Raw genomic sequence first — 80,941 nt, 5'->3', positions numbered from 1 at the left:
TATAGGGCTGGCCCCTGTTCTCGGGACGCGACATTACGTGGTGCTCCTTATGCTCACTGTTCAGCCGGTTAAGCACTAATTTGCGTGCTGCTGCCCGGATCGCTTTCCATTCCCGTTTCTCGATTTTCCCGTTCTGATCCAGGTCATATTCGCGCAGGAATCTCTGCGGCTGTAATTTCCAGGTTTTAACCAGATCCTCTACCTGCTTCGCGATAAACTCATCAGACGGATTACTGTGCACGGTATGAAATCCCCCAAGGGCATATAATGTGCTGGCGGTCAGCAGCAAGCGCTCACGGAACCGGTAGTTTCCCAGGCTGAACCTGAACCAGGAAGGCTTATCGGGTACGCGTGTTTGATAGTCGGTGCTATGTCCATACCAGGTGATATCCACTTCGGGAATCACGTGCGCATGGTCGGGATTAATGATGCAGTCACCGGTATCATCAACCAGGCGGAACAGGTGGCTGCTGCGTTGATCTGAAATATTGGTCCAGGTCGTGCGTTTACCAGAACGTTTTCTTTTTTCGATCGTACAGTGATACCAGACGCAACGGCGATCGCTAAACGGTGAACGTATCTCGTCGTTGGGCAGCCATTCACCTAATCCCTTGAGCTCAACATGGCCTTGCGCGGCAGACCTGATCAGCGAGGTCGCGGTACTGCCCATGAAGCGATAGCGTTTAAGGACTTGATAAGAGTAATAGACCAGGTATGCAAACACAGCTGCCAGTAGAGCAAGCAGCACCAGGTACTCTATCCTCGGTAATTCCAGGATTTCAAATTCAATCCACGAAAACATAGCGGAGGTGTTGCGCTTGCTATCAGGTTTCGAATAATTCTTTCACATTAACATCGGCTGTTTCGCCGGCTTCAAACTCCAGTAGATCGCGCGGGCCGAAGCCAAACAGTCTTGCAACAATCAGGTCAGGAAAAGTTTCTATCGCAATGTTGTTGATATTGGAGGATTCGTTGTAGAACTCACGGCGGTCGGCGATCGTGTTTTCCAGCGTACTGATGCGCCCCTGCAAATGCTGGAAGTTTTCATTTGCGCGCAGCTCGGGATAATCCTCGGCCAGGGCAAATAATTGGCCAAGGCCCAGGCGCAATGCACCCTCCGCCAGACCCAGCCCCGGAACATCCTGATTCTGACGTGCCTCTGAAACCCTCGACCGCGCCTGCATAACTTTCTCCAGGGTTTCCTGTTCGAACTTCATGTATTGCTTACAGGTTTCTACCAGCTTGGGTATTTCATCGTGCCGCTGCTTGAGCAGGACATCAATATTTGACCAGGCCTTCGAAACGTTGTGCTTAACGCGAACCAGATGGTTGTAGATACTGACAACGTATATTACCAATGCCCCGACAATCACCCAGAAAATGATGCTAGCAATATCCACTAAATTATCCCCAATTATTAATCTATCCCTGTTATATAGAGATTATTTCAATAAAATCAAGGGCTTGCTATACGTCCAGGTTATTGACATTGAGCGCATTGGTTTCGATGAAGTCGCGCCTGGGCTCTACCTGGTCTCCCATGAGCGTGGTAAAGACCTGGTCTGCCGCTATGGCATCTTCGATTCGAACCTGCAGTAAGCGTCGATTTTCCGGATCCATGGTGGTTTCCCATAATTGATCCGGATTCATTTCACCCAGACCCTTGTATCGTTGAATATTCAACCCCTTGCGCGCCTCTCGAATCAGCCAGTAATAGACCTCGCTGAACTTTTGAACCTCCCGTTGTCGCTCGCCACGACTAATGTGAGATTCCGTGGTAAACATGTCCCCGACCTGCTCAACAAACTGGGCGATGGTCTGGTAGTCAGCACTATTAAAGAACTCGCTACTGAGCTCACTCGGGGTGGTAAGGCCGTGCAGACGCTTATCGAGGATGAGGCCAAAACGATTACTGTTTTCGTCGCCCTTGACTGACACTGTGTAGGATATCGACGCCTCGCTTTTCTCATTAAGTCGAGCAACCAGCACTTCACCCCAATCGCCAATCGCTTTTTCGTCCAGCAGGATGTCATCATTAACGGCTGGCAAATCTACCAGCTCTTGGAGTGCTTCAGCAGGAATATGCTGTGCCAGGCGCTCAAATATGGCCAAAATAGTTATGAATTGACGCGCCAAGTTTTCCAGGGCCAAATCTGATATCGCGGGTGAATCTGTCGTCAGGTGCAAACTGGCGCCTTCGATTGCGAGCTGTAATAAATAAGCATCCAGTTCCCGGTCATCTTTGACATATCGCTCCTGCTTGCCCTTTTTCACCTTGTAGAGCGGCGGCTGTGCGATATAAACATGCCCGCGCTCGACCAGTTCCCGCATTTGCCGGTAAAAAAAGGTTAGCAGCAGCGTGCGTATGTGCGATCCGTCGACGTCTGCATCCGTCATGATAATTATATGGTGATAACGCAACTTATCGATATCAAATTCCTCGCGACCGATACCGCAACCAAGTGCGGTAATCAATGTGCCCACTTCGGCTGACTGCAGCATTTTGTCGAAGCGTGCTTTTTCAACGTTCAGAATCTTGCCCTTGAGCGGCAGAATAGCCTGGGTTTTACGATTGCGTCCCTGCTTCGCAGAGCCCCCTGCCGAATCTCCCTCTACCAGGTATATCTCGGACAGGGCCGGGTCTTTTTCCTGGCAATCCGCCAGTTTGCCGGGCAATCCCGCGATATCGAGCGCCCCTTTGCGACGTGTCATTTCGCGCGCTTTGCGTGCTGCCTCCCGTGCTCTTGCCGCATCGAGGATCTTGTTCGTAATAGCACGTGCATCCGCCGGGTTTTCCTCGAGAAAATCCTTTAACCGCTCGCTGACAACGGATTCGACAATCCCCTTGATTTCTGAAGAAACCAGCTTGTCCTTGGTTTGCGAGGAAAACTTGGGATCTGGAATTTTAACCGATAAAACCGCGGTCAGCCCTTCTCGTGCATCGTCACCACCGGTGTTGGGCTTCTCCTTCTTGGTCTGGCTGTTTTCGATATATTGATTCAGCGTGCGCGTCAAAGCTGAACGAAATCCAGACAAATGCGTGCCCCCGTCTCGCTGTGGAATGTTATTGGTAAAACAGAATATGTTTTCCTGGTAAGAATCATTCCATTGCATCGAGACCTCTACGACAACATCATCCTGTTCCATGTTGATATCAATCGCTTTTTCATGAATAGGATTCTTGTTTTTGTTCAAATATTCGACGAAAGCTCGAATTCCGCCCTCATATTCGAAGATATCTTCCTTATTGGTTCGTTGATCAACCAGATGAATACGCACACCGGAATTTAGGAAAGACAGTTCCCGCAACCTTTTTGCGAGTATGTCGTAATGAAACTCGATATCGCTGAAGATCTGACGGCTGGGCAAAAAGCGCAGTTCGGTTCCAGTCTGATCGGTTTCTTTAATTTCTTCGAGCTTGCTCTGGGGTTCACCCAGTTTGTATTCCTGGCAGTAGAGTTTACCTTCCCGTTTTATGCGCAGGGAAAGCGTTTCAGACAACGCGTTTACGACTGAAATTCCGACACCATGCAATCCGCCGGAGACTTTGTACGAATTATCGTCAAATTTCCCACCGGCATGCAGTACCGTCATAATAACTTCCGCTGCCGAGCGCCCTTCTTCCTCGTGAATATCGACCGGAATACCGCGACCATCGTCCTTCACAGATATCGATTCGTCGGTATGAATGGTGACCATTATTTCCGAGCAATGGCCTGCCAGCGCTTCGTCGATCGAGTTGTCAACGGCTTCAAAAACCATGTGGTGGAGGCCAGTGCCGTCGTCGGTATCACCAATATACATCCCGGGACGCTTACGCACGGCATCGAGGCCTTTTAGCACTTGTATGCTAGAAGAATCGTATTTTGTCATGTATGGATCTAACTGCTTTTTTGAGGCTTTATTGTACCATGTTCCACGTGGAACAATTTAAATTCTTTCGCTTTGATGGGCCCCGGTACCACGCTGTCAATATTGCTGATAAACAACTGTAAATCCATTTCAGCAAGCTGCCCGTAGGCCAGTTTCTGCGCTTCATGGTCCAGTTCCGAATGCAGATCATCAATTAACAGGATGATGCGCTTTTCCTGCTTTTCGCTGACCAGTTTGAGCACCGCCAGTAACAGGGCCAGGCAAAGTCGCTTACCTTGGCCCCGAGAGACAAACTCGCTGACTTTCCTGCCATCGGAGGTCAAGTCAATGTCGTCCCGGTGAATCCCGATACTGGTAAAACCACTACGGATATCGCGCTCGCGATGGTCGCCGAGCGCGTCGGCAAGATCCCGGTGTTGCGGCCATCCCTGGTGATAATTCAGCTCTAGCGATAGACCTGACAAAATTTTGCCGAGTTCGGTTAACAGAATCTTGCCCAGATCTGCACAATACTGGTTTCGCATCTTGCTTATATTCCGGGATGGTTCCAGCAAGTGCTGATCCCAGTAATCCAGCAGTTCGGGATTCTTGCGGGATTTTAACAAGTGATTACGTTGCTTTAAGGCATGCCGGTACTGTCTCCAGTATTCGGCGTAATCCGGTTCCACGTGAAACAAACACCAGTCGAGGAAGGCGCGCCGCTGCTGCGGACTGCCTTCGATTAACTGGATGATATCTGCATTTGCAATATTGACCGGCGATCGTCTCACTAATTCGGAGCGCTTCCTTACGGTCTCGCCATCGATCCTGATTTCAAGCTTCCTGTCGTTCTTGGCCAGGCCTGCTTTATAGCCGTTGAAACGACCAAACAGGAGAAAACCCGCCTTACCGTGTTGAATACACTGTTTTAGCTGATGTGTGCGAAAAGAATGAGCCTGGCACAGGACAAAAATAGCTTCCAGCAAGCTGGTTTTCCCGGACCCGTTGGCACCACTGATCAGATTTAGCCGCGGATCAAAATCGAGCGTTGTGCTCTGCAGATTCCTAAAATCCGTCAGGCTCAGCTGACTGATTGCCATGCGGATCCCGGGTAATCCTATAGCCGCATCGGCATCACGACATAAAGACTGGAATCGTCCTCGCTGTCACTAATAATGGCGCTACTGTTTGAATCCTTTAATTTAACCTGGACTTTTTCAGAATCGATGACATTCAAAACATCAATGAGATAAGTTACATTGAAACCGATCTCGACGTCTGACTCATTGTAGTCGATCTGGAGTTCTTCTTCCGCTTCTTCCTGATCTGGATTGTTTGCCTGGATCGATAAATTGCCGGCTGTCAAAGTCAATCGTATCCCGCGATATTTTTCGTTCGATAAAATCGCTATTCTGCTCATTGAATTTTTCAGCGTTTCCCGATCAACCTCCATCGTTTTGTTACCATCAACCGGAATAACTCTCTGGTAGTCGGGAAATTTCCCATCTATCAGCTTGGTTGTAAAAACCAAAGCGTCTGTTTCGACGCGCAAATGGTTCTGACTGAGCACGCATTTAACCTGACTATCATCAGAATCCAGCAAGCGCGACAATTCGAGCACCGCTTTTCGCGGAATTATGATCTGTTTTTCGTCGGCAACTCCGGTGTCAAGACTGGTTTCGCTTAGCGCGAGGCGGTGACCATCTGTCGCGACCAGTTTGATATTGTCAGAGGATATCTCCATCAAAATACCGTTTAGATAATAACGCACATCCTGTTGAGCCATCGCAAAAGAGGTTTTATCAAACAATGATTTAAAAACATTTTGGGGGATTGAAAATGTTTGCTGCGCCTCGATTTCCTCAAGGCCCGGGAAATCCTTGGCGGGAAGCGCGGCCAGGCTGAAGCGACTGCGTGCCGATGTAAGCGATACTCTAGAATCTTCAATATTGAATTTAATTACCGCAGATTCCGGAAGAGCTTTGCAGATATCGAGTAGTTTCCGCGCTGGTATCGTGGTCTGAAAATCATCGCTGCTATCGGCGCTAATACGCGCGACCATTTCAATTTCGAGATCGGTTGCGGTGAGCGACAAGTCACCACCTATAGACTTAAGTAAAACGTTACCGAGAATCGGTAAGGTTTGTCGTCTTTCTACGGCACCAATCACTTGTTGTAAAGGCGCGAGGATATCTTCTCTTTTAATCGTTGTTTTCATTTGTATACTTAACTTGTTGTGTCTATTAGTAACTGCATTTCTAATGAATAACTCTGCTTTCTCTTTATTTTTCAAATAGTTATCAGGTTTTATTCCATTTTAAAACTGTCCAGCACCTCTTATTAAACTGTGAATAACCGCGGGATAAAAAGCCACATTTTTTTTATCACCACTTTATCCACAGCTACCCAGCCGTGTTCTCCAACGGGTTAATTGCTCAGCATCCGCGCCAGGATCTCAACATCTTCGTCGATGCGTCGGTCTTCGCCACGCAATTCTTCTATCTTTCGACAGGCATGCAACACCGTCGTATGATCTCGACCGCCAAAGGCACTCCCTATCTCGGGTAGGCTGTGTCGCGTCAACGTTTTTGCAAGCGCCATTGCAATTTGACGCGGCCGGGTGATCGAGCGGTTGCGCCGACTCGACAATAAATCAGCTACCCGGATTTTGAAATACTCCGCGACCAGTTTCTGGATGTTATCAATGGTAATGGGCTTATCCTGTACCGCCAACAATTCTCTTAGCGCCTGGCGAGCAAAGTCCTGGGTGATTGGTTCGCTGCTAAAGCGCGCATGTGCCACGACCCGTTTCAAAGCTCCCTCGAGCTCCCGAATATTCGATTTGAATCGTTCGGCAATGAAAAAAGCCACGTCATCAGGTACATCGGCTGCGGCTTGCTCGGCTTTACTGATCAGAATAGCTACGCGGGTCTCGAGATCAGGTGGCTTTATATCAACCGCAAGCCCCCATCCTAAACGGGATTGAATACGATCTTCGAGTCCTTCTATTTCCTTTGGAAAGCGGTCACAGGTGATGACCATCTGGGCTCGTGCCTCGTAGAGTGAATTGAAGGTGTGAAAAAACTCTTCCTGCGAGCGGTTCTTGTCTGCGAGAAACTGGATATCGTCGATGAGCAGGGCATCGAGACTACGGTACGAATTTTTGAAATCATTCATGCGGCTATGCTGCAGGGCTTTCACCATGTCAGAAACGAAACGTTCACAATTCACATACAAAATATTGGCTTCCGGATTGTTTTCGCGAATCTGGTTACCGATCGCGTGCATCAAATGCGTCTTGCCAAGACCAACACCGCCATATATGTATAACGGATTGTATTCCGATCCCGGATTACTGCTGATCTGTATCGATGCCGCCCGCGCCAGCTGGTTCGATTTTCCTTCGACAAAGTTCTTGAACTTTTGCGACTCGTTAAGACCCGAGGAGCGATAGGTTCGGGGAGGCGGTGCGGGCGCAACCGTTTCGGATTCTACTGGCCTGGCATGGGAACCAATCATCAGGCTGACCGAGATCGATTTGCTGTCATCGAGGCTGGTTACGAGTTCGCGAATTCGATCAAGAAAATGTTTGCGGACCCAGTCCATGACAAAACGATTCGGGGCCAGCAACTTCAGCGTGTTAAGTTCCTGCTCTACCTGCAGTGGCAAAATCCAGGTATTGAGTTGTTGCTCGCTGATTTCGCCTTCGAGGCAGGAAATACACTGTTGCCAAATAGAATTCAAAACATTCCCAAGTGTTTGTTTTCGCGTGCCAAAATGGACGGAAAAGGCAGCCTGCCCGAGTACTAACGCGTCGCGTAGACCGGTAAAAAGCCACTAAAAAGTAGATTTTTCGGCTCTATTACCCGCTTTTTGGGTAATTCCCCAGGTTCAGCCGATAAGGCGTAATATTATACTTATCCACAGCCCGAGCAAGAGCTGTGACCAAAAAAATTGAAGAATTTTTAGCAATTCACGATGTATTGGGTTGCGCGCTGGAAAATTGTAGAAATATTGGCGCCAGGTTCAATTAAATATTGACGTAACGCGGCACTAACAGTACATTGTCGCGCCTTGTTGAAATTGACAAACTAGAGAGCCGAGGCGTTTGACATGAAACGTACATTTCAACCCAGTAAACTTAAGCGCGCCAGAACGCATGGCTTTCGTGCACGTATGCAAACTCGTGGTGGGCGTGATGTAATCCGGGCGCGGCGAGCGAAAGGCAGAGCACGTCTCACTCCGTAAAGTGAATGCCAGTGTCAGCGAGTCTTTTCCGAGACAGCTGAGATTAACGCGCGCAATCGATTTTCAGCAGGTTTTTAAGAACAATATTCGAATTGGTGACGCCAGCATCACGCTTCTGGTCGGCAAGAATGCGGTCGATTGCCCGCGCATCGGATTTGCGATAGCTCGTAAACAGGTACCGGCCGCGGTCAAGCGAAACGCGCTGAAGCGCCTGTTTCGCGAGAGTTTTCGCAAAAACAGGCATCGCTTGCCGCCACGGGACATAGTGGTTATGGTGAAGCGCGAGATATTATTAACCAGGCCGGCTGATCTCCGGGCCTTACTGGATCAACACTGGAATAGCATCATCGAACAATGCAAAAGATCCTGCTAGTACTCATTCATGCCTATCGCTACCTGTTGAGTCCGCTGTTCGGCAACCATTGCCGATTTACCCCTTCCTGTTCCCGCTACGGTGTCGAAGCGATTGAAGCGCATGGTGCACTGAAAGGGCTGTGGCTGACGATTAAGCGTGTTGCCAGCTGTCACCCCTGGCACCAGGGAGGCTACGATCCGGTACCGGGCTCCTGCAATGAGCACAAGCATGGATAATTCGCGTCTTTTCCTGTTTGCTGCCCTGGTCTTCGTCGGTATGTTGATGTGGCAGCAGTGGCAGATTGATTATGGGCCGAAGCCGGATGCCGGCAGCGAAGTGGAATCGATTGGCGAAGGCCCGGTTGCAGAGCAGGGTGCTCCTATCGATGATCTGCCAGATCAGGCGGCGCCGATTACCCCGGGCACCGATACCACGACAGAAACATTGCCCACCGCGAGTCCTGAGCAGCAATTGGTAACGGTCGACACCGACGTGATTCGAGCGCTGATCGATAAGCAGGGCGGCGTGGTGCGATCACTTAAACTCAAGAAATATCCGACCTCGCTAGAGCAACCCGACGACTGGCTGGAACTGGTCCATAGTGCAACAAACTCGGTCCATATTGTGCAAAGCGGACTGCGCAACAAGGAAGAAAAAGCGCCCACGCATTACAGCGTTTACCAGGTTGAGCAAAGCGCTTACGAACTTGCCGATGGTCAGGATGAGCTGGTCGTGTCGATGCGCTGGAATCAGGACGACGTCGAGGTAGTCAAGAGCTATCATTTCAGGCGCGGTGATTACCTTATTGATGTAAAGCACCGGGTTGAGAATCGGTCACAGCAGGAATGGCAGGGCAGTGAATACCGCCAGATTCAGCGCTCACCACCGCTGGAAACGTCACGACTGCTTTATACCTATACCGGATCGGTGTATTACAACGAAGAAACCAAGTACGAAAAAGTAGATTTCGATGACATGGAAGATAGCCAGCTGAAGCTGGAATCTGATGGCGGATGGATTGCCATGATACAGCACTATTTTCTCTCGTCCTGGATCCCGGGACAGGACGAGAGAAACCTCATTTACACGATTGCCAACACGAAACGAAATCCGTCAACCTATACGATCGGGCTGCGCTCCGCGAACCGGGTGATCCCGGCCGGTGGCAACACGGAGTTCGTCAGCCAGTTATTCGTTGGTCCCAAGATCGTTAACCGGCTAGAAGAGATTGCTCCCGGCCTCGACCTCACGGTCGATTACGGTGTGCTTACCTTTCTCTCCAAACCCCTTTACTGGCTGCTGGCCTGGTACCACGGTTTCGTCGGTAACTGGGGTGTTGCAATCATACTGTTGACCCTCACGGTCAAGGCTCTGTTCTACAAGCTATCGGAAACCAGTTACCGGTCGATGGCAAAAATGCGCAAGGTCAGTCCGCGCCTCAAGACGCTCAAGGAACGTTATGGTGACGATCGCCAGAAGATGAACCAGGCGATGATGGAGCTGTATAAAACCGAAAAGATTAATCCAATGGGCGGCTGCCTGCCGATACTGGTGCAGATTCCGGTTTTTATCGCGCTTTACTGGGCGCTGCTGGAAAGCGTCGACCTGCGCCAGGCTCCATTTATCTTCTGGATCAAGGATCTGTCGGTAATGGATCCGTTTTATGTTCTACCGCTAGTGATGGGAATCAGCATGGTAATCCAGCAGCGGTTAAATCCGCCGCCACCGGACCCGATTCAGGCCAAGATAATGATGGCACTGCCATTCGTATTCACCGTTTTCTTTGCCTTTTTCCCCGCCGGGCTCGTGCTGTACTGGGTTATCAATAACGTGCTGTCGATTGCGCAACAGTGGGTTATTACCAAACGCATCGAAGCCGGTGCCAAGTAAACGGGTGCCGGGGATAACCAGCGCGTCATTTCTGCCATGCCATCGCATGAGACCATCGCCGCAATTGCAACACCCCCGGGAACGGGTGGTATCGGCATTTTGCGGCTATCCGGAAGCAGGGCGCTTGCCATCGGCGAGGCCATCAGCAATAGCAAGCTAAAGCCTGGCGTTATCCAGTTTCGACAGTTTTTTGATCCAGAGGGGCTGGTGCTTGATCATGGACTGTGTCTGTATTTCAGGGCGCCCAACAGTTTTAGCGGCGAAGATTGTGTCGAAATCCAGGCCCATGGCGGGCCGATCGTGCTCGACATGCTGCTGGAAAGGCTCTGTGAGCTTGGCGCCCGCCTGGCGCACGCGGGGGAGTTCTCCGAGCGTGCGTTTCTCAATGGCAAGCTTGATTTAACCCAGGCCGAGGCGATTGCCGATTTGATAATGTCGGGCAGCCGCGCGGCGACACGAGCGGCGATGCGCTCCCTCGAAGGCAGGTTCTCTCAGCAGGTCCACGCTCTGGTCGAAGAAATCATCAATCTCCGGGCCTATATCGAAGCGACGCTGGATTTTGCCGAGGAAGAAATCGATTTTTTGGACAATAGCGATACCAGCCAACGGCTCGAGGACTGCAGCCGCCATTTACAACAGCTGCTCGAGCAGGCCGAGCACGGCAGAACCTTGCAGGAGGGATTGAGCGTCACACTGGCCGGGCTTCCGAACGCCGGTAAATCGAGCCTGTTAAATTATCTCGCCGGATACGAGGCAGCGATTGTCACCGAAATTGAAGGTACCACGCGTGATGTGCTGCGTGAACATATATCGTTGAAGGGCATTCCACTCAAGATTACCGACACAGCGGGGCTGCGTGAACCCGAGAATCCGGTAGAGCGTGAAGGTGTGCGGCGCGCCTGGGAAACCATCGCACAGGCGGATGTAATCATCTATCTTGTTGATTCCAGCAAGGGATTAACCCCGGCAGACCGGAAAAATATTAAGGCGCTGGCGAGCGATAACCTGCAACTGGTATACAACAAAATCGACCTGGTAGATGCAGACCTGCCACGCGAGCCGGAAGCACTTTATATCTCAACCCTTGATGGCAGCGGCATGGAGTTGCTGATAGCGCATATAACCGGCCACGCTGCCGATTTCAACCAGGATAGCCAGGTCTTCATGGCGAGGCGGCGCCACGTCGACGCATTGTTGCGGGCGCAAAATTGCCTACAGCGGGCTGAGCAAACCTTTAAAACAACGCGCTCGGGAGAACTAATGGCCGAGGATTTGCGCCAAGCACAACAATCTTTAAATGAAATTACCGGCGAATTTAGCAGTGACGACCTGCTGGGCAAGATTTTCTCGACTTTCTGTATCGGGAAATAGTGCTGCTATGCGCGCTAGCATGGTGTCTGAAGAGAAGTCAGCAGCGCCTTTATCTCGGGTTGATGCAAGCGGCGCAATACCAGCATTTCGCGAAATGTTTCGGGGTCTTTGGTGAAGGTCAGTTCGCCGCTCAGCGGAAAAGCCTTGTCGTAGAGCCGGGACAGCCAGAAGCGCAATGCAGCGACACATAGCATATATGGCAGGCTGTCGATTTCGGCGGCCTCGAGACGGCGATGCTGCTGGTATGCCTCTAGCGTCGCGCTGATCCTTTCAGCAACCAGCAGCCCGCGGTTATCGATACACCAGTCGTTCAACAACACTGCAATATCAAATACGAAGCTGTCGCTGCAGGCATAATCGAAATCGAGAATGCCACCAAGTTCATTTTCCCTGAATAATACATTGTCGCGAAACAGGTCAGCGTGTATCGAACCCCGGGGCAGGCTGCCAGGATCAAACTCGCTGGTGGCATGCAGGGTCGTTTTGATGAGTCGCAGATCGGCATCGTTAAGACTGGTATCGAGCATGTCGGTTACGGCTATTATCCAGTCGATACCGCGCGGATTCGTGCGCTTACCCGGGTAGTCCTGTCCCACCAGGTGAAAGCGAGCCATCTCGGCGCCGATGATGGCACAGTGGACGGATTCTGGTTGGGGTCGCACTTCTCCATCGAGCCGATTAATGATTGCCGCTGGCCGCTGGTTCAGCGTCGAGAACAGGGCACCGCGCCGGTCTGCGACAGGACTGGAGCAGTGCAACGAGCGATTCACCAGGTGCTGCTGTAATCCCAGCATGTAGGTGAGCTCGTCATCGCTATGATGTTCGTAGAGGGTGAGTACGAAACACCCGGCCTCGGTATCGAGGTAGTAGTTGGTATTGGTAATGCCGGTCGTAATCGCGGAAAAATTTTGCAGTTTCCCTAACTCGTAGCGGGTTAGAAACTGCTCAAGTTGTGCTGGTTCGACGGTGGTGTAAACAGACATGAAGGCTCGCTATTTGAAGTCCCAAACGAACGAAGTCAATACTACGGCTGTGATATGATCCTGGTTCGGGCCTGGGCATTTTAGCGTATCTGGATGAAGCAAGAGAAACGAAAAAAACTGGTGCTGGTTGACGGCAGTTCCTACCTGTTCAGGGCCTACCACGCACATTTAAGGCGAGGCATCAATCTTACTAGCCCATCAGGGAAGCCAACGGGCGTCATCTACACGGTTCTAAATATGATAAACAAGCTAATAAAGGAAGAGGTGCCCGATCGCTTTGCTGTTGTTTTCGATGCCAAAGGAAAAACCTTTCGTGATGACATATATCCTGAGTACAAAGCTAATAGGGAACCGATGCCCGACGACCTCAGAGATCAACTAGAACCCCTAAATGAAATTATAAAAGCCAGAGGTATACCCTTAATTAGTATTGAGGGGGTTGAAGCAGATGATGTGATCGGCACCATGAGCCGCCAAGCCTCTGAACAAGGATACCAGGTGCTGGTTTCCACCGGTGATAAAGACATGGCTCAACTAGTGAATAAAAATGTGCGTCTTGTAAACACTATGGATAGCAAATTTATGGATGAATCTGGGGTAGTTGATAAATTTAATGTGCGAGCCGAGCAGATTGTCGACTATCTCGCCCTCATGGGAGATAGCGCGGATAATATTCCGGGTGTGCCTAAAGTAGGGCCAAAGACAGCAGCTAAGTGGATCGGTGAATATGGCAGCTTGCAGGCTGTGATGGAACATGCAGAAGATTTTAAAGGTAAAGTGGGAGAATACCTGCGAGAATCGCTAGAATTCTTGCCAATGTCTTATGAGCTCGCAACTATCAAGCTTGATTGCGATACGGGTATCGGTATTGACGAACTTGAGTTAAGAGAGAGTGATCCTGACACTCTCGCAGACTACTACCGCGAATTTGGATTCACGCGCTGGTACGATGAAATTAAAGGTGGTGAGGACAAAGTGGATAAACCGGCCGCCCCAAAGATGGATTCCGATTATGAATGTGTGCTCGACCAGGCAAGCTTTGATCGGTGGTTACAGCACCTGCGCAAGGCCGATAGTTTCGCCATCGATACCGAAACCACCAGCATCGATTACATGCGCGCGGAGCTGGTGGGAATATCACTGTGCCTCGAGGCGAGCAAAGCCTGTTACATACCGCTGTGCCACAACTACGAAGGCGCCCCGAAACAACTGGATAAGACCCAGGTACTGGCCGCGCTAAAACCAGTGCTCGAAGATTCAGCGATCGGCAAGATCGGTCAGAATATCAAGTACGACGCGCATATCTTCATTGGTGAAGGGATACGCATGCGCGGTCTCGCGCACGACACGATGCTCGAATCCTATGTGCTCAATTCGACCGCGAGCCGCCACAACATGGATGCTTTGGCGAAGTATTACCTCGATCGCGATACCATTCATTACGAGGATATAGCCGGCAAAGGCGCTAAACAGAAAACCTTCAACCAGATCGAGCTCGATCAGGCCAGTGACTATGCCGCCGAAGATGCCGACATCACGCTGCAACTGCACCAGGTGTTGAGTGCCGGATTGCAGGAGCATGACAGACTCGAGGTGGTTTACCGTGATATCGAAATGCCCCTGGTCGATGTGTTGCTGGAGGTCGAACAAAACGGTGTTTTGATTGATCGTGACCTGCTCAAAAAGCAGGGTAAGGAGATAGATAAAAAACTAGGCCGGATCGAACAGGCGATTTATCAACAGGCGGGTGAAGTTTTTAACCTGAGTTCACCCAAGCAAATCCAGGCGATTCTGTTCGAAAAGCTGGATTTACCCGTATTGCGCAAAACGCCCAAAGGCCAGCCATCGACAGCGGAGGACGTGCTCGAGGAACTCGCCGCTGATTACGAGATTCCAGCCTTGCTGATAGAGCATCGTGGTTTGAACAAGCTGATGTCGACCTACATCGACAAGCTGCCGCAGGAAATCAATTCGAAAACAGGGCGCGTGCACACCTCTTACCAACAGGCGGTTGCTTCCACCGGGCGCCTGTCATCGACCAGCCCGAACCTGCAGAATATTCCGATTCGTACCCAGGAGGGCAGGCGTATTCGCGAGGCCTTTGTTGCTCCCGCGGGCTACCGGATCCTGGCGCTTGACTATTCCCAGATCGAACTGCGCATCATGGCGCACCTGTCCGCCGATGAAAGTCTGCTCAATGCATTCGCGCGTGGCCTCGATGTGCATCGTTCAACTGCGGCCGAGGTCTTCGGTGAGGCGTTAGAGCAGGTTAGTCCTGAACAACGCCGTGCGGCCAAGGCGATCAACTTCGGGCTGATCTACGGCATGTCGGCATTTGGCCTTGGCAAGCAGTTGAATATCGGCCGCAACGAGGCTCAACAATATGTGGATACCTACTTTGAGCGTTATCCCGGGGTTAAGCGATACATGGAGGAGACCAAGCAACGCGCCCGCGACCAGGGTTATGTCGAAACGGTCTTTGGGCGCAGGTTGTATTTGCCGGATATCAATGCGCGCAATGCGAATGTGCGGCAATACGCGGAGCGCACCGCCATCAATGCACCGATGCAGGGCACCGCGGCTGACATTATCAAGCGCGCCATGATCGAGGTGCAGGCCTGGCTTGTCGATGAAGAACCGGACTGTAAGATGATCATGCAGGTGCACGATGAACTGGTTTTTGAAGTCACGGCCGGCGAAGTTGATTCCTGTCAGCAAGCCATTGCCGCATTAATGACCGGGGCAGCCGATCTTTCCGTAAAACTGGAAGTCGATGCCGGGGTCGGGCTCAACTGGAACGAAGCCCATTAGCAGTTGAAGTCGCTGGCAATTCAGCCGTCATTCCCGGCGGCCCGCCTGGTTACCAATCAGGGTCGATTTTTGCCTGTGCTGATCCAATTTGAATCGAGATACGTAATATTTTTAAGACGTTGTTGTCGGGCATTGAATTGTCCGAAATCGCCCCCAAATTATTACCAATACAGGCGCTTGGTACTGTTGTAGTAACCCCGGATTGAGGGAACTTTTACGGGTACCGGATGTCTACCGTAGTAGCGCTTTAGCCCAGCGCTATGTCCGTTCTCCCTCCTATGAGCGGACAACGATCCGGAAACCCCATCCGGATCACACGTTAATCCCTGGCAGTTATCTGCCAGGGCTTTTTTTATGCCGGAATTTGACCACGCGGGCAGATCCCCCGGTCACGTATCAGCAAGCCATTCAAGGCATTTCTGCTCCAGGGATTCGAGCCCGCGACGAGTTAGAATGGATAGCGTAGAGACACTCTGGTTCGGGTCCAACAGTTCAGCCCGGGCGGTCGCCATCGCTTTTTGGGTGGCAGCACGCGACAGCTTATCTGACTTGGTCAGCAGAATATGCAGCGGCAGGCTGCCTGCGATCATATCGATCAGGGCGCGGTCCAGATCACCGATACCGCGACGAATATCAACCACGATAACCAGTCCCTTCAGGGCCTGGCGCTCTAACAGGAAAGTCGTCAGTACCGCGTCCCAGTGATTGCGCATTTGCTTTGATACCTTGGCGAATCCGTAACCGGGTAAATCGACCAGGCGTCGATCCTGGTCCAGTTCAAAAAAGTTGATCAACTGGGTGCGCCCCGGAGTCTTGCTGGTTTTGCATAGACCTTTCTGTCGGGTCAGGCAGTTTATCGCGCTCGACTTACCCGAGTTGGAGCGACCCGCGAAAGCCACTTCCGCGCCCGTGTCCGGTAGCAGTTGCGAAAGCTCGAATGCACTGGTGATAAATTTGGCCTGCTTGAAGGAAATGCTCATGATGGCGTTCGCGTTAGTGTTGAACGTGCGGACCGGGTATGATATACATTTGCGCCCGAAATTTCCGTACGTTTTCCCGCTGGAGAAATAATGAAAGTAAGCCAAATTTCAGTCTTGATCCTGGTCTTTTCCAGCCTGGTATCAGCCAACGCGAATGCAGCTGATATCGAAGCTGGCAAAGCAAAGAGCGCAGTCTGTGCTGCCTGCCATGGAGCCGACGGAAACAGCGCGAATGCAGCATGGCCGTCGCTCGCCGGCCAGCATGCGAGCTATACCTACAAGCAGCTGAAAGATTTCAAGGCGGGACGTCGCAATAATGCTTCGATGACCGGTATGGTCGCGCTGCTGAATGATGACGACATGAAAAATCTCGCGGCCTTCTATGAGAGTCAGCAACCCAAAGCGGTCGCTTTCGACGGGGAGATGATTGAAAAGGGCGAGGGTATTTATCGTGGCGGCATTACCGAAACCCACGTCGCTGCCTGTATGGGTTGTCACGCGCCCAACGGTGCCGGTAACGGCCCGGCGGGCTGGCCCTCGCTTAAAGGGCAGCATCCTGAATACGTGGTTACCCAGCTGCAGAACTTCAAGCAGGGACTGCGCGCTAACGATACTGGCAAAATGATGCGCAATATCGTGGTCCGCATGTCTGACAGCGAAATGCAGGCAGTCGCGGCCTATATCGCCGGAATCCAGTAAATCCACTTGTTGACCGCATTCAGCAGTCGTTAACCTGGCGAGATATATTTTTACGATTAAACTAATCGTTGCTAGGTTTGTCTCTAAATACACGATATTTTCCAGGAGAAACTCGATGATTAAGCGCTGGCTAAAAAGCTTTGCCATTTTGATGCTGATTTCAGGCAGCGCTGCTGCGCAAATGACTTTCACGGAGGGTAGCGACTACCAGTTGGTGACGCCCGCGGTTAAAACCTCGCAGCCAGATAAAGTGGTAGTAACGGAAGTTTTCTGGTACGGCTGCCCCCATTGCTTTCGTTTTGAGCCTTATGTCGAGCGCTGGTCTGCCGGTCTACCCGAGGGTGTTGTATTTGAACAGGTGCCCTCATCACTCAACCCTCGCTGGACCGAGCATGCGCGGGCTTACTACGCGTTCAAGATGATGGGTGCGCACGATCAGACGCATAAAGCCCTGTTCGATGCAATTCATCTCAAGCGTCAGCGTTTAATGAGCCTCGATGCCATAGCCGAGTTTGCCGCCGACATGGGCCTCGACGAAAAACTGTTCAGGGAAAATGCCTTTTCCTTCCCGGTCGAAACCCAGATTCGCAAGAATATACAAAAGGAGAAACGTTACGGCCACCAGGGCGTGCCCGCGGTAATTGTCAATGGCAAGTATCTGATTTCAGCATCGTTGGCCGGCAGTAATGAGCGCATGATCGAAATCATGAACTTTCTCATTGCAAAGGAACTGGCGCAGTAATCCGGCGGGCGTTTTGCTGGCGACGCGGGTCGAGCCCGGCATTCTTTAACTATCGACTAGTTGGTGCTCCAGCCGAAGCGGGCGATGGCGATATTGCCCTTGCCATGGTATTCAAGTGATTCACATAAGTCCTGGATCAACAATATACCGCGCCCACTCAGTGCGGCAGCCCCGTCGAGCGGCGGGTTGTGATTTTCATAATCGAAACCCTTACCACTGTCCTCGATACGCAGCAGGATGCTACGCCGGGTAGATTCCTGTTCAACGGACAAATTGAAAATGACGTAACCGCTGTCGAGCGTGGCCAGTCGACTTTCGCGCGTTTGAAAATAGGCTTCGAATCCTGCGGGATCAGCTTTCTGATTTGAATCGAGGTCGAGCACACCGTGGTCCAGGGCATTTAAATATAATTCGGTCACCACCGTGAATAATGATTGCCGTTCGGCTTCGAGCTTTTCCATTTCCATCAGGTAGTTCACCAGAATAGGGACGGGGTTCGTCTCCCGCAGCCTGGCGCCGTTAAATCGCATCGATAGTTTCCACTCGCCGCGATCACCCAACGTGTACTTGGACGGCTTGATATAGTCATGCACCTCGATTTCCGGCAACACATCGTGGACACAGGTTATCTCTACCAGCGTGACATCATCCGCCTGGGTCGTGATATCGCCACAAAACCGGTCGAGATCATCGAAAACCTGGTCGAAAATTGTGTTTTTCGCCGCGCTTGAAATCGATGCCAGCAGACGTTCATTGCCAAATTCCTCGTCCTTTGCATTACGCGCCTCGGTCAAACCATCGCTATGCATCAATATCTTGTCGTTGTAGGCAATGGGAGCGTATTGCAGCATTTCCTTTGGGTCCATGACCGCCTCGACGCCGAGCGGCAAGCCGGTAGACGCCAGGCGATGCTTGATCTGGTTGCTTTCCCCATCGACGATGATCACGTCCGGCATGCCGGCGTTGAAAACGCGAACATGTTCGAGATCATGGTTGACGACTACAAGTTGTGCACCGAAAAACATTCCGACCGGCAACATCGATTTCAGCTTCTTATTAATGCCAGTCAGTATTTCTTCGGGGCTGAAACCCTTGGTAGTCATGGCGCGAAATACCTCGGATACCGGCATCGCCCCGAGCGCAGCAAGTAGCCCATGTCCGGTAAAATCCCCGGTCAGAAAATACAGGTCACGCGAAGGTGAATAGGCTGATAGCACCATGTCACCGCTGAAGATGCCGGCAGGGCGTACCACCTGTCGCAGGTAGGGATTTTCGATATTGGCGCTCTGAATTGCGTTGATGAAAACAGACTCGGCTATTTCCTGTTCCCGGTGAATCATGCTGTACATGCCCTGTACTTCGCGATTCAGTACCGCTATGCGCTGCATAGAACGAATCTTGCTCTGCAGGATAATTTTGTCGTACGGCTTAATCAGGAAGTCATCGCCACCTGCCTCTATGCATTGCGCGAGTGCTTCCTCGTCACTCATCGCGGTCAGAAAAATGACCGGAACGAATCGATTGGCAGAAGCGGCCTTGATTTGGCGTGTCGCCTCGTAACCATCGAGCACAGGCATCATTACATCCATGAATATGATGTCTGGATTTTCCTGCTTGAACAGGGCGATCGCTTCCTCGCCGTTGACGGCTTCAATGGTCTGATAACCCAGCTTGCTGAGCAGCGATTTTAAAACTAGACGATTGGTTTTTTCGTCGTCAACGATCAGCGCTTTGCCGAGGCCGGAGATACTCATATCGAAGTGCAGGTCGGTAAAAGCAGGGCGGACATCTTACCGAAAAGCGCGGGCTATCCCTGTGTGATAATGACTACCTTATTAGTACATACAGCGCTGAAATCAAGCTTGGATCGAGGCTGGCTTCAAGCCTTAAACCGGCCACCCGAGCTTGTGCGCGAGGCCCGAATGACGCCGGGTAAGCTTTTCGATGGCCTTGATGACTACGCTTTCTGCGGCATGCAAAATAAATTGCTGCCGGGCACGCGTGATGGCCGTATAAATCAATTCACGCGAAAGCGCTTCTGATTCGGGATCATAAGGCAGGATCAGTAACACCGAGTCGAACTCGGACCCCTGCGATTTATGTACACTGCTCGCCCAGGCCGGTGTGAAGTCGGGCAGGCGGTTGATCGCGAGGTCGCGAATACCTCCGCCTGAATCGCGAAAGCAGGCACGTAGGCCTTGCTGCGGGTACTGCCACAGAATTCCGGTATCACCGTTATACAGGCCCAGTTCATGATGATTTCGGGTAATCATGATTGGCAGGCCGCAGTACAAATCTGATTCAGGCATCTGGTTACGTGCTAACAGCGCACTTGAAATCCTGGAATTGAGTGACTCGACACCACAGGGTCCCCAGTTGGTTGCACACAATACACGCGTGGATTCGTAAACCCCGAGCGCATCTTCGGGCGTATCTTGCTCGAAGATAGGCTGATAAGCATCGTATAACCCGGCAAGCGCTTCGGCGTCAATTTGATCCGTGCTTTCACAATGCCACCGCAGACCTGCGTCATTGCGGCGCAACAGGTCGATTGCATCGGTGCTCCGGCCCTGGTTGACCAGGGATGCCATCTCGCCAATAGCGCTGTCTCGATCAAACCGGTAATTGTTACGCAGTAGCGCGATCGAGGCCGCTAACGGAGAAACCCGGGTATCCCGTGCATGGCCGTGACCGGTTATATCACCGAGCACGTTTCCGGCGGCAACGGATGCCAGTTGATCACGATCGCCGAGCAGTATGAGCCGGGCGTGTTCCGGCAACGCGGCAAGCAGGTGAAACATCAGTTTCAGATCAATCATCGAGGCTTCATCGATGACAACACAATCGACTGGCAGGCGATTGTGTTCATCGTAATTAAAGCCATTACGTCGATAACCAAGCAGTCGATGCAGCGTGGTTGCCTCGCCCGGCAGGTTCTTTATGTTGCTGTTGTCGATATCGACATGGTCCAGGCGTTGACGAATCGAATCCGTCATACGAGCCGCTGCCTTGCCGGTCGGTGCGGCCAGCGCAATCCGACATGCGGGATCCAGTGTCAGTAACACTGCGAGGATACGAATGACGGTCGATGTCTTGCCACTCCCGGGTCCTCCCGAGATAACACTGAAAGTTTTGCTGGCGGCTGCCAGGACGGCGCTTTTCTGGTCCTCGTCGACGGTCTTCTCGGTGGCAAATAATGCATCGATATGATCGCCTATCGTTTGCGGATCGGTGGCAGTATGGTCGTCAAGCATTGCCTGGATTCTGTTAGCAACGTAGTCTTCATAAAACCAGAAGCGACCCAGGTACAGGCGATGACCATCGAGTATCAGTGGAGCATTTTCATGGGGTTCACCGACGCAGGAACATTTATGTAAGCGGGCACACCAGTCGGCGCTATCAAGATTACCCGGGATTAATCCCGCGTCGATCTGCTCGGAACTAAAGAGAGGGCGCGTACGGTAACGGTCAAGCTCGACGCAAACGTTTCCGGCAAGGTTGGCTTCGCTGACGAGCGCGGCACTGAGGCCGGGGAGGTCATCGATCGCGCTCCCGGCCTGCCGTGCAACAAACTCGGCAAAATAATAGCTTAACCAGCTGATATCGCCGCCGCGCGCGAGACTGTAGACCAGTCCCGTCATGCGCCCGCCATTGCCAGCGGCGTAAACTGCATCAACCGATCGAGGGTATCAATGGTTTGCCACGCGGGCCGGTCGAAATGGACACCAAAGCGGTTGCCATGCTCCGGCCTCAAGCCGCGCAGGAACAGATAGTAAGCGCCACCGTAGTGATGCTCGAATTTATAGTCACTGAGGCGTTGTTTCAGGAAACGATGAAGTGCGACCGAATACAGCAGAGACTGCAGGTCATAACGTCGCTCCAGCATTGCCCGCTGAAGGTGCTCGGGGCTGTAGTCCTCCAGCCTGCTGCCGAGCAGGTTGCTTTTATAATCGGCGAGGTAATAGCGACCCTGGTGAACGAACACAAGGTCGATTACACCGGTCATTAAACCGCAGAATTCGGGACTGCTCACGTCTTTCAATGGCAGCGGAGACAGGGACTGCATGACTCGATTCAAGGCTTCTGTATCAAGATGATCCAGCGCGAAATCGAATGACAGTTCGTTAAGTCGCTGCTCGCGAGACAGGCTATTTAAAGTCAGACCAGTATCGTCGATGGGTGCCAGTACAATGTTCTCCAGCCATCTGACCAGCGTCGGTTCATTTTCGGCAGTCAATCCCGACGGGGCCAGGTAGTGTGGGAATAGCTGTGCACACTGCTGTGCGATATCTTGCTGAAAATCCAGGTTCTCGAGTAGTGAATGGATGAGCAATCCGATATGGCTTCCCGCGGGGAAATCCAGGATAGAATCATCCGCAGCGTGCATGTTTTCGGGGCTGCCCGGTTGATGTATATCGCGTGTCAGGCCACTGAAACTATTTACCCGCCATGGGATCGTGTTGCCACGCGTAAACATGGCCAGTTGAGACGGTTGCTGCCGTGCGCCGTCCTGACGCAATCCGGGCGTCAGGTTCTCATGCGGCAGCGGGACAAGCTCGATGGTTGCGGCGCTCCTGTCGACCAGGGCCTGCAAATCGGCTGCAAGGTCGAGGTCGCCCGCAAACCCGTCGGGCGCCACCGATTCGAGTTCATCCGGAGTTTGCCTCGAGTGGAGCAGGTAAGCGAGCGCGGTCTGTTTTGCATAACCCTGTTTTCCGGGATCACCAGCGGGGCCCCAGGCCAGGTACACTTTCGAGCGCGCTCGGGTCAATGCCACGTATAACAGGCGCATGTCCTCGGCGAGGCGCTCTTTTTCTGCGATCAGCCAGTTTGCTTCCAGTTCCGCAGATCCGAGATCGATGCACGGTGTCATCCCGGCATCATGAAAGTAGACCGCTCTGGCCGGGTCTACCGGTTTACAGGACCACAGGAAGGGAACAAATACAACGGGGTATTGCAAGCCCTTGGACTTGTGAACGGTGACTATCTTGACCAGCGCCTCATCGTCTTCCAGGCGCAGCTCGGCGTCTTCGTTACCGTTTTCTTCAAACTGATCGTGGAACCAGCTGATCATCGGAGACATTCCGGCCGCGATCGTCGACTGCTGTTGTAGCAATTCAGCCAGATGCAGTAGATTGGTAATACGTCTTTCCTTGTTGTCCTTTTGCGCCAGGGATCGTGTGATATCGAATCGATGCAGCAAAGACTGAAACATCGCGATAAATCCGTGCCGTTCCCAGAGCTGTTGCAGGTGGCTTAAGTCTTCAATCCAGCGCTGCCACGCAGAATCGCTTTCAAGGATCGCTGCGATTTGCCGGTAATCGAGATTGAGCAGGCTGGACGTTAGCGAAAAAGTGGCCAGGGTTTGATCCTGGCACTGGGAAATCGCCAACATCAGATCATAAAGACCCCTGGCTTCTTCACTCCTGAAAACGGAATCTCGACCGATAGTGACCGAGCGGATGCCATAACGATTCAGGACCCGACTTAAGGCATGCCCCTCGGAGGCCTGCCGTACGAGGATTGCAATATCGCCGCTTTGCAGGCTGCGACCGTTAATAGTGGCCGTTTGTTGGGCGGCTTTTTCGAGCAGCGCGCAGATTTCACCAGCAATCGCCTCGTTGATCATGTCCCGCATGGCCTGGCGCGTATGGTTGCCCTGTTGTTCGCTCCCGGGAAGCTGCCACAGGGTCATTGCCGGGGAAATCCGGTCTTCCAGGCGAAGCTCGTAATTTACATTGTGCTGAATCGAGTCGACCGGCGAGAACATGATCGAATCCTGGTAAATAAACGCATCAGGCCGATTCGAAAATAGCGTGTTGACGGCATCTACCAGTTTTGGTTGAGAGCGCCAGTTTGTTTGCAGACTGAACAGGCCTATCCCCGGTAAACGCCGGGCCTGTATATAGGTGAAGATATCACCACCACGAAAGCTGTAAATTGCCTGCTTGGGATCGCCTATCAGTGTCAGGCTGATGTCATTCGCCGACAGGTAAATATGGTTGAAAATTTTATACTGGATCGTGTCGGTGTCCTGGAATTCATCGATCATCGCGACCGGGTACTGGTGCCGCAGGCTCGCTGCCAACGCTTCTCCGCTGCCTGATTCGAGTGCCTCCAAAAGTAATGTCAGTTGGTCCTGAAAAGCGAGCGCGGTCATTTCACGCTTGGTTGCCCGTACTGCTTGCGAGGCAAAATGGTATGCATCGGCGCGCAGTTTCGGCCCAAGCTCGTTGCTAAACCGAAGCCATTCGTTGGCGATGGGACTTACCGTTTTGAAAAATTCGTGGTCCAGTCCGGGATCCTGTCCCCGTTTACTGGGTTTAGAGTTCTGGTGTAACAAGTCCGCTCCCAGGTACTGGAAATTCGGGAAAAGGGCGGTGGGCTCGGGCGCGTTGAAAAACAGGTCGGCAGCCTCCAGAAACGCCGGCAGATTCTCCTGATGATATGGCAACTTTAAGGTTCGGCTAAGTGCCGTTGATTTCGAAATAATTTCGCCAATTTCGGCCCGTTGCTGAATCCATATCGGAGCCAACCGGTGTAGTGACTGCGCAATCTTTCGCGGCTGTTCCAGCAGCGTGGGCAGGTTGTCGAGTGTTTCCGGCAGGATGCGCGCTGACGGCTTGTTCCGCAAGTCCAGCAAGATTGCGATCAGGCTGTCTAGATCCGGTAAGCCGTCATGAATAAACCGCCAGGCCTCGCGATCAAGATCATAGGTCCGTTTGCGCCACCAGTCTTTTATCGCGGATTCCCAGATCCGGTCATCATCGGTCAGCATATCGCTATCGAAAAGCTGGTTACCGGATAATGCGTGCTCCCTCAGGCTGCGCTGACAGAAGCTGTGAATGGTTGAGATCGCAGCCTCATCCATGCTGCGTAACGCAAGTTGCAAACGAGTGATCCGGGTATTCCGTGCGTCTTTATCGAGATTCGCTGACTGCTCCTGCAGCAACGACAGCAACTCGTCCTCGCAGCCAGCTGCATGCTGGAGCAGATCCAGCGCGTCATAGAGTCGTTTGCGGATGCGGCCCCGCAATTCTTCGGTCGCCGCGTTGGTATAAGTCACGATCAGAATCTGTGACGGATGTCGACCCGCCAGGATATGTCGCAGGTAAAGGTCGGAAATGGTGTGCGTTTTTCCGGTGCCGGCACTCGCCTCGATCAGTTTGACACCCTCGAGATCGAGCCCCAGTATTGCCCTGGCGTCGAGGTGGTAAGGCATCGAAATATCAGGCATTTTTGGCAGCGTGCTTGATTGGGGGCAGGTAAATTTGCCGCGCGCAATCCTTAAACAGCGGGTCATCGAGTGGCCTGGCCGGGTTTTGCTGCAATGCAAGTCGAATGAATGCATCGTCGCACTCACCGGGAGGCGCGTTCCGGTACTGGTTTCCATGCCAGCAGGCAAGTGCCTTGCTCATCGCAATATCCGGATCGACATGTGATGCCCAGGCGTAGCTGGTGTCGGGAAACACCGGCAGTGGATACGTCTGACCCTGACGGAACAGTGACACATAGTTGGTCAGAATTTTTCTGGCACTGGAAGCATCGACAGCCTCAAAACGAAGTCCTTTTGCAACCGGGGTCAGCAATTGACTGCATTCCGGTAGAGCCAGCTGTGCGGTCGCCGAGAGCGCCAGGTGATCGAGCCAAAGCGACATGACGGACCTGCTTTTGACGGTTTTACTGGCAGTGAAGTGCATCAATCCGATGCCGGGATAACAGGCACCGACTTCTCCGAACAGCGTCAGGCCCGTGTCTAGTTCGCACTCGACAGCCCGGGTTGCGGGTTGCGCGTCACCAAAATGCTGCAGCTGATCGAACAGGATCTGATATTCGCTGCGGATGGCTGACCATTCGCCGGTTGCGGCGCTGCCATGCGGTAACAAACCCTGCGCTGAAAATTTTGCGACGTCACTATGTCTTCCTGCCAGACAGTCATCGGCGATACGGCTGGCCAGCCCCCACTTCTGCAAACCCTGCAGGGAAAAACTCTCCTCGTCGTCAGAGCCGTGTTCTGCAGGCATACCGATACCGAGCCTCGAGCTGAAGAAAAAGCGAATCGGATGGCTGAAGAATCGTTTCAGTACGTCGAGATCTATTGCCGGCTCAGAATCCAGGATTGAGGCAATCGCTTCCTGTTGCCAGGCCGGTCTTTGATCTGGATTTTCGCTGCTTTCGAGATAACGCGATGTGTCATACCAGTACTGATCGTAGCCGCAGGCATCGGATTCAAAATTTCTCGGAGAAAATGCCTGCATCGGGTGAACCTGCGTAATCTGTTCGCTTGCCGTACGCCCGTTATCATCGTTTTTAAAGCAGGTATCGATATAGTCGAGTAGTTCCCGCAGTAATACTGAAGGCTGACATTCGCTATTGTCCTTAAGGCTGCGGCCGCAATAGCTGAAATACAGGTAACGTCGCGCACACAACAGGGTTTCAAGCATCAGGTAGCGGTCTTCATCCCCTGTGAGCGGGTCACCGGGGCGCCAGGCCCGATGCATCAGGTCGAATTCGGATGGGTAATCCTGACGCGGAAAGGCATTGTCGTGCATTCCGAGCACGCAGATTACCTGGAATGGGATATTGCGCATGGGTTGCATGCCACAAAAAGTAATACCACCCGAATAAAGCCGACCCGGTTGTTGATTTATCTCCAGTTGCTTCTGCATCCAGTAACCAACTAGGCCGGGACTTAACTCGGTCGATCCGGATTGACCGATTTCACTGATTGCGTTTCGCAGCGGGAGCAGTAAATCATCGGTATTGACCCAGGGCGTAAAAAACTCGTCGACGAGCTGATGTAGACGTCGCTGCCAGACCTTACCGCTGGCAGCTTTGCCGAGTTTCTCATGCCAGCTGGTCAGGCGCTCGAACAGATGTCTAAACTGGGAAATTGCGATGCCGGCTTCGGTGTCAACCTCGGTGATCGGAGAAATACCGCGCCAGAGGCCATCGTCCACCATTGCATAACCCGCGAAAAACCGTTCCCAGGCCTGTTGCCAGGTATTTTCATGAACCGCGGGAAGGCCCAGCGCCTGTCGTTGTTTGGCATCAATTCCCCAGCGCACCTGGCCGGATTCAACCAGGCGATATATATGTTTGAGCATTTGCTCGTCGATGCCGAAACGTTTGCGAATTTCTGCACACTCGAGAAATGTCAGGACCTCGGAACGGGTAAATCTGCTGCCAGGCAGCTTCAATAACAGCAGGAAAGTTTTTACCAGCGGATGGCCATCGCGAATGCTGATATCGGAGATATTCCAGGCCAGGTTAGGGCGCTTGTTGCTCGCATCGCGCTGGAAAACTGCCTCGATGTAAGGTGCATAGCGGCTGATCTCGGGGACCATAACCAGGATATCCTCGTTCGACAGGTCAGGGTGTCGATCGAGCAGCTTCAGCAGGTGGTTATGCAGTACCTGGCATTCGCGCATCGGGCTGTGACAGATTTGAACCGAGACCGAATCATCGACCGCCGTCCCGGCTGCCGGGGGCTCGAGGTTAAACAGGCTGGTCTGCAAGCATTGCAGTGTGCTGGCAGTGCCGGGGAGCAGGTTGTCTTCGTTTTCGCTACTGGTGACCGGCCCCAGACCAAGCAATAAATCCTGCATCGCCTGTCCCTGCCTGCCCCAGGAAGCCAGTAAACTGTTACCAGTATCGAGATACTCGGCGTTGGCAGGATTTTGCAGACGTTGCTTTACCTTTGCTTTTTCGGTGACCAGGTCAGCCCAGTATTGATTCGTGGGGCTGTGCTGGTAGAGAAATATATCGCAGCGGCGCGCGAGCGCATGAATGAATTCAATGGCAAGCGGTGCCAGGCTGGACATCGCGAACAGGCTGGTACGTCGGGGAAGTTTAATCTCGGTGGTTTCGTCGGCGAGGTGCTCGATGATGTTGGTCATGATATCGACCCGATGAGCTTCTTTTCTGGTGGCGGTAATTTTTCGCCACAGCTTTGCCTGCCACTGGTTGTCAGCTCCGTCGGACCAATCGCGGATCAGTTCCGGCCGATAGGTCTGGTAGCGGTCGAAGCTCGTCGCGATGCGTTGAGCCAACTGCCAGCGCTTGATGCCGGTTTGGTCGTCATCAAGGTACCTACGCAGGGATAAGAAAGCAGTCTGGCCGAGCATTCCAGGCAGGGCAACAAAAATTTGCCAGGCGAGCTCGCCTCGCGAATAAGGATCTTTAAGCGGCAGATTATCAAGGTTTGTCGCAGCCATGCCCCAGATCCACTCACTCACCTGGGGATAATAAATATTTGCCGCGATACCCTGTTGCTGCGCAATACGCAGGTTCAGCCAGCGCGACATCGCGTAGGTTGGCACGACAATTATTTCCGGCGCGAATGGATTCGCCAATGGTTCAGCAACAATGCGCTGCGTCAGTCGCGACTGCAGGATTTCGACTTGGTTTGAACTCAGGATGGTTAAAGCCATTGCGGGACGATTATGTTGCAAAACCGGGAGATTATAAAACAACGGCAGCTCACCGGATGAGCCATCGCGGTGACCCGGTACTCGCCAATATTCAAAATTTTAATTGATTACCCCAACAGATTTCATAACATTGTCGCTGGATTGATTTATGATTGTCCGACATCCTATGACAGCACAAGCTCGCGGGGCCAATGGAAACCGCATCTGAAAGTTCTCCTAGAAATGGTGATCGCCGCATTGTCGATAGCGTCGAATATATTTTCTTCGATGGTTACTGGATTCGGCACTATGCGCCACTTAAGGACACGCTGGCCAATCGCAAGCGGTTGATTGATAGTCTTACCCGGCGCGCGTTTCATCATACAGAAGCTGGCATAAATACGCCCGGTAACAGCCTGGAACATGCCCGCGAAGCCTATGAAAACGAGATCGATCCGCGACGCAAGCGGGTGAATGCCGCCATGCTCGCTGGAGCGCTTTTCAACAGGGCCACCGATTTGTTTACCGCGATCGTGGACCTCGGCGAGCTCGGCGTGCAGGTCAGCGAAAACAACGAATTGATGCGTCAGTGCAGCGACTGTTTCCAGGAAGCCTTGACGCTGGGTCGGCAAGTCAAGCATCACAGCGGTTGCGAGGGAATCGATGAGGTCTGGGGCGAACCATTCAAGGCTTTCACGATGCCCATCGCGGATTTTTACGAGTCGCGATTCATTAAAATAGCGCAAGGAATGCGCGAAATCGACCTCGTTGCTAACTGCATGATTGACGTGTTTTGCAGCCGCCCCCTGTTTGAGGGACTGGACGAGCTAATCATCGACTATGCGACGGCTGCGCGACAGGCCGCGGAAACCATGAAGAAGGACCCGATTAATTTTCAGGTCTGGCCCAAGTTTGTGTCGCTCGGAGAACAGCTTGATGCCTTCAAACCGAGCATACCAGACGGGGCTGATCAAATGTTGCGCATGCGCTTGGCTTACGGGCGAGACCTGATTCAGGAAGGTAGACAGTTGATCAGCTATATTGCCAGTGCCCGCGTACCGATGCCCAAAAGTACCCGGGCCTATATCGAAAAAAGCCAGCGCTATGGCCAGTCACCATTGCCATAATTCCCTGTCAATTGGCTGCGATAGAAAACGAATCGACTGAAATGGCAAAAAAAACCAAAACAACTGGTAATCCGAACGTTATTACGCTGTGGCCGACCACTTTGCTGGCGAAGCGTTTTGCCCACTATCAAAAAGTGAATCCGGCTTTGCTTGATTTATTTTACGAGCATCGTGACCGTGAGCAGCGCGGTACCGCGCATGCCTATGCCAGTGGTGACGATCTGCTCGCAATGTATCCCCTGCACCAGGAGCTGAACGAGCTCGCCGAGTTTATCAGCCAGGGGATTGTTGAGGTCGCAAGAGAAGCTAACGCGGGCCTGTGGGATCCACGAGAAAAGGTGCGCGTTAACATTACCGGCCTCTGGTTTCAGATATCGAACAATCATGCTTTCCACGAAATGCATGTGCATGGAAACTGTTCCTGGTCCGGGGTTTACTACGTACAATCGGGCGATTGCAGCAAGTCACCCGAATCTCATCGAGGCGCACAGCCGAATGGGACAACCCGATTTTATGGTCCACATATAGAGCACATGGCGGGTGGCTTCGGTGACTACGGTAATTACTATCTGCACAATAGCAGTTGGGATTCCTACCCTGAAGACGGCAAGCTCTGCGTGTTCCCTTCACATATAAAGCATATGCCATTTCCCTATAATGGCGCGAAGGACCGCGTCATCGTCTCGTTTCATGCGCAGGTATTTAATTCCAGCGGAACGCAGAATTACGACTACAGTTTCAACAACTAGCCTTTAAATTCCTGCCGGGTAAACTGGATCAGTGGATGTATTCGTGCACCCCTGACTTGAGACAATCCCAACCTTATTTCAATACCGGCATTGTGAATTCCGCATCGACGCCGCTGTCAAGCCAGCGTGAGGTCACGGTCTTTACCTTGGTGTAAAAACGCAATGCTTCCATACCGTACTGGTTGTGGTCACCAAAAGCGGAAGATTTCCAGCCGCCAAAGCTGTGGAAAGCCAGGGGTACCGGAATAGGGACATTGATACCAACCATACCGACCTCCACCTTATCCGCGAAGGTACGCGCGGCGGCGCCGTTCTTGGTGAAGATCGAAGTACCGTTGCCGTAAGGGTGGTCTGTTGCCAGCGCGGCACCCTGTTCAAACGAGCCAACACGCATGATCTGCAGGACCGGGCCAAAGATTTCTTCCTGGTAAGACTGCATGTCAGGGGTAACGTTATCGATCAGCGAGCCGCCCAAAAAGAAGCCGTCTTGGTGGCCATCGCATACGAAATCACGACCATCGACGACCAGGCGTGAGCCCTCATCCTGTGCCATCTGGATATAGTTCATGACTTTTTCACGATGCTCTTTTGTCACCAGTGGGCCCATTTCCAGATTGGTATCGAGGCTCGGCCCGATGCGCAGCGCCTCGACGCGCGGCTTTAGAATATCGATTAACTGATCGGCAACTTCGTCACCGACACAGACCCCCACCGAGATCGCCATACAGCGTTCGCCGGCGGAACCGTAAGCCGCACCCATAAGCGCATTGGCGACATCTTCGAGATCAGCGTCGGGCAGAATCAGCATGTGATTCTTGGCGCCGCCCATGGCCTGGCAGCGCTTGCCGTTCGCGGTGGCGGTAGCGTAGACGTACCTGGCGATCGGGGTCGAGCCGACGAAACTTACGGCTTTGACACGCTCGTCGTTGAGCAGCGTGTCGACGGCTTCCTTGTCGCCATTGACGACGTTAAAGACGCCGGGAGGTGCGCCGGCTTCGAGGAACAGTTCCGCCAGCCGGATCGGGCAAGACGGATCTTTTTCCGAGGGTTTCAGCACCACGGTGTTACCGGTAATCAGTGCCATCCCGGCCATCCATAAAGGGATCATCGCCGGAAAATTAAACGGGGTGATACCGGCCACGACACCGAGAGGCTTGCGCATTGAATAGATATCAATGCCGCGTGCTACGTTGTCGGAAAACTCGCCTTTCTGGGCATGGGGTGCGCCGCAGGCAAATTCGGCGACTTCGATACCACGCAATACCGACCCCATGGCATCTTCAATGACTTTGCCATGTTCTGTCGAAACCAGCGTGGCCAGCTCATGCTGGTGTTTGTAGAGTAACTGCACGTAACGCGCCATGATGCGTGAGCGCTGCAGCACCGAAGTCGCAGCCCATTCGGGGAATGCCTGCTGGGCAACTTCGATCGCGGCCTCGACTTCGGATTTCGAAGCCAGGGGTACTTCGCTGATCTTTACGCCCTTGCTGGGATTGAAAATATCACCGAAACGCCCGCTGGTGCCCGCGACCCGCTCGCCATTAACGTAGTGGTTCAATTGGGTAATGTCTGAGGATATGGCTTCGGCTGGCTGACTCATGATAGTTCCTGTAGGGGTAAAAACGAGAAAGGGCGGACATTATAGACAAGATGCTTATGCAAAAAAATAGTTTTATTGGTACGCGGCTTGCGCGCAAATGTAGTCCCTGGCATTGCCAGGTCGCGCACATCGAAGCGGTATACCGTTTTCTGATACCGTTAATAGTAACGAGACTGTCAAATGTTGATCTACGATTAAAGGCGCTCGCCGCGCAGGATGGCGACACGCTGTTGCAACAGGTCAAGCGTCACCTCGCTGGCGTCGATGGCATCACCTGCAATCAACTCGATGCGACTCAGCATGCCGCGGGGAAGCAGCCGCGACATCGCGTTACCATAAGCCCGACTGAAAAAACTGCCCCAAAGGCCGCGCAGCGCCAATGGTATCACCGTAACGGGGTCGCGCTGCAGGATGCGACTGATGCCGGGCCTGAAAGGCCCCAGTTCGCCACTTTCGGTAATTTTTCCTTCAGGAAAAATGCATACCAGTTCACCCTGCCGCAGCGCGTCACTGATTTGATCGAAGGCGCCCTCCATCATGTCCTTGTCCTCGTGCTCAGCCGCAATCGGAATCGCGTTTGCGGTCCGGAATATAAATGACAGAACCGGCAGCTGGAAAATCCGGTAATACATGATGAAACGTATCGGACGCCGGATGCACCCGGCCAATACCAGGGCATCGACAAAGCTCACATGATTACAGATCAGTACCGCAGGCCCTTCATCGGGAATGTTATCCAATTCCTTTTTATCAACCCGGTATATTGTGTGCACCAGCAGCCATATCAACAGGCGCATTATGAACTCGGGCACAAGCATAAAGATGAATATGGCGACCGCGGCATTCATTATTGCCAGGATTAAAAACAATACCGGAATCGAGACACCGGCAGACAATGCAAACAGGCCATACAGCGAAGCGATTACCATAAACAGCGCATTCAGGACATTGTTAGCGGCAATAATGCGGGAACGCTTTTTGGGTCGGCTGCGTTGCTGTACCAGCGCGTAGAGTGGCACGATGTAAATGCCGCCGGAGACACCCAGCATGATAATGTCAAAACACACCCGCAGGCTTGTGCCCTGCGCCAGAAAGTTTACAGGGCCGATCAACTCACCCCCGGGGGACAGGTCCTGGTTGAAGTAAAGATCGATGCCAAAAAGTGTCAGGCCAAGTGCCCCGAGCGGCACCAGGCCAATCTCGACGATGCGGCCCGAGAGGCGTTCGCATAAAAATGAGCCGGCACCGATGCCGACGGAAAACATTGCCAGCAGCAAGATGTACACTTGTTCATTGGCACCAAGTTCATAACGAACGAAGTTGGGTAACTGGGTAATATAGGTAATACCGATAAACCAGAACCATGAAATACCCAGCACCGAGTAAAATACGGTTAGATTTTCGCGGGCATCGCGCAGAATACTGTTGGTCTGCTTGATTAAATTGAAGCTGATTTTCAGTTCAGGATCACCCGCGGGAAGTACCGGTATGCCACGGCTCGCCCAGTAACCGAGACAGGCGGTAACGGCTACGCCGATGGCCATCGCCAGGTAACCCAGTCCAATCACGAAGACGCTTATAATGAGCCCCATCAGGATTGCGACAAAGGTACCGAACCCGACCAAAGCGTTTCCACCCACCAGTTCCCCGGGTTTTAGCGCCTGGGGCAGCAGGCTGTATTTCACGGGTCCGAACAGGGCAGACTGGGTCCCCATCAAAAATAGAATCGCCACCAGCAGCTCAGGGCTCTGCATCAGGAAGGCGATCCCGCCGAGCAGCATGATCATGATTTCCAGTAACTTGATACGCCGGATCAGCATCGACTTCTCATGCTTGTCAGCCAGTTGTCCGGCAATAGCTGAAAACAGGAAAAAGGGAAGAATGAACAAGCCGGCCGCGATATTGACCAGGCTGTTGCTTTGTTGCTGGGATATGTTCGCCGCCTGGAATGCAATAAATATCGTTAACCCGTTTTTATACAGGTTATCGTTGAAGGCACCCAGCAACTGGGTCAGAAAGAACGGTCGAAAGCGCCGGGTTGACAGCAGCTTGATTGAATCAGGCATCACGAGCTCACATCGAGCCTAGAAGGCTAAAAGAATGCGCTGGTCAGCGCAATTAATTCTTCGATCGGCGCATTCCTGAACTGGCTTCAGATGTTCCCGGGGCTGCCCCTTTGTCAGAAAGAATACTGGTCGAAAACCGGTAAAACTTCTGGGGTTGTGCGAAGTATTTTCGATCGGGCCACAAATTGAATACAGCATTGAGGACAAGTGCCTATTCATCTGCTATTACCTATCGCAGCACCGAAGCTAACGGGTTTTTGCGATGATGCTAGCGGGATGGGTAAAACAGCCCCAGATTGACTGTCCCCAGGCGCTTCTTTGCCCGCCCGGCCGCTGTCATTTGATATGCAATCGGGGCGGAAAATACCATGCGAATAGACTATAAGACAACAAACAACCGGGTAGTTAAAAAATAGCATAACTTGAATGCCTTCAATTAAGACCCTTTTACGCCGTGACTGGTTTATCGGACTGGTCATTACCATCTTGTTTCTGAGCCTTGCAGAAACAGGCTGGTTTTCTGTGCTCGATCGTCAGGCCTACAATTTAGGGGCCAAGTTTTCGGCATCAAAGGAACCCCACGAAGACGTTGTCGTTGTCGCCATCGACGATAAATCGCTACAGTCCATCGGGGCATGGCCCTGGTCACGCGATATCCTCGCAAAAACCACACGCTTACTGACGATCGCCAAACCCAGCGTCGTCGGTTTTACGATGTCCCTCGATAAGCCGCAATTCGAAGCGGGTAAGGTCTCGTTGGCCCAACTGCGCGCTATCCTGAGTAAAGAGAAGAAATTAAGTCGCCGTGTTAACAAGGCGTTAGGTAAAACCGAAGCAACTTTGCTGGGTGATGAAAGCCTGGCCAGCAGTTTCAAATCGGGTGGTCGAATTGTGCTCGCGATGCCCTATATTCCGACCGAGAATCCTCCCACAGGCCTGAGCCCCTCGCTTCCCCGACATATCCAGAAATTTACCTTGCCCAAGGTCAGCGGGAACGGTAATGCCGGTCGTGGTTTCGGCTGGCCGACTCCGAAAATTACGCGGGCATCGGAAGTCTTTCCGCCCATCGAAATCCTGTCCAGACAGTCAGGGGGTGTTGGCGTCATTAGTAATATCGAGCGCTTCTATCGCGAGCCCCTGATCGTGCAGTATGGTACTGATTTTCTACCGTCGTTTGCGTTGATGCTTGCTACCCGCAGCAAGGGAATGTCAATGCAGCATATTGAATCCATGGGGAGTGCCAGCCCGATGCTGAGAGGAAAAGATCTTGGCACGGATATCGACTTTAATATCTACCCGCGTTTTTATGAAGACCAGAACGGGAAGTCTGCATTCAAGGTTTATTCGCTCATCGATGTGCTCGATGGCAGCGTGGCCCACAGTGTTTTTGAGGACAAGATCGTTATCGTCGGATTGACTTCACCGCGCCTCACGCAGCCACGTCTGACGCCGGACGGGCAGGCGATTTCACCGACTCTTGCAACCGCTCATACGGTCTCCAGCCTGATGAACAACGAACAATACCTGTTACCCGAATGGGCTGCCTGGGCACAACGTGGACTCATCATTTTTGTCGGACTGTATTTGATGTTCGTGCTGGGACGTTTCCGCGCCAACACGGCATTTTTTCTAAGCCTCTTTGTCGCGCTGATGATATGCAATGCGCACTTTTTGCTGATGAGCTCGCAGGCCATGTGGTTGCCGATGATGTCCGCGGTTGCCTTGTTAATCATCGGGCACCTGATTCTCGGTGCCCGCCAGTCCGTAAACGCGCGCTTAAGTCTGGCACGAGGCGAACTTTCGATTGCCTATCATCAACTCGGCCAATCGCTGCACGCACAGGGAAATCTGGATCAGGCATTTGTCAAGTATCGCCGCTGCGAGGTGAATGAACCACTGCTCGCGCAGGTATATAATCTCGGTCTCGATTATGAACGCAAACGCCAGTTCAACAAGGCGGCGGCAGTGTTCAAGTATATCCACGAGCACGATGAAAAATTCAATGACGTCAGCGAGCGCATCCAGCAAAACGAAAACGCCGCAAACGCTGTGGTTCTCGGTAGCCGAGATCCCACGGGCCCAGGTCCCAACCTGATTTCCGGTGCGGACACGCTCGAAAAGCCCAAGCTTGGGCGCTATCGAATCGACAGCGAAATCGGACGCGGTGCGATGGGGATGGTTTACCTGGGCCAGGACGACAAAATAGGCCGGACCGTCGCGATCAAGACCATGCTGATATCGGACGAGATCGAAGACGATATGCGTGATGAAGTGCGCACTCGCTTCTTTCGCGAAGCCGAGGCCGCGGGACGCCTTGACCACCCCAACATCGTTACGGTTTACGATGTCGGTGAAGAGCAGGATCTCGCCTATATCGCGATGGATTACCTCAAGGGCAAGGACCTGTCGGCTTACTGTAATCCCAAGACATTATTGCCGGTAAGCGAGGTTTTCAACATCATCATTAACATCGCCCTGGCGCTTGATTATGCCCACAAACAACACGTCGTGCATCGTGATATCAAGCCGGCGAATATCATCTATGATGACGAAAAACGCGTTGCCAAGATTACCGATTTCGGTGTTGCCTGTCTCACCGATGCGAGCAAGACCAAGACCGGTACCGTCATCGGCAGCCCTTACTATATGTCACCGGAACAGCTCGCGGGCAAGAAAGTTGACGGGCGCGCAGACCTCTTTTCGTTGGGTGTAATGATGTACCAGATGTTGTCCGGCGAACTGCCTTTCAAGGGTGACTCCATAGCCAACCTGATGTACAACATCGCCAATGAGCAGCACCCCGATATACGACGTTTCCGTTCCGACCTGCCGAACTGTGTCAATAACCTGATCGACAAGATATTAGCCAAGGAAGCCCAGGATCGTTTTGAAAGCGGTGCGGAAATGGCAGACTCGATGCAACGCTGCCAGGAGCACATTAGGGAAATGGAAGCCGCCTGAGGCCTGGTGTCTTTCGGTTTTAAGCGAGTGCCTTGAATCGCTCCAGCGCACGTTCGCGGGATACCTTCAAATCGAGCATTGACAGCGGATAGTCCTCCCCGAGTTTCATTCTTTCAGTTTGCAAAAGTTCCTCACCCGCCTCCCAGGGATTGTGGCGATATCTGGTGTCAGACAAGGTGTTATTGAACGAGTCGATCATGACCAAGTGGGGATTCAAGGTCGGCCAGATTATCCTCGTTATCGAAAAAGAATAATCCCTACTTGCGCGGCGGCAAGCCGGTATGCTGCGTTAGAATACGGCCCTTTTTAGCACGGTTATGATAACTGTTCTTGCGCCGCGGGCTGTGGTAGCTAGACGTGTTGCGAGGCTGATGGGCCGGAACCAGTCGATGCTTACCCTTGCCGATCAGGTCTTCCCTGCCCATTTGCTTTAATGCCGCCCGCAGTATCGGCCAGTTGGCCGGATCATGGTAGCGCAGAAAAGCCTTGTGCAGACGTCGCTGTTTCTCCCCCCTGGGCGTGTCGACGGTTTCGCTATCACGGCGCACGCGTTTGAGCGGATTTTTACCGCTGTAGTACATCGCCGTAGCGGTTGCCATCGGTGACGGGTAAAAGTTTTGCACCTGGTCCGCGCGAAATCCATTTTGCTTGAGCCAGAGCGCAAGGTTCAGCATGTCCTCATCGGTGGTACCGGGATGGGCCGCGATAAAATAGGGAATCAGGTACTGTTCCTTGCCAGCCTTGCTGGAGTATTTTTCGAACAGTGCTTTAAAGCGATCGTAACTGCCCATGCCCGGTTTCATCATTTTTGAAAGCGGACCCTGCTCGGTATGCTCGGGTGCTATTTTCAGGTAACCACCGACGTGATGGGTGACGAGTTCCTCGACGTAGGCAGGAGACTCTACGGCGAGGTCATAGCGCAAACCGGAACTGATCAAAACCTTCTTCACACCATCGATGGCGCGAGCGCTGCGGTAAAGCTCGATCAGGGCTGAGTGATCCGTATTCAGGTTTTCGCAAATTCCCGGGTACACACAGGATGGTCGGCGGCAGGCCGTCTCAATGGTCTTCGACTTGCAGGCGATACGATACATATTGGCGGTCGGTCCGCCGAGGTCGGAAACCACGCCGGTGAACCCCGGAACCCTGTCGCGCATGACCTCGATTTCACGCAGGATCGATTCCTGCGAGCGGTTCTGGATGATGCGGCCCTCGTGTTCGGTAATCGAACAAAAGGTGCAACCGCCAAAACAGCCGCGCATGATATTGACCGAAAAGCGAATCATTTCGTAGGCCGGAATGCGTGCGTCCCTGTAAACCGGGTGCGGTATGCGCGCGTAGTCGAAACCGAACACGTAATCCATTTCCTCGGTCGTAAGCGGTATCGGTGGTGGATTGAACCAGACCTTCTGGCCACCCTGGTTTTGCACCAGGGCGCGCGCATTGCCGGGATTGGTTTCGAGATGGAGCACGCGACTTGCGTGTGCGTAAAGTATCGGGTCGCGACTGACATCGTTATACGAGGGCAGGCGCACCACGGTCTTAAAGCGTTGTTCGAGTTTCTGCTGTACGCGCGCGAGCTTGCCCTGCAGCCTGATATCGGCACCTGGTGCCTGGTCATTGTCCGGACTGGTATCGCAGACCGATTGATCGATGATCGCGTAGGGATTTGACGGGTTTTCCACCCGTCCCGGTTTGTCCACGTTGGTCGAGTCGATGACGGTCCAGTCGGCTGGCAAGTTCCTGACGAAAAATGCGGTTCCGCGCACGTCAGTAATGCTGTCGATTGACTCGCCGTTTGCAAGGCGGTAAGCAATTTCGACGATGGCGCGCTCGGCATTGCCGTAGAGCAGAATATCCGCCTTCGCATCGGCCAGGATCGAGCGCCTGATCTTGTCCTGCCAGTAATCGTAATGCGCGATGCGGCGCAACGAGGCTTCGATACCGCCGATAACAATCGGTGTGTCGGTGAAAGCTTCACGACAACGCTGGGCATATACGATCGAGCAACGGTCGGGACGCATGCCACCGATATCGCCCGGTGAGTAAGCATCGTCACTGCGAATCTTTCGATCCGCGGTATAGCGATTAATCATTGAATCCATGTTGCCGGCAGTGACACCGAAGAACAGGTTGGGTTTACCGAGCGCTTGAAATGGTTCGGCAGAATGCCAGTCAGGTTGTGCGATGATACCGACGCGATACCCCTGGGCTTCGAGCAGGCGCCCGATAACTGCCATGCCGAAACTCGGATGATCGACATAGGCATCACCGGTCACGACAATGACATCGCAGCTATCCCATCCGAGCTGCTCCATTTCCGCGCGTGACATCGGTAAAAATGGCGCCATGCCAAAGCATTCCGCCCAGTACAGTGGGTACTGGTTCAGGGGACGGGCCTGGGAGCTCAGTTCGATTTGCATGGGCATTCCGCGGGTAGGGGCGGCATTCTACCTGAATAAACCGGTATTGTTGAGGAGTCTCGCGTTATTGGCGACGCGATTCCGAAATCCCTGCGACCTAAAGCGCGCGGCCAGGACCTTCCGGCATATCATCTACGGCCTGCATGCCCGGTGAATGTAACAATCCTGGTTCATCGAGATAGGCAAGCAGGAAATCGATGGAGTCAAAGCCCCAGAATATTTCGTCATCAACCCTGAAGCTCGGCACACCAAACACACCATTGTCGATCGCGGCCTGCGTATTCTGCCTGAGCCGGGACTTGACCTCGGGTGTTGCAACACGGGCTTCGTCATTATCCACGCCCAGTTCCGCAAGCAACGCTTGCCAATGATCCGGATCATCTGAAGATCGCCCCTCAGCCCAGACAAAGCGGAAAAGTCTTTGTGCGATTGCAGGCTCGCTACCGAGCGCGATGCACAGACGCAACAGCTTGAGAGGATTAAACGGGTGCGCCGGTGGCGGGGTGAGCGGGAGATTGTTGTTATCGGCCAGCCACTGAATGTGGCGGAAGGTAAAGCGACGCATTGGCGCGATTTCCGCTGGTCCCCGGGTTTGCCAGTGTTGCAGCAGCCCGGCAAACAGTACCGGACAAGGTCGCAGCTCAATCCCGGCAGGAAAACGGTGAAGGGACTCGCTCGCCAGATAGGAAAAAGGAGAGATGAAATCAAAATACCAGTCTATTTTTTTCATTGTTTGTCCACCACAGCAAGACGTATGTTTCATCATAATAAATGGTCTGCCGGTTAATTAAACTATAATGCTACTGTCAGGCCTCAGAAGGGAGATGACATGAATTGGAATATTGGCGGTTGGTTTGGAGGGCAACTCGGTGGGACGGTGTGGATTATCGTAGCGGGCCTACTAACCGCGGTTCGTGATTTTCCTACCGGCATGTTCGTGGTTCTGTTGTTCGCTATTCCAAATGCCGTTGGCACGGTACTGTGGCTAAGTCGTAAACTCTCGTGTTATGCGTCGACCCAGCTTCTTATCGGAGTCTCCGGCATTTGCGGCCTGGTAACAGTTTATATCCTGGAGAACGCAAACGCCTGGATGCAGATGCAAACCGGTGGCCAGGTTTCTGCCCAATCGAGCTACTGGATCATTGGTCTGGTGTATGGCGGTCTCATGCTGATGCTGCACCTTCGTTTTGGCCGTTCTGGAAACAAGTCTGAGGCCTGACAAGAGCATGCAGCCGGCAAGCCCGCGCTATTGATCTTTGGGGGTGCATAAACACATGGCTACATTATCAGCATCACAAGTAAAGCAGTTTAATCGGGACGGGTTTTTATTCCTGGCAAACGTCGTCCCGACAGACAAACTGCACAAGATGCAGAACGAGTTCGAGCAGTGGAAAGAAGAAAGTAGAAACTTTAGCGAGCCTTACGGAGAAACTTATGACAATCGCCCACGGTTTGACATCGAACCAGGGCATTCCGCCGACAATCCGGCACTGCGTCGCATCGCTTCACCTATCGAGATATCCGGGACCTATCTTGATTTTATGCGGAACAATCACGCGCTTGATGCGGTGGTTGATATTTTGGGTCCAAATATAAAATTTGAAAATGCCAAAATAAATTCCAAGCAACCGGGTGCCGCAACCCAGATAAAATATCACCAGGACTTTCTCTTCGAACCGCACACCAATGACGATATGATAACGGTGCTCTTTTTCATCGACGATGTCACGGAAGAAAATGGCCCGCTGGAAGTAGTCCCCGGTACGCATAAAGGTCCATTGTACGAACACTGGCACAAGGGTGTATTCACGGGTGCAGTGTCCGACGCAGTTGTCTCTGAAATGAAATCGCAGGCTATTCCATGCTATGGTCCAGCGGGCTCTGCTTGTTTGATGCACACCCGGGTTCTGCACGGTTCTGCGCCCAACCTTTCCGAAAAACCGCGCACGTTATTTATTTGCGAATACACTGCAGAGGATACCTATCCGTTACAGGCCAATCATATTCCCAGCGCATACATGTATGAAATAGTTCGTGGCAAATCCACAGGGCGGGTACGCTGTAGCGAGTACGCAATGATGTTTCCCGAAGTACCCAGGGGGGCTTCTTTTTTTGAGCAGCAAGCCAGGAAAAATTGAATTAAATATGATCTGTGAGAGTCCGTTTCGTGTCGTAGGCGGAAGCTCCCATTATTACCGGTACCATGCCTTTTAGCTCACCATGTTAACCAGCGATAATGCCAGCAAGGTTGCAATCGCGGCACGGCGAAACAGCTTTTCACTCGATTTTCGAAACCCGTGCGAGCCCACCCAGGTGCCGAGTAAATAGGTTGCCGCTCCGGGCGCCGCGGCGATGACATCATCGATTCCCGTAGTACCGCTAAGCGCAGAAATCAGAGCAAAACCAAGTACCGTAAAAAAAGACCAGGAAATAATCAGCGTACGCCCCTGGTGCTTGTCGTAAGGCCCGAGCAGGATAAAGACCACGGCTACCAGCGCGATATAGGATCCTCCAAAAACAATACCGGCGCAGATGCCGACAAAAATCAACCATGAAGTTGTCATCGGATGCTTATAGCGGAATCCGACCAGCATCATCACACAGGCGGTCGCAATAATCAGCGCCATGGCCCGCTTCATCCAGACTGGATCAAGCTCGATAAGCAGCCAGTGACCCAGCGGCATAAACACCAGGGTTGGCGCCACCATGCAGGCAGTCGCACGCCAGTCGATCTGGCGGTAAACCACCTTGAACAGGTAGACGCTGGCGATGAAATCGACCACCAGGATTTTCGATACAATGCTGTAGGGTGTAAAAAACAGGGTCAGTATGGCGAGCATAAACGCGGGGCCACCAAAACCGGTGAAACCGCGGATCAATCCAGCACCGAACGCAACGAGGGCAATAAATACCATACCCGGTTCAGCGCTTGCATTGATCTCGAGAAAATCCATTCGGTGCGTTTGCTAAAAATCCAGCCAATCGCGCAACTTGTAGAAGCGCAGGCCGGCGCGCACATACTGCCGGCGTAAAAAAGCGAGCGGAAATTTAGGTGAACGGCCTCGCATTATGGCGGGTAAGTGCATCGGCAGTAAGTTCTTCCCTGAATTTTTCCCGGCGAGCCATTCAGCCAGTTCGCGACCGCTCCAGGTTGCGCTGTTGACGCCGTTACCGTGGTAACCATAAGCGAAGTAAATTGATTTGTCTTCAGGCATCCTGCCGATCGAGGGGCGCAGGTTAAGGGTAAAGCATACCAGTCCCCGCCATTGATGAGTGTATTCGATGTCGGCAAACTGCGGCCACATGCCTGCGATTGATTGCTTGAGTTCGTCATAGGTCGTTTCGGCACCCGCGGGGTCGCCAATATGATTGGCCCGGCCACCGAGCATGAAACGACCGTCGCTCAACAGGCGATAGTAGAAAAACATGTGTTTCGAATTAATCGTTGGATTCTCGGTATGCCAACCTTTTTCGTTTAGCTCGGACTCGCTCATGGATCGGGTTACAACGATGGCGCTTTGTACGGGTAGTGGCCTGCCCTGTACACCAGTGTGCAAATGCTCTGGCATGAAACCATTGCCCGTCAGAATAACCTGGCCGGCACACAGGCTCCCGTCGGCGGTTTCGAGCAAGTGACTGCCATCCTGCTTGTGCCAGTGCAGTACCTCGCTATGTGCATGGATATGTGCTCCCCTGCGTTCGGCAGCGGCGGCAAGCCCGCGGGCATAACGTAACGGGTGCAGTGCAAACGATGGTCTTATCGCGATCGCACCGTGTTGATGCGGTGAGTCGTACCCGATCTCGCGGAATTCTTGTTGGCTATGCGTGGTAACATCAAGGCCAAGCAGTGTTTGTTCAAGTTCGGCCTGCTGCTCTAAATCTGAAAAATGTGCATCGCTGTCGGCGACAATAAACTCGCAGTCTCCCTGGGGCAGGTAGTCGATATTCTCTTCCTCACCGAGTGCGCGCACCAGGTTGACCGCCTCGGCCTGGCTCTGGTAGAAGCCCCGGGTTTGCTCGACGCCGAATTTGCCTAACTGTGCTTTTAGCGGGACCTTGGTAGAGCCGGTGGTGCAAAAGCCGCCATTACGTCCCGAAGCGCCCCAGCCGATATGGCCGGCTTCAAGCAGGCGCACGTCAATGTTGTAATCACGCGCCAGATGCAGTGCTGCAGAAAGCCCGGTATAGCCGCCCCCGATGATTGCCACATCGCAGCTTTGCGTGCCCGAAAGCGCTTCAGCCTTCAAGTCTGATTTGCCCGCAGTCGCTTCCCAGTACGAGGGTTGTGGCTGGTCAAACTGATAAAGGCTCGGATGAAATAATGTCTTCACAGGAGAATTGCCTGGTAGTCGCGGATTACTGCTGGTTGGTGGGCGCTGACCCGGTATCCATCGCTTCCCGCTGTGAGCGGACTTCCTGTGTGCGATAAACGCGGGCGATAAATCGTGCCCAGCGACGCCGGATTTTGCGGCGCACCAGGAACGGGAAATAGTCCAGCCAGTCGAGCGCGATCACGTCACCAAGCCCGTCGATCGCGACCAGCCGGACCTTGATTGCGGAGGATTTCTGCACCAGCAGGTTACCGATGGTCAGGTCGTGATTGAAGATGATCAGGTTTTGCAGAAACGAGCTTTTCAGTTCGTCCAGGTAAGGCTCGAATTCCCCGATGGGAAAACCCTGGGCCAGGTACCAGTTCAGCGGCCTTGAGATTTCACCATCGTAATTACGAATCAGGTCAACCACGATGCCCTGGCCGAGATTGGTTTCACAGAGGCCATAAAAATTCGGAATATGCTCGTCAACAACCCCGCCACGTTTTTGTAACTTGCGATAAAACTTGATTTCACGTCTGGATTGCGCGCTGACTTTTCCCGTTGAAATCTTGATCGCCTTGCGTGGATCCTCGGGATGAACATAACACGCACGTTCCTTGCCCTTGCCGATAGGGTCTGAGTTGATCTGCAGCATGGTTGGGGATCTAGTCCAGGATTTTAATCAAGGTTTGCAGGATATCGCCAAGAATAACACGAAGCTTCCGGGCCTTGTCATCAACATAATGCCACGGTGCCTCCTCGATCATGTAATTGCATTGCGCCAGTTCCATCTGGATCGCGTGAAATCCGCGCCCGGGATCGCCATAGTGCCGCGTGGTCCAGCCACCCTTGAAGCGGCCGTTCAAAACGCTGCTGTATTGCTTGGCTCGCGTACACCTGGCTTGCACCGCAGACGCGATTGCCGGATCACAACTGCCGCCGCTGTTGGTGCCAATATTGAAATCAGGCAAACGGCCCTCGAACAGGAAGGGTAGCTGTGAACGAATCGAATGGCAGTCGTAAAGTATGGCGTAACCATGCGCCTGGTGTATGCGCTCGAGTTGCCCGCGCAACGCGTCGTGATAAGGCTGGTGATAGCGCTGCTGGCGCTCGTTTATTTCGTCCTTCGATGGCGCCTGTCCGTCGCGGTATATTTCGGTCCCGTCAAAGGTGGTCGTCGGGCACAGGCTGGTCGTGTTCTGCCCCGGATAAAGAGACTCATCGGCAGGGTCGCGATTCGCATCAATGACGTAGCGATGCACCGGCGTGCTGACGACGGTGGCATTCGGAAGCAGGTCGTCGTAGAGGTGGCTGATATGCCAGTCGGTATCAGCACGAGCGTGGCCGACGGTGTTGAGGCGAACCAGGATTGTGTCCGGAATCCCGATACCGCCATGCGGTTGTGCCAGCAGTAACGGGCTGCTGCCGGGCTTGACGAACGGTTTCATGGATCGAGCTGTGGCAGCAAACCGATTTCCCCCAGCGAGGCGATGATAATGCGATCCACGACCAGATTTTTTACCTCGGTGATATCATCGGCAAGGTAACGGTCGTCCTCGAGCGCTGCCACGTGCGTGCGGATTTTCCTGATCACCTGTTGCAGTCGCTCGCTGGTGTTTAATGGTGCGCGGAACTCGATACCCTGGGCGCTGATCAATAACTCGATGGCAATAATATGTGCCAGATTGCGATTCATTTCACCCAGTCGCCTGGCTGCATGGCAGGACATCGAGACATGGTCTTCCTGATTAGCGCTGGTCGGGGTCGAATCAATCGAGCAGGGTGCGGCGCGCTGCTTGTTTTCGGCCATCAGAGCGGCAGCCGTGACCTCGGCCAGCATGAAACCCGAATTAAGACCCGGATCGGGCGAAACAAATGCCGGTAAGCCAAAATTTTGCGCAGGGTCGACCGTGGTGGCAATGCGACGCCCTGCAATCGAACCAATTTCTGAAATCGCAAGTGCACATTGGTCGGCACCGAACGCGACCGGTTCGGCGTGGAAATTTCCACCGGACAGTATCGAAGCATCCTCGATCACGACAATCGGGTTATCGGTGACTGCGTTTGCCTCGGTTTCCAGCATTTGGGCCACATGCCGGAACTGGTCGAGGCAGGCACCCATGACCTGCGGTTGACAGCGGATGCTGTAAGGGTCCTGTACGCGTTTGTCATCTTCACGATGAGATTCGCGAATCGCTGATCCTTCGAGCAACGAACGCAAGCTTAACGCGGCATCGATTTGACCCTGTTGGCCGCGCAGGGCATGAATTTCGGAGCGGAATGGTCGGGTCGAACCCATCAATGCATCCGTGGTCATTGCCCCGGAAATCAATCCCGTTTGTGCAAGGCTCCAGGCATCGAACAAACCGGCCAGGGCAAGGGCGGTCGATACCTGGGTGCCGTTGACCATGCCGAGACCTTCCTTGGGGCCGAGCTTAATCGGTTCCAGCTTGGCCGCCTTCAACGCCTCTGCTGCGGGCATATCCTTACCCTCATATTGGGCGTGGCCTTCGCCGATCATGACCGCGGTAAGGTGCGCGAGCGGGGCCAGGTCACCCGATGCACCGACCGATCCCTGTGCCGGGATCAACGGAATCAGGTCCAGTTGCAACAGGGTTTGCAGGCGCTCGATGATTTTCCAGCGTACCCCGGATGCGCCGCGTCCCAGCGACAGCATTTTCAATACGATAACCAGGCGCACCACTTCGCGCGGCAGGTTGTCACCTACCCCGCAACAGTGCGACAGGACCAGGTTACGCTGCAGCTTCGATGTCTGTTGCGCGGGGACTCGAGTACTGGCGAGTTTACCGAAACCCGTATTAATGCCGTAAACGGGTTCATCAGAGGCGGCGGCCCGGGCGACAATTTCGGCAGCGGCATTGACACGAGGTTTACAGGATTCGTCGAGACGCACGCTTACATTTTTCCGATAAACCCGGAGCAGGTCAGCGAGACGTGCCTTGCCAGGAGTCAACAACAGCGGTTTAGCCAATTCGTTTGCCCTCAGTTTGCCAGTTGATCAAGTGCGGTTCGGTAGTTATTTTCGATGTTCTCTTCGTCGACGTGATGACCCTGATCGATCAGTTTTTTGCCGCCGATATAAACATCACGCACCAGGTTTGAATTACCGGAAAAAATCCAGCTATCGATCAAGTTGTCCCTGGTGCGCCCGTAAAGGCGAGGGTGATCGTGATCCAGCACCACGAAATCGGCACGACTGCCCGCCGCGAGGCGGCCAATGTCGCGACCACAGGCACGGGCGCCGCCTTCGAGTGCACTATCGAACAGGTTACGCCCGGTGTTGGCGGTTGCGTCAGATATCAGCACATTGCGACTGCCGGTTTGCAGCCGCATGCCGTACTCGAGCCAGCGCAGTTCTTCCACCGGATCAATCGAAATGTGGCTGTCGGATCCGATGGCCCAGCAACCCTGCTGTGAAAAATATTCGCGCGCGTTGAAATATCCGTCACCGAGGTTGGCCTCGGTAGTCGGGCACAGCCCGGCGACACAACCACTGTTTGCCATGGTTGTGGTTTCGTGATCATTCATATGGGTGGCATGGATCAGGCACCAGTTTTTGTCGATATTAAAGTTTTCGAACAGCCACTCGACCGGACGCAGACCGGACCATTCAAAGCAATCGTCGACTTCTTTGGTTTGCTCGGCGACGTGTACATGAATGGCGGCGAGACCATCGAGTGATGCGATAACCTCGTCCAGCAGTTCGCGATTAATCGCGCGCAACGAGTGCGGTGCGATACCAACCGTGCAATTCGCATCGCTGACAACCGCTGCCTGCAGTGATTTCACGATCTCGCTAAACCCGTCGGCGTCGTTCAGAAACCGTTTTTGCCCGTCGAGTGCGGTCGCGCTACCGAAACCGCCATATCGATACAGTACCGGTAACCCGGTAAATCCGATGCCTACCTGCCGTGCCGCCTGCAGGCACTGCAAGCTCATTTCGGCACGATTGTCGTAAGCCTTGCCGTTGAGATCGTGATGCAGGTACTGGAATTCACCGACGCAGCCGTATCCGGCCTTGAGCATTTCGAGGTAAAGTTGGGCCGCGATGTGGAACAGGTGGTCGGGTTCGATGCGCTCCAGGTAGTGGTACATAACCTGGCGCCAGGTCCAGAAACTGTCGGGCGTATCACCTGCCCGTTCACCCAGGCCGGCCATGGCGCGCTGGTGCGCATGCGAGTGCACGTTTGGAATAGCCGGGACCAGGATTTCGACCTTGTCACCGTCGAAATAGGCTGTATCCGCTGAAATCGATGCGATATTGCCATCCACATCAATCCCAATTTCGACCGAGTCAGCCCAGCCGCTGGCCAGCAGCGCCGAGTTAGCCCAGATCTTGCCTGTCATATCCAAACCCGCCTTGCAAAAACGCAGCAACCAACGTAACATACTTGTATATACAAGTATAGCGCATGATATCGTTAATGTCTCAAACCTTGTTTACCAATGCAACCCTTGCCTGTGTCGATGATGAGTCCGGTTACGGCCTGCGTGACGACGCTGCACTGCTGGTCGCGGATGACCAGATCGCCTGGCTGGGGCCGATGACAGCATGCCCGGAAACCTCTGATTGCGAGATTATCGACTGCGAAAACCGCCTGCTGACCCCGGGATTGGTGGATTGCCATACACACGTGGTTTATGGCGGCGATCGTGCCGATGAATTCGAGCAACGTCTCGAGGGTGCGAGTTATGCCGATATCGCCGCTGCGGGTGGCGGTATTGCCTCGACCGTTAAGGCGACTCGAGCCGCCAGCGCCGATGAACTTTTTGAACAGGCATTGCCGCGAGTGCGGCAGCTGATGGACGAGGGTATGACGACGCTCGAAATCAAATCGGGTTATGGTCTTGACGGCGACACGGAAATCAAGATGCTGCGTGTCGCCAGCCAGCTGGAAGCCGAGCTTGGGCTACGTATCCGCAAAACTTTCCTCGGGGCCCACTCGCTACCGACCGAATTTAAAGGACGCAGTGATGACTACATCGCGCTGGTTTGCGATGAAATGCTGCCGCGTGCCCATGCCGAGGGTCTGGTCGATGCGGTCGATGTTTTCATCGAATCGGTCGCGTTCAGCGTGGCGCAGGGTGAGCGCGTACTGGTGCGGGCACAGGAACTGGGCTTGCCGGTTAAAGCGCATGTCGAACAACTCAGCGCCCAGGGTGGGGCCGCGATGGCTGCCGGCCTGGGTGCGCTGTCGGTCGATCATCTCGAGTATTTAAACAGCGACGATGTGGCAAGCCTGGTGCAGGCCGGAACTGTCGCCGTCCTGTTACCGGGCGCATTTTATTTTCTGCGCGAACAGCAGCTTCCCCCGATCGCTGCATTACGCGAGCAACGGGTTCCGATTGCACTGGCAAGCGATGCCAATCCGGGCAGCTCGCCGGTGCATTCGTTATTGCTGATTATGAACATGGCTTGCACCCTGTTTCGACTGACCCCGGCTGAAGCCCTGCGCGGGGTAACCCTGAATGCGGCACGGGCCCTGGGCATGGCAGGCGAGATCGGCTCGCTCGAAATCGGCAAGCAGGCCGACATCGTGATCTGGGATGTCGATCGACCAGCGTTACTCAGTTACCGCGTCGGCATGAATCCCTGTCGCGCAGTCATGCAGGCCGGCCAGTGGCGCGAGCGTAACCGTCTGGTGACAGCATGAATGCGATTCTGGACAGTTTCGACGATATCAGCAAGGCTTCGCCCGAGCCTATTTACCAACAGATCAAGAAAACCATTCAACGGCGTATCGAAAGCGGTGACTGGGTCGCGGGGCAAAAACTGCCCTCGGAAAATGATCTCGTGGCCGCGCTCGACGTGAGCCGAATGACGATCAACCGGGCCCTGCGTGAACTGACCCAGCAGGGCCTGATCAAGCGTGTGCATGGGCTGGGTTCGTTTGTCGCGGAGGCCCCGAGACACGCGAGCCTGATCGAGTTGCAGGATATTGCGCTCGAAATCGCGCAGGATGGCAAACGCCACAGTTCGCAGGTGCTCGATCTCGAGGCTGTTAGCGCATCACCCGATGTCGCTGCACAGATGGAGTTGCCCACGGGTAGCCAGGTCTATTACCTGCGTGCCGTGCACCACCAGGATGGCCTGCCGATTCAGCTCGAATCGCGCTATGTCAACCCGGCGGTCATGCCAGGGTTCATCGATCAGGACTTTACCGTTATGACGGCCACCGCCTACCTGTTACAGCAGTTCAAACCCGATGAAATGGAGCATCGCGTGCGCGCGGCGATTCCCGATCAGGCCGTGCGCGAGCTGCTGGCGTTGCAAAACGGGGAACCCTGCCTGCAACTGACTCGACGTACCTGGAGTAATGGCCAGGTTGTCACCTACGTGAGGTTAACTTACCCCGGCGACCGCTACGAACTCGCAGCGCGGTATGCCACGACCGAATACCAGCTGCGCTAGCAGCCTTACATGAGGATATCAAAATGCCTTTAGACCGAACCGACAACAGCCGAAAAATTCGCGCACCGCGCGGTAGCGAACTGACCTGCAAGAGCTGGCTTACCGAAGCACCTTACCGCATGATTCAGAATAACCTCGACCCCGAGGTTGCCGAGAAACCCGAGCAGCTGATCGTTTACGGAGGCATCGGCCGCGCCGCGCGTAACTGGGAATGTTACGACAAGATTCTTGAATGCCTGAGGGAACTGAATGACGACGAGAGCCTGCTGGTGCAGTCGGGCAAGCCGGTCGGGATTTTCAAGACACATATCGATGCACCGCGTGTCCTAATCGCCAACTCCAACCTGGTACCGGCGTGGGCCAACTGGGAACATTTCAACGAACTCGATCGTAAGGGTCTGATGATGTTTGGACAAATGACTGCGGGCTCGTGGATCTACATTGGCAGCCAGGGGATCGTGCAGGGAACTTACGAAACTTTTGTCGAAGCCGGCCGCCAGCATTTCGACGGCGCCACCAGCGGCAAATGGATTCTGACCTCGGGTCTCGGCGGCATGGGAGGCGCGCAACCGTTGGCGGCGACCATGGCGGGGTACAGCATTCTCTGCATCGAGTGCGACGAGGCACGTATCGATTTTCGGCTGCGCACCAGGTATCTCGATAAAAAAGCCGCGTCACTCGATGAAGCGCTGCAAATGATCGATGACGCCTGTGCCAAAGGGGAAGCTTTGTCGGTGGGTTTGCTCGGCAACGGGGGCGAAATTCTGCCCGAGCTGGTCCGGCGCGGCGTCAAGCCCGATATCGTTACCGACCAGACCTCGGCGCACGACCCGGTGAATGGTTACCTGCCGATCGGGTGGAGCATGGAGCAGTGGGAAATGAAACGCGCCACCGACCCGGAGCTGGTGGCTGCCGAAGCGCGCAAATCGATGGCGGTGCACGTACAGGCGATGCTCGATTTTCACGCCCAGGGGATCGCCACCGTCGACTATGGCAACAATATTCGACAGGAAGCTTTCAACCAGGGCGTTAAAAACGCGTTCGATTTTCCGGGATTTGTACCGGCTTATATCCGCCCGCTGTTTTGCAAGGGCATCGGTCCGTTTCGCTGGGTAGCCTTATCCGGGGACCCGGAGGACATCTACAAGACCGACGCCAGGGTCAAGGAATTGATTCCGGACGATCCACACCTGCATAACTGGCTCGACATGGCGCAAAGCAGGATCAGTTTCCAGGGCTTGCCGGCGCGCATCTGCTGGGTTGGCCTGGGTGACCGTGATCGCCTCGGTGTCGCGTTTAACGACATGGTCAGGTCGGGCGAACTCAAGGCCCCGGTCGTGATTGGCCGTGATCATCTCGATTCGGGTTCGGTGGCGAGCCCCAACCGTGAAACCGAGGCGATGCTGGATGGTTCTGACGCCGTCTCCGACTGGGCGCTGCTGAATCTGCTGTTGAGTACTTCAGGCGGTGCGACCTGGGTATCCTTTCATCACGGCGGTGGTGTCGGCATGGGGTACGCGCAGCACGCGGGCCTGGTGATCTGCTGTGACGGCAGCGATGCCGCGGAGGCGCGCATCAAGCGAGTGCTGTGGAATGACCCCGCCAGTGGCGTCATGCGCCACGCCGATGCCGGCTATGAGATTGCTAAAGAGTGCGCTCGTGAGCACGGGTTGAATCTCGGCGCAATCGAGCTGTAAGGCTATTACTAGCCTGATCCGCTCGCTAGCCCGGGGGAGAATCTACACAAAAGACGCTCCCAACCGGCGCAGGCGCCGGTTGGTCCATCCATGGAATCGCTTGGAGCGCGGCATCCCTGCCGCGCTACACTTTTGTGTAGATTCTCCCCCAGTCTAGCTAAATATCAGAACCAGGCTTTTCTTTCTTGGATTTGGAGGCTTTTAGGTACTTATTAATGGCGTGTGCAGCGGCGGTGAAGCCGAAGCAGGCGGTGACGCCGACAAAAGAGCCGATCCCGGTGGCACAATCGAGCGTGGTGCGTTCCGGCATCTCGGGTTTCTCGTAACTGACCTCGCCGTTCGCAGCAGGGTAGAGCGGCTGCTCGGTCGAAAATACGCAGTCCATGGCGTAGCGACGTTTCGGGTTACGGCTGTAATCGAGTTGCTGGCGTAAAGTCGAGCGGACCTTGGCGAGCAGGGGATCGTTAAAACTCTGGGTTAAATCCTTGACCACGATACTGGTTGGATCGAGCAGGCCGCCAGCGCCGCCGGTAGAGATGCAGCGAATCTTGTTGCGGCGGCAGTGATGCATCAGTGTCAGCTTGTGACTGACATGGTCGATTGCATCGATGACGTAATCGAACTGTGAAAAATTGAATTTTTCGACATTGCCCCGGGTGACCAGATCGTCGATCGCGGTGCAATTGCATTCCGGGTTTATTGCAATGATGCGCTGGCGCAAGGTTTCAACCTTGGAGTGACCGACACTTGCGGTTACAGTGTGCAGTTGCCGGTTGGTATTGCTGATGTCGATGTCATCGTGATCGATCAGCGTGATATTACCAATACCCGAGCGTGCGCAAGCCTCGGCAGCCCAGGACCCGACCCCGCCGATACCGACGATACAGAAATGCGCCCGCTGTAGCGGCTCGAGCGCAGCCTCGCCAAGAACACGCGCCAGGCCGGCAAACCGCTGCAGGTAATCTTCACTCAGCATTTGATGATATTCAAAATCTTGACGAGAGCAGTTTATTGGTCTGCGGTTCCGCTGTCATTAGTATCGATTCAGTTTGCGCGAATTATCCGGGATCTCACTATCCGCGGCCGATGGCCTTATCCAGGAGAAGATAAGAAGCGGCGCCGGGGCCGATTTCATTAGGTCAGGAACTGCAGGCTACAACCAGGTTTTACAATTTGTTGACATACCGGCAGGAATCCAGATCAGAAGTAATTTTTTACCAAACGTGAAATCGGTTTGGTCTCGGTTGCATCTGTCATTACAATAGACCGCCGCAACCTGTATTGGACAAATCCCGGAATCTTCATTGAACACTGCTTGCCTGTTTACCATTTCGGCACCTTCGGGCGCCGGTAAAACCAGCCTCGTCAAGGCGCTGCTGGAAAAGCGTGCCGATTCCATTGCAGTGTGCGTGTCACATTCGACGCGGGCGATACGACCGGGCGAAGTCGACGGTCAGGCCTATCACTTCGTTTCCCTCGAAGTATTCGAACAAATGATCGCGAATGATGAGTTTCTCGAACACGCGCGGGTGTTCGATAACTGTTACGGCACCGCACGTGCATCGGTCGATGCACTGCTGGCCGGCGGTCGACACGTTATCCTGGAAATAGACTGGCAGGGGGCTCGCCAGGTCAAGGCAAAAATACCGGAAACGGTCAGTATTTTTATTCTGCCACCTTCGCGTGAGGTGCTTGAACGCCGGCTTCGCGATCGCGGTACCGATGATGAGACCACGATTGCACGACGGATGCGCGATGCGGATCGCGAAATGTCCCACTACCACGATGCCGAGTACCTGGTGATTAACGACGAGTTCGAACAGGCCCTGTTCGATCTCGACGCAATTATCCATACCCAGGGTTTGACGCTGGCACTTCAGAAGCTTAAAAACAAGGCGCTGGTGGACTCGATTCCACCCGAAATTGATTAGCCGCTTTATGCGATTAACACTTTAGATTTATTGAATTTTTCGCTATCATTGCGCCCCTTTTTGATCCGAGAGCTAACCGCATGGCGCGAATCACCGTAGAAGACTGCCTCGAGCATGTCGAAAATCGTTTTGACCTTGTATTGCTGGCCGCGCGACGCGCCCGCCAGATTTCACAGGGCGCCGATCCGCTGGTACCACCGGAAAATGATAAGCCCACCGTGATAGCACTGCGCGAGATTGCTGAAAATCTGATTAACGACTCGTCGATGGACGAGATGGAAGCAAAGGCAGAGATCGAAAAAATTTCTACCGACGATGACTTGATTCGACAAATTGCCCAGGCCAGCCTCGCGCAAGAAGAAAACGAGTAAGCGCTTCTTTTTAAACACATAATTTTGCCAGTGCAGGCCATGGTTATGGCGTGTACCGGGCGGGCTTAGGTCTTGCAAATGTGTTATAAAACCCCATTAATAAAGTTCTAGAGGTCTATATAGAAAGTTAATGGGGGCGAATTACGCCAATCTGTTCGAAGTCGTTGCCGGAGATGCGACCGCCAGCGATTCCGAAACCCGAATCGCCGAGCTCTGCAGCGAACTCGAAGCCTACCTCGAACCCGCCCAGGTCGAGGAAATCTATAGCGCCTACCTGGTCGGTGCTGCGGCTCACGAGGGCCAAAGACGAGTGTCGGGCGAACCTTACATCAGCCACCCGGTTGCGGTCGCGCGCATTCTTGCGGAAATGCGCATGGACAGTAAAAGTATTATCGCCGCGATCCTGCATGACGTTATCGAAGACACCCCCACCTTAAAGGAAAACCTGGCGGATCAGTTTGGTGAAGAAGTTGCCGAACTGGTCGATGGAGTCAGCAAGCTTGCGCAGATGGATTTCCGCAGCAAGGCCGAGGCACAGGCGGAGAATTTTCGCAAGATGATGCTGGCGATGGTCAAGGATATTCGCGTCATCATTATCAAGCTCGCCGACCGCTTGCATAACATGCGCACGCTCGATGCGATGCGCCCCGACAAACGCCGCCGCATCGCCTTCGAGACTATGGACATTTATGCCCCGATCGCAAATCGTCTCGGTATTTTTAAAATGCGTCACGAGTTGCTTGATCTGTCGATCAAGGCGGCCTACCCGATGCGATACCGGGCGCTGGAAAGCGCCTGCAAGGAAGTGGTGGGATATCGCAAGGAAATATTCAACACCATCGAGGCGGCCATTCGGCAAAGACTCAAGGAATCAAATATCAACGCGACCGTCAAGTATCGGCAGAAAAACATCCACAGCATTTATCGCAAGATGAAGGAGAAAAAGCTCAGCTTCAAGGAGCTCACCGACGTCTTCGGGGTCCGGATCATGACCGATTCGGTGGACGATTGTTATCGCGTGCTCGGTGTCATGCACAACCTCTACAAACCGTTACCGGGCAAGTTCAAGGATTACCTTGCGATTCCCAAAACGAATGGTTACCAGTCGCTGCATAGCAGCCTGTTTGGACCGCATGGTGTCGCCATCGAGGTGCAGATTCGCACCGTCGAAATGGACCACTTTGCCGAGTCGGGGATTGCCGCACACTGGATTTACAAGGAGGGTGAAAATCACTCCACCAATCCCCAGGGACGCGCACTCGAATGGCTGAAAAATCTGCTCGAGATGCAGCAGAAGTCCGGTAGCTCACAGGAATTCCTGGAAAGCGTCAAGGTCGATTTGTTTCCCGACGAGGTTTACGTATTCACTCCCAAGGGCGCGATCAAGAAGTTGCCGCGCGGGGCGACCGTTGTCGATTTTGCCTACGCGGTACATACCGATGTCGGTAATACCTGCGTCGCCGCGCGAATCGACCACCAGATGTCGCCGCTGAGCAGCAGGTTATACAATGGCCAGACTGTCGAGATCATTACCTCACAGGCCAGCCGACCGCACCCGAGCTGGCTCGATTTTGTAAGCACCGCCAGGGCCCGCACCAATATCCGGCATTTCCTGAAATCTTTACAGAAAACCGAGGCGATTTCACTCGGGCAGCGTTTGTTACAGCAGTCAGTCAGCCAGATCAAGGGACGCGATAGTGCGATTCCAAAGACCCGGATGAAAAAGGTTCTGGACCAGTATCACATGTCCGATCAAAAGGAGCTACTGGCCGAAATCGGCCTGGGTAATCGTAATTCGAGCCTGGTCGCGAAGGCAATGTACGACATCGAGGAAGATGCTACTGCCTTTGATGATCGAGGCAGGCCGCTTGCGATCAAGGGTACCGAGGGCATGGTGGTATCGTTTGCCAAGTGCTGTCGACCGGTGCCGGGGGATGCGATAGCCGGATTCATGTCATCCGGCAAAGGCATTGTCATTCACCAGCGTAGCTGCCCGAATATGACCGAACGCAACAAGGGCGACCGGCAATTGTCGGTGCAGTGGTCGGACCATGTTGAAGGCGAGTACCTCGCCAACATGCGCGTGCAGGTCGCCAATCAGCGCGGCGTACTCGCAACACTGGCGGCGACAATTGCCAACATGTCCTCCAATATCGAGCACGTCAACGTCACCGAGAAAGATGGTCGTATTTCGACCATCGAGTTCGTGGTTACCGTCAAAGATCGTATCCACCTGGCGCGCATTATGAAAAAATTGCGTGGACTGAACGTCGTCAATCGTATCTGGCGTCGATAGTGATTGTCAGCGTGGCTAATACCCGCATAATCCAGAATTTCTGAACCGGAGACAGAGCATGGCCAAAACCATTATTCAAACCGATGCCGCACCCCAGGCAATCGGCACTTACTCGCAAGCTGTCAAGGTTGATAATACGGTCTATGTCTCCGGACAGATACCACTCGATCCGGCCACCATGGAGGTCGTCAGCGGCGGTATCGAAGCTGAAATCACGCGGGTTTTCGATAATCTCGCTGCGGTTGCCACGGCTTCCGGGGGAAGCCTTGCCGATGTGGTCAAGTTGAATATCTACCTGACCGACCTCGGTAACTTCCCGACCGTCAATGAAATCATGGGCCGGTATTTTCAACAGCCGTACCCGGCCCGGGCCGCGATCGGTGTTGCCGCCCTGCCGAAAGCGGTTGGCGTCGAGATGGACGCGGTACTGGTTATCGATTAGCAGTTGCATGGAGCACTGGTCGGCTCAAGGATTACGGTATCTCAAAGGCGTTGGTCCCAAGGTAGCGGAAAAGCTGCTGAAAATGGGCTTGAACACCCAGCGCGATCTGTTATTTCATTTACCGCTGCGTTACGAAGACCGCACTTTCGTATCCCCGATCGGATCTTTACAGCCGGGGCGGCGCAGCCAGATTGAAGCCGAGGTGTTGCACGCCAGCGTGCACTTCCGACGCCAGGGACGATCGCGGCGCGTACTCGCGGCAAAGCTTGGAGACGCAACCGGGGTGATCGCGGTTCGCTTCTTCTATTTCAGTGCGAATCAACAAAAACAGTTCGAAAAAGGCGCCTGGTTGCGCTGTTTCGGTGAAGTCAGATCAGCCCAGGGTGAGCTCGAAATGATTCATCCTGAAACCGAAGTCATCGATGTCGACAATCCTCCTCCACTGCCGCAATCCCTGACCCCTATTTATCCGACTACCGAAGGATTGCACCAGATATCGATAAAACGCATCGTGCAGCAGGCCATCGACAAGCTTAAATCTGAAGGCATTGCCGAAACCTTGCCGCAGACCTGGCTCGATGAGAATGGATTTCCCGGATTTGCGTCGGCGATGATTGATTTGCATAACCCCGAAAACAAACGCGATAGTGAGCTGATTGCGCAGCACAGGCATCCGGCACAGTATCGCTTTATAGTCGAAGAACTCGCTGCGCACCGTCTTGCCCTGCTCGAACGCCGGCGACAGATTCGCAGTCGCAAAACGCCTGCGATCCAGCCAGCCGAAAAACTGCAGCAACGACTGATACAGGAGCTTCAGTTCGAGTTGACCGGTGCCCAGCAGCGTGTGCTGGGCGAGCTTATGCAGGATTTCGCCGCCGCTAAACCGATGATTCGACTGGTACAGGGCGACGTCGGCTCGGGTAAAACCGTGGTTGCCGCGCTTGCCTGTTTACCGGTGATCGAATCGGGCTACCAGGCCGTACTAATGGCGCCAACCGAAATTCTTGCCGAACAGCATTTTCAGAACTTCAGCGGCTGGCTGGAACCTCTCGGAATAACCGTGTTGAACCTGGTCGGTGCCGACAAGGGAAAGAAACGGGAACAAAAGCTGTCGCTGATTGCGGGCGGGGAAGCGCAGGTCGTGGTCGGTACCCATGCGCTGTTCCAGGCGAGTGTTGAGTTTAGTCGTCTCGGATTTATTATTTTCGACGAGCAACATCGCTTCGGTGTTGACCAGCGACTCGCGTTGCAGCGCAAAACCCGCGATGACGAGATGGCACATCAACTGATCATGACAGCGACCCCGATACCGCGCACCATGGCGATGTCGATATACGCCGATCTCGATTACTCCCAGATCGATGAATTGCCGCCGGGACGCAAACCGGTGACGACATCGATCATCTCGGAGCAGCAGCGTGATAGCCTGATCCAGCGGGTGGCTGGCGCCTGCGCCGAAGGCGGGCAGGTTTACTGGGTTTGCACCCTGATTGAAGAATCGGACGCGCTGCAGTACGAGGCTGCGGAAATGACCTATGACCTGCTTTGCCAACAGCTACCCCAGTTGTCGATCGGCATGGTGCATGGACGCCTGAAGCCTGCGGACAAGGAAGCCACGATCAACGCCTTCAAGAATCGCGATGTCGATATACTTGTCGCGACGACGGTGATCGAGGTTGGTGTCGATGTGCCCAATGCCAGCATCATGATTATCGAAAACCCGGAGCGCCTTGGCCTGGCGCAAATTCACCAGCTGCGCGGTCGTGTCGGGCGCGGAGCGCGCGAAAGCTTTTGTATCTTGCTGGTCAGGAGCGATCTTTCCGAGCTGGCGCGAACGCGCCTCGAAATCATCCGTAGCACCCAGGATGGTTTCGCGATAGCCGAAAAAGACCTCGAACTTCGTGGCGCAGGAGAGGTGCTGGGGACTCGTCAAACGGGCGAAATGAGTTTCAAGATAGCCGACCTGATGCGCGATCAGCAATGGTTTGCTCAGGTCGAGGTGCTTGCAAAGCTGATGCAATTGCCCGAAAACGCTACCATCCGCGCAGAACTGCTGCGCAACTGGATCGGCGCGCGTCAGGACTATACCGATGTCGGATAAGCGTGATCGATGCTGGACCAGACAGGATTTGTCCAACCGGGATCGACGGATTTGTCCGGGATAAGCAATATTCCCTCGGCGGATGAAAACGCGGATGCCTGGAATCCCGGTATCAAGTCAACCCTGCCCGTAAAATACTTGCCGTTGTCAACCATATTTCGGTCGGAAAACGTATTTTCAACAATCGAAAGCGCCACCGAGCTCAGCGATTTTACCGGTCTGCCAGTCCAGCAAATGGTGTTTTTCCGGCCGCAAAGACTTGTAGTACATGAATTATTGATACGTGTTTCCGCCGATATTTTTGTCTCTGATGGAACCCGATATGAAGACCTCGGAATAAATTTTCGCGATGTGGCAAACCGAATCCTGTCAGTATATATCGAGCCGGAAATGGCCACGATCTGTGAACGTCATGCGCAACTGGATCAGCAGGCTCGGGCAATAGTTGATCAAACGTTAAGCGAAAGCATATTTGCGCAAACAGCGCCGGTCGAAAATGCCCGTACCGGCTTTAAACTTTCCCGGTTATTCGGTTCTGGCGGTAAAAAGAAAGCACCAGCAGTGTCAGAAACTGCTGAACAGCGTAACCAGCGCTTTATTTCCGGCTGGGATGAAAGCGCTAACTCAACTGGCGATAAATTGTTTTCCGCGGTCTACCGTGAACTCGCCCGGGTGACGCGCGCGATTGTCGTTAAACACGGTCGTTTGGTGGGGGATAAAGCGCTGTTGACGACGCTGACCACGGGTCTGGTCTGCAATAGCCATGGCAGCGAAATAATCGGTGAAGCCATCGCACCCCTGGTGTCGCAGGCCGCGGAACGCGAGGGATATCCGGTGTTGCGCCCCCAAGCAGAGCCCGTGGTCATCAACGTCAAGGGGGCTTCGGCCTCGGGCAAGAGCACGATGCGACCACTCCAGCATAAGCATACCGAGAGGCTGGGGTTGAATTGGCAGGATTTTGCGTTAATTAGCCCGGATATCTGGCGCAAATTCCTGCTGGATTACGATACTCTGGGCCCGGCTTACAAATATGCCGGCACCCTGGTGGGTGACGAAATTCCGATTGTCGACCAGAAACTCGATCGCTATATCGCGCAAAAAGCCGAACAGGGTCGAATCTCGCACCTGCTAATCGATCGCTTTCGATTCGACAGTTTTGCGCCTGGAAAAGATACCGAGGAGGGCAGTAATTTACTGACACGCTTTGGCCGTACCGTCTACCTGACCTTTATCGTGACGCCGCCTGAGGCAACGGTTGAACGGGCCTGGTTGCGTGGCCTTCAGGTCGGACGCTTCAAGGCCGTCGACGATCTGCTCGATCACAACGTGGAAGCCTTCAAGGGCATCCCGGCCCTGTTTTTTACCTGGGCTTTGCACAAAGACAAAACTGTATATTACGAATTTCTTGACAATAGTGTTACCAAAGGGAGCAAGCCGCGCACGATTGCATTTGGATTGAACGGCGAACTGAATATTCTGGATTTCAAATGCATGCTCGATATCGAGCGGTACACCAGAATTAATATTGAGGCCAAAGATCCGGTTGACGTTTATCCTGCTGATGATGCGATGGTGCCGGCATTGAACACAGGATTCCTGGTCAAGTGCGCTGCACGAATACCCGTGATCAATTTTGTTGATCGTGTCGCCGGAAAAATATACGCCCACATGGAATCCGGCAAGATCAGCTGGATTGATCCTGATATGATTAAGCAAGTTCTGAAGGATGAAACCGCGCTCGCGGCCCTACAAGCGATGGTTCCGGGGTTCCCCGACTGTCTCGCGAGTATCGAGCAGCGATCCGCGATTTCATTGTCTGACGAAGCGCGGCTGCATACCATGGGCTGTCTGGACTAAAGAAGGCTGACATGAACCGTTGTGACACCTCTCCGTTGCTGGCTTACGATGAAGCGCTCGAACAGCTGACCAGGGGTATTGCGTCCTCAGGCCCGATCATTGATACGCCGCTGAGGCAGACACTGGGGTCGGTACTGGCGCAGTCTATTGATGCCGAAATCGATGTGCCGGGTTGCGCGATGTCGGCGATGGATGGCTATGCAATCAATACCACCGATCTGGCAGCGAATGGTAAAACGTCTTTGCCGCTCTCGCAGCGCATCCCCGCCGGTGCAGCCGCCGAACCTCTGGCTGCGGGCACTGCCGCGCGCATCTTTACCGGTGCCCCCATACCCGATGGCGCCGATGCCGTCATCATGCAGGAACAGGTCGAGGCGGACGATCATCAAATCAGTTTCGATGCGCGCCCGGCGAAGGGCAGCAACATCCGGCCGGCCGGCAACGATATTCAGCATGGTACGACCATTCTAAGCGCAGGCCGTCGCCTCAGGGCCCAGGATATCGGGCTTGCTGCATCGGTCGGAATGCAAAGCCTGCCGGTTTATGCGCCGATCAGGGTGGGTATGTTTTTGACCGGCGACGAACTGGTGGAGCCGGGAGAGGTGCTTGGCGCGGGTAAAATATACGATTCAAATCGCTACACTTTGCACGGCCTGCTTGAATCGATGGGTTGCGAAATTGTCGACCTGGGACTGGTTGGCGATACGCTGGCGGCGACGCGGGAAGCGATGTCTCGCGCCTCGACCCAGGCTGACCTTGTGGTAACCACGGGCGGGGTCTCGGTGGGCGACGAAGATCACGTGCGGATCGCAATCGAACAGCTCGGCGAGCTACGACTTTGGCGTCTGGCGATCAAACCGGGGAAACCACTCGCCTACGGCCAGATCAACGACACTGCTTTTCTCGGTTTGCCGGGTAACCCGGTATCGGTGTTTGCAACCTTTTGCCTGTTTGTTTGCCCGGTGATTCAGCTTATGCAGGGCCGCTCCTGGCATAAGCCCGTTGCTTTGCCCATAACGGCCGACTTTGACTGGCCGAAACCTGATAGCCGGCGAGAGTTTTTACGTGCCAGGCTTGCCCTCGATGCCGATGGCCAAACCGTGGTCCAGGTTTATCCGAACCAGGATTCGGGCGTGCTGACTTCGACCGTATGGGCCGATGGCTTCGTCGAAATCGCCGAGAACCAGACGGTAAAGGCCGGGGAGCGTGTAAACTATCTGCCTTTCGCCCAGTTTTTCTCGTGAGGTAGGTGATGATAATCCGAATCCAGCAGGAAGATTTTGACATCGCGGCGCTTAACCGGGAACTGCTGGCGGAACGCAACAATGTCGGTGCCATCGCCAGTTTCATCGGATTGGTGCGCGATCTCGAAAATGACGCTTTGCAGCAGATGACGCTTGAGCACTACCCGGGTATGACTGAAAAGGCACTGCAGGATATCGCCGAAAAGGCCCAGCGACGCTGGAAAATAATCGATCTGGGGATTATTCATCGCGTCGGCGCGTTAGCGCCGGCCGATCAGATCGTGCTGGTCTCGGTGCTGAGCGCGCATCGGGCGGATGCCTTTGAGGCCTGTGAATTTATCATGGACTATCTTAAAACCGACGCGCCCTTCTGGAAAAAAGAAGTTAGCGATCAAGGTGTGAAGTGGGTAGAATCGCGAAAAAGTGACATATTTGCACAAAAAAAGTGGGATACCTGAACAAAATCGACAAAATCCACGCATTTTGGCCATATATACTGCCCCGGAAGTGAACTGAAATGCACGCGCTGCGAGTATGATTCGTGAATTACATTATCACAGCTAAACCCAAGCAACTCCCGATTTATCCGGACCAACCGGCGACACGCCCGGTGGCTTCGGTCACGGATAATGCCAGTGAGTTTCGTGACGCCAGCAAACAGCCATCACCCAGCTACGTGTATCGAGGTGAACTGCTGGAAGGCGTTGGCAATGACAGGCGTTATCGTCCGCAGCTGAACCTGCAGGTCGATCCGCAAAATCGTCGTGCGATTGATACCTACCAGCAAGTCGCATCTGATCCCCCGCTACTGGGACGTGTACTGGACGGATATATCTGATATTCCCGTCATTCCTGCTGTCGCAGGACAACCTAATTGATACAATGTCCGCTTGTGTTTAAAGCCTGCTGCAAATGGACGTATCCCATATACTCGACTCCCTGAACGACCGCCAACGCGAAGCGGTTAGCGCCGATCCGGGCCCCCTGTTAGTGCTTGCCGGGGCTGGCAGTGGCAAGACACGTGTGCTTACGCATCGCGTCGCATGGCTATGCGAAGTTGATGGATTATCCCCGTACAGCGTGCTCGCGGTTACCTTTACCAACAAGGCCGCTGCCGAGATGCGCGCCCGGGTCGAATCACTGCTCGGAATTTCTGCGGCGGCAATGTGGGTCGGCACGTTTCACGGGCTCGCGCATCGCCTGTTACGTTTGCATTACGAGGCTGCCGGCTTGCCGCAGGGATTTCAAATCCTGGATAGCGATGACCAGTTACGCATGGTCAAGCGCGTCGTCCGGCAACTCGACCTTGACGAGGCCCGCTGGCCGCCGAAGCAGGCCCAGTGGTTTATCAACCATAACAAGGATGAGGGTTTACGTCCGGCTCATATCGATCCTGGGCAGGACCCGATCCAGCAGCAGCTGTTAGAGATCTACCGTCTCTACCAGGATCTATGCGAGCGCGCTGGTGTTGTCGACTTTGCCGAGTTGTTGTTGCGGGTACTCGAACTGATTCGTGACAACGACGATATTCGCGAGCACTACCAGCGACGATTTCAGCATATCCTGGTCGATGAATTTCAGGATACCAACGCGATCCAGTACGCCTGGATGCGGCTCCTGGCGGGCACCGACACGCCGGTGTTCGTGGTTGGCGATGATGATCAGTCGATTTACGGCTGGCGCGGTGCGCGCATTGAAAACATCCACCATTTCCAGAAAGACTTTGCCAATACCCAGGTTATTCGCCTGGAACAGAATTACCGCTCCACCGGCACCATATTGAAAGCCGCGAATGCCCTGATCGATAACAATCGCTCGCGCCTTGGCAAGGAACTGTGGACCGATAGCGCCGACGGTGAGCCAATTCTGTTTTACTCGGCGTACAACGAGAAGGATGAGGCCCGTTTCGTCATCGACCGCATCGAGAACTGGGTGGCACAGGGGCGAAGCCGCAACGAAATCGCGGTGCTTTACCGTTCCAACGCCCAGTCGCGCCAGTTTGAAGAAACACTGTTTACACGCGGTATACCTTACCGGGTATATGGCGGCCTGCGATTTTTTGAACGCGCGGAAATCAAGGACACGCTTGCCTACCTGCGCATGATTTCAAATCCAACGGCAGACCACGCCTTCGAACGCACGGTTAATCATCCCCCCCGCGGTATCGGCCAGAAAACGATTGATGAAATTCGCAATTATGCACGTCAGCATTCGACTTCCCTGTGGAACGCGAGTATCGAACTGATCTCATCGGATAGTTTGACCGCGCGGGCCCGCGGTGCGCTGCAGGTCTACGTCGGTCTGATCCGCCGCATGACATCTGACCTGCTGGAGTTGCCACTCGGTGATCAGATTAAGACCGGGGTCGAGATGAGCGGTCTCGATCTGTATTTTAAAAAGGATACGACCGAGAAAGGCCAGTCGCGCATCGAGAACCTGCAGGAACTCGTCGGCGCCGGCAAGAGTTTTGCATACGATGCCAATATCGAGGAAGAAATGTCAACGCTTGATGCCTTCCTCGCGCATGCGGCACTCGAGGCTGGCGAATCCCAGGCGGATGCCTGGGAAGATTGCGTACAACTGATGACCATGCACTCGGTCAAGGGACTCGAGTTTCCACTGGTTTTCCTGGTGGGTATGGAGGAGGGGTTGTTTCCGCATCAGCGCTCCAGTGAAGAGCCGGGCCGTATGGAAGAAGAGCGACGTCTGTGTTATGTCGGTATTACCCGTGCGCGAGAGCAGCTGGTGATAACCAGTGCCGAGGTGCGCCGCCTGTACGGTGGCGAAAGCTATAACATGCTGTCCCGCTTCGTGCGCGAAATACCGGGTGAACTGATGCAGGAAATCAGGCCCAGGGCAAATATCAGTCGTCCCGTGATGCCGACTTCGCCGCGCATAGGACTGGATCGTGCGATTGAGGACACCGGTTTGTTTGTTGGTCAGAAAGTGAATCATGCCCGCTTTGGCGACGGTGTCGTACTGAATCTCGAGGGACAGGGAGCCCAGTCCAGGGTGCAGGTTAATTTTGAAGCGGCTGGCAGCAAGTGGCTGATTGCGAGTATGGCGAACCTGCAACCGTCCTGAGTAACCGAAGTACGGCATCCGTGCCCACGCTCGTGTAGAATCGCCGCAGCATAAATAATAGATATAGAATTAAGGAGAGCTTTATGAGCAAACAACAGGTTGCATTCATCGGTCTCGGGGTCATGGGTTATCCGATGGCAGGGCATCTCGCCAATGCCGGATATCAGACCAGGGTCTATAACCGCACGACTGCGAAAGCCGAACAATGGTGCCGGGACTACCAGGGCGATTTTGCCGGGACTCCGCGTGAAGCGGCCGAGGATGCTGATTTTATCTTCATGTGTGTCGGTAATGACGACGACCTGCGTTCAGTCGTGTATGGCGATGACGGTGTCCTGGCAGGATGCAAGGAAAGCGCGATCCTCGTCGATCACACCACGGCATCGGCCAACGTCGCGCGGGAAGTTGCCGGCAAATCACCCGTTCCTTTTCTCGACGCGCCGGTGTCGGGCGGCCAGGCAGGTGCCGAGAATGGCGTGCTGACAGTTATGATCGGTGGTGACCAGAGCAGTTTCGATGCGGCACGCCCGGTGATCATGAGTTATGCGCGCGCAGCAGAGTTGATGGGCAGCGTTGGCGCCGGCCAGCTCACCAAGATGGTGAACCAGATCTGTATTGCCGGCCTGGTGCAGGGCCTGTCCGAGGGCTTAAATTTCGCCCAGCGCGCAGGGCTCGATGGCCACAAGGTTGTCGATGTCATTTCCAAGGGTGCGGCGGGTTCCTGGCAGATGGAAAACCGCGGCAATACCATGCTCGACGACGAGTTCGAATTCGGCTTTGCGGTCGACTGGATGCGTAAAGATCTTGCTATTTGCCTGGAAGAGGCCGAACGCAATGGTGCCGAATTACCGGTGACCCGGATCGTCAACGACTTTTACGGGGAAGTGAAGGCGATGGGCGGGGGTCGTTGGGATACCTCAAGCCTGATCCGGCGATTGACACGCGAGGATTAGCGGCTTTAATCCTTGAGTTAGAGCGCCTGCCCGGGGTAGGCAGCAAGAATTTTTTGAGATGTTGCCTTGAAGCTACTGGTTTGGAAGAAAAAATAGGTTTTTTTAAAAAAAAGGTGAAATTTTTTTAATTCAGTCGTATTTTGATAAAACACTATAATATCAAATAGTTAAAGAGATAAATTAAGCTATATAGTGACAAAGTGCCTCCATATATACTGTTTTTACTGCCGTTTATCAATTTTTAACTGGATTTTTATTCAATATCTCCTATATATATAAGTGTGTTAAAGGTTAAGAACACCTAACCTCTCTCACGATGTCCTCCTTTGGTTATAATTGTCGATTACGACATTTTGGCTGGTCTCTCGACCAGCCATTTTTTTTGCCCACCCAAAAATCAACGCTTTTGCCCGTGCAGAATCCACGCAATCGTCGTAGCTGGAACTCGACGAAGGCTTATACGAGTTCGAAATTATGAATAGAATGTCAGCGGTTCTTACGAAAACTGGTTACAATAATCACGAGCAGGCCTGTTAGACCTGCTGTTTCGTCAAACACCGTTAACCCTGGGGAGGGGGATAATGCGTGCCTGGAACTGTGTTACCTGGGGTGGACCAAGCCACCTGAAACTGGGCACTACGCCCGAGCCCGAATGTGGCCCCGATGAAGTTGAAATCACGGTTAAAGCCTGCGGGATAAATTTTGCGGACCTGTTACTGATCTCCGGTCAATTCCAGGTGCGTCCTGAACTCCCTTTTGTCCCCGGCATGGAAGTCGCCGGAAGAATCACCCGGCTCGGCGCGGGCTGTGAAGCGTTTAGTCTGGGCCAAAAGGCCGCTGCCTACGTGAAACATGGTGGCTACGCCGAGAAAGTGGTAGCGCCGATAGCGCAGGTGGCTGCCATACCTGAATCGATTCCCCTAGAGGTTGCCGCCGCTTTTCCGGTTTCCTATGGTTCGGCGGAACTGGCGCTGGATCGAGCGGGGCTGAGCGCAAATGAAGTCATCGTGATTGGTGGTGCCGCAGGCGCTGTCGGGACGGCCTGCATCGAGCTGGCAAAACAGCGTGGTGCGGTTGTCATCGCCTGTGTTGGAGATGATGCAAAGGAAAAAATTGCGCGTGCCTGTGGTGCCGATCAAATTATTTCTTCCCGTTCCAGGCGCCTCTACGAAGATTTAAGAGAAATTGCGCCCGATGGCGTTGACGTGATTATCGATCCCGTTGGCGGAATCTTTTTTGAAGAAACGCTGCGCGCGCTTGGCTACGGGGGTCGGGTTGTTTCGCTGGGATTTGCATCGGGTAAAATACCCAGCATCCGCGTGAACCACTTTCTGGTCAGGCATCAAAGCCTGGTCGGCTCCTCCTTCGGGCTCACCTGCGTCAAAGACCCCGTTCGGATATCCGCTAAGTGGTCACAACTGTCTGCCATGCTCGAAGCGGAGCAGATCAAGCCAAGAATCAGTCAAACTAGGCCGTTTGCCGAGCTCCCGAAAGCCCTGCAGATGCTCAAAGACCGCAAGGTTGCAGGGCGCATTATTTTAAGCTGAGGCCGGGATTTTAATTGACCGGAATATAAAGCGCCGTGGTGAACTGGTTGGCGTCGGTTATATTTGTTACGTCGTCGAGATAGATTTCGAGCGCGTCTCTAGAATTATCAAGCTTTATCTTATGCATGCGGCAGTGACTGTGCAGCGCGTACCACCCGAGCGGCAAGTACCTGAGGTCACCGTGCAGCGACATTTTATAATAGTGCCCGCCCTTGAATTCGTGCCGCTTGTAGTTCGACAGGGGCGTACTGTTGCCGACCGGAACGGCTATTTCGGCCTGGTAACTGGATGCCAGTGGATCCAATTGATTATAAATCGTCAATGCTAGCCCAACTTGATTGAGCCCCGTGTCCTGAAGCGTTTCTATACTCGAGCGGCGCGCTGCCTCAAGTTGACGCAGATTTCCATTGAACGGAATCGCCCAGTAATTGAACGCTTCCAGGTCCTCGAAACCGATAAATTCAATCTCGGGGTGTGGCATTTCGGCATTCAGGTATCCGCCGAGCATCGCCAGCCCGAGATCATAATCACGCTCGATCATGGGTGTCATTTTTTTGGTCATGAAGCGGAACAGGAACGGCAACCGTCCGGCCATCTCCCAGCTGACCAGGGTATTTCCATTCCTCGCTTCAAACGCCCAGTTGACCTGGTTTGTCGACTTGAAGGGGCGTAAAAACTCAATTTGCTGTTTAATGCTAACGCCGGGATTTATTTCGATGTGGGTCAGTTTACCCGCGCCGACTACCTTGCCATCCCAGCTGTAATGGCCGTTCTCTGACTGAAAATTTTCGCTGTAAACGATTTTAGTCTCGGGCTCGTGTATCAACCAGGGGCTCCATTCCGGCCAGGATTTGAGATCCAGGATCGTGGCAAAAACCGAATCCAGAGGTGCCTCGATCTCGAGGCTCCGCTTGATGTTAAACTTACCCTCCAGGGTGGCCAGGTAGGCTATTCCAGCCAGCAGGATGGCAACGACGATGCCAATGACTATCCACATGTATCGACTCCGGTAGCAGCGCTTTGTTGCTTGCATTGTGAACGGATCAGCCACAGGAACAGCGCTGCAGAGATTCCGGCGGAACTGAAAATCATGCACATGACGATAATCTGGTAACGCGCCGCGATCAGCGGCGAGGTACCGGCCAGGATCTGGCCGGTCATCATACCGGGCAGCGATACCAGCCCGACCGCGAGCAGCGAATTCGTGATCGGAATTAGCGCCGCCTGGAATGCCGTGCTGCGGGCCCGCGCATAGTCATTATGATGACCCAGCTCGCTGTAAAGGCGTTCACCGGCGAGGCTGACGCTGTTCATGGAATTGGAGAAAATCATTCCGGCAAGCGGGATCAATATGGCCGGCTGATACCAGGGCTCGGCGTGTAGAACGCCCTGGCTAATCAGTACGAGGTTAAAGATGCCGCCCACGGCGATCGCCGTCAGGCTACACCCGAGTAGTGTCGAGCGCTTAACCGGTAGTGCCCCCAGTGCGATCCAGCTTGCCGCGAGTAGCATGAAGCTCAATACAGCGATGATGATCCATTGATTATTGGCGTGGAAGATAAACTCCAGTGTGTAACCAATCAGCATGAGCTGCAGCAGCATACGCAGGATCGCCACGGCTGCGTTTTTAATACTGGTTGACCAGTAAAAAATAATGAGCAGGGTAACGACCACCGGGATGAATGCGATCGCTATATCGGCCGGTGTTATTGCATACACTAGTGGTAATCTTCCCAGTACTGGTTGCTATCCGGTTGCATTAATTCCTCGATCTCACTGTCATCCCGTTGAAACTGGGTCACGTCGATCTGCATATTATCGCGTGCATTGTCTTCAAGGAAACAGAAGATGGTGTTGCGCAAAGTCACAAGCAGCGAATTATCCATTTCAAAATCAAGTTCAGCGAGGAGGTCGATCACAATTTCAAAACTCAGTTTGTCGAGTGAATAAATAATGTGAGCGCCATGGTCACCGACCGGAGAGGCCAGCAGGATACCATCGATATCAACTAGTACTTCGCATGCGGCGTGGGCCTGACAGGCTGGATCGTCGCTCTGCTTGAGGTAAATGCGGCGACATCGATAGCGGTCCGCGTCTTCCATGCCGAAAGACTACGCCCCGGAATTTGGATTATCAACCCGTTTGGCAATACTGGTGCGCGGTAAGTTATTGTAATCGGTAACACAGCGAATTTCGCCAAAGCCATGGGTTGTCAGCAACCCGGCGACGCTGACCTGCTGGTCGTAGCCGTGCTCCAGTATCAGATAACCGCCAACAGCCATATGTTCTTTTGCCTGGCTGACGATTTGTTGCAAGGCCTCGAGGCCGGTGTCACCAGGCGTTAACGCGAGCTCAGGTTCCGCGGGCAGGTCACCCTGTCGCAAAAAAGGGTGGTTTGCCGCGATATAGGGTGGATTGGATACAATAAGGTCGAATACCAGCCCGGTCGGCAGTTGTCGGTACCAGTCTGACTCGATGAACTCGATATCGACTTCATGACGAGCAGCATTAACGTGCGCCAGCGCCAGGCAGGCGGGATCGACGTCGGTGGCGTAAATCCGGGCCAGGGGGCGTTGTTTTTTCAGCGTTATGGCGATAATTCCGCTACCGGTACCCAGGTCGCAAATACGACAGGGATGCTCGATGGGAATCTGCTCCAGCGCGAGCTCTACCAGTAACTCGGTCTCCGGCCTGGGTACCAGCGCGGCAGGGCTTGCAGAGAACTCCAGCGAGTAAAACTCGCGGCTACCGAGCAGGTAAGCAATCGGTGTGGGCTCGAGTCGTTTTCGAACCAGTTCCTGGTACTGTTGCCAGCTGGATTCGCTTAGTTCCTGATCCGGTCGACTATAGAGATAACTACGTGGTTTATCGAGGCAAAAGGCCAGTAAAAGCTCGGCATCGAGGCGGGCAGTCTCACTGCAGGTGGCAATGCAGCTCCTGGCCCATGCGAGGGCGGAGTCGATTTGTTCACTCATGTAAATAGAACTTGTTCACTATGGAAATTCTGTAAATCATCTATAAGTTGTTTGTGGACATCAATACCTCCTCCCCCGATCTATTGATGATATCACGTGGCCAGGGACGGCCTTTTTTTTCTGACGCCTTCAGTGTCGCGATAGCGGCGTTAAAAATTTCCCCAAAACGCTCGCATACTTTAGTGTATTGCTCGCGCTATTGGGGAAATTTTTGCCTTGCTCTCACGACACTGAAGGCGTCAGAAACGTTCGCTCTCCGGAGTTAGTCCAAGGATCGCAGTCTCTCCTTAAACTGTTGGAAAACACTTACTAATATATTGCTCGCGCTATTGCGGAATTTTTGCCTTGCTCTCATGGTGCTGAGGAGATCAAAAACATTCAGATTCCGAGTAATTGTCGCGATTTCAAATAATTTCGATAAGGGAAAAAAAGGGTTAGTTGAGGCCGCGGTCCTCGGCGCTGAGGCTGGCGAGTTGCTCGGCCTGGTACTCGTGCATTAGCGGGTCGACCACCTGCCCCAGGCTGCCCTGCATGATTTCGTCGAGTTTATAGAGCGTAAGGTTAATACGATGATCGGTTAACCTGCCCTGCGGAAAATTATAGGTACGAATGCGTTCCGAGCGATCGCCGCCGCCGACAAGTGACTTGCGTTCGGCGGCTTGCTCGGCTTCCTGCTTTTGTTTTTCCGTGTCATAGATACGTGCCTGTAATAGTGACATTGCCCGGGCCCTGTTTTTGTGCTGCGAACGTTCATCCTGGCATTCGACCACGGTGCCAGTCGGGATATGGGTCAGCCGTATCGCCGAGTCGGTTTTATTAACATGCTGGCCGCCGGCACCCGAGGCGCGGAAGGTATCGATACGCAAATCGGCCGGGTTTATCTCGATCATTTGCACCTCTTCGCTTTCCGGAATAATCGCGACGGTCGCGGCCGAGGTATGCACGCGTCCCTGCGACTCGGTCTCCGGCACGCGCTGCACGCGGTGTGCGCCGGACTCGAACTTCAGGTGCGAGTAAGCGCCATTACCAATAATGCGCGCAATAATTTCCTTGTAGCCGCCGTGCTCTCCTTCGTTGCTGTTGAGTATTTCCAGCAGCCAGTGCTGCGATTCGGCGTAGCGGCTGTACATGCGAAACAAATCACCCGCGAATATGGCGGCCTCGTCACCACCGGTGCCGGCTCGGATCTCTAGAAAGACATTAGCGCTGTCATTGGGATCCCGCGGCAATAACAGCTTCTGTAATTCAATCTCTAGCTGCTCGATTTGCCCGGTGTTTTCGGCAATTTCTTCTTCGGCAAGCTCCCTGATCTCGGCGTCCTCTTCGCTCAACATCTCGCGTGCCGAATCAAGCGCCGCCTGGGCCTGCTGAAAGCGGTTGAAATTCTTGACGACGTCTTCCAGTTGCGCATATTCCATTGACAGGTTTCGAAACCTGTCCTGGTCGTTGATAACCTCGATGTCAGACAGCAGTCCGGCGATCTCTTCGTGCCGGGCACACAGTGCTTCCAGTTTGTTGAGCAACGATTCTTTCATAGTCTCAATTCGAGTCGGGCTTAATCAACGATTTGAGTAACCGGATGCGTTCTTCATCATCGTTTTGCAATGCCTTGCGCATTTCGAGCGTGGGCCGGTGCATCAGCTTGTTGGTGATATCGTTGGCAAGCCGCTGGATGGCCTCTTCTGGATCGGATGCCTGCTTTAGTTGCAGCAGGGCTTTTTCGATTGCCTGTTGTTTTATCAGGTCGGCGCTATCGCGCAATTGCCTGATATGGTCGGCCGACTGGTGGGTTTTGAGCCACTGGTCGAACATCGTCACTTCGAGGTTGATTATTTCCAGTGCTGCTTCGGCGGCAAGTTCGCGGCCGCGTAAATTTTCGTCGACGACGGTTTTTAAATCATCGACGGTATACAGGTAAATATCCTGCAGTGAACCGACCTCAGGCTCGATATCGCGTGGGACCGCCAGGTCGACCATGAAGATGGGTCGGTGCTTGCGGCGTTTCAAAGCGGATTCGGTTGCGCCCTTGCCAAGAATCGGCAATTGACTCGCGGTGGAAGAGATAACGATATCGGCATGTGCCAGTTGTTCGGGAACTGCGTTGATCTGCACTGCGTCCGCGCCGATTTGATCGGCGAGCAGGCTTGCGCGCTCGATACTGCGATTTGCAATCGTCATTGACCCGATCTGCTGACTCTTTAGATGACGGGAAACCAGTTCTATGGTTTCGCCCGCACCGATCAGCAGGGCGTGTAATTCATCGAGCTTGCCGAAAATCTGCTTCGACAGGCTTACCGCGGCAAATGCGACGGAAACCGGGTTGGACCCGATTTCGGTGTCAGTTCGTACTCGCTTGGCGACACTAAACGAATGCTGGAACAGTCGATCCAGGATCGAGTTCACCGTGTTGCCGCCTCGCGCCTGTTCGTACGACTCTTTCAGCTGTCCGAGGATCTGGGGTTCGCCAAGCACCATTGAGTCAAGTCCCGAGGCAACGCGAAACAGGTGGCGCGCAACCTCTTCATCGCAATGTTGATAGATATACGGGCTAAGACCCAGTTCGTTGAGGCCGTGATGAGCGGTCAGCCAATGCACTATGGTATCGCTGCAATCCGAAGAGGTGTCGCAATATATCTCGGTGCGGTTACAGGTCGATACGATGACGGATTCGTTCACCGCGGGAATGTCCTGAAGCTGATGCAATGCCTGGCGCATTTGCTCTGGGGCAAATGCAACTTTTTCTCGAATATCAACCGGAGCGGTTAAATGATTGATGCCAAGGGAAAGTAAGGCCATGTTCAGGGAAGTTTCGTGCCAACAGGAGATTTTCGGGCATAAGTCTTTTAAATACAACATCCTTGGAACAAATCAGGGTAAATACAATCCTACAGTGAAATGCTACACTCATTATTTGAGGATTTTTCGGAAATTACATTGTATTTCATCAAGTTTAACAATCGCTCCGTCCTTATATTAGGAAGCCTGTTGCTTACTGCTTGTGCCGGTTTACCGCAGATATCATCGCAGGCCTCGGCCCCGCTCGAGTCCCATGCAGTGCAGATTAATTCACCGGGGACGGAGCAGGATTCGGTTGCAGACGCTTCGTACGCATTGATGGTGGCCGAAATAGCCTTGAACATGGGCGATACGGCGCTTGCAGTTAAGCATTATCTGGAGCTTGCGAAATCGCAGGATAATCCGGATATCGCAGAGCGTGCGGTGCGCGTTGCGGTGTACGGGCAAGATCTTGAAGCTGCAATCGAGGCGGCCCACCGCTGGATCGAACTCGATCCGAAGCGGATTGAGGCGCGCCAGGTTATTGCCGCGATTTATATCCGACAGGACAAGATCCCCGAGGCATTCAACTATGTTAACGACTTGATCCAGACCAGCGAGCTGGAAGATGAACAGTTGTTTCCACCCCTGCTTGGCATCCTGGCCCGCGAAAAAAATGCCAATACGGTGCTCGCCGTGACCCAGCGCCTCGCTCAGGAAAATCCATCCCGTGCCTATGCGCAGTATTTGCATGGCATGTTGTCCGCGCAAAATGGTCGCCCAGAAGAGGCGTTAAAGTACCTCGATCGTTCAATTGCACTGGCCGATATAGAAGGTGTGCATTCCGCGCGTGCCAGGGTTTTACTCAGGCTGGGAAAATCCGATGAAGCGGTGGTAAGTCTTGAAAAGGCCGTCCAGGAGAATCCGGATGACCAGAACTTGCGGCTCACCTACGCGCGCTTGCTGGTCGACGTCAAGGAATATGAAAAAGCCCGCATAGAATTTGAAAAACTTCACCGGGCTTCACCGGAAGATGCGGAGTTGTTGTTTACGCTCGGCTTGCTGTCGCTCGAGTCCCAGCGCCTGGACGATGCCGAGAAATACATGATGATGCTGGTCAGGTTAAATCAGCGCGAGGGCGAGGCGCAATATTATCTCGGGCGCATTTACGAAAATCGAAAACAATACGAAACTGCGATCGAGTGGTACGAGCAGGTGCATGTTGGCGAGTATAAATTCGATGCGCGGTTGCGCATTGCGGATATGCTCGGTATATCGGGACGCATTGAAGAAGCCATCGATCACCTGGACGCGATGTTGAAGGGCAGCCAGTCAGATGGATCGCTGGTACGCATTTATATCAGCAAGGGAGAGCTGTTGCGTAGTGTACGGCGTTTCGAGGAGGCGATGGCCGTTTTCAATACAGCCCTTGATATCGTACCCGGTAACAGCGATTTACTGTATTCGCGTGCACTGGTCGCCGAAAAGCTGGGGCGTATCGACCAGCTGGAAGCAGACATATCGACTATTCTTAAAACCGAGCCGGATAACGCGCATGCGCTTAACGCCCTGGGTTTCACATTGGCGGATCAGACCGACCGTTACGAAGAAGCCTATGTTTATATCAAGCGCGCCATTGAAATTATGCCTGACGATGCCGCAATCATCGATAGCTGGGGGTGGGTGCACTATCGTCTGGGCGAGTATGACAAGGCCATCAGCCTGTTGCGCAAAGCGCTCTCCTTTTTTAATGATGCGGAAATTGCCGCTCATCTCGGAGAGGTACTCTGGGTAAGTGGCAATCAGGAAGAAGCGACCAGCATCTGGAAAGAAGCGCTCGATAAATCCCCTGATGATCCAATGCTGCTGGAAGTCATGCAGCGTTTTATCCCCTGATTAACGTTTACAGCTTGTTGCGATCCCTCTTTTTCGCTTTTGCCGTTTCGGTTATCGCTGGTTGTAGTCAATTTGCCAGCCTGTCGGACAGGCAGGGGGCACAGGAGCTCTGGACAAGCCAGCAACAGGCGTTAGCGAGCTATAACAGCTGGGATTTGCATTCACGCGCCGTTATCAAGCTCGAAACCGGGGCTTACAACATCGGTATACGTTGGCAACGAGACGTGGGGAACTTTGAAATGCTACTCGAGGCACCATTCGGTCAGGGCGTATTTCGCATCGAATCCGGCGTGGATGATGTCTACCGATTGCGCCTGCCCGACGGGCAGGTATTCGAGAATCATACCGCGGAGGCACTGCTCGAGGATGTCATCGGCTGGTCGCTTCCGATCAGCGGACTGGAGTACTGGATTCGGGGAATGCCACGACCCGGGAACCGTTATTCACATCGGGTGAGCACAGATGGCCGTACCCGATCCATCATCCAGGACCGATGGACGATCAGCTACCTCGATTATTTCGACGAGCCGCAATACCCGCGTTTACCGCGCAAGGTCGAACTGGTGAGCGACACGATAACGGTCAAGCTTGTCGTCGAACGCTGGCAGTCCTCTACAGAGGATGTTACCCCGTCAGATCTTTTTCCCGAATTTAACTGACATGACCGAGCTTCTGTCACTACGCTCACCCGCAAAGCTTAACCTCATGTTGAATATCACCGGACGTCGAGAGGATGGCTATCATCTGCTCGAAACCGTGTTCCAGTTCATCGACTTTTGCGATCATCTCAGCTTCGTCGTAACTGACAGCTCCGATGTGCTGCGCGTGACAGGGAACTCACCGGTAGCGGCCTCGGAGGATATCCTGTTGCGCGCCGCGGGATTATTACAAACCCGGTTCAATGTAGGTAAAGGGATCAGCATCAACATTGACAAGCGCATACCCATCGGCGGTGGGCTGGGGGGCGGCAGTTCGAACGCGGCCACCTGCCTGCTGGCCCTGAACCGACTCTGGGAGCTCGATCTATCGCTACAGCAGCTGGCCGAAATCGGCCTCGAGCTGGGTGCCGACGTGCCGGTTTTCATATACGGTCGAGCTGCCTGGGCTACCGGCATCGGAGAGGTACTGGAAACTATCGATTTGACAGAACCGATTTATGTCGTGATTGATCCTAAAATCGAGGTTTCCAGCGCCAATATATTTGGCGCACAAGAATTGACACGCAACAACGATCCGCTCACAATACGCGCCTTTCTGCGCGGCTCGGGCAGTAATGTATGCGAACCGGTGGTGCGAAAACTGTACCCCGGGGTAGGTGAGGCGATTGACTGGTTGAGTCAGTATGCAACCCCCAAAATGTCGGGCACCGGCGCAAGTGTGTACGCCGCATTCGATAGCCATGAGCAGGCAGAAACGGTAAAATCGAGGGTTCCGAAGCAGTGGATTGCGCACATTGCAAAGGCAATGAATCGTAACCCGGTACACCAGCAGTTGGGATTGCTGGACAATTGAGAATTATTGGGCCGTCGCCAAGTGGTAAGGCACCAGGTTTTGATCCTGGCATTCGTTGGTTCGAATCCAGCCGGCCCAGCCAATTTTCGTGGACGAAGGCCGAGATAGTGCAGCGCGTACCATCCGGCCGGATGAGAAATCTGGTCCAGGGTTTTATTGCAAACGAGAGAGTCCGATGGTTGGCAACGTAGCCACGAACGACTTGATGGTTTTTACCGGGAACGCCAATCCGGAATTGGCACGAACGATCGTTCGTTACCTGGACATCCCCCTCGGCATCGCATCGGTGGGTGAGTTCAGCGATGGCGAAATTTCGGTAGAGATCGGCGAAAACGTGCGTGGCAAGGATGTGTTTATCATCCAGCCGACCTGTGTCCCCACCAACGATAACCTGATGGAGTTGCTGGTGATGATCGACGCGATCAACCGTGCGTCATCGGATCGGGTGACCGCGGTTATTCCCTACTACGGGTATGCCCGCCAGGATCGACGGGTGCGTTCGCAGCGGGTGCCGATCACGGCCAAGGTGGTGGCAAACATGCTGACCAGTGTCGGTGTGGACAGGGTGTTAACGATTGACTTGCACGCTGATCAGATCCAGGGATTTTTCGAATGCCCCGTGGATAACGTTTACGCGTCGCCGATTTTAATGGGTGATATCTGGAAACAGAAATACCCGAACATGATCGTGGTGTCGCCTGATGTCGGGGGCGTGGTGCGAGCCAGGGCAATAGCGAAACAGCTGGATGAGGCTGATCTCGCAATTATCGACAAACGTCGCCCGCAGCCGAATATGGCCAAGGTGATGAATATTATCGGTGAGGTGAAAGGCAAGACCTGTATTATTGTCGATGATATGGTCGACACCGCCGGTACCTTGTGCCAGGCCGCGGAGGCACTCAAGGACGAGGGCGCAAAAGGGGTATTCGCCTACTGTACTCATGCGGTGTTATCGGGCAAGGCGATCGAAAACCTGGAAAATTCAGCCATGGATGAATTGGTGGTAACCGATACCATACCGCTCTCGGAAGAGGCCGCGGCGTGTACCCGGATCCGCCAGGTGTCGGTGGCGGGACTGCTGGCGGAAACAATTCGTCGCGTCCACGCTGAAGAATCGGTCAGTTCGTTGTATATGGACTGAAGATAGCCGCCCAGGCGGCTTAAATATAACCCTGTCTGGTCGCAAGACAGGCCTCCGTCGAGAGACGGTTTTTTATTTTTGGAGTATAGCAATGTCAGACACAATTCATCTGAATGCTGAACCGCGCTCTGACTCGGGGAAAGGTGCGAGCCGCCGCCTGAGACACCAGGGTATGGTCCCAGCAATCGTATATGGCGGTGATAGCGATCCGGTTAAGATCTGTATCCCGCACAACAAGATCTTTCATGAGCTCGAGCATGAAACGATTTACACCCAGGTTATCGAACTGCAGGTCGGTGACCTGACTGAAGAGGTCATACTGCGCGATCTGCAGCGTCATCCTTACAAGAACAAGGTGATGCATGCCGATTTTTTTCGCATCGACAAGAACAAGCCGATCAAGATCGTGGTTCCGATTCACGTTTTGAATTCTGAAGACTGCGCGGGTGTGAAAACGGATGGCGGTATGATCACGCAAACAGTGACGGAAATAGAAATCATCGCATTGCCGAAAGATCTGCCTGAGTATCTCGAGATCGATGTCAAAAATCTGCATCTTGGCGATTCCTTGCACCTGTCAGATATAAAGATGCCCGAAGGCGTCGAGCTTACGGCCATGATGAATGTCGAGGAAACCGAACATGATGTCCATGATCTTGGCGTCGTCTCGGTGGTCAAGACACGTGAGGAAGTGATCGAAGAGGAAGAACCTGAATTAGCCGAGGGCGAAGAAGGCGAAGTAGCAGAAGGCGAAGTAGCTGAAGGTGAGACCGGTACGTCTGAAGGCGAAGCCAGCGACGAGGGGTAACCCGCGGCATGGCTGCGCTAACTGCAGAAATCCGTTTAATTGTCGGCCTCGGTAACCCCGGGGCCGATTACGTTGATACGCGCCACAACGCCGGGTTCTGGTTGATCGATCTGCTGGCGTCGGACCTGGGATTGAGTTTCAGGTTTGACAAGCGATACAACGCGGAAGTGTGCAAGTTCAGGGCCGATGGCAAGGATGTCTATCTGCTCAAACCGCAGGCCTTCATGAACCGCAGCGGCCAGGCGGTAGCCTCGCTGGCGCGTTACTACAAGATAACGCCCGAGCAAACCCTGGTATACCACGATGAGCTTGATTTGCCCCCGGGCACCAACCGTATCAAGCAGGCCGGTGGTCATGGTGGGCACAACGGGTTGCGGGACATCGTCAGCCACCTCGGTAGCCGCGAGTTTTTCCGCGTTCGGATTGGTATCGGGCATCCGGGTGACAGCAGCCAGGTCATTAACTACGTGCTGCACAAACCATCGGCGGCGGATATGAATGCGATCGAGGCAGCCAACCGGGACACGCTCGCGGTAATGCCGTTGGTTATCGAAGGTCGCATCGACAAGGCGATGCAGGCCCTGCATACCTGATAGGACTCTAGCATGGGATTCAAATGTGGCATCGTCGGACTGCCCAATGTCGGTAAATCAACCCTGTTCAACTCGTTAACACGGGCTGGTATTGCTGCGGAAAACTACGCATTCTGCACGATCGATCCCAACGTGGGGGTGGTCGAGGTCCCCGAACCGCGATTGCAGCAGCTTGCCGACATCGTCCAGCCCAAAAAAGTCATCCCGACAACGATGGAGTTTGTCGATATTGCCGGGCTGGTTGCCGGTGCGTCGAAAGGCGAAGGCCTCGGAAACCAGTTTCTCGGGCATATCCGCGAAACCGATGCGATTGCACAGGTGGTGCGCTGCTTCGAAGATGAAGATGTGCTGCACGTCCGCAATACGATCGATCCACTGAACGATATCGAGACGATTAATACCGAATTGTTACTGGCCGATATGGAATCGGTCGCGCGTCAGACTGAACGCGCCGCCAAGCTGGCCAAGTCCAACGAAAAAGAAGCGAAGGCCAAATACGAATTCATGCAGGCAGTGCAGGCGCATGTCGAGGACGGCAGGCATGCGCGTAGCTTCGAGCTTCAGGATCATCAACGTGGCTGGATGAAAGATTTGCACCTGATTACCGCAAAGCCGGTACTCTACATTGCCAACGTGGCCGAGGATGGATTCCAGAATAACCCACACCTCGATGTGGTCACGGCGTATGCCGCGAAAGAGGGCACCGAAGTGGTCGCGATCTGTGCCGCAATCGAAGCCGACGTCGCTGAGCTCGACGCCGTCGAAGCGACCGAGTTTTTGCAGGAAATGGGGCTTGAAGAACCGGGCCTCGATCGTGTCATTCATGCCGGCTACCGGCTTTTAAATCTGCAGACCTTCTTCACCGCCGGTCCTCAGGAGGTGCGTGCCTGGACCGTCCGTGTTGGCGATACCGCACCCTGCGCGGCGGGTAAAATCCATACCGATTTTGAAAAGGGTTTCATTCGCGCCGAGGTGATCGGCTTTGACGATTTTATCGCCTGCAACGGCGAGCAGGGTGCTAAGGATGCGGGCAAATGGCGCCTCGAAGGCAAGGACTACGTGATGCGGGAAGCCGACGTCGTGCACTTCCGCTTTAATGTCTAGGCCGGTGCCTCGCGCTTGACAGCGCCCGGTGTACAAGCGAAAATCGCGCGCTCTCGCCGACCGGGCAAGCCGGTCATGAATAATTCCTTGGCTACGTAGCTCAGTTGGTTAGAGCACATCACTCATAATGATGGGGTCCCCTGTTCAAATCAGGGCGTAGCCACCATATTTTTCAATGACTTAGCCTTCATCAGTCTTTTCTATGTAAATACGGGGTTACGCTGGGGTTACGGTTGCTCTGAGTTTTGATTGCTTTTGAACGCGACTCTTAGCCTTAAATTGCCTTTCGAGAAGGCATTAAATCCCAATCCCCAGGCATCTTTGTCCGGTAAAACAAAAAGTCCACTTTAATCTACTTTAGATGCACCAGTATTACTCAATCCATCTGGTGTAAGTCATGTTGCTGGCCTACGCATGATCCATCTTTTGCAGTTTCAATAGTTCAATCGCAGAATTTTGATTTCCCTAAAAGCAGACGCTCGTAATTTAAGAATGGGGGTCTGCTAACGACCGAGGCTGTGTGAAAACTCCTGGCTGAAAGGTAAAATAAACCTTTCCATAGAAGGGGCGATCCATGAGCGGCTTCATCGAAGGAGAGA

General features: G+C 53.6%; 66 protein-coding genes and 2 tRNA genes. 37 read left to right on the top strand and 31 right to left on the bottom strand.

Annotation, left to right across the window (positions count from 1 at the left end; all coding sequences use genetic code 11):
- The 6 genes from OES20_11260 to dnaA all read right to left on the bottom strand — a co-directional run.
- Positions 1-802: E3 ubiquitin ligase family protein (locus tag OES20_11260; protein ID MDH3635275.1), on the bottom strand; the 802-nt coding region annotated here is incomplete at its 3' end.
- Positions 803-824: 22 nt separating this feature from the next.
- Positions 825-1,400, bottom strand: a complete 576-nt coding sequence (locus OES20_11255; protein ID MDH3635274.1) for a LemA family protein — start codon at positions 1,398-1,400, stop codon at positions 825-827.
- Between the two features lie 67 nt (positions 1,401-1,467).
- Positions 1,468-3,873: a DNA topoisomerase (ATP-hydrolyzing) subunit B gene (gene gyrB / locus OES20_11250; GenBank protein MDH3635273.1), complete on the bottom strand. Its 2,406-nt coding sequence runs from the start codon at positions 3,871-3,873 to the stop codon at positions 1,468-1,470.
- A gap of 8 nt (positions 3,874-3,881) precedes the next feature.
- Positions 3,882-4,952 carry a DNA replication/repair protein RecF gene (gene recF / locus OES20_11245; protein MDH3635272.1) on the bottom strand — a complete coding sequence of 357 codons (1,071 nt, stop codon included), beginning with the start codon at positions 4,950-4,952 and terminating at the stop codon, positions 3,882-3,884.
- 17 nt (positions 4,953-4,969) lie between these two features.
- The gene (gene dnaN / locus OES20_11240) at positions 4,970-6,070 is read right to left on the bottom strand and encodes a DNA polymerase III subunit beta (protein MDH3635271.1); all 1,101 of its coding nucleotides are present in this window, start codon (positions 6,068-6,070) and stop codon (positions 4,970-4,972) included.
- A gap of 209 nt (positions 6,071-6,279) precedes the next feature.
- Complete coding sequence (gene dnaA, locus OES20_11235; protein MDH3635270.1) at positions 6,280-7,596, bottom strand: chromosomal replication initiator protein DnaA; 1,317 nt, start codon at positions 7,594-7,596, stop codon at positions 6,280-6,282.
- 369 nt (positions 7,597-7,965) lie between these two features.
- Between dnaA and rpmH the strand changes: the two genes are divergently transcribed.
- Complete coding sequence (gene rpmH / locus OES20_11230; protein ID MDH3635269.1) at positions 7,966-8,100, top strand: 50S ribosomal protein L34; 135 nt, start codon at positions 7,966-7,968, stop codon at positions 8,098-8,100.
- A gap of 43 nt (positions 8,101-8,143) precedes the next feature.
- Here rpmH and OES20_11225 read toward each other — a convergent pair whose 3' ends face one another.
- Positions 8,144-8,344, bottom strand: a complete 201-nt coding sequence (locus OES20_11225; GenBank protein MDH3635268.1) for a hypothetical protein — start codon at positions 8,342-8,344, stop codon at positions 8,144-8,146.
- Positions 8,345-8,454: 110 nt separating this feature from the next.
- On the opposite strand from OES20_11225, the gene yidD reads away from it, so the two are divergent.
- Genes yidD through mnmE form a run of 3 tightly spaced genes read left to right on the top strand, consistent with a single transcriptional unit; the run spans position 8,455 to position 11,716 of the window.
- The gene (yidD, locus tag OES20_11220) at positions 8,455-8,691 is read left to right on the top strand and encodes a membrane protein insertion efficiency factor YidD (GenBank protein ID MDH3635267.1); all 237 of its coding nucleotides are present in this window, start codon (positions 8,455-8,457) and stop codon (positions 8,689-8,691) included.
- The gene (yidC, locus tag OES20_11215; protein ID MDH3635266.1) at positions 8,684-10,345 is read left to right on the top strand and encodes a membrane protein insertase YidC; all 1,662 of its coding nucleotides are present in this window, start codon (positions 8,684-8,686) and stop codon (positions 10,343-10,345) included. Before yidD ends, yidC begins: the two co-directional genes overlap by 8 nt.
- Positions 10,346-10,381: 36 nt before the next feature.
- On the top strand, positions 10,382-11,716 hold the full coding sequence (gene mnmE, locus OES20_11210; GenBank protein MDH3635265.1) for a tRNA uridine-5-carboxymethylaminomethyl(34) synthesis GTPase MnmE: 1,335 nt from the start codon (positions 10,382-10,384) through the stop codon (positions 11,714-11,716).
- 14 nt (positions 11,717-11,730) lie between these two features.
- Here the strand turns inward: mnmE and OES20_11205 are convergent, their stop codons facing one another.
- Entirely contained in the window at positions 11,731-12,699 is a 969-nt protein-coding gene (locus OES20_11205) for a homoserine kinase (GenBank protein ID MDH3635264.1), read from the bottom strand.
- Between the two features lie 93 nt (positions 12,700-12,792).
- On the opposite strand from OES20_11205, the gene polA reads away from it, so the two are divergent.
- Entirely contained in the window at positions 12,793-15,510 is a 2,718-nt protein-coding gene (gene polA / locus OES20_11200) for a DNA polymerase I (protein ID MDH3635263.1), read from the top strand.
- A 389-nt stretch (positions 15,511-15,899) separates the two neighbouring features.
- On the opposite strand, the gene yihA is transcribed toward polA, so the two are convergent.
- Positions 15,900-16,490, bottom strand: a complete 591-nt coding sequence (gene yihA, locus OES20_11195) for a ribosome biogenesis GTP-binding protein YihA/YsxC (protein ID MDH3635262.1) — start codon at positions 16,488-16,490, stop codon at positions 15,900-15,902.
- A gap of 90 nt (positions 16,491-16,580) precedes the next feature.
- On the opposite strand from yihA, the gene OES20_11190 reads away from it, so the two are divergent.
- Together OES20_11190 and OES20_11185 are read left to right on the top strand one after the other, a co-directional pair.
- On the top strand, positions 16,581-17,189 hold the full coding sequence (locus OES20_11190; GenBank protein MDH3635261.1) for a cytochrome c4: 609 nt from the start codon (positions 16,581-16,583) through the stop codon (positions 17,187-17,189).
- A gap of 115 nt (positions 17,190-17,304) precedes the next feature.
- On the top strand, positions 17,305-17,931 hold the full coding sequence (locus tag OES20_11185; protein ID MDH3635260.1) for a thiol:disulfide interchange protein DsbA/DsbL: 627 nt from the start codon (positions 17,305-17,307) through the stop codon (positions 17,929-17,931).
- A 56-nt stretch (positions 17,932-17,987) separates the two neighbouring features.
- Here OES20_11185 and OES20_11180 read toward each other — a convergent pair whose 3' ends face one another.
- The 4 genes from OES20_11180 to recC all read right to left on the bottom strand — a co-directional run bounded on the left by OES20_11180 (position 17,988) and on the right by recC (position 28,364).
- Positions 17,988-19,685 carry a SpoIIE family protein phosphatase gene (locus OES20_11180; GenBank protein MDH3635259.1) on the bottom strand — a complete coding sequence of 566 codons (1,698 nt, stop codon included), beginning with the start codon at positions 19,683-19,685 and terminating at the stop codon, positions 17,988-17,990.
- A gap of 132 nt (positions 19,686-19,817) precedes the next feature.
- Positions 19,818-21,572 carry an exodeoxyribonuclease V subunit alpha gene (gene recD / locus OES20_11175; protein MDH3635258.1) on the bottom strand — a complete coding sequence of 585 codons (1,755 nt, stop codon included), beginning with the start codon at positions 21,570-21,572 and terminating at the stop codon, positions 19,818-19,820.
- A complete protein-coding gene (gene recB / locus OES20_11170) occupies positions 21,569-25,168 on the bottom strand; it encodes an exodeoxyribonuclease V subunit beta (protein ID MDH3635257.1) in 3,600 nt (1,199 codons plus the stop codon). The genes recD and recB overlap by 4 nt, the downstream gene beginning before the upstream one ends.
- Complete coding sequence (recC, locus tag OES20_11165; protein MDH3635256.1) at positions 25,161-28,364, bottom strand: exodeoxyribonuclease V subunit gamma; 3,204 nt, start codon at positions 28,362-28,364, stop codon at positions 25,161-25,163. The genes recB and recC overlap by 8 nt, the downstream gene beginning before the upstream one ends.
- A 191-nt stretch (positions 28,365-28,555) precedes the next feature.
- Between recC and OES20_11160 the strand changes: the two genes are divergently transcribed.
- Positions 28,556-29,470: a hypothetical protein gene (locus OES20_11160; protein ID MDH3635255.1), complete on the top strand. Its 915-nt coding sequence runs from the start codon at positions 28,556-28,558 to the stop codon at positions 29,468-29,470.
- 41 nt (positions 29,471-29,511) lie between these two features.
- Positions 29,512-30,219: a 2OG-Fe(II) oxygenase family protein gene (locus OES20_11155; protein ID MDH3635254.1), complete on the top strand. Its 708-nt coding sequence runs from the start codon at positions 29,512-29,514 to the stop codon at positions 30,217-30,219.
- A 73-nt stretch (positions 30,220-30,292) separates the two neighbouring features.
- On the opposite strand, the gene OES20_11150 is transcribed toward OES20_11155, so the two are convergent.
- Both OES20_11150 and OES20_11145 read right to left on the bottom strand, forming a co-directional pair.
- Positions 30,293-31,786 (bottom strand): CoA-acylating methylmalonate-semialdehyde dehydrogenase, encoded by a 1,494-nt coding sequence (locus OES20_11150; protein MDH3635253.1) that lies wholly within the window; start codon positions 31,784-31,786, stop codon positions 30,293-30,295.
- A 227-nt stretch (positions 31,787-32,013) separates the two neighbouring features.
- Entirely contained in the window at positions 32,014-33,885 is a 1,872-nt protein-coding gene (locus OES20_11145; GenBank protein ID MDH3635252.1) for an MFS transporter, read from the bottom strand.
- 426 nt (positions 33,886-34,311) lie between these two features.
- Here OES20_11145 and OES20_11140 point away from each other — a divergent pair, with 426 nt between their 5' ends.
- A complete protein-coding gene (locus OES20_11140) occupies positions 34,312-36,846 on the top strand; it encodes a serine/threonine-protein kinase (protein MDH3635251.1) in 2,535 nt (844 codons plus the stop codon).
- 19 nt (positions 36,847-36,865) lie between these two features.
- On the opposite strand, the gene OES20_11135 is transcribed toward OES20_11140, so the two are convergent.
- The gene (locus OES20_11135) at positions 36,866-37,063 is read right to left on the bottom strand and encodes an FAD-binding domain-containing protein (protein MDH3635250.1); all 198 of its coding nucleotides are present in this window, start codon (positions 37,061-37,063) and stop codon (positions 36,866-36,868) included.
- Between OES20_11135 and OES20_11130 the strand changes: the two genes are divergently transcribed.
- Entirely contained in the window at positions 37,044-37,100 is a 57-nt protein-coding gene (locus tag OES20_11130; GenBank protein MDH3635249.1) for a DUF3833 domain-containing protein, read from the top strand. The two genes, OES20_11135 and OES20_11130, sit on opposite strands and share 20 nt — an antisense overlap.
- 3 nt (positions 37,101-37,103) lie before the next feature.
- On the opposite strand, the gene OES20_11125 is transcribed toward OES20_11130, so the two are convergent.
- Entirely contained in the window at positions 37,104-39,269 is a 2,166-nt protein-coding gene (locus tag OES20_11125; protein MDH3635248.1) for a YgiQ family radical SAM protein, read from the bottom strand.
- Between the two features lie 97 nt (positions 39,270-39,366).
- Positions 39,367-39,999, bottom strand: coding sequence for a 2-hydroxychromene-2-carboxylate isomerase (locus tag OES20_11120; GenBank protein ID MDH3635247.1), 633 nt, complete (start codon positions 39,997-39,999; stop codon positions 39,367-39,369).
- 99 nt (positions 40,000-40,098) lie between these two features.
- Here OES20_11120 and OES20_11115 point away from each other — a divergent pair, with 99 nt between their 5' ends.
- Together OES20_11115 and OES20_11110 are read left to right on the top strand one after the other, a co-directional pair.
- The gene (locus OES20_11115) at positions 40,099-40,488 is read left to right on the top strand and encodes a hypothetical protein (GenBank protein MDH3635246.1); all 390 of its coding nucleotides are present in this window, start codon (positions 40,099-40,101) and stop codon (positions 40,486-40,488) included.
- Between the two features lie 55 nt (positions 40,489-40,543).
- Entirely contained in the window at positions 40,544-41,407 is an 864-nt protein-coding gene (locus tag OES20_11110) for a phytanoyl-CoA dioxygenase family protein (GenBank protein MDH3635245.1), read from the top strand.
- A 72-nt stretch (positions 41,408-41,479) separates the two neighbouring features.
- Here OES20_11110 and OES20_11105 read toward each other — a convergent pair whose 3' ends face one another.
- Genes OES20_11105 through OES20_11080 form a run of 6 tightly spaced genes read right to left on the bottom strand, consistent with a single transcriptional unit; the run spans position 41,480 to position 47,950 of the window.
- The gene (locus tag OES20_11105) at positions 41,480-42,223 is read right to left on the bottom strand and encodes a sulfite exporter TauE/SafE family protein (protein ID MDH3635244.1); all 744 of its coding nucleotides are present in this window, start codon (positions 42,221-42,223) and stop codon (positions 41,480-41,482) included.
- 12 nt (positions 42,224-42,235) lie between these two features.
- Positions 42,236-43,600, bottom strand: a complete 1,365-nt coding sequence (locus OES20_11100) for an FAD-binding oxidoreductase (protein ID MDH3635243.1) — start codon at positions 43,598-43,600, stop codon at positions 42,236-42,238.
- Between the two features lie 25 nt (positions 43,601-43,625).
- Positions 43,626-44,237, bottom strand: coding sequence for a YrbL family protein (locus tag OES20_11095; GenBank protein ID MDH3635242.1), 612 nt, complete (start codon positions 44,235-44,237; stop codon positions 43,626-43,628).
- 10 nt (positions 44,238-44,247) lie between these two features.
- Positions 44,248-45,030, bottom strand: coding sequence for an N-formylglutamate deformylase (gene hutG, locus OES20_11090; GenBank protein MDH3635241.1), 783 nt, complete (start codon positions 45,028-45,030; stop codon positions 44,248-44,250).
- Positions 45,027-46,574 carry a histidine ammonia-lyase gene (gene hutH, locus OES20_11085; GenBank protein ID MDH3635240.1) on the bottom strand — a complete coding sequence of 516 codons (1,548 nt, stop codon included), beginning with the start codon at positions 46,572-46,574 and terminating at the stop codon, positions 45,027-45,029. Before hutH ends, hutG begins: the two co-directional genes overlap by 4 nt.
- An 11-nt stretch (positions 46,575-46,585) precedes the next feature.
- A complete protein-coding gene (locus tag OES20_11080) occupies positions 46,586-47,950 on the bottom strand; it encodes a formimidoylglutamate deiminase (protein ID MDH3635239.1) in 1,365 nt (454 codons plus the stop codon).
- A gap of 77 nt (positions 47,951-48,027) precedes the next feature.
- On the opposite strand from OES20_11080, the gene hutI reads away from it, so the two are divergent.
- The 3 genes from hutI to OES20_11065 are packed head-to-tail and all read left to right on the top strand — an operon-like array spanning position 48,028 to position 51,712.
- Complete coding sequence (gene hutI, locus OES20_11075; GenBank protein MDH3635238.1) at positions 48,028-49,257, top strand: imidazolonepropionase; 1,230 nt, start codon at positions 48,028-48,030, stop codon at positions 49,255-49,257.
- Positions 49,254-50,015: a histidine utilization repressor gene (gene hutC / locus OES20_11070; protein MDH3635237.1), complete on the top strand. Its 762-nt coding sequence runs from the start codon at positions 49,254-49,256 to the stop codon at positions 50,013-50,015. The genes hutI and hutC overlap by 4 nt, the downstream gene beginning before the upstream one ends.
- Positions 50,016-50,038: 23 nt before the next feature.
- A complete protein-coding gene (locus OES20_11065) occupies positions 50,039-51,712 on the top strand; it encodes a urocanate hydratase (protein MDH3635236.1) in 1,674 nt (557 codons plus the stop codon).
- Positions 51,713-51,869: 157 nt separating this feature from the next.
- On the opposite strand, the gene tcdA is transcribed toward OES20_11065, so the two are convergent.
- Positions 51,870-52,688: a tRNA cyclic N6-threonylcarbamoyladenosine(37) synthase TcdA gene (gene tcdA, locus OES20_11060; GenBank protein MDH3635235.1), complete on the bottom strand. Its 819-nt coding sequence runs from the start codon at positions 52,686-52,688 to the stop codon at positions 51,870-51,872.
- Between the two features lie 328 nt (positions 52,689-53,016).
- On the opposite strand from tcdA, the gene gmk reads away from it, so the two are divergent.
- From gmk to OES20_11000, 12 genes are all read left to right on the top strand, one after another.
- The gene (gene gmk, locus OES20_11055) at positions 53,017-53,643 is read left to right on the top strand and encodes a guanylate kinase (GenBank protein MDH3635234.1); all 627 of its coding nucleotides are present in this window, start codon (positions 53,017-53,019) and stop codon (positions 53,641-53,643) included.
- Between the two features lie 80 nt (positions 53,644-53,723).
- The gene (gene rpoZ / locus OES20_11050; protein MDH3635233.1) at positions 53,724-54,014 is read left to right on the top strand and encodes a DNA-directed RNA polymerase subunit omega; all 291 of its coding nucleotides are present in this window, start codon (positions 53,724-53,726) and stop codon (positions 54,012-54,014) included.
- 130 nt (positions 54,015-54,144) lie between these two features.
- The gene (locus OES20_11045; GenBank protein MDH3635232.1) at positions 54,145-56,310 is read left to right on the top strand and encodes a RelA/SpoT family protein; all 2,166 of its coding nucleotides are present in this window, start codon (positions 54,145-54,147) and stop codon (positions 56,308-56,310) included.
- Positions 56,311-56,368: 58 nt separating this feature from the next.
- Positions 56,369-56,752 (top strand): RidA family protein, encoded by a 384-nt coding sequence (locus tag OES20_11040; protein ID MDH3635231.1) that lies wholly within the window; start codon positions 56,369-56,371, stop codon positions 56,750-56,752.
- Positions 56,753-56,759: 7 nt separating this feature from the next.
- Positions 56,760-58,853, top strand: coding sequence for an ATP-dependent DNA helicase RecG (gene recG / locus OES20_11035; protein ID MDH3635230.1), 2,094 nt, complete (start codon positions 56,760-56,762; stop codon positions 58,851-58,853).
- Positions 58,854-58,862: 9 nt separating this feature from the next.
- Positions 58,863-60,710: a zeta toxin family protein gene (locus OES20_11030; protein MDH3635229.1), complete on the top strand. Its 1,848-nt coding sequence runs from the start codon at positions 58,863-58,865 to the stop codon at positions 60,708-60,710.
- An 11-nt stretch (positions 60,711-60,721) separates the two neighbouring features.
- Positions 60,722-61,954, top strand: coding sequence for a molybdopterin molybdotransferase MoeA (locus OES20_11025; protein MDH3635228.1), 1,233 nt, complete (start codon positions 60,722-60,724; stop codon positions 61,952-61,954).
- An 8-nt stretch (positions 61,955-61,962) separates the two neighbouring features.
- On the top strand, positions 61,963-62,412 hold the full coding sequence (locus tag OES20_11020; protein ID MDH3635227.1) for a molybdenum cofactor biosynthesis protein MoaE: 450 nt from the start codon (positions 61,963-61,965) through the stop codon (positions 62,410-62,412).
- Between the two features lie 83 nt (positions 62,413-62,495).
- Positions 62,496-62,792: a hypothetical protein gene (locus OES20_11015; GenBank protein ID MDH3635226.1), complete on the top strand. Its 297-nt coding sequence runs from the start codon at positions 62,496-62,498 to the stop codon at positions 62,790-62,792.
- Between the two features lie 74 nt (positions 62,793-62,866).
- Positions 62,867-65,038: a DNA helicase II gene (gene uvrD / locus OES20_11010; GenBank protein ID MDH3635225.1), complete on the top strand. Its 2,172-nt coding sequence runs from the start codon at positions 62,867-62,869 to the stop codon at positions 65,036-65,038.
- A gap of 83 nt (positions 65,039-65,121) precedes the next feature.
- Positions 65,122-65,991: an NAD(P)-dependent oxidoreductase gene (locus tag OES20_11005; protein MDH3635224.1), complete on the top strand. Its 870-nt coding sequence runs from the start codon at positions 65,122-65,124 to the stop codon at positions 65,989-65,991.
- 581 nt (positions 65,992-66,572) lie between these two features.
- Positions 66,573-67,538 carry an NADPH:quinone oxidoreductase family protein gene (locus tag OES20_11000; protein MDH3635223.1) on the top strand — a complete coding sequence of 322 codons (966 nt, stop codon included), beginning with the start codon at positions 66,573-66,575 and terminating at the stop codon, positions 67,536-67,538.
- Positions 67,539-67,548: 10 nt separating this feature from the next.
- Here the strand turns inward: OES20_11000 and OES20_10995 are convergent, their stop codons facing one another.
- From OES20_10995 to hemA, 6 genes are all read right to left on the bottom strand, one after another.
- On the bottom strand, positions 67,549-68,535 hold the full coding sequence (locus OES20_10995; protein ID MDH3635222.1) for an SRPBCC family protein: 987 nt from the start codon (positions 68,533-68,535) through the stop codon (positions 67,549-67,551).
- The gene (locus OES20_10990; GenBank protein ID MDH3635221.1) at positions 68,526-69,257 is read right to left on the bottom strand and encodes an ABC transporter permease; all 732 of its coding nucleotides are present in this window, start codon (positions 69,255-69,257) and stop codon (positions 68,526-68,528) included. Before OES20_10990 ends, OES20_10995 begins: the two co-directional genes overlap by 10 nt.
- Entirely contained in the window at positions 69,257-69,640 is a 384-nt protein-coding gene (locus OES20_10985; protein ID MDH3635220.1) for a hypothetical protein, read from the bottom strand. The genes OES20_10990 and OES20_10985 overlap by 1 nt, the downstream gene beginning before the upstream one ends.
- A 9-nt stretch (positions 69,641-69,649) precedes the next feature.
- Positions 69,650-70,513, bottom strand: a complete 864-nt coding sequence (gene prmC, locus OES20_10980; protein ID MDH3635219.1) for a peptide chain release factor N(5)-glutamine methyltransferase — start codon at positions 70,511-70,513, stop codon at positions 69,650-69,652.
- 434 nt (positions 70,514-70,947) lie between these two features.
- The gene (prfA, locus tag OES20_10975) at positions 70,948-72,048 is read right to left on the bottom strand and encodes a peptide chain release factor 1 (protein ID MDH3635218.1); all 1,101 of its coding nucleotides are present in this window, start codon (positions 72,046-72,048) and stop codon (positions 70,948-70,950) included.
- Between the two features lie 4 nt (positions 72,049-72,052).
- A complete protein-coding gene (hemA, locus tag OES20_10970) occupies positions 72,053-73,309 on the bottom strand; it encodes a glutamyl-tRNA reductase (GenBank protein MDH3635217.1) in 1,257 nt (418 codons plus the stop codon).
- Positions 73,310-73,498: 189 nt separating this feature from the next.
- Between hemA and OES20_10965 the strand changes: the two genes are divergently transcribed.
- The 9 genes from OES20_10965 (at position 73,499) to OES20_10925 (ending at position 80,508) form a co-directional block, all read left to right on the top strand.
- The gene (locus OES20_10965; protein ID MDH3635216.1) at positions 73,499-75,184 is read left to right on the top strand and encodes a tetratricopeptide repeat protein; all 1,686 of its coding nucleotides are present in this window, start codon (positions 73,499-73,501) and stop codon (positions 75,182-75,184) included.
- A 14-nt stretch (positions 75,185-75,198) separates the two neighbouring features.
- Positions 75,199-75,843: a lipoprotein insertase outer membrane protein LolB gene (lolB, locus tag OES20_10960; protein MDH3635215.1), complete on the top strand. Its 645-nt coding sequence runs from the start codon at positions 75,199-75,201 to the stop codon at positions 75,841-75,843.
- A gap of 1 nt (position 75,844) precedes the next feature.
- Positions 75,845-76,696, top strand: coding sequence for a 4-(cytidine 5'-diphospho)-2-C-methyl-D-erythritol kinase (gene ispE / locus OES20_10955; GenBank protein MDH3635214.1), 852 nt, complete (start codon positions 75,845-75,847; stop codon positions 76,694-76,696).
- Between the two features lie 7 nt (positions 76,697-76,703).
- A tRNA-Gln gene (locus OES20_10950) sits at positions 76,704-76,778 on the top strand.
- 93 nt (positions 76,779-76,871) lie between these two features.
- Positions 76,872-77,837 carry a ribose-phosphate diphosphokinase gene (locus OES20_10945; protein MDH3635213.1) on the top strand — a complete coding sequence of 322 codons (966 nt, stop codon included), beginning with the start codon at positions 76,872-76,874 and terminating at the stop codon, positions 77,835-77,837.
- A gap of 91 nt (positions 77,838-77,928) precedes the next feature.
- Complete coding sequence (locus tag OES20_10940) at positions 77,929-78,645, top strand: 50S ribosomal protein L25/general stress protein Ctc (protein ID MDH3635212.1); 717 nt, start codon at positions 77,929-77,931, stop codon at positions 78,643-78,645.
- Between the two features lie 8 nt (positions 78,646-78,653).
- Positions 78,654-79,238 carry an aminoacyl-tRNA hydrolase gene (gene pth, locus OES20_10935; protein MDH3635211.1) on the top strand — a complete coding sequence of 195 codons (585 nt, stop codon included), beginning with the start codon at positions 78,654-78,656 and terminating at the stop codon, positions 79,236-79,238.
- 12 nt (positions 79,239-79,250) lie between these two features.
- Positions 79,251-80,342: a redox-regulated ATPase YchF gene (gene ychF, locus OES20_10930; GenBank protein ID MDH3635210.1), complete on the top strand. Its 1,092-nt coding sequence runs from the start codon at positions 79,251-79,253 to the stop codon at positions 80,340-80,342.
- 89 nt (positions 80,343-80,431) lie between these two features.
- Positions 80,432-80,508: transfer RNA gene (locus tag OES20_10925), tRNA-Met, on the top strand.
- The last annotated feature ends 433 nt before the right edge of the window (positions 80,509-80,941 follow it).

The organism is Gammaproteobacteria bacterium (assembly GCA_029862005.1).
Classification (GTDB): Bacteria; Pseudomonadota; Gammaproteobacteria.
The sequence above is the reverse complement of the archived record's forward strand: the minus strand, read 5'-3'. Positions and strand labels throughout refer to the sequence as shown.

Excerpts from the sequence above, each read along its gene's own strand:
- gyrB (MDH3635273.1), bottom strand. The coding sequence starts at position 3,873 with ATGACAAAATACGATTCTTCTAGCATACAAGTGCTAAAAGGCCTCGAT.
- recF (MDH3635272.1), bottom strand. The coding sequence starts at position 4,952 with ATGGCAATCAGTCAGCTGAGCCTGACGGATTTTAGGAATCTGCAGAGC.
- dnaN (MDH3635271.1), bottom strand. The coding sequence starts at position 6,070 with ATGAAAACAACGATTAAAAGAGAAGATATCCTCGCGCCTTTACAACAA.
- rpmH (MDH3635269.1), top strand. The coding sequence starts at position 7,966 with ATGAAACGTACATTTCAACCCAGTAAACTTAAGCGCGCCAGAACGCAT.
- OES20_11225 (MDH3635268.1), bottom strand. The coding sequence starts at position 8,344 with ATGCCTGTTTTTGCGAAAACTCTCGCGAAACAGGCGCTTCAGCGCGTT.
- yidD (MDH3635267.1), top strand. The coding sequence starts at position 8,455 with ATGCAAAAGATCCTGCTAGTACTCATTCATGCCTATCGCTACCTGTTG.
- yidC (MDH3635266.1), top strand. The coding sequence starts at position 8,684 with ATGGATAATTCGCGTCTTTTCCTGTTTGCTGCCCTGGTCTTCGTCGGT.
- mnmE (MDH3635265.1), top strand. The coding sequence starts at position 10,382 with ATGCCATCGCATGAGACCATCGCCGCAATTGCAACACCCCCGGGAACG.
- OES20_11205 (MDH3635264.1), bottom strand. The coding sequence starts at position 12,699 with ATGTCTGTTTACACCACCGTCGAACCAGCACAACTTGAGCAGTTTCTA.
- polA (MDH3635263.1), top strand. The coding sequence starts at position 12,793 with ATGAAGCAAGAGAAACGAAAAAAACTGGTGCTGGTTGACGGCAGTTCC.
- yihA (MDH3635262.1), bottom strand. The coding sequence starts at position 16,490 with ATGAGCATTTCCTTCAAGCAGGCCAAATTTATCACCAGTGCATTCGAG.
- OES20_11190 (MDH3635261.1), top strand. The coding sequence starts at position 16,581 with ATGAAAGTAAGCCAAATTTCAGTCTTGATCCTGGTCTTTTCCAGCCTG.
- OES20_11185 (MDH3635260.1), top strand. The coding sequence starts at position 17,305 with ATGATTAAGCGCTGGCTAAAAAGCTTTGCCATTTTGATGCTGATTTCA.
- OES20_11180 (MDH3635259.1), bottom strand. The coding sequence starts at position 19,685 with ATGAGTATCTCCGGCCTCGGCAAAGCGCTGATCGTTGACGACGAAAAA.
- recD (MDH3635258.1), bottom strand. The coding sequence starts at position 21,572 with ATGACGGGACTGGTCTACAGTCTCGCGCGCGGCGGCGATATCAGCTGG.
- recB (MDH3635257.1), bottom strand. The coding sequence starts at position 25,168 with ATGCCTGATATTTCGATGCCTTACCACCTCGACGCCAGGGCAATACTG.
- recC (MDH3635256.1), bottom strand. The coding sequence starts at position 28,364 with ATGGCTTTAACCATCCTGAGTTCAAACCAAGTCGAAATCCTGCAGTCG.
- OES20_11160 (MDH3635255.1), top strand. The coding sequence starts at position 28,556 with ATGGAAACCGCATCTGAAAGTTCTCCTAGAAATGGTGATCGCCGCATT.
- OES20_11155 (MDH3635254.1), top strand. The coding sequence starts at position 29,512 with ATGGCAAAAAAAACCAAAACAACTGGTAATCCGAACGTTATTACGCTG.
- OES20_11145 (MDH3635252.1), bottom strand. The coding sequence starts at position 33,885 with ATGCCTGATTCAATCAAGCTGCTGTCAACCCGGCGCTTTCGACCGTTC.
- OES20_11140 (MDH3635251.1), top strand. The coding sequence starts at position 34,312 with ATGCCTTCAATTAAGACCCTTTTACGCCGTGACTGGTTTATCGGACTG.
- OES20_11125 (MDH3635248.1), bottom strand. The coding sequence starts at position 39,269 with ATGCAAATCGAACTGAGCTCCCAGGCCCGTCCCCTGAACCAGTACCCA.
- OES20_11120 (MDH3635247.1), bottom strand. The coding sequence starts at position 39,999 with ATGAAAAAAATAGACTGGTATTTTGATTTCATCTCTCCTTTTTCCTAT.
- OES20_11115 (MDH3635246.1), top strand. The coding sequence starts at position 40,099 with ATGAATTGGAATATTGGCGGTTGGTTTGGAGGGCAACTCGGTGGGACG.
- OES20_11110 (MDH3635245.1), top strand. The coding sequence starts at position 40,544 with ATGGCTACATTATCAGCATCACAAGTAAAGCAGTTTAATCGGGACGGG.
- OES20_11105 (MDH3635244.1), bottom strand. The coding sequence starts at position 42,223 with ATGGATTTTCTCGAGATCAATGCAAGCGCTGAACCGGGTATGGTATTT.
- OES20_11095 (MDH3635242.1), bottom strand. The coding sequence starts at position 44,237 with ATGCTGCAGATCAACTCAGACCCTATCGGCAAGGGCAAGGAACGTGCG.
- hutG (MDH3635241.1), bottom strand. The coding sequence starts at position 45,030 with ATGAAACCGTTCGTCAAGCCCGGCAGCAGCCCGTTACTGCTGGCACAA.
- OES20_11080 (MDH3635239.1), bottom strand. The coding sequence starts at position 47,950 with ATGACAGGCAAGATCTGGGCTAACTCGGCGCTGCTGGCCAGCGGCTGG.
- hutI (MDH3635238.1), top strand. The coding sequence starts at position 48,028 with ATGTCTCAAACCTTGTTTACCAATGCAACCCTTGCCTGTGTCGATGAT.
- hutC (MDH3635237.1), top strand. The coding sequence starts at position 49,254 with ATGAATGCGATTCTGGACAGTTTCGACGATATCAGCAAGGCTTCGCCC.
- OES20_11065 (MDH3635236.1), top strand. The coding sequence starts at position 50,039 with ATGCCTTTAGACCGAACCGACAACAGCCGAAAAATTCGCGCACCGCGC.
- tcdA (MDH3635235.1), bottom strand. The coding sequence starts at position 52,688 with ATGCTGAGTGAAGATTACCTGCAGCGGTTTGCCGGCCTGGCGCGTGTT.
- rpoZ (MDH3635233.1), top strand. The coding sequence starts at position 53,724 with ATGGCGCGAATCACCGTAGAAGACTGCCTCGAGCATGTCGAAAATCGT.
- OES20_11045 (MDH3635232.1), top strand. The coding sequence starts at position 54,145 with ATGGGGGCGAATTACGCCAATCTGTTCGAAGTCGTTGCCGGAGATGCG.
- OES20_11040 (MDH3635231.1), top strand. The coding sequence starts at position 56,369 with ATGGCCAAAACCATTATTCAAACCGATGCCGCACCCCAGGCAATCGGC.
- recG (MDH3635230.1), top strand. The coding sequence starts at position 56,760 with ATGGAGCACTGGTCGGCTCAAGGATTACGGTATCTCAAAGGCGTTGGT.
- OES20_11030 (MDH3635229.1), top strand. The coding sequence starts at position 58,863 with ATGCTGGACCAGACAGGATTTGTCCAACCGGGATCGACGGATTTGTCC.
- OES20_11025 (MDH3635228.1), top strand. The coding sequence starts at position 60,722 with ATGAACCGTTGTGACACCTCTCCGTTGCTGGCTTACGATGAAGCGCTC.
- OES20_11020 (MDH3635227.1), top strand. The coding sequence starts at position 61,963 with ATGATAATCCGAATCCAGCAGGAAGATTTTGACATCGCGGCGCTTAAC.
- uvrD (MDH3635225.1), top strand. The coding sequence starts at position 62,867 with ATGGACGTATCCCATATACTCGACTCCCTGAACGACCGCCAACGCGAA.
- OES20_11005 (MDH3635224.1), top strand. The coding sequence starts at position 65,122 with ATGAGCAAACAACAGGTTGCATTCATCGGTCTCGGGGTCATGGGTTAT.
- OES20_11000 (MDH3635223.1), top strand. The coding sequence starts at position 66,573 with ATGCGTGCCTGGAACTGTGTTACCTGGGGTGGACCAAGCCACCTGAAA.
- OES20_10995 (MDH3635222.1), bottom strand. The coding sequence starts at position 68,535 with ATGTGGATAGTCATTGGCATCGTCGTTGCCATCCTGCTGGCTGGAATA.
- OES20_10985 (MDH3635220.1), bottom strand. The coding sequence starts at position 69,640 with ATGGAAGACGCGGACCGCTATCGATGTCGCCGCATTTACCTCAAGCAG.
- prmC (MDH3635219.1), bottom strand. The coding sequence starts at position 70,513 with ATGAGTGAACAAATCGACTCCGCCCTCGCATGGGCCAGGAGCTGCATT.
- prfA (MDH3635218.1), bottom strand. The coding sequence starts at position 72,048 with ATGAAAGAATCGTTGCTCAACAAACTGGAAGCACTGTGTGCCCGGCAC.
- hemA (MDH3635217.1), bottom strand. The coding sequence starts at position 73,309 with ATGGCCTTACTTTCCCTTGGCATCAATCATTTAACCGCTCCGGTTGAT.
- ispE (MDH3635214.1), top strand. The coding sequence starts at position 75,845 with ATGACCGAGCTTCTGTCACTACGCTCACCCGCAAAGCTTAACCTCATG.
- OES20_10945 (MDH3635213.1), top strand. The coding sequence starts at position 76,872 with ATGGTTGGCAACGTAGCCACGAACGACTTGATGGTTTTTACCGGGAAC.
- OES20_10940 (MDH3635212.1), top strand. The coding sequence starts at position 77,929 with ATGTCAGACACAATTCATCTGAATGCTGAACCGCGCTCTGACTCGGGG.
- pth (MDH3635211.1), top strand. The coding sequence starts at position 78,654 with ATGGCTGCGCTAACTGCAGAAATCCGTTTAATTGTCGGCCTCGGTAAC.
- ychF (MDH3635210.1), top strand. The coding sequence starts at position 79,251 with ATGGGATTCAAATGTGGCATCGTCGGACTGCCCAATGTCGGTAAATCA.